Origin of the sequence: Paenibacillus lemnae (assembly GCF_012933385.1) — a bacterium.
In the GTDB taxonomy this organism is placed as follows: Bacteria; Bacillota; Bacilli; order Paenibacillales; family Paenibacillaceae; genus Paenibacillus_AQ; species Paenibacillus_AQ lemnae.
Map to the genome: position 1 here is coordinate 1 of NZ_JABBPN010000019.1, position 86,071 is coordinate 86,071.

General features: G+C 48.4%; 97 protein-coding genes, 2 rRNA genes and 2 other annotated features. Of the genes, 3 read left to right on the top strand and 96 right to left on the bottom strand.

Going from position 1 to position 86,071, the window contains the following annotated elements; all coding sequences use genetic code 11:
• Nucleotides 1–244: 244 nt before the first annotated feature.
• Both HII30_RS17050 and HII30_RS17055 read right to left on the bottom strand, forming a co-directional pair.
• Entirely contained in the window at nt 245–475 is a 231-nt protein-coding gene (locus HII30_RS17050; RefSeq protein WP_169506261.1) for a hypothetical protein, read from the bottom strand.
• Nucleotides 476–679: 204 nt separating this feature from the next.
• On the bottom strand, nt 680–1,291 hold the full coding sequence (locus HII30_RS17055) for a stage II sporulation protein M (RefSeq protein WP_169506262.1): 612 nt from the start codon (nt 1,289–1,291) through the stop codon (nt 680–682).
• Nucleotides 1,292–1,384: 93 nt separating this feature from the next.
• Between HII30_RS17055 and pdaB the strand changes: the two genes are divergently transcribed.
• The gene (gene pdaB / locus HII30_RS17060) at nt 1,385–2,188 is read left to right on the top strand and encodes a polysaccharide deacetylase family sporulation protein PdaB (protein ID WP_169506263.1); all 804 of its coding nucleotides are present in this window, start codon (nt 1,385–1,387) and stop codon (nt 2,186–2,188) included.
• A 49-nt stretch (nt 2,189–2,237) separates the two neighbouring features.
• Here pdaB and HII30_RS17065 read toward each other — a convergent pair whose 3' ends face one another.
• Nucleotides 2,238–2,831, bottom strand: coding sequence for a KinB-signaling pathway activation protein (locus HII30_RS17065; RefSeq protein ID WP_169506264.1), 594 nt, complete (start codon nt 2,829–2,831; stop codon nt 2,238–2,240).
• Between the two features lie 126 nt (nt 2,832–2,957).
• Between HII30_RS17065 and gerD the strand changes: the two genes are divergently transcribed.
• Entirely contained in the window at nt 2,958–3,680 is a 723-nt protein-coding gene (gene gerD, locus HII30_RS17070) for a spore germination lipoprotein GerD (protein ID WP_169506265.1), read from the top strand.
• 87 nt (nt 3,681–3,767) lie between these two features.
• On the opposite strand, the gene HII30_RS17075 is transcribed toward gerD, so the two are convergent.
• The 63 genes from HII30_RS17075 to HII30_RS17385 all read right to left on the bottom strand — a co-directional run bounded on the left by HII30_RS17075 (nt 3,768) and on the right by HII30_RS17385 (nt 51,751).
• The gene (locus HII30_RS17075) at nt 3,768–4,844 is read right to left on the bottom strand and encodes an Mrp/NBP35 family ATP-binding protein (RefSeq protein ID WP_246246575.1); all 1,077 of its coding nucleotides are present in this window, start codon (nt 4,842–4,844) and stop codon (nt 3,768–3,770) included.
• A gap of 58 nt (nt 4,845–4,902) precedes the next feature.
• Nucleotides 4,903–5,676, bottom strand: coding sequence for an N-acetylmuramoyl-L-alanine amidase CwlD (gene cwlD, locus HII30_RS17080; protein WP_169506267.1), 774 nt, complete (start codon nt 5,674–5,676; stop codon nt 4,903–4,905).
• A 71-nt stretch (nt 5,677–5,747) separates the two neighbouring features.
• Entirely contained in the window at nt 5,748–6,917 is a 1,170-nt protein-coding gene (gene sat / locus HII30_RS17085) for a sulfate adenylyltransferase (RefSeq protein WP_169506268.1), read from the bottom strand.
• A gap of 54 nt (nt 6,918–6,971) precedes the next feature.
• Nucleotides 6,972–7,664 carry a phosphoadenylyl-sulfate reductase gene (locus tag HII30_RS17090; protein WP_169506269.1) on the bottom strand — a complete coding sequence of 231 codons (693 nt, stop codon included), beginning with the start codon at nt 7,662–7,664 and terminating at the stop codon, nt 6,972–6,974.
• A 174-nt stretch (nt 7,665–7,838) separates the two neighbouring features.
• The gene (gene rpsI, locus HII30_RS17095) at nt 7,839–8,231 is read right to left on the bottom strand and encodes a 30S ribosomal protein S9 (protein ID WP_169506270.1); all 393 of its coding nucleotides are present in this window, start codon (nt 8,229–8,231) and stop codon (nt 7,839–7,841) included.
• 19 nt (nt 8,232–8,250) lie between these two features.
• Nucleotides 8,251–8,688 (bottom strand): 50S ribosomal protein L13, encoded by a 438-nt coding sequence (gene rplM / locus HII30_RS17100; RefSeq protein WP_169506271.1) that lies wholly within the window; start codon nt 8,686–8,688, stop codon nt 8,251–8,253.
• A gap of 218 nt (nt 8,689–8,906) precedes the next feature.
• Entirely contained in the window at nt 8,907–9,710 is an 804-nt protein-coding gene (gene truA / locus HII30_RS17105; protein WP_169506272.1) for a tRNA pseudouridine(38-40) synthase TruA, read from the bottom strand.
• 373 nt (nt 9,711–10,083) lie between these two features.
• Nucleotides 10,084–10,449 (bottom strand): 50S ribosomal protein L17, encoded by a 366-nt coding sequence (gene rplQ / locus HII30_RS17110; protein ID WP_169506273.1) that lies wholly within the window; start codon nt 10,447–10,449, stop codon nt 10,084–10,086.
• A gap of 33 nt (nt 10,450–10,482) precedes the next feature.
• Nucleotides 10,483–11,427: a DNA-directed RNA polymerase subunit alpha gene (locus tag HII30_RS17115; protein ID WP_169506274.1), complete on the bottom strand. Its 945-nt coding sequence runs from the start codon at nt 11,425–11,427 to the stop codon at nt 10,483–10,485.
• 131 nt (nt 11,428–11,558) lie between these two features.
• Entirely contained in the window at nt 11,559–11,954 is a 396-nt protein-coding gene (rpsK, locus tag HII30_RS17120; protein WP_169506275.1) for a 30S ribosomal protein S11, read from the bottom strand.
• A gap of 19 nt (nt 11,955–11,973) precedes the next feature.
• Nucleotides 11,974–12,342, bottom strand: a complete 369-nt coding sequence (gene rpsM, locus HII30_RS17125) for a 30S ribosomal protein S13 (protein ID WP_169506276.1) — start codon at nt 12,340–12,342, stop codon at nt 11,974–11,976.
• 18 nt (nt 12,343–12,360) lie between these two features.
• Nucleotides 12,361–12,474, bottom strand: a complete 114-nt coding sequence (rpmJ, locus tag HII30_RS17130; RefSeq protein ID WP_003333770.1) for a 50S ribosomal protein L36 — start codon at nt 12,472–12,474, stop codon at nt 12,361–12,363.
• Nucleotides 12,475–12,551: 77 nt separating this feature from the next.
• Nucleotides 12,552–12,767 carry a translation initiation factor IF-1 gene (gene infA / locus HII30_RS17135; protein ID WP_006212898.1) on the bottom strand — a complete coding sequence of 72 codons (216 nt, stop codon included), beginning with the start codon at nt 12,765–12,767 and terminating at the stop codon, nt 12,552–12,554.
• Nucleotides 12,768–12,769: 2 nt separating this feature from the next.
• On the bottom strand, nt 12,770–13,081 hold the full coding sequence (locus HII30_RS17140) for a KOW domain-containing RNA-binding protein (protein WP_211184657.1): 312 nt from the start codon (nt 13,079–13,081) through the stop codon (nt 12,770–12,772).
• Nucleotides 13,082–13,084: 3 nt separating this feature from the next.
• Nucleotides 13,085–13,837: a type I methionyl aminopeptidase gene (gene map, locus HII30_RS17145; protein WP_169506278.1), complete on the bottom strand. Its 753-nt coding sequence runs from the start codon at nt 13,835–13,837 to the stop codon at nt 13,085–13,087.
• The gene (locus HII30_RS17150; protein WP_169506279.1) at nt 13,834–14,487 is read right to left on the bottom strand and encodes an adenylate kinase; all 654 of its coding nucleotides are present in this window, start codon (nt 14,485–14,487) and stop codon (nt 13,834–13,836) included. Before HII30_RS17150 ends, map begins: the two co-directional genes overlap by 4 nt.
• An 80-nt stretch (nt 14,488–14,567) precedes the next feature.
• Nucleotides 14,568–15,866 carry a preprotein translocase subunit SecY gene (gene secY / locus HII30_RS17155; protein ID WP_169506280.1) on the bottom strand — a complete coding sequence of 433 codons (1,299 nt, stop codon included), beginning with the start codon at nt 15,864–15,866 and terminating at the stop codon, nt 14,568–14,570.
• Nucleotides 15,866–16,306 (bottom strand): 50S ribosomal protein L15, encoded by a 441-nt coding sequence (gene rplO, locus HII30_RS17160; protein ID WP_169506281.1) that lies wholly within the window; start codon nt 16,304–16,306, stop codon nt 15,866–15,868. Before rplO ends, secY begins: the two co-directional genes overlap by 1 nt.
• A 43-nt stretch (nt 16,307–16,349) precedes the next feature.
• Nucleotides 16,350–16,535 (bottom strand): 50S ribosomal protein L30, encoded by a 186-nt coding sequence (gene rpmD, locus HII30_RS17165; protein ID WP_138227135.1) that lies wholly within the window; start codon nt 16,533–16,535, stop codon nt 16,350–16,352.
• Between the two features lie 12 nt (nt 16,536–16,547).
• On the bottom strand, nt 16,548–17,045 hold the full coding sequence (rpsE, locus tag HII30_RS17170) for a 30S ribosomal protein S5 (protein ID WP_138227136.1): 498 nt from the start codon (nt 17,043–17,045) through the stop codon (nt 16,548–16,550).
• Between the two features lie 26 nt (nt 17,046–17,071).
• Nucleotides 17,072–17,440 carry a 50S ribosomal protein L18 gene (gene rplR / locus HII30_RS17175; RefSeq protein ID WP_169506282.1) on the bottom strand — a complete coding sequence of 123 codons (369 nt, stop codon included), beginning with the start codon at nt 17,438–17,440 and terminating at the stop codon, nt 17,072–17,074.
• A 112-nt stretch (nt 17,441–17,552) separates the two neighbouring features.
• Nucleotides 17,553–18,095: a 50S ribosomal protein L6 gene (gene rplF / locus HII30_RS17180; RefSeq protein WP_169506283.1), complete on the bottom strand. Its 543-nt coding sequence runs from the start codon at nt 18,093–18,095 to the stop codon at nt 17,553–17,555.
• Between the two features lie 29 nt (nt 18,096–18,124).
• Nucleotides 18,125–18,523, bottom strand: a complete 399-nt coding sequence (gene rpsH, locus HII30_RS17185; protein ID WP_169506284.1) for a 30S ribosomal protein S8 — start codon at nt 18,521–18,523, stop codon at nt 18,125–18,127.
• Between the two features lie 33 nt (nt 18,524–18,556).
• Nucleotides 18,557–18,742 (bottom strand): type Z 30S ribosomal protein S14, encoded by a 186-nt coding sequence (locus HII30_RS17190; protein WP_013312154.1) that lies wholly within the window; start codon nt 18,740–18,742, stop codon nt 18,557–18,559.
• A gap of 46 nt (nt 18,743–18,788) precedes the next feature.
• A complete protein-coding gene (gene rplE, locus HII30_RS17195) occupies nt 18,789–19,331 on the bottom strand; it encodes a 50S ribosomal protein L5 (protein ID WP_169506285.1) in 543 nt (180 codons plus the stop codon).
• Between the two features lie 27 nt (nt 19,332–19,358).
• Nucleotides 19,359–19,715 (bottom strand): 50S ribosomal protein L24, encoded by a 357-nt coding sequence (gene rplX, locus HII30_RS17200; RefSeq protein ID WP_211184658.1) that lies wholly within the window; start codon nt 19,713–19,715, stop codon nt 19,359–19,361.
• Nucleotides 19,716–19,771: 56 nt separating this feature from the next.
• Nucleotides 19,772–20,140 carry a 50S ribosomal protein L14 gene (rplN, locus tag HII30_RS17205; protein WP_169506286.1) on the bottom strand — a complete coding sequence of 123 codons (369 nt, stop codon included), beginning with the start codon at nt 20,138–20,140 and terminating at the stop codon, nt 19,772–19,774.
• A 37-nt stretch (nt 20,141–20,177) separates the two neighbouring features.
• A complete protein-coding gene (gene rpsQ, locus HII30_RS17210; protein ID WP_036589437.1) occupies nt 20,178–20,444 on the bottom strand; it encodes a 30S ribosomal protein S17 in 267 nt (88 codons plus the stop codon).
• 42 nt (nt 20,445–20,486) lie between these two features.
• Nucleotides 20,487–20,684 carry a 50S ribosomal protein L29 gene (gene rpmC / locus HII30_RS17215; RefSeq protein ID WP_169506287.1) on the bottom strand — a complete coding sequence of 66 codons (198 nt, stop codon included), beginning with the start codon at nt 20,682–20,684 and terminating at the stop codon, nt 20,487–20,489.
• The gene (rplP, locus tag HII30_RS17220; protein ID WP_169506288.1) at nt 20,674–21,108 is read right to left on the bottom strand and encodes a 50S ribosomal protein L16; all 435 of its coding nucleotides are present in this window, start codon (nt 21,106–21,108) and stop codon (nt 20,674–20,676) included. Before rplP ends, rpmC begins: the two co-directional genes overlap by 11 nt.
• A 2-nt stretch (nt 21,109–21,110) precedes the next feature.
• A complete protein-coding gene (rpsC, locus tag HII30_RS17225; RefSeq protein WP_046680965.1) occupies nt 21,111–21,776 on the bottom strand; it encodes a 30S ribosomal protein S3 in 666 nt (221 codons plus the stop codon).
• Between the two features lie 13 nt (nt 21,777–21,789).
• Nucleotides 21,790–22,122 carry a 50S ribosomal protein L22 gene (gene rplV / locus HII30_RS17230; protein ID WP_169506289.1) on the bottom strand — a complete coding sequence of 111 codons (333 nt, stop codon included), beginning with the start codon at nt 22,120–22,122 and terminating at the stop codon, nt 21,790–21,792.
• A gap of 37 nt (nt 22,123–22,159) precedes the next feature.
• Nucleotides 22,160–22,435, bottom strand: coding sequence for a 30S ribosomal protein S19 (gene rpsS / locus HII30_RS17235; RefSeq protein WP_169506290.1), 276 nt, complete (start codon nt 22,433–22,435; stop codon nt 22,160–22,162).
• Nucleotides 22,436–22,503: 68 nt separating this feature from the next.
• The gene (gene rplB, locus HII30_RS17240) at nt 22,504–23,334 is read right to left on the bottom strand and encodes a 50S ribosomal protein L2 (protein WP_169506291.1); all 831 of its coding nucleotides are present in this window, start codon (nt 23,332–23,334) and stop codon (nt 22,504–22,506) included.
• Nucleotides 23,335–23,362: 28 nt separating this feature from the next.
• On the bottom strand, nt 23,363–23,656 hold the full coding sequence (rplW, locus tag HII30_RS17245; protein WP_169506292.1) for a 50S ribosomal protein L23: 294 nt from the start codon (nt 23,654–23,656) through the stop codon (nt 23,363–23,365).
• The gene (gene rplD / locus HII30_RS17250; protein WP_169506293.1) at nt 23,656–24,279 is read right to left on the bottom strand and encodes a 50S ribosomal protein L4; all 624 of its coding nucleotides are present in this window, start codon (nt 24,277–24,279) and stop codon (nt 23,656–23,658) included. The genes rplW and rplD overlap by 1 nt, the downstream gene beginning before the upstream one ends.
• Before the next feature lie 26 nt (nt 24,280–24,305).
• Nucleotides 24,306–24,929 carry a 50S ribosomal protein L3 gene (gene rplC, locus HII30_RS17255; protein WP_169506294.1) on the bottom strand — a complete coding sequence of 208 codons (624 nt, stop codon included), beginning with the start codon at nt 24,927–24,929 and terminating at the stop codon, nt 24,306–24,308.
• 44 nt (nt 24,930–24,973) lie between these two features.
• Nucleotides 24,974–25,282, bottom strand: coding sequence for a 30S ribosomal protein S10 (rpsJ, locus tag HII30_RS17260; protein WP_005544556.1), 309 nt, complete (start codon nt 25,280–25,282; stop codon nt 24,974–24,976).
• Between the two features lie 326 nt (nt 25,283–25,608).
• Entirely contained in the window at nt 25,609–26,799 is a 1,191-nt protein-coding gene (gene tuf, locus HII30_RS17265) for an elongation factor Tu (RefSeq protein ID WP_169506295.1), read from the bottom strand.
• A gap of 96 nt (nt 26,800–26,895) precedes the next feature.
• The gene (gene fusA, locus HII30_RS17270; protein ID WP_169506296.1) at nt 26,896–28,974 is read right to left on the bottom strand and encodes an elongation factor G; all 2,079 of its coding nucleotides are present in this window, start codon (nt 28,972–28,974) and stop codon (nt 26,896–26,898) included.
• Nucleotides 28,975–29,022: 48 nt separating this feature from the next.
• Nucleotides 29,023–29,493 (bottom strand): 30S ribosomal protein S7, encoded by a 471-nt coding sequence (gene rpsG, locus HII30_RS17275; RefSeq protein ID WP_138227150.1) that lies wholly within the window; start codon nt 29,491–29,493, stop codon nt 29,023–29,025.
• A gap of 43 nt (nt 29,494–29,536) precedes the next feature.
• The gene (gene rpsL / locus HII30_RS17280) at nt 29,537–29,956 is read right to left on the bottom strand and encodes a 30S ribosomal protein S12 (RefSeq protein WP_169506297.1); all 420 of its coding nucleotides are present in this window, start codon (nt 29,954–29,956) and stop codon (nt 29,537–29,539) included.
• Nucleotides 29,957–30,091: 135 nt separating this feature from the next.
• On the bottom strand, nt 30,092–30,343 hold the full coding sequence (locus HII30_RS17285; protein ID WP_169506298.1) for a ribosomal L7Ae/L30e/S12e/Gadd45 family protein: 252 nt from the start codon (nt 30,341–30,343) through the stop codon (nt 30,092–30,094).
• Between the two features lie 165 nt (nt 30,344–30,508).
• Complete coding sequence (gene rpoC, locus HII30_RS17290; RefSeq protein WP_169506299.1) at nt 30,509–34,120, bottom strand: DNA-directed RNA polymerase subunit beta'; 3,612 nt, start codon at nt 34,118–34,120, stop codon at nt 30,509–30,511.
• Nucleotides 34,121–34,211: 91 nt separating this feature from the next.
• Complete coding sequence (rpoB, locus tag HII30_RS17295; RefSeq protein WP_169506300.1) at nt 34,212–37,757, bottom strand: DNA-directed RNA polymerase subunit beta; 3,546 nt, start codon at nt 37,755–37,757, stop codon at nt 34,212–34,214.
• Between the two features lie 337 nt (nt 37,758–38,094).
• Nucleotides 38,095–38,709, bottom strand: a complete 615-nt coding sequence (locus tag HII30_RS17300; protein ID WP_169506301.1) for a class I SAM-dependent methyltransferase — start codon at nt 38,707–38,709, stop codon at nt 38,095–38,097.
• A 241-nt stretch (nt 38,710–38,950) separates the two neighbouring features.
• Nucleotides 38,951–39,313 (bottom strand): 50S ribosomal protein L7/L12, encoded by a 363-nt coding sequence (gene rplL, locus HII30_RS17305; protein ID WP_169506302.1) that lies wholly within the window; start codon nt 39,311–39,313, stop codon nt 38,951–38,953.
• A gap of 61 nt (nt 39,314–39,374) precedes the next feature.
• Nucleotides 39,375–39,878 carry a 50S ribosomal protein L10 gene (gene rplJ / locus HII30_RS17310; protein ID WP_169506303.1) on the bottom strand — a complete coding sequence of 168 codons (504 nt, stop codon included), beginning with the start codon at nt 39,876–39,878 and terminating at the stop codon, nt 39,375–39,377.
• A gap of 51 nt (nt 39,879–39,929) precedes the next feature.
• Nucleotides 39,930–40,088, bottom strand: a sequence feature (ribosomal protein L10 leader region).
• Nucleotides 40,089–40,157: 69 nt separating this feature from the next.
• Nucleotides 40,158–40,850: a 50S ribosomal protein L1 gene (rplA, locus tag HII30_RS17315; protein WP_169506304.1), complete on the bottom strand. Its 693-nt coding sequence runs from the start codon at nt 40,848–40,850 to the stop codon at nt 40,158–40,160.
• An 82-nt stretch (nt 40,851–40,932) separates the two neighbouring features.
• A complete protein-coding gene (rplK, locus tag HII30_RS17320) occupies nt 40,933–41,358 on the bottom strand; it encodes a 50S ribosomal protein L11 (protein ID WP_169506305.1) in 426 nt (141 codons plus the stop codon).
• Nucleotides 41,359–41,429: 71 nt separating this feature from the next.
• Nucleotides 41,430–41,963, bottom strand: a complete 534-nt coding sequence (gene nusG / locus HII30_RS17325; protein ID WP_169506306.1) for a transcription termination/antitermination protein NusG — start codon at nt 41,961–41,963, stop codon at nt 41,430–41,432.
• A 21-nt stretch (nt 41,964–41,984) separates the two neighbouring features.
• A complete protein-coding gene (secE, locus tag HII30_RS17330) occupies nt 41,985–42,176 on the bottom strand; it encodes a preprotein translocase subunit SecE (RefSeq protein ID WP_169506307.1) in 192 nt (63 codons plus the stop codon).
• A gap of 21 nt (nt 42,177–42,197) precedes the next feature.
• Nucleotides 42,198–42,347, bottom strand: coding sequence for a 50S ribosomal protein L33 (gene rpmG / locus HII30_RS17335; RefSeq protein ID WP_006212941.1), 150 nt, complete (start codon nt 42,345–42,347; stop codon nt 42,198–42,200).
• Nucleotides 42,348–42,687: 340 nt separating this feature from the next.
• Nucleotides 42,688–43,332 carry an RNA polymerase sporulation sigma factor SigH gene (gene sigH / locus HII30_RS17340; RefSeq protein ID WP_169506308.1) on the bottom strand — a complete coding sequence of 215 codons (645 nt, stop codon included), beginning with the start codon at nt 43,330–43,332 and terminating at the stop codon, nt 42,688–42,690.
• A 158-nt stretch (nt 43,333–43,490) separates the two neighbouring features.
• Nucleotides 43,491–44,015: an NYN domain-containing protein gene (locus HII30_RS17345; RefSeq protein WP_169506309.1), complete on the bottom strand. Its 525-nt coding sequence runs from the start codon at nt 44,013–44,015 to the stop codon at nt 43,491–43,493.
• 6 nt (nt 44,016–44,021) lie between these two features.
• Nucleotides 44,022–44,771: a 23S rRNA (guanosine(2251)-2'-O)-methyltransferase RlmB gene (gene rlmB, locus HII30_RS17350; protein WP_169506310.1), complete on the bottom strand. Its 750-nt coding sequence runs from the start codon at nt 44,769–44,771 to the stop codon at nt 44,022–44,024.
• Between the two features lie 114 nt (nt 44,772–44,885).
• A complete protein-coding gene (locus HII30_RS17355; protein WP_169506311.1) occupies nt 44,886–45,329 on the bottom strand; it encodes a Mini-ribonuclease 3 in 444 nt (147 codons plus the stop codon).
• A complete protein-coding gene (gene cysS / locus HII30_RS17360; protein ID WP_169506312.1) occupies nt 45,326–46,732 on the bottom strand; it encodes a cysteine--tRNA ligase in 1,407 nt (468 codons plus the stop codon). The genes HII30_RS17355 and cysS overlap by 4 nt, the downstream gene beginning before the upstream one ends.
• A 24-nt stretch (nt 46,733–46,756) precedes the next feature.
• Nucleotides 46,757–47,458 (bottom strand): serine O-acetyltransferase, encoded by a 702-nt coding sequence (cysE, locus tag HII30_RS17365; protein WP_211184665.1) that lies wholly within the window; start codon nt 47,456–47,458, stop codon nt 46,757–46,759.
• 66 nt (nt 47,459–47,524) lie between these two features.
• Nucleotides 47,525–47,806: a binding site (T-box leader), on the bottom strand.
• A gap of 84 nt (nt 47,807–47,890) precedes the next feature.
• Nucleotides 47,891–49,354 carry a glutamate--tRNA ligase gene (gltX, locus tag HII30_RS17370; protein ID WP_169506313.1) on the bottom strand — a complete coding sequence of 488 codons (1,464 nt, stop codon included), beginning with the start codon at nt 49,352–49,354 and terminating at the stop codon, nt 47,891–47,893.
• A gap of 31 nt (nt 49,355–49,385) precedes the next feature.
• The gene (gene ispF, locus HII30_RS17375; RefSeq protein ID WP_169506314.1) at nt 49,386–49,874 is read right to left on the bottom strand and encodes a 2-C-methyl-D-erythritol 2,4-cyclodiphosphate synthase; all 489 of its coding nucleotides are present in this window, start codon (nt 49,872–49,874) and stop codon (nt 49,386–49,388) included.
• The gene (gene ispD, locus HII30_RS17380) at nt 49,871–50,569 is read right to left on the bottom strand and encodes a 2-C-methyl-D-erythritol 4-phosphate cytidylyltransferase (RefSeq protein ID WP_169506315.1); all 699 of its coding nucleotides are present in this window, start codon (nt 50,567–50,569) and stop codon (nt 49,871–49,873) included. Before ispD ends, ispF begins: the two co-directional genes overlap by 4 nt.
• 93 nt (nt 50,570–50,662) lie before the next feature.
• A complete protein-coding gene (locus HII30_RS17385) occupies nt 50,663–51,751 on the bottom strand; it encodes a PIN/TRAM domain-containing protein (RefSeq protein WP_169506316.1) in 1,089 nt (362 codons plus the stop codon).
• Between the two features lie 274 nt (nt 51,752–52,025).
• Between HII30_RS17385 and HII30_RS17390 the strand changes: the two genes are divergently transcribed.
• Nucleotides 52,026–52,421: a nucleoside triphosphate pyrophosphohydrolase family protein gene (locus HII30_RS17390; protein ID WP_169506317.1), complete on the top strand. Its 396-nt coding sequence runs from the start codon at nt 52,026–52,028 to the stop codon at nt 52,419–52,421.
• A 98-nt stretch (nt 52,422–52,519) separates the two neighbouring features.
• On the opposite strand, the gene pssA is transcribed toward HII30_RS17390, so the two are convergent.
• The 30 genes from pssA to HII30_RS17540 all read right to left on the bottom strand — a co-directional run.
• Complete coding sequence (pssA, locus tag HII30_RS17395; protein WP_169506318.1) at nt 52,520–53,245, bottom strand: CDP-diacylglycerol--serine O-phosphatidyltransferase; 726 nt, start codon at nt 53,243–53,245, stop codon at nt 52,520–52,522.
• A gap of 51 nt (nt 53,246–53,296) precedes the next feature.
• Nucleotides 53,297–54,373 carry a DNA integrity scanning diadenylate cyclase DisA gene (disA, locus tag HII30_RS17400; RefSeq protein ID WP_169506319.1) on the bottom strand — a complete coding sequence of 359 codons (1,077 nt, stop codon included), beginning with the start codon at nt 54,371–54,373 and terminating at the stop codon, nt 53,297–53,299.
• Between the two features lie 13 nt (nt 54,374–54,386).
• On the bottom strand, nt 54,387–55,754 hold the full coding sequence (gene radA, locus HII30_RS17405; RefSeq protein ID WP_169506320.1) for a DNA repair protein RadA: 1,368 nt from the start codon (nt 55,752–55,754) through the stop codon (nt 54,387–54,389).
• Between the two features lie 407 nt (nt 55,755–56,161).
• Complete coding sequence (gene clpC, locus HII30_RS17410; RefSeq protein ID WP_169506321.1) at nt 56,162–58,630, bottom strand: ATP-dependent protease ATP-binding subunit ClpC; 2,469 nt, start codon at nt 58,628–58,630, stop codon at nt 56,162–56,164.
• 80 nt (nt 58,631–58,710) lie between these two features.
• The gene (gene mcsB, locus HII30_RS17415; protein ID WP_169506322.1) at nt 58,711–59,784 is read right to left on the bottom strand and encodes a protein-arginine kinase McsB; all 1,074 of its coding nucleotides are present in this window, start codon (nt 59,782–59,784) and stop codon (nt 58,711–58,713) included.
• A 55-nt stretch (nt 59,785–59,839) separates the two neighbouring features.
• A complete protein-coding gene (gene mcsA / locus HII30_RS17420) occupies nt 59,840–60,358 on the bottom strand; it encodes a protein-arginine kinase activator protein McsA (protein WP_169506323.1) in 519 nt (172 codons plus the stop codon).
• Between the two features lie 36 nt (nt 60,359–60,394).
• Nucleotides 60,395–60,856 (bottom strand): CtsR family transcriptional regulator, encoded by a 462-nt coding sequence (locus tag HII30_RS17425; RefSeq protein WP_169506324.1) that lies wholly within the window; start codon nt 60,854–60,856, stop codon nt 60,395–60,397.
• Between the two features lie 285 nt (nt 60,857–61,141).
• Nucleotides 61,142–61,861, bottom strand: coding sequence for a PIG-L family deacetylase (locus HII30_RS17430; protein WP_169506325.1), 720 nt, complete (start codon nt 61,859–61,861; stop codon nt 61,142–61,144).
• A gap of 26 nt (nt 61,862–61,887) precedes the next feature.
• The gene (locus HII30_RS17435; RefSeq protein WP_169506326.1) at nt 61,888–62,895 is read right to left on the bottom strand and encodes an LCP family glycopolymer transferase; all 1,008 of its coding nucleotides are present in this window, start codon (nt 62,893–62,895) and stop codon (nt 61,888–61,890) included.
• The gene (locus tag HII30_RS17440; protein ID WP_169506327.1) at nt 62,892–64,268 is read right to left on the bottom strand and encodes a sugar phosphate nucleotidyltransferase; all 1,377 of its coding nucleotides are present in this window, start codon (nt 64,266–64,268) and stop codon (nt 62,892–62,894) included. The genes HII30_RS17435 and HII30_RS17440 overlap by 4 nt, the downstream gene beginning before the upstream one ends.
• A 31-nt stretch (nt 64,269–64,299) precedes the next feature.
• A complete protein-coding gene (galU, locus tag HII30_RS17445) occupies nt 64,300–65,205 on the bottom strand; it encodes a UTP--glucose-1-phosphate uridylyltransferase GalU (RefSeq protein ID WP_169506328.1) in 906 nt (301 codons plus the stop codon).
• A 73-nt stretch (nt 65,206–65,278) separates the two neighbouring features.
• Nucleotides 65,279–66,739 (bottom strand): MOP flippase family protein, encoded by a 1,461-nt coding sequence (locus tag HII30_RS17450; RefSeq protein WP_169506329.1) that lies wholly within the window; start codon nt 66,737–66,739, stop codon nt 65,279–65,281.
• Between the two features lie 24 nt (nt 66,740–66,763).
• A complete protein-coding gene (locus HII30_RS17455; protein WP_169506330.1) occupies nt 66,764–67,891 on the bottom strand; it encodes a glycosyltransferase in 1,128 nt (375 codons plus the stop codon).
• Nucleotides 67,888–68,982 (bottom strand): glycosyltransferase, encoded by a 1,095-nt coding sequence (locus HII30_RS21945; RefSeq protein ID WP_169506331.1) that lies wholly within the window; start codon nt 68,980–68,982, stop codon nt 67,888–67,890. Before HII30_RS21945 ends, HII30_RS17455 begins: the two co-directional genes overlap by 4 nt.
• Nucleotides 68,979–70,283, bottom strand: coding sequence for an oligosaccharide repeat unit polymerase (locus HII30_RS17465; protein WP_169506332.1), 1,305 nt, complete (start codon nt 70,281–70,283; stop codon nt 68,979–68,981). The genes HII30_RS21945 and HII30_RS17465 overlap by 4 nt, the downstream gene beginning before the upstream one ends.
• The gene (locus HII30_RS17470) at nt 70,280–71,626 is read right to left on the bottom strand and encodes a UDP-glucose dehydrogenase family protein (protein WP_169506333.1); all 1,347 of its coding nucleotides are present in this window, start codon (nt 71,624–71,626) and stop codon (nt 70,280–70,282) included. The genes HII30_RS17465 and HII30_RS17470 overlap by 4 nt, the downstream gene beginning before the upstream one ends.
• A 19-nt stretch (nt 71,627–71,645) precedes the next feature.
• Nucleotides 71,646–72,806, bottom strand: a complete 1,161-nt coding sequence (locus HII30_RS17475) for a glycosyltransferase family 4 protein (RefSeq protein WP_169506334.1) — start codon at nt 72,804–72,806, stop codon at nt 71,646–71,648.
• 37 nt (nt 72,807–72,843) lie between these two features.
• Nucleotides 72,844–73,476 (bottom strand): sugar transferase, encoded by a 633-nt coding sequence (locus HII30_RS17480; RefSeq protein WP_246246579.1) that lies wholly within the window; start codon nt 73,474–73,476, stop codon nt 72,844–72,846.
• A gap of 92 nt (nt 73,477–73,568) precedes the next feature.
• Nucleotides 73,569–74,207 carry a CpsD/CapB family tyrosine-protein kinase gene (locus HII30_RS17485; RefSeq protein ID WP_169506335.1) on the bottom strand — a complete coding sequence of 213 codons (639 nt, stop codon included), beginning with the start codon at nt 74,205–74,207 and terminating at the stop codon, nt 73,569–73,571.
• 46 nt (nt 74,208–74,253) lie between these two features.
• On the bottom strand, nt 74,254–75,333 hold the full coding sequence (locus HII30_RS17490) for a glycosyltransferase (protein ID WP_246246569.1): 1,080 nt from the start codon (nt 75,331–75,333) through the stop codon (nt 74,254–74,256).
• A gap of 205 nt (nt 75,334–75,538) precedes the next feature.
• Nucleotides 75,539–76,300: a YveK family protein gene (locus HII30_RS17495; RefSeq protein ID WP_246246571.1), complete on the bottom strand. Its 762-nt coding sequence runs from the start codon at nt 76,298–76,300 to the stop codon at nt 75,539–75,541.
• A gap of 457 nt (nt 76,301–76,757) precedes the next feature.
• A complete protein-coding gene (locus HII30_RS17500) occupies nt 76,758–77,861 on the bottom strand; it encodes a right-handed parallel beta-helix repeat-containing protein (RefSeq protein WP_169506337.1) in 1,104 nt (367 codons plus the stop codon).
• 261 nt (nt 77,862–78,122) lie between these two features.
• A complete protein-coding gene (locus tag HII30_RS17505) occupies nt 78,123–79,769 on the bottom strand; it encodes a right-handed parallel beta-helix repeat-containing protein (protein ID WP_246246573.1) in 1,647 nt (548 codons plus the stop codon).
• A 358-nt stretch (nt 79,770–80,127) separates the two neighbouring features.
• Nucleotides 80,128–80,871: a hypothetical protein gene (locus HII30_RS17510; protein WP_169506338.1), complete on the bottom strand. Its 744-nt coding sequence runs from the start codon at nt 80,869–80,871 to the stop codon at nt 80,128–80,130.
• Nucleotides 80,868–81,548 (bottom strand): ABC transporter ATP-binding protein, encoded by a 681-nt coding sequence (locus tag HII30_RS17515; protein ID WP_169506347.1) that lies wholly within the window; start codon nt 81,546–81,548, stop codon nt 80,868–80,870. Before HII30_RS17515 ends, HII30_RS17510 begins: the two co-directional genes overlap by 4 nt.
• A gap of 21 nt (nt 81,549–81,569) precedes the next feature.
• Nucleotides 81,570–81,959, bottom strand: a complete 390-nt coding sequence (locus HII30_RS17520) for a GntR family transcriptional regulator (protein ID WP_169506339.1) — start codon at nt 81,957–81,959, stop codon at nt 81,570–81,572.
• A gap of 1 nt (nt 81,960) precedes the next feature.
• Complete coding sequence (locus tag HII30_RS17525; RefSeq protein ID WP_169506340.1) at nt 81,961–82,719, bottom strand: ABC transporter permease; 759 nt, start codon at nt 82,717–82,719, stop codon at nt 81,961–81,963.
• Nucleotides 82,712–83,662, bottom strand: a complete 951-nt coding sequence (locus HII30_RS17530; RefSeq protein ID WP_169506341.1) for an ABC transporter ATP-binding protein — start codon at nt 83,660–83,662, stop codon at nt 82,712–82,714. The genes HII30_RS17525 and HII30_RS17530 overlap by 8 nt, the downstream gene beginning before the upstream one ends.
• A gap of 852 nt (nt 83,663–84,514) precedes the next feature.
• Nucleotides 84,515–84,631 (bottom strand): 5S ribosomal RNA (gene rrf, locus HII30_RS17535).
• Nucleotides 84,632–84,703: 72 nt separating this feature from the next.
• Nucleotides 84,704–86,071 (bottom strand): 23S ribosomal RNA (locus HII30_RS17540); the annotation flags it as partial.

Sequence of the window (86,071 nt, forward strand, 5' to 3'; positions counted from 1 at the left end):
TTAACTCACTCGTTGTTCAGTTTTCAAAGATCAAAATCTCATTTTTCGTCACAACCAATCTCTCAGCGGCGACTTTTATAATATATCATACTTCCTAGCAACTTTGCAAGCACTTTTTTTGAGAAAGTTTTCCGAGTTGTTATATCTCATTAGCTAAGCTGCTGAACTGGCGGTATGTCACCAAAAGGAAGCGAAAATTAATTTATCACATACTCACCAGTTCAGTCAACACTTTTTATTATATTTAATGTTTGATCTGCGGAAACTTCCCGTTACGCGCATATTTGGACAGCTCTTTTTGAGGAGCAAATCGTGCATACATTCTAAAGACCGTCTTATATCGGCTTGCTATAGCATGCCTGATGTTGGCATCCAGCCGCTGATCACTTAAATCTAACAGCATTTCGTCCAGCTCTTTGCGCAGTACATAGTCCAGTTCTTTGCACTCTTTCTCGTTAAACAGCATTCCAAGCATAAGCTGAACCTCCTCTTAGTTTCTGTATGTGCGCGGTCTGGTCGAATCCTCTTCCATGGTCACCCACCCGCACCCTATGTATCTGCTTCTTCCGTCATCGCTCATTATGTGCTGCTCTACGCTGTATTTTCTATCTATACCTCAATAAACGAAAACTGCACGGTCATAAACCGCTTTATTAGGTATGCTCATATTTCGGGAAAATTATGACATCAGCCATAAGGTAATTGTGCTCTCAATAATGGCGGCCAGAAATAAGAGAATGACGATCCACAAAGATGCGGTACCTGTTTTGCGCCATGTCACCTTCCACTTCTGTTTGATTGGATCTCCCCTGTCAGCCCCCGGAACTATACTCTTAATAACCAATGCCCCCAGGACCATGCCATAAGCGCTCGCAATCAAAAGAACAGGAATTTCAATAATGCCGTGAGGCAGCAATCCTTTAAATATAATCTCACTTAAATTTCCGCCATTATCGCTGATCATGTGAAGAAGAAATCCGATAACCATTCCGTTTATGGCCAGAAAGACAAAAGGAATGATACCCAGCACAATACCAGCAAACATCACAATCAGGCTTTTGATGGCATTGTTTAAAAAGATAAAGATAAAAAAGTTTAACTCGGGCTGATCGGAATTTCTCATTTGTTCGGCCGCCTGACCGAGTGTCTGTATTTCCTTTACCAGAATTTCCTGAATCGGCCCGGTCGTCCCCCACCCTGCTGCAATCCCTGCTGCAAAAAAAATGGCGGAAAGGATTAAAGCGGTCCGGATCGTTGCAAGGTCCCTTAGAAAAGTTGTAAATCGAAACATAAGCTGCCTCCTTCGCAGTAATAACTTACAAGTACGAGCATAGATTTTAAGTAAACAAGCATTCGTATGATGAAGGGAGAGGAGCACGTCGCTATGAATTTCTTTTATGTTCTGAACGGCAAGAAAATCAAACGTTTCTTCTTTGTTTTTGCAGCTGCCGTTTTTGCGGTCGGGGTCATTTATGTGGAAAGTGACAATATTTCCGTCTTCTCGGAAAGCACACCGTCGGCTGTGTACAGCGTCCCTACGGAGAAGAAGCAGATTGCCCTTACGTTTGACATCAGCTGGGGAGAGAAACGAGCGGAACCGATCCTGCAGGTTTTGAAAGAAAAAGGCGTATCCAAAGCCTCATTCTTCCTGTCTGCACCATGGAGCAAAAGTCATCCCGATATCGTAGCTAAAATCAAGGAACATGGATTCGAAATTGGAAGCCACGGATTCAAGCATGATAATTATAGTACGCTGAGCGATGAGGAAATACGCAAGCAAATCACATCCGCTCATACTATTTTAACCGCAATGACGGGACAAGAACCGAAATTGATCCGTATGCCGAATGGCGATTTTGATAAAAGAGTGCTGAACATCGCAGACAGCCTGAATTATACGGTGATTCAATGGGATACAGACTCCCAGGACTGGAAAAACATCGGTGTAGACAATATTGTAAAACGAGTTGTATCCAAAGCACACCCGGGGGATATCGTACTTCTTCACGCTAGCGATTCTGTCAAACAAACACATGAAGCACTCCCGCTCATCGTCGATGAGCTGCGTAAACAGGGCTATGAGTTCGTTACAGTTACCGATCTTCTCCAGCAAAGCAGTGCCAAAGGATCGGAAGTGCATGATCAGGCTTCAGTGCAAAAACATATCGATGATGCCGCAGGTATGTAATTTTGGAATTGGGTATGCTATAAGGGAAATGAAAAAAGAGCTAATACAATTAGCTCTTTTTTTCTTCTTGGGTTACTTTATGCAGCATCAGGATCTGATACGCATTACATGCAAGCAAAGGTATGATCAAAAATACCGTGGCGTTGTTTTCCCCGATCTTCAGTACACCAATGATCTCCAGGATCGTCACCGCAAGCATGAAGAACATGGTTGGTATCAGCGCATTGATATTGGTCATCTTCACTTTAAAATAGGAAACGAAAGCCGCGACTACAAAAATGCTGATGGCAATCGTCAAATCCCACACAAGATTCTGTTCATTGCCGACAAAAGTACGAAGAAACATAAGTTCCATCAAGGCCAGTACGGTCAGGACGATTTGTATATACCCCCATGTTTTTCTTCGAAATACCCCGATACCGATATAATTCAGTGTCAGATAAGCAAAAAAACCAAGCTGTGAGTAAACACTGACAAGTGCGCCGTATCCGAGCAAAATCAAGGGATAAATCAGCATATCTACGGCTCCCTTGAATGCGATGTTACCTGTTGCCAGCTGCAATGCAAGTCCGGCGACAACGGCCGCAACGGCTCCCACCAGCATGGTTTTCCAAAATAATCTTGCCCACTTCCGTAAGCTCAAGTCCCTCCACCCCCACAAGTCTTTATTTTACCAACGTTCTCAGTAAAAAACCATGCTGTCTTCGACATATTTCTTAAGTTCCATCACATACTACCCTTAGGATCCACACAAAGGAGGATAAGGGGAATGAAACGGGCTATATTTCGTTTACTCAGCATAATGGGACTTGGTTCTATAATGATCACTGGCTGTGGCTCAGATCAGGGCTATTCTGCCCAGCAAATGGGCTATAAAGAGATGAAATCGATGGTTGTAGATATTTTGAAAACCGACGAAGGCAAAAAGGCAGTCGAAGAAGCGTTAAGCGGCGGCTCAGGAGGTTCCGGAGGTGGAGCTTCGACAGGAATGCGGCTCATGTCAGCCCAATCCAGCGATCAGATCCGATTGGCTGTAAAGGATACACTGGTCTCCGAGGAATATAAAAAAGAACTCGAAAAAATTATGACCGATCCCCAGTTTGCAGGGGATTTTGCCAAAGCCATCAGCTCGGAGAGCAAACAGCTTCACATGCAGCTGATCAAGGACCCTACGTATCAAAAATCCGTCGAAGAAATAATGAAATCACCGGAAGTTATGAAGTCTTTTCTTGAATTGACCAAAACTTCCGATTACCGCAAACAGTCCATGACCATTATGCAGGAAGCGATGCAGAACCCCCTCTTTCGTATGGAGGTGCTTCAGCTGCTGAAAACCGTGGTGAAGGATGAACTTCAGCCCACTGTCGAGAAGGAGCAGCAAGGAGGACAAGGGCAAGGCGGCGGACAAGGAAGTCAAGGTGGCGGTGGCGGTCAGGGTCAAGGCGGGCAAGGCCAGGGCGGCCAGCAGGGCGGCGGTGGCAGCGGATCTTAGTTTGTGCTAAAAGAAATGCATATGATGAAAAAAATAAAGCTCCCGACAAGCGGGAGCTTTATTTCATGTGGTATATAGCTTACGGGTTTACCCGCCGCATTTTGTAATAATCTGTGCTGCCATTTCGTTATAGATGATCCCGCTCTCGGTCTCAGGCTTGTACACCGAAGGTGAAAATTCTGGATCTGTAGGGAGGTTATCCGGTGCGCTCAATGGAAGCTGACCCAGAAGCTCTGTGTGCAGATTCTCAGCCAGCATACCGCCGCCGCCCCGTCCAAAAATGTAATCCTTCTCCCCGCAGTGAGAGCAGTTGTGATACGCCATATTTTCTACAACACCCAGCACCTCATGGTTTGTCTGAAGCGCCATAGCACCAGCTCTTGCAGCAACAAATGCTGCTGTGGCATGAGGAGTAGTTACGATAATCTCTTTGCTCTGCGGAATCATCTGATGGACATCGAGTGCAACATCCCCCGTCCCCGGCGGCAGGTCAAGGAGCATATAATCCAGTTCGCCCCAGCCTACATCCTCGAAGAACTGGCGCAGCATTTTGCCCAGCATAGGCCCTCTCCACACGACAGGACTGTTCTCACGGATGAAGAATCCCATCGACATGACCTTGATGCCAAACCGCTCTACCGGAATAATCAAACCTTCATCCGTCACGGCAGGTCCCTCTTCAATACCCATCATATCGGGGACACTAAAGCCATAAATATCGGCATCAATCAATCCTACCTTCCTGCCTTGACGGACCAGGGCGGCTGCGAGGTTGACCGTTACGGTCGACTTCCCTACCCCGCCCTTGCCGCTTGCAATGGCGATAAACTGAACTCCGGATTCAGGTGACAGCAGGTCGTTCTTCAATCCCGCAGCATGACCTTTTGTCAGCTTCTCCTGGTCCAGCGCCTCTTCCTCTGAAGACTCTATCTCCATGGGCCGCATACGGATGTGAATGTCCTCTGCTCCAAGGGCCTGCAGCAGCTCCCGAATCTGCGCATTCAGCAGGGCCCGTGTTTCCTCAGTTGTATATGTTACCGATAGCCGAACCGTTTTCTCTTTGACAACAATATCGCGAATACGCTGCAGTTCCATCAAAGTCTTCCCGGTTTCGGGATCTTTGAGCGGCTGCAGTATCTCCTGTACCTGCTCTCTGCTAATCAGCATATCTTATAAGCACCTCAACTCTGTTAATGGCTGTAAACCTCACTCTAGTATACCATTACTTCGCGAGTGCTGCCGATTCAATCACACGCTCTCCAGCTGTATATCGAAGAATCCCTTTATATACAGAAGCAGCTACTTTCTGCTGATACTTTTCATCTCGCAGCATCTCAGATTCCACCGGATGTGACAAGAACCCGACTTCAACCAGCGCAGAAGGAATATTAAGCGCCCGAAGTAGAAAAATATTGTCATCCGTTTTAGCCAGTCTTTGTGTGTTCTCGAGATTATGTCTTATTTCACTCTGGATCAGCTCTGCCATGCGCTTGCTTTCGTCTTTGTTCGGAGGATAAAAGGTCTGTGCCCCGCTCCACCGGTTGGAAGGAATGCTGTTCAGGTGTATGCTGACGAACAGATCGGCCTGCTTGCTTTCGATCAAGCGAACCCTGTTCTTCAAATCCTCACTTTTGCGCTTGGAGTAGCCCTTGGTATCCGGTGATGCCAGATCTTGATCTCCTTCTCTTGTCAGCACCACGAGTGCGCCAGCCTGCTGCAAATAGTCCCTCAAGTAGAGCGTGACGGCCAGGTTGATATCTTTTTCAATAATCCCCTGCCTGCTTACGGCTCCCCCATCCGGCCCTCCATGGCCGGCATCCAGTGCAATGACCTTGCCTGCAAGAGGAAGGCTCCAGTACTGGACCGTTTTGCTGCTTGGAATTTCGTAGGTTACCACAGCGATCAGCAGTGCTAACAGCCCCAAACCGATGAAGGATTGCTTGATTACTTTCCATGATATCCACAAGTTCACTTTGTCGTCATCTGGCCTGGACATGAAAAATCCACCTCGTCCCGTAAGTGTTGTACTTATACTTATGGGACAAGATGGACTAATATGCTATTGCGTTATACAGTTACCTGCTCTTTCATGCCTTCAATCAAAACCTCTGCCACTTCTGGACGTGTAAATTCCGGAGGTGGACATTTCCCTTCCCGCAGCAGTCCACGCACTTTTGTACCTGAAAGAGTCATATGATGCTCTTTGCCATGCGGGCAGGTTTTGCTGGAAGCCATATTGCCGCACTTGGTACAGAAGAAGCTGTGTTCGAAGAACAGCGGTGTGATCCCCAGCTCCTCTGCCGTGAAATTACGAAAAATTTCCTGTGCTTCATAGGTACCATAGTAATCGCCAACACCCGCATGATCGCGCCCGACAATAAAATGGGTACAACCGTAATTTTTGCGGACCATGGCATGGAAAATCGCCTCTCTAGGTCCGGCATATCTCATCGCTGCGGGGAATACACCCAAAAAGGTGCGGTCCTCCGGATAGTAATTCTCTAACAGTGTCAGATAGCTTTTCATACGCACATTCGCAGGCACATCATCCGACTTGGTTTCACCGACTAGCGGATTCAGAAAGAGAGCATCTACGATTTCCATCGCACTCTTCTGAATATACTCATGGGCCCGGTGAACCGGGTTACGGGTTTGGAAGCCTACGATCGTATTCCAGCCGCGTGCCTCAAATTCAGCTCGAGTCTGGGCAGGATCATAATAAAACTCCTGGAATTTCTCCGGCTGCGGTCGGTTCAAAACTTCAATAGGACCTCCAACATATACATTCGAGCGTTCAAGAAGTTTTTTAACGCCAGGATGCTCCGGATCATCGGTTTTAAAGACGTTAACAGCTTCATACTGCTGATCTACACTATAAATACTTTCTACCGTGATCACACCGTAGACAACCCCGTCATCTTCGCCTACAAGGGCTGCCTGTTTTCCGATCTCGAGCTGTTCTGCGGTCTGAGCACTTACAGCCAGTGTGACTGGAATGCTCCATATGGTTCCATCAGACAATCTCATGGAATCAACGACAGAACGGTAATCTTCTTCCTTCAAAAATCCCTGCAGCGGTGAAAACGCACCGACTCCAATCAAATCCAGATCAGAAATCGTCCATGTATTAATTTTGATGTCAGATAAACCTTCAACGGATTGCAGTAAGGCCTGACGACGCTCTGGATCGGCAATACGGTTAACCAGTGTTCCTCCATGCGGCTTAATGCTTGACATGAGTGAGCCTCCCTTTAACATATGAGTGCAGTAAATATCCGATGATATATAGAATTATTTATGAAGACCGCATTCTGTCTTGTCATTACCGGACCAACGCCCTGCACGTGGATCTTCTCCAGGCATTACTTGGCGTGTGCAGTAGTGGCAGCCAATACTCGGGTAGTTCTGGTCATGCAGCGGGTTGTATATCACTTGGTTATCCCGAATATATTGCCACACATCCTCTTGTGTCCAGCCTGCAATCGGGTTAAATTTGACCAAGCCGAACTTTGCATCATACTCGATCTTCTTGGCATTCGCCCGAGTCGGTGCCTGATCCCGACGGATTCCTGTAATCCAGGCGTCATATTGGGAGAGAATTCTTGTAAGCGGCTCAACCTTCCGGATATTACAGCATTGATTCGGATCCTTCAGCCACAGCTCATCGCCGAACTGAGCTGCCTGCTCCTCCGGTGTAATTACGGGAGACACACGGACGAACTCAAGACCGTAATGCTGCTGCATCGTATCACGAGTGGCATAGGTTTCCTGAAAGTGAAAATCGGTATCCAGATAAAAAATATCCGTACGTGGACTGATCTTCTGAATCATATCCACCAACACTACATCTTCTGCACCGAAGCTGCAGGCAAATGTAATATTGGGAAACGTTTCGATTGCATAAGCAATGATTTCCTGTGCAGACGCACTCTCCAAAGTGACTGCCTTTTCCTTAATCAAATCTTCTTTCTCCAACAAGTTCATGACCCAGACCTCCTGTTAATCCCCAAATAATCCTACGCAAATAGTATGAATTAAGTATATTATAATCCTATTTAATGTCAACACCCGCTGCAGGTGGTTTCACACAATTTTTTATCGTCTTAGTAACGCAAAAAAAGACTCCCACCATAAGGTGAGAGTCTTGATCTGTAAATCTTAACGCTTGGAGAACTGAGGTGCGCGACGAGCCGCTTTAAGACCGTATTTCTTACGCTCTTTCATACGTGGGTCACGAGTCAGGAATCCAGCTTTCTTCAAAGAACCGCGGAATTCAGGGTCAGCTTTCAGCAGTGCACGGGAAATACCGTGACGGATTGCACCGGCTTGACCAGAGATGCCGCCGCCATGAGCGATTACGAGGATATCGTATTTGCCCAAAGTTTCTGTCAGCGTCAAAGGCTGTTTAACGATCAGTTTGAGTGTTTCCAAACCGAAATATTCATTGATATCGCGTTTATTGATGACAATTCGTCCTTCACCCGGTACAAGGCGAACACGTGCTACCGAATGCTTACGACGACCTGTCCCATAGTATTGTACTTGTGCCATGAAACTGTCCTCCTTTTAATTAACCGAGAAGTTCGTAAACTTCAGGTTTTTGAGCTTCGTGTGGATGTGCTGTGCCTGCATATGCTTTAAGTCTCAGCTTCATTTTCTCGCCCATACGGGTTTTAGGAAGCATACCGTGAACGGCGCTTTCGATCACGCGCTCAGGGAATTTCTTGATCAGGTCTTCAGCAACAGTCACTTTCAATCCACCTGGATGCATGGAGTGACGGTAGTATTTCTTGTTCGACATTTTCTTACCTGTCAGGTGAATCTTCTCCGAGTTAATAACGATTACGAAATCGCCAGTATCCACATGTGGAGTAAATTGTGGCTTGTGTTTGCCGCGGATCAAAGCCGCAACTTCACTTGCCAAACGGCCAAGCGTTTTGCCTTCGGCATCAACGATGTACCATTTACGCTCAACTTCATTTGGCTTCGCCATATAGGTGGTACGCATGTATAGTTCCTCCTTGTATTCATCCGAAAATCGTGTCAATTTTCATCATTTATCTACGTTCTTGTGTCTAGCATTTTGAGTTGTTGATTGATATTACCGGCATTTTCTTAACCGGGGCTGTGGGAGAGCCGTTAAGAAAACACAACTTATATAATACAGGATACACGTACAAACCGCAAGTGTTTTTTGTACTGCAGAATGGGATTTACATAACTGTCTTAAAAGTCCGTCTGAGGCCTTATTAGTGACAGCTCGTCATATTCCACATCCCACAGCATTAACCCTTTGCTGACCGCTGTAGGACCGGCTGCCGCGCGGTTTCGAGCTTCCAGTATCGTTCTCACACTGTCGGGTGTACGCTTGCCCTCTCCCACTTCCACCAGCGTCCCCATAATGATTCGAACCATGTGCTGCAGAAAGCCGCTGCCGGTCAAATAAGTATGAAGTACGCCTTGATCTCTCGTATTGCCTGTTCGGCACATGCTGGTGTCAACTTCCATCCAGGCGCTGTATATGGTTCGGATATGGGACGGTTTCGTAGAGCGTCTGGAAGCGAAGCTCGTGTAATCATGTGTTCCTAACAGATGCTTCAATCCTTCTTCCATCGCCTGCATATCCAACCGGCCATGATGATGAAACTGATACCGCCTGTTGAAAAGATCCGGAAATTGATTGCTGTTGATCGTGTAGCGATAGGTTTTACGCTTCGCCTCTCGGCGGGAATGAAAATCCAGCGGAACCTCCTGTGCATCTGTTACGACGATATCCTCAGGCAGTCTGGAATTGAGTGCCGAGCACCAGCGTTCCGGCGGGATGGGAGAATCGGAATAAAAATTGAATACCTGACTCCTGGCATGCACACCGGCATCGGTGCGCCCTGATGCTGTGATCTTCAATGTTTCTCCGGATAAGCCCGCAATCGCCTTCTCAATGATATCCTGTATCGTCCTGCCGTCAGGCTGAGTCTGAAAGCCGTTATAATGGGTTCCATCATAACTAACTTTCATCAGAAGATTACGCATAATTCCCTCCTGCTTGCTGCCTGTTCTTCAACAGGGCTTGTTGCCTATCTGCATAAAAACACCTAAAAAAAGAGCCCACCAAGGAGCTCCTTTTCATCATGCCAGCCGATCCCTCGCAGTCAGCCGCATGACTAGAAGGTCCTCCGCTTACGATGCCTCAGGTGTAGCCGAGAGGAGCCGGTAATACGGCTTTGTTCCATCTCGAACCACGGTCCTGTCAAGGCCCCTGCTGTCATCCGGATGGATAAACAGCGCTTGAGCCGGGCATACATAACTACAGTCACTTCAGATGCAAAGCTCACTGTCGTCATTGAAACCCTTCGGCTGCAGCCATAAGATTTCAACAAAGATCTAACAGGGTTAGATTGGTCAATTACGCACGGTCAACGAGTTCCAAGTAAACCATAGGAGCTGCGTCACCACGACGAGGTCCCAGTTTCAGGATACGAGTGTATCCGCCTGGACGCTCGGAGTAACGAGGTGCGATTTCTGCGAACAGTTTTTGGATTGCATCCTGCTCACCATCAACCGTTTCGCGACGTACGAATGCAGCCACTTGACGACGGGAATGCAAATCGTTACGTTTCGCTTTTGTGATCAGTTTTTCTGCGATCGAGCGAACTTCTTTAGCTTTCGCCTCAGTTGTTTGAATACGCTCATATAGGAACAGGTCGGTTACCAGGTCACGGAACAACGCTTTACGCGCACTGGAGTCGCGGCCCAACTTTTGGTATGCCATGTGTTTTCCCTCCTTTGCTAGAACAATCTCGAACTATTCTTCCGAACGGAGTCCCAAACCGAGCTCCTCAAGCTTCTCTTGAACTTCTTCCAAGGATTTGCGGCCCAGGTTGCGGACCTTCATCATATCCTCTTCCGTTTTCGTCGTCAGCTCTTGCACCGTGTTAATGCCGGCACGTTTGAGGCAGTTATAGGAACGTACGGAGAGATCCAGCTCTTCGATCGTCATTTCAAGCACTTTTTCTTTCTTGTCTTCTTCTTTTTCGACCATGATCTCGGCATCCTTCGCTTCATCGGTGAGACCGACAAAGAGGAACAGATGCTCTGTCAAGATTTTGGCGCCTAGGCTGACGGCTTCTTCTGGACGAATGCTTCCATCTGTCCAGATTTCAAGAGTCAGCTTGTCGTAGTTGGTCACTTGACCGACACGGGTATTCTCCACACCATAGTTAACGCGGCTGATCGGAGTATAGATCGAATCCACGGGAATGACGCCGATAGGCTGGTCATCGCGTTTGTTCCGATCCGCCTGGACATAGCCACGACCGCGATTTGCGAAAACTCGCATGTGAAGTCTTGCACCCGGGCCGAGTGTCGCGATATGAAGATCCGGGTTCAGAATCTCCACATCACTGTCTGCACGAATATCTCCGGCAGTGACGACACCTTCGCCTTCCGCATCAATCTCGAACACTTTTTCTTCGTCTGAATGAATCTTCAGGGACAAAGCTTTCAGGTTCAGAATGATTTCAGTCACGTCTTCCATGACACCAGGAATGGTAGAAAACTCGTGCAGAACGCCATCAATCTGTACAGATGTAACGGCGGCACCAGGCAGCGAGGACAGCAGAATGCGGCGAAGTGAATTCCCCAGCGTTGTGCCGTAACCGCGCTCCAGCGGTTCTACAACAAATTTCCCATAGGTTCCTTCCTCATTGACATCAACGGTCTCAATTTTCGGCTTTTCGATTTCAATCACGCAAGTACCCCTCCTTCAAACGTCGCTCCTATATGAAACTGTCATCTTATCCAGTAATCCATGTAGTATGCCTAAACAACCATTCTTAGCAGATTGCACCGGATTTATACCACATTAACAGGATGACTTCATTATACGCGACGACGTTTTGGCGGACGGCATCCGTTATGCGGAATTGGTGTTACGTCCTTGATCAGGTTAACTTCCAGTCCTGCAGCCTGCAGGGAACGGATCGCTGCTTCACGGCCTGCGCCTGGACCTTTAACCATAACTTCTACAGCTTTCATACCATGTTCCATTGCAGCCTTGGCAGCTGTTTCAGCAGCCATTTGTGCAGCAAACGGAGTGGACTTACGGGAACCTCTGAAGCCCATGCCGCCGGAGCTCGCCCAAGAAATAGCATTTCCGTGGGGATCCGTAATGGTAACAATCGTATTGTTGAACGTGGAACGGATATGAGCCACGCCCGATTCAATATTCTTGCGGTCACGACGTTTAGTACGTACGACTTTTTTTGGTTTAGCCATTGTCTATTATCCCCCTTTCTTATTTCTTTTTGTTCGCTACCGTACGACGAGGACCTTTACGTGTACGAGCATTGGTTTTAGTACGTTGACCACGAACAGGCAGACCACGACGGTGACGAATACCGCGGTAGCAGCCGATCTCCGTGAGACGTTTGATATTCAAAGAAATTTCACGACGAAGGTCACCTTCAACCTTAACATTACCGTCGATCGTTTCGCGCAATTTGTTCACTTCGTCTTCTGTCAGATCACGAACACGAGTGTCCGGATTGATACCTGCTTCACTAACAATTTTCTGGGAAGTCGTTTTACCGATTCCGAAAATATAAGTCAAGGCGATCTCAACGCGTTTGTCACGTGGTAAATCCACACCAGCTATACGAGCCATTACGCTACACCCCCTTCTTTAACCTTGTTTTTGTTTGTGTTTCGGATTTTCACAGATAACCATTACATTGCCTTTGCGGCGAATGACCTTGCATTTTTCGCAAATAGGCTTTACAGAAGGTCTTACCTTCATGTTAATTACCTCCTCCAAGTTTTACATCAGTAAAACCGCTACGCTGCTTTTGCTGTTCCCTGGGGAACGACATACATCTACTTACGGTATGTGATACGACCTTTGGTTAAATCGTATGGTGATAGTTGCACGACCACTTTGTCACCTGTAAGGATACGGATAAAGTGCATCCGCAGCTTCCCGGAGACATGAGCTAGAATCTGATGACCATTCTCCAGCTCGACTTTAAAAGTTGCATTCGGCAACGGCTCGATGACCGTGCCTTCGACTTCAATGACATCTTCCTTGGCCACAATCATTCTCCTTTCTGATCAGCATTTGGATTTTCGGAACAAAATCGGCTGACGGCGAACCGCAGCTTACCATTCGTTACCCGACCGCTTTCTTGCAAACTGTTTACAACCTCGCTGCTAATAAAGGAATGAGGCAACAGGTGGAGAACATTTTTCTTCTTCGCCTGATCAAATTTAATTTTGTGCCCATCCGCTATCTTAACATACTTGCTGTCTTCAATAGAAACGACCACGGCATATTGTTCGGCACCTTTGCCTCTTAAGATCGAGACGACCTGACCGATTTGAAGTGTGATTGCTTTATTCACATTCATCACCTACTCCGGCAGCTTCGTCAAGATTTCCATACCGTCAGCAGTAACTGCAACCGTATGTTCAAAGTGAGCGCACAATGAACCATCCACCGTAACGACCGTCCAATTATCTTCCAGCGTCTTTACATTCCGTTTGCCCGCGTTCACCATGGGCTCAATCGCGAGTACCATACCCGGCTTCAGCCTTGGCCCGCGGCCCGGAATGCCGTAGTTCGGAATCTGCGGATCTTCATGCAGCTCGGCCCCTACGCCATGACCAACGTATTCTCGAACGACGGACATTCCCGCCTCCTCGATGAAACGCTGAATGGCATGAGAGATTGTAAACAAACGGACGTCGGGTTTGATTAGCGCAAGTCCGGCATATAGAGAACCCTCCGTGACGTCCAGCAGACGCTGGGCTTCCTCTGTGATCTTACCCACCGGGTAAGTCCAAGCCGAGTCACCATGATATCCCTCATACTGCGCACCGATATCAAATGTGACGATATCGCCCTCGATCAATTTGCGTTTACCGGGAAATCCATGCACCAATTCTTCATTAACTGATGCGCAAATGCTGGAAGGAAATCCGTTGTAGCCTTTAAAAGACGGCAAAGCGCCTTGGCTGCGAATGAACTTGTCGGCTATGAGATCCAGTTCACCCGTCGTTATGCCCGGTTGAACGTGAGATTGGAGCAGTTTGTGGCATTCAGCTACAATCCGTCCGGCCTCTCTCATCAAGCCCAGTTCCGATTCGGATTTACAAATGATCATTCACGCGAGCCTCGCAGCAAAGACGTAATTTCTTCAGAAACCACGCCGATTTCCTGATCACCATCAATTTGACGCAGAAGACCTTTGTTTTCATAAAACGTGAGGAGTGGTGCTGTTTTGTTGATATATTCGTCCAAGCGAATGCCGACACTCTCCTCGTTATCATCGGAGCGCTGGTACAATTCGCCGCCGCATTTATCACAAATACCTTCCTGTTTAGGCGGGTTGAACATGACATGATAAGTTGATCCGCAGGACTTGCAGATTCGACGTCCGGTAAGACGTGCTAACAGCTTGTTGCGGTCAACCTTCAGGTTAATGACATGATCCAAACCGGTATTCAAACGGGCCAGAATTTCATCCAGCGCTTCCGCTTGCGAAAGGGTTCTTGGAAAACCGTCCAATAAAAAACCTTTTTCGCAATCGGACTGCTGCAGACGTTCTTCCACAATACCGATCGTCACATCATCAGGCACAAGCAGACCTTGATCAATGTATTCTTTGGCTTTAACACCAACGGGCGTTCCTTGTTTAATCGCCAGACGAAATGCATCGCCTGTTGAGATATGGGGAATTCCAAATGCATTAACGATAGCTTCTGCCTGTGTTCCTTTACCTGCCCCAGGAGGTCCCATGAATAAGATGTTCACCTTAGTCCCTCCTCTAGCCTGTAGTTAGAACAGCATAATAGGTGCCGGAAGCAGACATGCCACTACCCGGAACCTATCACTTATTTATTGATAAATCCTTTGTAATGACGTTTGATGAGCTGGCTTTCGATCTGTTTCATCGTATCCAGTGCAACACCGACGACGATCAGCAAGGACGTTCCGCCGATTTGAACTGTACGTGGCAGACCAGCCAAAGCACCGAAGAAGACTGGAAGAACTGAGATTACAGCCAGGAACAGGGCTCCTGTCATCGTCAAGCGTGTCATAACACGCGTCAGATACTTCTCGGTGGCTTTACCAGGACGAATGCCCGGAATGTAGCCGCCATTCTTCTTCATATTATCAGCCATTTGGTTCGGGTTCATCTGCACAAACGTGTAGAAGAACGTAAAGCCGATAATCATCAATACATAAAGGACCATGCCAAGCGCTTTGTCATAAGCCAGGTAAGTGGTAATCCACTGAGCCCAAGCCGTTGTTGACCAGAAACTGGCCAGAATGACCGGGAACTGAAGCAGCGACATTGCGAAGATGACCGGAATGACGCCAGCGCCATTGATCTTCAGCGGAATGTGCGTGTTCTGTCCACCGAACATTTTGTTTCCTACAACGCGTTTTGCGTATTGCACAGGAATTTTGCGAATCCCTTGCTGGATGAATACAACACCCATTACGATCAGAATCAAAATCAGAAGGATAACAATCGCCTTCAGACTATTCAGGAATACCTGATTGTCTTGAATGAAATTGGATTCGATCGTTGTGCGGATATGCATTGGAATACCGGCAGCAATACCTGCGAAGATGATAATCGAAATACCGTTGCCGATACCACGTTCCGTAATCTGCTCACCCAGCCACATCAAGAATGATGTACCAGCTGTCAGCACGATCGCGATGACGAGGTAATCCACAAAAGTTGCACCAGGAATCATTTCGGTACCGTAAAGACGGTTAAACCCGATTGACATCCCGAACGCTTGGATCAGACCCAATATTACCGTACCATAACGAGTAATTTGAGCCAACTGCTTTTTACCGTGTTCCCCTTGTTTGGCCCATTCCGCAAATTTCGGAATGACGTCCATCGACAAAAGCTGTACGATAATGGACGATGTAATATATGGGAAGATCGAAAGGGCGAAGATGGAGAATTGCTGCAACGCGCCCCCCGAAAACGTGTTAAGGAGACCAAACAACTCATTGCCCGCCTCATTGGTTTGAGTAAACACATCTTTGTTTACACCGGGAACCGGTACAAACGATCCGATACGAAATACAATCAAAACCATCAAGGTGAACATGATCCGTTTGCGCAGATCCTCGACACGCCATATATTTTTCAGGGTCTTAAACATTAGATCACCTCGGTTTTACCGCCGGCAGCCTCGATTTTCTCTACCGCAGATTGAGAGAACTTATTCGCTTTTACAGTCAACTTCACGGACACTTCACCGTTGCCAAGAATTTTGATACCGCTCTTCGTGTTTTTCACGATTCCGCTCTCAACCAAAACTTCTGGAGTCACTTCCGTACCCTCTGCAAAGCTGTTCAGTTCTTCGATGTTCACAACCGCGTATTCTTTCCGGGTCGGGTTCACGAAACCGCGTTTCGGAAGACGACGATACAGCGGGTTTTGACCGCCTTCGAAGCCTGGACGTACGCCACCGCCGGAGCGGGAGTTTTGTCCTTTGTGACCTCGACCTGATGTTTTACCCGTACCACTACTTGTTCCGCGACCTACGCGTTTGCGTTCTTTGCGGGAACCTGCAGCTGGGCTCAGCTCATGTAACTTCATCTGTCGTTGCACCTCCTTAATGTATCCGGGTCACAACCCGGGATTAACCTTCGATTTCTTTTACCGAAACCAGGTGATTAACCTTCTTAACCATGCCGCGAATGGCTGGATTGTCGTTATGAACCACCGAGTGGTTAATTTTACGCAAGCCCAGTGTCTTCACAGTCACACGCTGATCTTCCGGACGGCCGATCACGCTGCGCACGAGGGTGATTTCAAGTTTACTCATGAGATTCCCTCCTTAACCCATTAGCTCTTCGACGGATTTGCCGCGAAGCTTGGCAACTTCTTCAATACGCTTCAGGCGGGACAAGCCTTCCAAAGCAGCATTGACCATATTCATGGAGTTCGAAGAACCTAGAGATTTTGTCAAAATGTCGCCAACGCCAGCCAGTTCCAATACAGCACGAACCGGTCCGCCAGCAATTACTCCAGTACCTTCAGATGCTGGTTTCATGAATACACGGCCAGCACCAAAGTGACCTGTTACTTGGTGAGGAATGGTGGTTCCCACGAGTGGAATGTGGATCAGGTTTTTCTTGGCATCTTCGATCGCTTTACGGATCGCGTCTGGAACCTCGCCAGCTTTACCGATACCTGCTCCAACCCAACCCTTGCCATCACCGACAACTACGAGAGCGCTGAAGCTGAAACGGCGTCCGCCTTTTACAACCTTAGCAACGCGGTTAATATTTACAACTCTTTCAGTCAGTTCTAAAGTGTTAGGATCTACACGCAAGTCGTTTACCTCCTTTTGAAAATTTCTTAAAATTCAAGGCCTGCTTCGCGAGCTGCATCAGCCAGCGCTTGAATACGTCCGTGATAAAGATATCCGCCGCGGTCAAACACGACTGCTTTGAAGCCTTTGTCTGCTGCACGTTTTGCAACCAACTCGCCGACTTTGCGGGCAGACTCAACGCTGCCGCCGTTAGCGATGTCGCTGCTCAGTTCTTTATCCAATGTAGAAGCCGATGCCAAAGTTACGCCGGCTACATCATCAATCAGTTGAGCGTAGATATGTTTGGAAGAACGGAACACGTTCAAACGTGGACGTTCAGCTGTGCCCTGAATTTTCTTACGAACACGCAGATGTCTTTTCAAACGAGCCTTATTCTTATCTTGTTTCGTGATCATGCTTACCTTTCACTCCCTTCAGTTATGCCTTTAGAGCTTCACTTTAAGACGCAGGGGGTAAGTAAGAACAAATACTTCACCTAGCCACCGGGCAAACCCGTGGTCTTCAGTCTTATTTCTTCTTACCAGCCTTACCTTCCTTACGGATGATGCGCTCGCCTTCATACTTGATTCCTTTACCTTTGTACGGCTCAGGCTCACGAACGGAACGGATCTTCGCTGCGTATGCACCTACGCGCTCTTTATCGATTCCTCTAACGGTGATTTTGGTGTTCGAAGGAACATCAAATTCGATTCCTGCTTCCGGAGTAATTTCAACCGGATGAGAGTATCCAACGTTCAGAACGATTTTATCACCGGACTTAGTAGCACGGTATCCGACACCCACGAGCTCAAGGTTTTTAGAGAAACCTTCAGTTACACCGCTGACCATATTCGAGACAACGCTGCGGGTCGTGCCGTGAAGAGAACGATGCGTTTTGTTATCGGAAGGACGAACAACGTTGATCTCATTGTTTTCCACCGAAATCTGCATGTCTTTATGCAGGGAACGAGTCAGGGTACCTTTCGGTCCCTTAACTGTGATGACCGAGTTATCGAGTGTGACTTCCACACCGCTTGGGACTGCAATTGGTTTACGACCAATACGGGACATTCATTGCACCTCCTATCTTGTGACGTTAATTACCATACGTAGCAGAGAACTTCTCCGCCGGCTTTGCTTTGACGAGCTTCTTTGTCGGTCATAACTCCCTTGGAAGTGGAGATGATCGCAATACCGAGACCGCCGAGTACACGAGGAACTTCAGTGCTCTTCGTATAAACACGCAGACCTGGCTTACTGATTCTTTTCAGACCTGTAATTACACGTTCGTTATTGGAACCGTACTTCAGAAACACGCGGATGATCCCTTGTTTGTTATCTTCCACGAATTCCGCATCACGGATGAAACCTTCACGCTTCAGAATGTCAGCGATTTGTTTCTTGATGGTCGAAGCAGGCATTTCTACTGTCTCGTGACGCACAGTGTTGGCGTTACGGATACGAGTAAGCATATCTGCAATTGGATCGGACATAGTCATGTAAGGTAAACCTCCTTCCCGGTTATAAACTTCTTACCAGCTTGCTTTTTTCACGCCAGGAATCTGGCCTTTATAAGCTAATTCACGGAAACAAATTCTGCAAATCTTAAACTTCTGCAGTACCGAATGTGGACGACCGCAACGCTCACAGCGGGTATATGCCCGCACCTTGAACTTAGGTGTGCGTTGTTGTTTAACTTTCATCGAAGTTTTTGCCACTTAGCCTGACACCTCCTAAATAGTTTCGGAGAAAAGGACAACCGTCTTATTTCGCGAAAGGCATGCCCAGTTGAGCGAGCAGTTCACGGGACTCTTCGTCTGTCTTAGCCGTCGTAACGATGACGATATCCATACCACGGACCTTATCAACTTTATCATACTCAATCTCTGGGAAGATGAGCTGCTCTTTCAGGCCAAGCGTATAGTTACCGCGACCGTCAAAAGCTTTTGTAGATACGCCGCGGAAGTCACGTACGCGTGGAAGCGTAACGTTGAACAATTTGTCGAGGAAGAAATACATACGCTCACCGCGCAGTGTTACTTTCACGCCGATTGGCATATTTTCACGCAATTTGAATCCGGCGATGGATTTCTTAGCTTTTGTGATAACCGGCTTTTGGCCAGCGATCAGCTGCATGTCGTTCACCGCGGAATCCAGTACTTTCGAGTTAGCTACAGCGTCACCTACACCCATGTTGATGACAATCTTCTCGATTTTCGGAACCTGCATAACGGTTTTATAGCTGAACTTCTGCATCAGAGCAGGAGTCACTTCATTCAGAAAACGTTCTTTCATTCTTGCAGCCATGATTCAAGGACCTCCTTTCTAGACGTTTTATTTATCGATTGATTCTCCGGATTTTTTAGCAACGCGAACTTTCTTGCCGTTGTCCAGCACTTTGTAACCGATACGGGTTACGCCACCGCTCTTTGGATCAACATGCATGACGTTCGAAACGTGGATCGGAGCTTCCTTCTCGATGATACCCCCTTGCGGGTTTTGCTGGCTTGGCTTTTGGTGTTTCTTAATCATGTTCACACCTTCCACCAAAACACGGTTCTCACGAGGATAAGCTGCGATGACACGGCCTTTTTTGCCTTTGTCTTTACCGCTGATCACGATCACGTTATCGTCTTTTTTCACGTGCAGTTTGTTGCTGTGGGATTCCAGAACTTTTTTCACTCTAGGCATTCGTTACACCTCCTGGGGCCTGCGATTCACAAGCATTACTTATCTCATCCGTCCAATTAGATAACTTCCGGAGCCAAGGAAACGATCTTCATATAGTCTCTATCGCGAAGTTCACGAGCTACTGGTCCGAAGATACGAGTTCCGCGCGGGCTTCTGTCGTCTTTAACAACAACTGCTGCATTCTCATCAAATGCAATGTAAGATCCATCTTTACGGCGAACGGAACGCTTCGTGCGTACCACAACCGCTCTGACTACATCACCTTTTTTGACAACGCCGCCTGGTGTTGCTTGTTTGACGGAGCATACGATCAAATCACCGATCTGAGCTGTACGGCGACCTGTACCACCCAATACGCGGATACACATCAGTTCCTTCGCACCGGAGTTGTCGGCAACAGCCAAACGAGTAAATGGTTGAATCATTGAAATTTCCTCCTTCCGGAAAAGCTGGTTGCTTTATTTAGATGATGACCGCTTTTTCTACAACTTCAACCAGTCTCCAGCGCTTGTCTTTGGAGAGAGGACGAGTTTCCATGATTTTAACGGTATCTCCGATTTGAGCCGTGTTGTTCTCATCATGCGCTTTGAATTTCTTGGTGTACTTAATGCGCTTGTGATACAAGTTGTGCTTCTTATAAGTTTCAACAGCTACCACGATGGTTTTATCCATTTTGTCGCTGACTACTTTACCAATTTGCACTTTACGAGCATTACGTTCTTCGCTCATTGTTGGCCTCCTTTCTGAATTCAGACAACGGTGCCTGTTTCATTAACTAATCCCAAGTTCTCTTTCACGGATAACGGTTTTAGCACGAGCTATTTCTTTGCGTACATCACGGATCCGAGTCGGATTGTCAAGCTGACCTGTAGCCAATTGAAAACGGAGGTTAAAGAGTTCCTCTTTAAATCCGGCGATTTTTTGCTCGATTTCTGCAGTGGTCAAGTTACGCATTTCATTAGCTTTCATTTGCTTCACCACCCACTTCTTCACGTTTCACAAACTTTGTTTTCACAGGCAGCTTGTGAGCGGCAAGACGCATCGCTTCACGGGCGATTTCCTCAGAGACGCCTCCAAGTTCAAACATAATCTTGCCTGGTTTAACGACGGCAACCCATTTCTCAACGTTACCTTTACCGCTACCCATCCGCACTTCGAGAGGCTTTTGAGTGATCGGCTTATCCGGGAAAATCTTGATCCAAACTTTACCACCACGCTTGATGTAACGAGTCATCGCAATACGCGCAGCTTCGATCTGACGGTTCGTGATCCAGCCTGGCTCTGTAGCTTGCAGGCCGAATTCTCCGAAGTTCAGTTCAGTACCGCCTTTAGCCTGGCCTCTCATATGGCCGCGCTGCTGTTTGCGGTGTTTTACACGTTTTGGTACCAACATGATTAGTTGCCTCCTTCCTGAGCAGCTTGTTTCTTAGCCGTAGGAAGAACCTCTCCACGATAGATCCATACTTTCACGCCGATACGGCCGTAAGTCGTATGCGCTTCTGCTGTACCATAGTCAATGTCTGCACGAAGCGTATGAAGTGGAACAGTTCCTTCACTGTAGCCTTCTGTACGAGCGATCTCGGCGCCGCCAAGACGTCCGCTGACCGATGTTTTAATCCCTTTAGCTCCGGCACGCATAGTTCTTTGAATCGCTTGTTTCAGAGCACGACGGAAAGAAACGCGACGTTCCAGTTGTTGTGCAATGCTTTCTGCGACGAGAATTGCGTCGATTTCAGGGTTTTTGATTTCAGAAATGTTAATGTGAACTTTTTTCCCGCCGGCAATCTTAGTTACTTGACCGCGCAGTACTTCAACTTCCGAACCACCTTTACCGATAACCATACCTGGTTTCGCAGTGTGGATTGTTACGTTCACACGATTAGCCGCTCTCTCGATCTCAATACGGGATACAGCGGAGTCTTTCAGTTTATTCTTCAGGTATTCACGGATTTTCACGTCTTCCAGCAAAAGATCACCGAAGTCTTTGCCTGCATACCATTTGGATTCCCAATCACGGATAATACCGATACGGAGTCCTACTGGATTTACCTTTTGGCCCACACGTTTTCCCTCCTTATTTTTCAGCTACCACCAAAGTGATGTGGCTGGTGCGTTTGTTAATCCGGCTTGCACGTCCCATCGCACGAGGGCGGAAACGTTTCATTGTCGGACCTTGGTTGACGTAAGCTTGAGTTACGACCAACTTGCTAATGTCTAAAGAATAGTTATGCTCAGCATTGGCAACCGCTGAGTTCAGCAGCTTCTCAACTACCGGAGATGCAGCTTTCGGAGTGTGACGAAGGATGGCAATCGCTTCGCCGACTTGCTTACCGCGGATCAAGTCAACCACCAGTTGAGCTTTACGAGGAGCAATCCGAATCGATTTTGCATGTGCTTTAGCTTCCATAGGTTTAACCTCCTCTCGAACAAAGAGCTTTCAATAATTATCTTCTTGTTTTCTTGTCGTCTTCATGACCTTTGTAGGTACGTGTTGGCGCGAACTCGCCCAACTTGTGGCCTACCATGTCTTCCGTTACGTATACAGGCACGTGCTTACGGCCGTCATATACACCGAATGTGTGACCGATAAATTGCGGGAAAATCGTGGAGCGGCGGGACCAAGTTTTGATCACTACCTTCTTCTCGGAACTGTTCAGTTCCTCCACTTTTTTGAGCAGATATCCGTCAATGAAAGGTCCTTTTTTCAAACTACGGCTCATATGGTAATCCTCCCTTCACCAAATTGTCTCGTGACTCGCGCAGAGCACGAAGTTATGCACAATGTGTATTACTTCGTGCGGCGGCGAACGATATATTTGTCAGAAGCTTTTCCTTTTTTACGAGTCTTCGCACCCAGGGTTGGCTTACCCCATGGAGACATTGGAGACTTACGTCCGATTGGAGCACGGCCTTCACCACCACCGTGAGGGTGATCGTTAGGGTTCATTACCACACCACGGACTTCAGGACGTTGACCCAACCAGCGGCTGCGGCCTGCTTTACCGATTTTGATCAACTCGTGATCTCCGTTACCAACAGAACCGATGGTAGCGCGGCAAGTTTTCAGAATGTGACGAACTTCACCGGAAGACAAACGTACTGTTACGTACTTATCTTCTTTACCGAGAAGCTGAGCTTCAGTACCAGCTGCACGAACCAATTGTCCGCCTTTGCCTGGTTGAAGTTCGATGTTGTGGATAACGGTACCTACCGGAATGTTTTCCAGTGGAAGTGCGTTACCGATCTTGATGTCAGAACCAGCGCCGGAAACGACCTGATCTCCAACTTTCAGACCTTTAGGAGCAATGATGTAACGCTTCTCACCGTCCACATAGTGGATCAGAGCGATGTTGGAAGTACGGTTCGGGTCATATTCAATCGTAGCAACGCGACCTGGAATGCCGTCTTTCGTACGCTTGAAGTCGATGATACGGTATTTACGCTTGTGTCCGCCGCCGTGGTGACGAACCGTAATTTTACCTTGGTTGTTACGACCTGCTGTTTTGCTCAGTGGAGCAAGCAGTGATTTCTCCGGCTGGTTCGTTGTGATTTCTTCGAACGTCGACACGGACATGTTGCGTCGAGCCGGGGATGTCGGTTTATACTTTTTAATAGGCACTGTGTTTCCCTCCTTACTTACAAAATTCTTATTCTACCGATTCAAAAAACTCAAGCGGCTTGCTGTCCTTCGCCAGAGTTACGATAGCCTTTTTCCATTCCGATGTATAACCGAAGTGGCGGCCGTAACGTTTCGGCTTCGCAGGAACACGCATCGTATTCACGTTCGATACTTTAACGTTGAAAATAGATTCAACAGCTTTCTTGATTTCCGTCTTGTTGGCACGAATGTCAACTTCAAAAGCATATTTCAGCTCAGCCATGTAGTCAGCCGTACGTTCCGTGATCACAGGGCGCTTGATTATATCGCGAGGATCCTTCATTACGCGAGCACCTCCTCTACCTTCTGAACTGCTTCCTTCGTAATGATCAGTTGATCGTACGTCAGTACGTCAAGAACATTAATGCCATCAGCCGCTACGAACTTCACACCAGGGATGTTACGTGCGGAAAGGGCTACATTATCATCATAGCTAGGGGCTACAATCAGAGCTTTGCGTCCCACTTTCAGGTTGCTGAGAATGCTGGCAAACTCTTTGGTTCTAGGAGCGCTCATGGTCAGTTGATCCAGCACAATAATGCTGTTGTCCTGAACTTTGGTAGACAGCGCAGATTTAATCGCCAGACGGCGAACTTTCTTAGGAAGCTTGAAAGAATAGCTGCGTGGAGTTGGTCCAAATACCACACCGCCGCCTTTCCATTGCGGAGAACGGATCGAACCTTGACGGGCACGACCAGTACCTTTCTGTTTCCACGGCTTGCGTCCGCCGCCGCGTACTTCAGAACGTCCTTTTACTTTATGTGTACCGCGGCGCTGGGAAGCGCGCTGCAGCAATACTGCACTGTGCAGTACATGCGCATTAGGCTCGATACCGAATACGGCATCATTCAATTCTACTTCGCCGACTTGGCTGCCATCGATACTAAATAGTGCTACTTTAGGCATTGATTGTTCCTCCTTTCTTCAGTCGATTATTTCTTCACCGTTTCTTTGACTTGAACAAAACCTTTTTTAGGTCCTGGAATGGATCCTTTTACGAGCAGTACGTTACGCTCAGTATCCACACGGATGATTTCAAGCTTTTGAATCGTTACCGTCTCATGACCCATGTGTCCTGGCAGACGCTTACCTTTAGGTACGCGGTTAGCTTGGATCGAACCCATGGAACCTGGACGACGATGATAACGGGAACCGTGAGACATTGGTCCGCGGCTTTGGCCCCAACGTTTGATTACACCTTGGAATCCTTTACCTTTGGAAATACCCGTTACGTCAACAAATTCGCCTTCTGCGAAAACATCAGCTTTCAGCTCTTGGCCAACCTCGACAGCTGCGAGGTCAACACCGCGAATTTCACGAACGTAGCGCTTAGGTGCAGTGTTTGCTTTTTTCGCATGTCCTGCCTCTGGCTTGTTGGCATTCTTTTCTTTTTTGTCAGCAAATCCGATCTGAACAGCTTCGTAACCATCGTTCTCCAGATCTTTCTTTTGCAAGACAACACAAGGACCTGCTTCGATAACCGTTACAGGAATTACATTACCTTCAGCGGTAAATACTTGAGTCATTCCGAGCTTTCTCCCTAAGATACCTTTCATGTTGACACCTCTTTTCTCTTCTCAATAAAAATTCATATACTATATTACAATTTAATTTCGATATCTACACCGGACGGCAGGTCCAAGCGCATCAAGGCATCCACAGTTTGTGGAGTCGGGTTCACAATGTCGATCAGACGCTTATGTGTGCGCATTTCGAACTGTTCCCGAGAATCCTTATACTTGTGTACCGCACGGAGAATAGTAATAATTTGCTTCTCAGTAGGCAATGGGATCGGACCCGAGACACCGGCACCCGAACGCTTTGCTGTTTCAACAATTTTCTCAGCGGATTGATCAAGAATTCTGTGGTCGTAAGCTTTCAAACGAATACGGATTTTTTGCTTTGCCATTTTATTTCCCTCCTTCTATCGCCCAATTTATTATCGGACATACTCCGCGAAAATTTTCTAACCACCTGCTCCATGGCAAAGGGGCCGGGTGTGTCAGTAACCTCTCACATCATCGCAACGTCTCAGAACAACATTCATTATTATATAGAAAACCTAGGCTCATTGCAAGCATTTCATTATAAAACTTTCATATGGTAATTTTTATAAAAATATAGGTGCTGCCTTAACGTAAAAAGAGCCCGACCTGAGTCGGACTCTTTCATCTTTACAATACACTGTTGCTCGTTCCAGTACACTGTTGCTCTATGAAAGGCTCTAGGCCTTAATTACTTAATGATTGTAGCTACGGAACCCGCACCTACAGTACGTCCGCCTTCACGAATGGAGAACTTTGTTCCTTCTTCAATCGCGATTGGAGCGATCAGGTTAACGGTAACTGTGATGTTGTCACCAGGCATAACCATTTCAGCACCTTCTGGCAGGTTGATCACACCAGTTACATCCGTAGTACGGAAGTAGAACTGTGGACGGTAGCCAGTGAAGAAAGGCTTATGACGTCCGCCCTCTTCTTTGCTCAGTACGTATACTTGAGCAGTGAATTCTGTGTGTGGCTTAACGGAAGCTGGCTTAGCCAGTACTTGACCACGCTCGATTTGAGTACGGTCAACACCACGAAGCAGTGCACCGATGTTGTCACCAGCTTGAGCGGAATCCAGCAATTTACGGAACATTTCAACGCCCGTAACAACGGATTTCTTAGTCTCTTCTTGAATACCGATGATTTCGATCTCGTCGCCGATTTTGATCGTACCACGCTCAACACGGCCAGTAGCAACTGTACCACGACCAGTGATTGAGAACACGTCCTCAACAGGCATCAGGAAAGGCTTGTCAGTGTCGCGCTCTGGCAATGGGATGTACTCGTCGATTGTTTTGAACATTTCAACGATTTTTTGAGCCCACTCGCCATCTGGGTTTTGCAGCGCTTCACGAGCGGAACCACGAGTGATTGGAGTGTCATCGCCTGGGAAGTCATATTCACTCAGGAGATCACGAACTTCCATTTCAACCAGTTCCAGAAGCTCTTCATCTTCAACCATGTCGCATTTGTTCAGGAATACAACGATGTAAGGAACGCCTACTTGACGGGACAGCAGGATGTGCTCGCGAGTTTGCGGCATAGGGCCGTCAGCTGCGGATACAACCAGGATCGCTCCGTCCATTTGAGCAGCACCAGTGATCATGTTTTTAACATAGTCAGCGTGACCTGGGCAGTCAACGTGTGCATAGTGACGGCTCTCAGTTTCGTACTCAACGTGTGCAGTAGAGATTGTAATACCGCGCTCACGCTCTTCTGGAGCTTTGTCGATTTGGTCGAATGCAATAGCAGCACCGCCGTAAGTTTTGGACAGTACAGTTGTGATTGCAGCTGTCAGCGTAGTTTTACCATGGTCGACGTGACCGATAGTACCGATGTTAACATGGGGTTTATTACGTTCGTATTTAGCCTTTGCCATTTGAACAATTCCTCCTTAAGGGGATATATATGTTTGGGCCGGCCGGGGAGAATCGAATTTTCCAACCCGTCTCCCTATCCGACAAGTAAAACGTTATTATTCTCCGCCTTTGTTCTTGGACACAATTTCCTCGGAGATATTCTTAGGAACTTCTTCATAGTGAGAGAGTTCCATTGAGAAAACACCGCGGCCCTGTGTACCCGAACGCAGGGTTGTAGAGTAACCGAACATTTCGGAAAGAGGTACTTTAGCACGGATAATTTGAGCACCACCGCGAGCATCCATACCTTCGATGCGTCCACGACGGGAGTTCAGCATACCCATAACATCGCCCATGTATTCCTCAGGCACGGTAACTTCTACTTTCATGATTGGCTCAAGCAGGACAGGCTTACACTTGTCTTTAGCTGCTTTCAACGCCATGGAACCAGCGATTTTAAACGCCATTTCATTGGAATCGACATCATGGTATGAACCGTCAACGATTGTAGCTTTAACGTCAACGAGCGGGAAGCCGGCAATAACACCGTTCTTCATCTGCTCTTCAATACCTTGCTGCGCAGGACCAATGTATTCTCTTGGTACGGAACCGCCGACGACCTTGCTCTCGAACTGATTGCCTGTACCTGGTTCCAAAGGTTCGAACTCAACCCAGACGTGACCGTATTGACCACGACCACCGGACTGACGAACGAATTTACCTTCAACACGACCTGGTGCACGGAATGTTTCACGGTAAGCTACCTGTGGTTTACCCACATTGGTATCTACCTTGAATTCACGACGCATACGGTCAATGATGATATCCAAGTGAAGCTCGCCCATACCTGCAAGAATCGTTTGACCGGTTTCTTCATCTGTATGTGCGCGGAGAGTTGGATCCTCTTCCGTCAATTTACCGAGAGCTACACCCATTTTATCCTGGTCAGCTTTCGTCTTAGGCTCCACCGCAATCTCGATTACTGGATCCGGGAAGTTCATAGATTCCAGAATAACCGGATTCTTCTCATCACACAGTGTATCACCTGTACCTGTATCTTTCAAACCTACGGCAGCTGCAATATCACCGGAGTATACTTCAGTAATTTCTTGACGGCTGTTCGCATGCATCTGGAGGATACGGCCGATCCGTTCACGCTTGTTCTTCGTAGCATTCAGCACGTAAGAACCGGACTGCAGTACACCGGAGTATACGCGGAAGAACGTGAGCTTACCTACATAAGGGTCTGTCATGATTTTGAATGCCAGAGCCGAGAACGACTCTTCATCCGAAGATTTGCGGATCGCTTCAGTTCCATCTTCAAGAGTACCCTTGATATCCGGAACATCGATTGGAGCCGGCAAATAATCGATAACGGCATTCAGCATCAGCTGAACCCCTTTGTTACGGTAAGAAGATCCACAGATAACCGGGAAGATTTTAACTTCGACAACACCTTTACGAAGAGCGCCTTTAATCTCATCGACGGTGATTTCTTCACCTTCAAGGTATTTCATAGTCAATTCTTCATCCAGTTCAGCAACCTTCTCGATCAGTTCATTGCGAAGTTCTTCAACCTGATCTTTGTAGTCTGCTGGAATTTCTGCTTCTTCGATATTTTGGCCGAGGTCATCTTTGTACATGTAAGCTTTTTCCTCGACGATATCGATAATACCGATGAAATCGGACTCGGCACCAATTGGAAGCTGAATAGCTACCGCATTGGCCTGCAGACGGTCTCTCATGTCTTTAACAACATTGATGAAATCTGCACCGATAATGTCCATTTTGTTCACGTATGCGATCCGCGGAACGCCGTAGCGGTCAGCTTGTCTCCATACAGTCTCCGACTGAGGTTCTACGCCCTCTTTCGCACTAAATACACCTACTGCCCCATCCAATACACGAAGGGAACGTTCAACTTCTACTGTGAAGTCAACGTGTCCCGGGGTGTCGATAATATTAACGCGATGACCTTTCCATTGAGCGGTAGTTGCAGCGGAAGTAATCGTGATCCCGCGCTCCTGTTCCTGCTCCATCCAGTCCATAGTCGCAGCACCTTCGTGAACTTCCCCGATTTTGTGCGTACGGCCTGTGTAGAACAAGATCCGCTCAGTGGTGGTCGTCTTACCAGCGTCAATATGCGCCATGATCCCGATGTTGCGTGTATTTTTCAAGGAGAACTCTCTTGCCATAACAATAGTCTCCCTTCAAAATTGAAGTATAATGTGAACGACCGAATCCTACCAGCGGTAGTGAGCAAACGCTTTGTTCGCTTCAGCCATTTTGTGTGTGTCTTCACGTTTCTTAACGGAAGCACCTGTGTTGTTGGAAGCATCGATAATCTCTGCCGCCAAACGCTCTTCCATTGTCTTCTCACCGCGGTTGCGGGAGTAGTTTACGAGCCAACGTAATCCCAGGGATGTACGTCTCTCTGGTTTAACTTCGATAGGCACCTGGTAGTTAGCACCGCCGACACGGCGAGCTTTAACTTCCAGTACAGGCATGATGTTCTTGATGGCCGCTTCAAAAACTTCCATCGGATCATTGCCAGTACGCTGCTGGATCAGGTTGAATGCGTTATAAAGGATGCTTTGAGCAACACCTCTTTTACCATCCAGCATGATGCGGTTGATCAGACGTGTAACCAGCTTGCTGTTGTAAACCGGATCTGGAAGCACGTCTCTTTTAGTAACTGGACCTTTGCGTGGCATGGATATCCCCCTTTCTTCATGTGTATATACAATTAGTTTTTACTTAGCTTTTTGCTTTAGGACGTTTCGCACCGTATTTGGAACGAGCCTGCATCCGGTTGTTAACACCGGCAGTATCAAGCGCACCGCGGACGATGTGGTAACGTACACCCGGAAGGTCTTTTACTTTACCGCCGCGAACCAGTACGACACTGTGCTCCTGCAGGTTATGACCGATACCCGGAATATAAGCTGTCACCTCAATGCGGTTCGTCAAGCGAACACGAGCATATTTACGAAGTGCAGAGTTCGGTTTCTTCGGCGTCATAGTACCTACACGAGTACAAACACCGCGTTTTTGCGGAGCACTCAAATCGGTATCCTCACGTTTCAAAGCGTTGAATCCTTTTTGCAGTGCCGGTGATTTCGATTTGTAAACTTTAGCTTGACGGCCTTTACGGACCAGCTGATTAATTGTTGGCATGCTGCCACCCCCTTCCTATATTTCTCATTCTCTTACAACCTTTTTTAAGTCCACAGACCCAGGCGGTTCATAAAAGAACAAATGAAAAGTTTTTGCCGTGAGAATTGCTCCTCCAACAAAAACAGTTTCTTACAGTTAAGATTTCAAGACTGCTGACATTGCTGCACCGACTTCGATACCGCACGCCTCGCCGAGTTGTCTCGTTGTAGGCACATACGTAATATCCACACCGTGCTTCTCGCACAGGGATACAATCTTTGAGATTAAACGTTGGTCGCAATCTTCAGCCACATACACTTCTGCGGCCAGGCCGTTCTCCACAGCCTTCATCGTTTGTTTGGTGCCGATCTTGATATGAGCGTCCTGTAGTCCTTTATCATTAGACATGAAACATTCCTCCAAAAGAACAGGGATAGAGCTATTGCTCACGCACCTTTGCTATATTAGCACCTGGGCTAAATGATGTCAAGCATATTATCAAGTACAATCAAAGAATTTAAAAGAGGCGGGCATTGCAGGGAGTCTGCACTTCACCCGCCTCCTTCCATTCTCTTACTCTGCGCTTACACTTTCAGCTTCCTGGCTTTCGACAGTCTCTTCGTGACCTTCAAACTTCACACTGCGGTAACGATTCATACCCGTACCTGCAGGGATCAGTTTACCGATAATTACATTCTCTTTCAGACCGAGCAGCTGATCGACCTTGCCTTTGATGGCAGCATCAGTCAGTACGCGTGTAGTCTCCTGGAAGGAGGCCGCGGAAAGGAATGAATCGGTTTCCAGGGATGCTTTGGTAATACCCAGAAGTACCGGTTTAGCTACAGCAGGCTCTTTGCCGGACAGAATAGCTACTTTATTGGCTGATTCATATTCGTGGAGATCCACAAAAGAACCAGGCAGCAAATTCGTATCTCCTGCATCGACAATACGGAACTTGCGAAGCATTTGACGAATCATAACCTCAACGTGCTTATCGTTGATTTCTACGCCCTGGTTCCGGTATACGCGCTGAACTTCCTGAAGGATATAGTTCTGCACGCCGCGGATACCCTTAATGCGCAGCATTTCTTTCGGGTCGATCGAACCCTCGGTCAATTCGTCACCTGCTTCAATCTGCTTGCCTTCACTTACGCGCAGACGCGAGCCATAGGTAACGGAATAGACTTTGGTCTCCGCTTCACCCTGAACTTCAATTTCACGGCGGTCTTTCGTTTCACGAATCTCTTTGACGACACCGTCAATTTCACTGATCGTAGCCTGACCTTTAGGGTTACGGGCTTCGAAAAGCTCCTGGATACGCGGAAGACCTTGAGTGATGTCATCACCGGCAACGCCCCCGGTATGGAACGTACGCATCGTGAGCTGTGTTCCCGGTTCACCGATAGACTGAGCGGCAATGATACCAACCGCTTCACCGATCTCGACGAACTTGCCTGTAGCCAGGTTACGGCCGTAACATTTCTTGCAGACGCCATGACGCGCGCGGCAGCTCAAAATGGAACGGATTTGAATTTTCTCTACACCAGCTTTGACGATTTCGTCCGCTTTATCAGAGTCAATCAGTTCATTACGGTTCACGATGATCTCTTTCGTCTCAGGATGACGGACAGTCTCAAAGGAGTAACGTCCTTCAATCCGGTCATACAGATCCTCGATGACTTCTTTACCGTCTTGAATACGGCTGACGATAAATCCTTTGTCCGTGCTGCACTCGTCTTCACGAACGATAACATCCTGTGCAACGTCTACGAGACGGCGTGTCAGATAACCGGAGTCAGCTGTACGCAGTGCGGTATCGGCAAGACCTTTACGGGCACCGTGCGTGGACAGGAAGTACTCGAGAACGGTCAGACCTTCACGGAAGTTCGATTTGATTGGGAGCTCGATGATTCGTCCGGACGGGTTCGCCATCAGACCGCGCATACCGCCAAGCTGTGTAATCTGGGATTTGTTACCCCGCGCTTTGGAATCCACCATGAGCATGATGGAGTTAAAGCGGTCCATCGACTTCATGAGAACTTCGGTAATATCATCCTTCGCTTTGGACCAAATATCGATAACACGGTCATAGCGCTCTTCGTTCGTGATCAGACCACGGCGGTATTGATTCATAACGACGCTGACCTTCTCATCAGACTTTTTCAGAATCTCATTCTTCTCATCCGGCACGATAACATCGGATACGGCAACCGTTACACCTGCACGTGTCGAGTAGGTAAAGCCGAGCTGCTTGATTTTATCCAGAATAACAGAGGTTTCTGTTGTGTGATAAGTCTCGAAACAGCGTGCGATAATTTGACCCAGGTATTCTTTGCCGACCGCTCCGCTGATTGGCAGGCTCTGAATCACATCCTGAATATCCGCACCCTTCTCATACACAAAATACTTCTCCGGTGTACCCTGGAACAGGTTCTCACGGGTAGCTTCGTTAATATAAGGGAAGCTTGCCGGATAAATTTCGTTGAAAATGATACGGCCAATTGTCGTCACCAGCATCGCTTTCTGCTGCTTATCTGTAAAGCTGGTTTTACCCAGTGCTTTCACAGGAATCGCAACCCGTGCATGCAGACCTGCCGCACCACGCTGATAAGCCGATACAGCTTCGTTCACACTGCCCAGAATCATGCCGGTACCTTTTTCCTCTTTATTGTCCATTGTGAGGTAGAAGGAACCGAGAACCATATCCTGAGAAGGCGTGACAACCGGTTTACCATCTTTCGGGTTCAAAATATTACCAGATGCAAGCATCAATAGACGCGCTTCAGCTTGGGCTTCGGCAGACAACGGAACGTGAACCGCCATCTGGTCACCGTCAAAGTCGGCATTGTATGCCGTACATACGAGCGGGTGAAGACGAATGGCATGGCCTTCAACCAGAATCGGTTCGAATGCCTGGATACCCAGTCTGTGAAGTGTTGGGGCACGGTTCAACAGAACCGGATGCTCCTTGATCACTTCTTCCAGCACATCCCACACTTCAGGGCTTACGCGTTCAACCTTGCGTTTCGCACTCTTGATGTTGTGGGCAAGCCCTTTATTGACAAGCTCTTTCATAACGAAAGGCTTAAACAATTCCAGCGCCATTTTCTTAGGCAGACCGCATTGATACATCTTCAAGTACGGACCTACAACGATTACGGAACGACCGGAGTAGTCAACCCGTTTACCGAGCAGATTCTGACGGAAACGGCCCTGTTTACCTTTCAGCATATGGCTGAGGGATTTCAGAGGACGGTTACCCGGACCTGTGACCGGACGTCCACGGCGGCCGTTGTCGATCAGTGCATCAACAGCTTCCTGAAGCATCCGCTTCTCGTTCTGCACGATAATGTCTGGAGCACCCAGGTCGAGCAGTCTCTTCAAACGGTTATTCCGGTTAATAACACGGCGGTACAGGTCATTCAAGTCAGAGGTCGCAAAGCGTCCGCCGTCCAGCTGAACCATAGGACGCAGCTCCGGTGGAATGACCGGCAATACATCCATAACCATCCATTCCGGTTGATTACCGGAGTTGCGGAAGGCTTCAATGACTTCAAGACGCTTGATCGCACGGTTCCGGCGCTGGCCCTGAGCTGTACGCAGCTCTTCTTTCAGGAAATCAAGCTCTTTGTCAATGTCGAGATCCTGAAGAAGTTTTTTCACGGCTTCCGCACCCATACCAGCCTGGAATCCGTAGCCGTATTTTTCACGATAGCTGCGGTATTCTTTCTCGGAAAGAAGCTGTTTCTTCTCCAGCGGTGTATCACCTGGATCTGTCACGACGTAAGAAGCAAAGTAAATGATCTCTTCGAGCGATCTTGGCGACATATCCAGAGCCAGACCCATACGGCTCGGGATTCCTTTGAAATACCAGATATGGGATACAGGAGCAGCCAGCTCGATGTGGCCCATGCGCTCACGGCGAACCTTCGCACGTGTAACCTCGACGCCGCAGCGGTCGCAGACTACGCCTTTATAACGAACGCGCTTGTACTTGCCGCAATGACATTCCCAGTCCTTTTGAGGACCAAAGATACGCTCACAGAACAAGCCTTCCTTCTCCGGCTTCAATGTACGGTAGTTAATCGTTTCCGGCTTCTTCACTTCACCGCGGGACCAAGAACGAATCTTCTCCGGGGATGCGAGACCGATTTTCATGTACTCGAAATTGTTAACGTCCAACAAGGAGCAACCCTCCTCAACCTAGTCCTAATTATATTGCATTTGTTCACAACACCACCGCCGGCTGTTAACCGGCGGGGTTCGTTGCAAGCTTTTATTCTACTCCGACTTCTGCGCCTTCCAGGTTCAGGCTCAGCTTATCGCCTGCAGCCTCATCCTCATCGTCAAGTTCCTTCATCTCGATCTCCTGCTCGTCCTCGCTCAGGATTTTAACATCCATACCGAGGGACTGGAGTTCCTTGATCAAAACCTTGAACGACTCCGGAACACCCGGTTCCGGAACATTCTCTCCCTTGACGATCGATTCGTAGGTTTTCACCCGGCCGACCACGTCATCAGACTTGACCGTAAGAATTTCTTGAAGGGTGTATGCAGCACCATATGCTTCCAGTGCCCATACTTCCATCTCACCAAAACGCTGTCCGCCGAACTGAGCTTTACCACCCAGCGGCTGCTGCGTAACGAGAGAGTATGGACCTGTGGAACGGGCATGGATTTTGTCATCTACCATGTGCGCCAGCTTGATCATGTGCATGACGCCGACGGTAACTTCACGCTCAAAGCGCTCACCCGTACGTCCGTCATACAGCACGGTCTTACCGTTGCGCTGCATGCCTGCTTCTTCCATCGAATCGAACACATCGTACTCGCTCGCTCCGTCGAATACCGGAGTAGCCACATGGATACCCAGCTGCAAAGCAGCCATCCCCAAGTGAACTTCAAGCACCTGTCCGATGTTCATCCGTGATGGTACACCAAGCGGATTCAGTACAACCTGTACCGGCGTGCCATCGGGCAGGAACGGCATATCTTCTTCAGGCAAAATACGGGCAACGACACCTTTGTTACCGTGACGTCCAGCCATTTTGTCACCTTCAGAGATTTTACGTTTCTGTGCGATATAGACACGAACCAGTTGATTGACACCCGGAGGCAGCTCATCGCCATTCTCGCGGGTAAACACTTTAACATCTACAATGATCCCGTCACTACCGTGAGGTACACGCAGCGAGGTATCACGCACTTCGCGCGCTTTCTCTCCGAAGATGGCATGCAGGAGACGCTCCTCTGCGGTAAGTTCAGTTACACCCTTAGGCGTCACTTTACCAACCAGAATGTCACCAGCACTGATCTCGGCACCAATACGGATAATACCGCGCTCATCGAGATTCTTCAGCGCATCTTCACCGACATTCGGAATATCACGAGTGATTTCTTCCGGCCCCAGCTTGGTATCCCGAGCTTCGGATTCATACTCCTCGATGTGAATCGAAGTGTAGACATCCTCCTTCACAAGCTTCTCGGAGAGCAGGATCGCATCCTCATAGTTGTAACCTTCCCAAGTCATAAAGGCTACGACTACGTTACGACCCAATGCCAGTTCGCCCATCTCTGTTGAAGGACCGTCTGCAAGGATGTCGCCTTGTTTAATAACATCTCCGCGCTGAACGATTGGACGCTGATTAATACATGTACCTTGGTTCGAACGCATGAATTTGTGTAATTTATATTTAACGATATCGCCTTTGACCTCTTGTCCGTCTACCGACTCTACACGACGGAGCCAAATTTCATTCGCAGACGACCGCTCAATAATTCCATCGTATTTGGATACAATACATACACCGGAATCCTTCGCGGATTTATGCTCCATCCCTGTTCCGACCAGCGGAGCTTTAGGAATCAGAAGCGGTACAGCCTGACGCTGCATGTTCGATCCCATCAGTGCGCGGTTGGAGTCATCATTCTCCAGGAAAGGAATGAGCGCCGTTGCTACGGAAACAACCTGCTTCGGCGATACGTCCATGTAATCGACGCGCTCATTCGGCATAGGCAAAATGTTATCAGACTGCTTGTTATAACGAACGATAACCATATCGTCTTTAAACTTATTATCTTCGGTCAATTCTGCATTGGCCTGGGCCACTACATAATTATCCTCTTCATCAGCAGTCAGATAGTCGATCTGTTCTGTTACCTGACCGGTCTTCGGATCCACCCAACGGTACGGAGCTTCAATAAAACCGTACTCGTTGATGCGGGCGAACGTGGACAAGGAGTTGATCAGACCAATGTTCGGTCCCTCCGGTGTCTCGATTGGACACATACGGCCGTAGTGACTGTGGTGAACGTCACGAACTTCAAAGCCTGCACGTTCACGTGTCAAACCGCCCGGTCCCAATGCTGACAGACGACGTTTATGCGTCAGCTCAGCCAGTGGATTCGTTTGGTCCATGAACTGGGAGAGCTGAGAGCTTCCGAAGAACTCCTTGATCGAAGCGATTACCGGACGAATGTTGATCAGCGCCTGCGGCGTAATCACACTTGCATCCTGAATCGACATTCTCTCACGCACCACACGCTCCATACGGGACAAACCGATACGGAACTGGTTCTGCAGGAGTTCACCTACAGAACGGAGACGACGGTTACCCAGGTGATCGATATCATCTGTATCGCCGATGCCGTGCAGCAGGTCAAGGAAATAACTGATGGACGAGATGATGTCTGCCTGCGTAATGTGCTTCACAGACTTATCAATAATCCCGTTCGCAATAATCTTAACAACCTTGCCATCCTCAATTGGTGAGAATACATCGATTGTCTGCAGCGGAATATCATCACTGTCCATGACACCGCCTGTTACATGATAGGTTTTGAAACCTACATTCTTCTCCAGGTATGGCATGATCTCATCCAAAAGACGACGATCCACGGTTTGACCTGCCTCTGCAATAATCTCACCTGTATCTGTGTCAATCAGGCTTTCAGCCAAACGCTGGTTAAACAGACGATTTTTGATGTGAAGCTTTTTATTGATTTTGTAACGGCCTACGTTTGCCAGATCATAGCGCTTTGGATCAAAGAAACGCGCGACAAGCAGGCTCTTCGCATTCTCCAATGTCGGCGGCTCGCCTGGACGAAGACGTTCATAAATTTCAATAAGCGCCTTTTCCGTAGAATCCGTGTTGTCTTTATCCAGCGTGTTACGAATATACTCATCATTACCAAGGAGATCCAGGATCTCCGCATCACTGCCGAAGCCCAAGGCACGCAGGAGTACGGTCACCGGAATTTTACGGGTACGGTCGATCCGGACATATACGATATCCTTCGCATCGGTTTCCAATTCCAGCCATGCGCCGCGGTTTGGAATGACAGTTGCAGTGTATGTTTTCTTTCCGTTTTTATCCACTTTAGTGCTGAAATAGACGCTGGGAGAGCGAACCAACTGGCTGACAATAACCCGTTCGGCACCATTAATGATGAAGGTTCCGGTTTCCGTCATCAGTGGAAAATCTCCCATGAACACTTCCTGCTCCTTGACCTCTCCTGTCTCCTTATTGATGAGACGGACTTTTACACGGAGCGGTGCCGCATAAGTAACGTCGCGTTCTTTCGCGTCATCGACGGTGTATTTCGGTTCTCCAAGGCTGTAGTCGATAAACTCCAGCACCAAATTGCCTGTAAAATCCTGAATCGGCGAGATGTCCTGAAACATTTCGCGCAACCCTTCCTCCAAAAACCAATCGTAAGATCTTTGTTGGATTTCAATCAGGTTCGGAACCTCGAGTACCTCGTTAATCCGTGCATAACTTCGCCGAGTGCGTCGACCATATTGAACAAGATGTCCTGCCAACTTAAACTCACCCCTCATGTCTACTCACTATTAAAAATTCATTGCGAACCTCTGTTTGTAACACTATAATGGAACTTACAGAGGCAACTCCCATAAATAGAGAAAAGCCCTTATCGAAGATGTTCGAAAAAAGAGCAGCTTATCCATGGTTACGATAATCATCTCATATCCAGTAGATTTGCCTAAAATGTACATATTATACGTCAATATGACGGAATATATTCAACAACGCCACATCAAAGCTTGACATTTCAGCAAACTAAAGACAAAGAGACCATCCTAATACTGACATTTTATAATAATATCACAATGGGAAGGCCGGGTCAATGCCCAGTTCTTAGCTTTGAGATGAAATTTTTCGTGCTCTGATAATCCGGTAGCCTTTATCTTTCGTTACTTCCTCTACCTCTTGAAACAGGCTCTCCAGTTTCGCTCTTGCGGACGGGGCGCCTTGTTTTTTCTGAATCACAATCCATAACTCACCCTGATCCCGCAAATGTTCATAAGCTTCTTCAAATATGGTGTGCACCGTTTCTTTCCCTGCCCGAATTGGCGGGTTGGTTAACACAATATCAAAGCTCTTCCCTTTCACGGCTGCGAACAGATCACTCTCCAGAATGGTTACATTCGAGATTCCGTTCAAAGCTGCATTCTCTTTAGCCAACTCTACTGCCCGGCTGTTGACATCGACCATGGTCACATGGCCTGCAGAAGCTATGACTGCCGCAGCTAATCCAATCGGTCCATAACCGCAGCCAACATCCAGCACCTGGGCCTCAGCCGAAAATTCCAGGGCTTCAATCATTACTTTGCTTCCGTAATCAATTCCTGACTTGGAAAAGACTCCGGCATCGCTGATAAAGGTGAATGGATGTCCCCTCAGCTCGGTTTTCAGCTTTCGCCGGTCATGACCGGTTTCCGGTCTGTTCGAATAATAATGCTGATTCGGCATTTTCTTTCCTCCGTAACACCCCGAATTTACATGGTATACGCCATCCACTGACAAGGATTATATAGCTCTTACAATCTAGTATACCCTCACCTAACCTATCATAGTCCATTCCCACTCTATGATCTGGCCTGCTGAGGAATCTCTTGAATGCAGCCTGACACTCCTCATAATAACAAACCCCTTGAACCTAAATTCAAGGGGTTTGTATGTTCAAGATGCAAGGATGTTCATAAAAGCGAAATTACTTCACTTCTACGGATGCGCCTGCTTCTTCCAGCTTCGCTTTTACAGCTTCTGCTTCTTCTTTAGCTACTTTTTCTTTCAGTGCTTTTGGAGCGTTATCAACCAGTTCTTTCGCTTCTTTCAGGCCAAGACCTGTGATTTCGCGAACAACTTTGATTACGTTGATTTTGGATCCGCCTGCGGAGTTCAGGATTACGTCGAATTCAGTTTGCTCAGCTTCTGCTGCTGCTGCGCCGCCGCCAACTGCTGCTACTGGAGCTGCTGCTGTTACGCCGAATTCTTCTTCGATTGCTTTTACCAGATCGTTCAGTTCCAGAACGGACATACCTTTAATTGCTTCCAAGATTTGATCTTTGCTCATTTGGGTGAACCTCCATTTTATATTAGGTTTATTGTTTTAACACGCTGGGCGAACAAGGATCTTACGCGCCTTGTTCTTCTTTCTCAGCAACAGCTTTAACTGCAAGCGCGAAGTTGCGCACAGGCGCTTGAAGCACGCTGAGGAGCATGGAGAGGAGACCTTCGCGGGAAGGAAGCTCTGCCAGTGCTTTAATTTCTTCTGTGCTGATGACACGCCCTTCAACAACAGCGCCTTTCAATTTCAAAGCGTCGTTCTTCTTGGCGAAATCGTTCAGGATTTTAGCCGGAGCTACAACGTCGTCATTACTGAAAGCAATGGCCGTTGGTCCTGTCAGCGCTTCGTCGAGTTCAGTCAGCTCTGCAGCTGCTGTTGCACGGCGAAGCAGGGTGTTTTTCAATACTTGAAACTCGATGCCAGCTTCACGAAGCTGCTTACGCAGTTCAGTTACCTGGGCAACGTTCAGTCCGCGATAGTCTGCAACAACGGTTGATACGCTCTCGCGCAGCTTGGAAGTTACTACGTCCACCGCATCTTGTTTGGATTGAATCACTTTTGCGTTTGCCAATGTCTACACCTCCTGATTGTATGGTTAGCTGGAAGCCTAAACTCCCATCCTACGGGCATCAAAAAAGCCTCCGTAGAATCACGAAGGCCTGATGGATCATCATTATGCCGGACAAACCGGACAAACTGCTGACGTTCTATCATAACACCTCGGTAGGAAATTAAGCCTGCTAATGGCACCTACTGTCTACGGTAAGCATATTCGAATGTAATAACAAGTCAATGCATTCACAACTTTTACATCATATCAAATACCCTAGACCGAAGTCAATGGGAATTATTATTTGTAAGAAGCTGTGTTCACACGTGCGCTAGGACCCATAGTTGAAGATACAGCGATGTTCTTCAGGTATACGCCTTTTGCAGCCGCTGGCTTCGCGCGGTTCAGAGCGTCAACCAAAGCTTTCAGGTTGTCGTTCAGTTTAGCCGCATCAAATGAAACTTTGCCGATTGGCGCGTGAATTTGACCTGCTTTGTCCAGACGGTACTCGATTTTACCGGCTTTAATTTCTTGAACAGCCTTGGAAACATCGAAAGTAACCGTTCCAGCTTTAGGGTTAGGCATCAGGCCTTTACCGCCGAGCAGACGGCCCAATTTACCAACTTCGCTCATCATGTCAGGTGTTGCCACACAGACGTCGAATTCGAACCAGCCCTGTTGGATTTTGTTGATCATATCCTGATCACCTACAAAATCAGCGCCAGCCGCTTCGGCTTCTTTGGCTTTTTCACCTTTTGCAAATACCAGTACGCGTTGTGTTTTACCTGTGCCGTGAGGCAGGACAACAACACCACGAACAGCCTGGTCTTGTTTACGAGGGTCTACGCCCAGACGAACAGCCACTTCAACAGTTTCGTCGAATTTAGCTGTTGCAGCCTTTTTCACCAGTTCAACGGCTTCCAAAGACTCATAAGTTGCTTCGCTGTCAATCAGCTTAGCAGCTTCAACGTATTTCTTACCGTGTTTAGCCATGTTTATTCTTCCTCCTTTGTGGTGTTAGCGGAAATTCCTCCCACATGTTCCGGATATAATCCGGTAAAAGCATTCAAGATGATTAGTCTTGAACAGTGATACCCATACTGCGAGCAGTACCTTCGACCATCAGCATTGCAGCTTCAACAGATGCAGCATTCAGGTCAGCCATTTTTTGTTCTGCGATTTGACGAACTACGTCACGATTCACAGTAGCTACTTTCTTCTTGTTAGGTTCGCCGGATCCTTTTTCGATCTTGGCAGCAACCTTCAGCAGAACAGCAGCCGGTGGAGTTTTGGTGATGAATGTAAAGGAACGATCCTCAAATACCGAAATTTCAACCGGGATGATGAGGCCAGCCTGATCAGCGGTACGAGCGTTGAATTCTTTACAGAATGCCATGATGTTGACACCCGCTTGACCCAAAGCTGGACCTACTGGAGGAGCCGGATTCGCTTTACCTGCAGGAATTTGCAGTTTAACAACCTTGATTACCTTTTTAGCCATGTAAGACACCTCCTTGCATCAATAGTGGTAGCGGACGCTTGAACGCCCTCCCACAAGAAACCTGAAGAACCTTATATCTTCTCCACTTGAGTATAATCCAACTCCAGCGGGGTTTCCCGTCCAAACATGTTGACGTGAACCTTCAGCTTGCTTTTTTCAACCAAAATTTCTTCCACGGAGCCCACAAAGTTTGCAAAAGGACCCACCTTGATGCGAACGGATTCTTTAATGTCGAATTCGATCTTCGGTTTCGGCTCTTCCATGCCCATATGCTTCAGAATTTGTTCCACTTCTTCTGGAAGCAATGCTGTCGGCTTGGAACCCGAACCTGTCGAACCAACAAATCCTGTAACCCCAGGCGTGTTGCGGACAACATACCAGGAATCATCAGTTTGAATCATTTCGACCAAGACATATCCCGGGTAAACTTTACGCATGACGGTCTTTTTCTTACCGTCCTTGTTTACAATTTCTTCTTCCATCGGAACAAGAACGCGGAATATTTTGTCCTCCATGCCCATAGACTCAACGCGTTTTTCCAAATTGGCTTTGACCTTATTCTCATACCCTGAATAGGTATGAACTACGTACCATCTTTTTTCCATATCAAGCCACCTGGGACCCTTCTAAATTATCGCTTCGATCACAGCGGAGATGCCGATGTCTAGAACCCAAAAATAAATTGTGACAAACGCAATGGTGCCGATAACGATGAGTGTATAGTTCGTCAGTTCTTTACGATTGGGCCAGCGAACTTTTTTAAGTTCACCCCAGCTTTCAGAGAAAAAGGAAAACAGAGACTTGAAACCACGTTTCACGCCGACTACACCTCCAAAAAACTATCTGGTTTCGCGATGAGGAGTTTGCTCGTTACAAAACTTGCAAAATTTCTTCATCTCCATGCGGTCGGGGTGATTTCGCTTGTTTTTGGTGGTTGTGTAGTTTCTTTGTTTGCAGCTTGTACAAGCCAAAGTGATAATTACCCGCATGATGTACACCTCCCGAGACGTCCTTCTTCATCAGAAGAACCGATATTAATCCTAGTATAAATACCGGCTATCCGAAAAAAGACGGATCACCAATATTTTCGCGCACATTCTGAATAAACCGCTGATTCCGAAAAGGTTCAAACGGATTGTTCATAAAAACGCGAATTTAGGCCTACCTAAAACACTTTATCATATGGACCACGCCATTTCAAGCCTTTTTCTCTCTGAAACAAGGGATGCATTACTTACCATTATGGTCAACCTTACAGTCCTTAAAACACCAAACAGTCAACATGACAGCAAAAAAGGCTCTCTTCTTAGAGCCTTCCTTCTTCATTATTCACAGATCCCGAACCTCCAGATACCGCTCAAGCTTGCGCTTGACTCGCTGCAGGGCATTATCGATCGACTTTACATGACGGCTCAAATCGACAGCAATTTCTTGATAAGAACGTCCATCCAAATAAAGCATCAGTACTTTCCGCTCGAGATCACTTAAAATTTCCGACATCTTGTCTTCCAGCCCGACAAACTCTTCTTGATTAATGATCAGCTCTTCCGGATCACTTACAGCAGTGCCGCAAATGACATCCAGCAGCGTCCGGTCAGAATCTTCATCGTAAATCGGCTTGTCCAGAGATACATAGGAGTTCAAAGGGATATGCTTCTGTCTCGTAGCCGTCTTGATCGCCGTGATGATCTGGCGGGTGATGCACAATTCGGCAAAAGCCTTGAATGAGGACAGCTTGTCTCCCTTGAAATCCCGGATCGCCTTGTAAAGACCAATCATCCCTTCTTGGACGATATCTTCACGATCAGCTCCGATTAAAAAATAGGAACGCGCCTTGGCACGCACGAAGTTCCGGTACTTATTGATCAAATATTCCAACGCTCCGATATCACCTTCACGGACCGTCTCGACAATGTCTTCATCGCTTACAACATCATACCTCGATAACATGACTTCCTTGAGGTCGACACTCAATAGAATCCCTCCGGCCCGGAACGCACGGTAAACCGTCACTCGCTTGAAATATATGACAAGTATATATGATGGCTTTTAGACCGTCAACCACGGTATTCCTGTTTTAGAGTGTGAATAACATAAATGTAAAGAGTTTCATGATTTTGAAATGCCATTCATTATTTTTCACGGCGCCAGCGTTCGAACATCTGCAGCACATCAGAAGACAGCTTCCCTTCCAGTGTATTGCGCCTTGAATTGTCGCGGTCCTGCTCGATTTTACGCTTCACTTCTTTCTCGCTCTGCTTCACCTGGTGCAGCAGCTCCCGGGCCGATATTCGCAGTGCGCCCAATGCAAAAATAATATGCTGTTCAATCAAATCACTTGTTGCTACATAAATTTTCCGCCGGCGGTGGCTGAACTCCCCCACCAGACGTTCAATGCACTCGTCTGCGGTTTCTTTTTCCTTCGTGAAGTAAACCTGTACCTTCCCCTGGGTGAAGGACTTGCCAAGACCCGGCACGAGATAGGCGTCAAATATAGCGATGATCCGAAGACCTGAAAAAGCCTGGTAATCCGCCAGCTTCTCCAGCAGCGCATCGCGCGCCTCCTGCATGCTGATCTTGGACAGCTCGGCCAGGAAAGGCCAGCCGCCGATCATGTTGTAACCGTCGACCAGCAGCACATCCCGCCAATCGGCCATCTTATCCTACCCTTGCATGCGGCGACGGCGGAGCACTTCGTACATAATGACTCCTGCAGCCACGGAAGCATTCAGTGAATTGATCTGGCCTGCCATCGGCAGTTTCACCAGCACATCACACTTCTCACGGATCAACCGGCCCATGCCTTTCGCTTCATTGCCGATCACAATGGCTACCGGACCGTTGAACACGGAGGTTTCGTAGATTTCTTCAACCTCATCAACAACCGTGCCTACAACCCAGACGCCCATCTCCTTCAGCTGATCAATCGTCTGGGCCAGGTTTGTTACCCGTGCCACGGGCACATATTCCACCGCGCCCGCCGAAGTTTTCGAAACGGTCGCTGTAATCTGAGCGGAACGCCGCTTTGGAAGCACAACTCCATGGACTCCGGTACAGTCAGCCGTTCTCAGAATCGAGCCAAGATTATGCGGATCCTCGATCTCGTCCAAGATGAGGAGAAACGGAGCTTCTCCTTTTTCTTCAGCATGCTTAAGCAGATCATCCATATGTGCGTATGCATACGGAGCGGCCTGGGCAACCACGCCCTGGTGCTGAATGCCGGGAACCATCTGGTCCAGCTTTCGCTTGTCCACGTTCTGCACGATTACCCCTGCTTTTTTAGCTTCAGCAATAATGGGCTGCGTCAAATGCTTTTGGGCATTTTCGGCAATCCAGATTTTATTGATGGTACGGCCGGATCGCAGCGCCTCGGTGACGGAGTGCTTCCCGGCAATCATTTCTTCTTCCTGCATAATATTATCCTCCTGTTGCCTGCCCTCTCTTTATTCCACAGGGCCGGCGGCTGTATGGTATCCGGGTGATGTCGTCCGGTTTTTATGTTTGATTACTGTCAAGATTCCCCGGCACTATCCGCCATGCTCGTCTCTGTACTGTATCGCCTGGCCTACCAGCTCCTGAAGTCTGTCATGCTGGCCCGTATAGTAAAGAAAGCCGACCAAACATTCGAAGGCCGTTGCATGGCGGTACTCCAGCACATCTGCATTCTTTGGAATACTTCCTGACTTTGCATTTCTTCCCTGGCGCACGACGTCTTTCTCTTCTTCGGTCAGGAGCGGCTCCAAATAATTCAATATGACGCTTTGGGCCCTGGCGGATACCAGCGACGTTGCCGCCCGGTGCAGATGATTCGGCCGCAAGCTGGGCTTGGAGATCAGATACTGACGCACTGCTACCTCGTATATAGCATCCCCGATGTATGCCAGCACGATCGGCGGCACGAGCCGGACAGGCTTGGAGGGCGGATAAGGAAACCAACCGCTCTCCAGATTTCCGTTTCCGTTCCCGCTCATTTGCGCCGCCAGCGCATGCCCTGCGCCGTATCCTCCAATATAATTCCTTTCTCTGCCAAGAGGTCGCGGATTTCATCAGCACGTGCCCAATTCTTGTTGATACGTGCCTCGGAGCGCTCATGGATCAGCTGCTCAATCTCCTCGTCCAGCAGCTCCTCTGCCTGAATTTCAACGACACGCAGCACGGCATTCATCTCTTCAAATGCATCCAGAACGAATGCCAGATCCTCAGCCGGTATCGATGGCTGCTGCAGCAGCTGATTCGCCTCGGCTGCCCACTGGAACATCGCGGTTATCGCGTCAGGTGTGTTAAAATCATCCTGCATTTTTTGGTGGAATTCATTCAGTACAGCGGATATTTTCTCCTGAATATCATCCCCGGCCTTCCCCTCCGGTGACGCAACAGCCATCTGGAGACGATGACGGACATTGCTGGCTGCATTACTCAGACGCTCCACGCTGTTCTGGGCCTGGTCCATAACCTCATCACTGAAATTAAGCGGATTACGGTAATGCGTGGAGAGCATAAAGTAACGGATTGCTTCCTTGGTATACTGCTCTCTCAATTCTTTTACGAGCACTCCATTGCCGAGAGATTTCGACATTTTCTCATTATTGATACGAATATAGCCGTTATGCATCCAGTAGTTGGCCAGAGGTTTCCCCGTCAGCGCTTCGGATTGAGCGACCTCGCATTCATGATGCGGGAACTGCAGATCCTGTCCGCCGCCGTGTATATCCAGCGTATCCCCGAGGTAACGGCGCGCCATTGCGGAGCATTCAATATGCCACCCCGGCCGGCCGTCGCCCCATGGACTCTCCCAGTAAATTTCGCCGGGCTTGGCTGCTTTCCAGAGAACGAAATCTTCCGGGTTTTCCTTGCGCCGGTCCACCTCGATCCGGATCCCGAACTGAAGCTCATCCAGATTTTGCTGAGACAGCTTACCGTAATCATCGAACTTGCGGGTCCGGTAAAAGACGTCTCCGCCGTTCTCATAAGCAAAGTCTTTCTGAATCAGCTCCGTGATGAACTCGATAATATTGTCCATGTTCTCCGTCACGCGTGGATTCAGAGTTGCGCGAGGAATGTCGAGACCATCCAGGTCCTCAAAGTAAGCCGCGATGAATTTGTCCGCCACCTCTGGCACCGTCGTCCCGGTCTGCTCTGCTTTACGAATCATTTTGTCATCGACATCGGTAAAATTCACAACATAGGAAACGTCATTGCCCTGTTGATCCAAATAAGCACGAACCACATCAAAGAAGATCATCGGACGCGCATTCCCGATATGAATATAATCGTATACGGTCGGTCCGCATACATACATGCTGACCTTCCCGGCTTCTTTGGACTGAAAAGTCTCCTTCTTGCGGGTTAACGTATTATAAATCTGAAGCGCCATGGGTATGGTCACAATCCTTTCGTCTTATCGCTTTTGTAAATCTCTATGCAGCTGTATCTCCAATGGTTCAGGGTCCTGTACCCTGCGGTCAGCCTTTCGCTGATCATCCAGCTCTTTTCGCAGCTCATCAATCTCTCTCTGCATGCCGCGCAGCGTATCGACAATCGGGTCAGGCAGATTGGTATGATCCAGCCGGTCCCGAACTCTTTCGCCGTTCTGCTTCACGATCTTGCCCGGATTCCCGACCACCGTGCTGTTGGCTGGAACTTCGCGGAGCACCACGGCATTCGAGCCGATATTGCAATTATCCCCAATAGAGAAGGAGCCAAGTACTTTCGCCCCGGATCCGATAACCACATTGCTGCCGATCGTCGGGTGCCGTTTGCCCTTCTCCTTGCCCGTTCCGCCGAGCGTCACGCCCTGATAAATAACCACGTCATCCCCGATCTCGCAGGTCTCGCCAATGACAATACCCATGCCATGATCGATAAACAGCCGCTGACCGATGGTTGCCCCGGGGTGGATTTCGATCCCGGTCATAAACCGACTGAACTGTGATACGACCCGGGCCAGCGTATACCATCGCCGTAGAAACAGCGCATGCGCAATACGATGTGCCCACAAGGCATGAAGCCCTGAATAGGTAAACACCACTTCAAACCAACCCCGGGCGGCCGGGTCATTCTCAAATACAGTGCGTATATCCGACTTCATCTGCTTGAACATGTCCCTTCCTCCCCCTGAATGCATGATCCAGCCGAAAGATATAAAAAACGCCCCTGCAGCTTTCGCTGCAGAGACGTCGATTCCATTACGCGGTTCCACTCTGCTTGAACCCCAAGTCTCCTCCTTGGTACAGGACGGATACTCAGGTTCCACTCAAGTCCATAACGGAGACAACCGGCATGATCTAACGATAAAGACCGCTTCAACCATGCAGCTCACAGGCGCATTTCCGCTTCCGGCAGTGGATGGCTTTCAGCCTGGAAGAATCAAGTCACCTCGTCTTCTTCCGGTCATCCTCTCTGAAACTGCACTTAACTTACGCGTACTTCTCCTGATCGTGGCTTTTATTATCATCAATTGGATACTGCTCTATATTCTACTCAAAAGACAGGACCCTGACAAGAGGCGGTATACGGCAGCGGAGAAACTTATTTAAACACTCTTGATCTGAGCACGCAGGCGCTCCAGCACCCGGTCTTTGCCAAGAAGCCAGATGGTCTGGTTCAAATCCCGGCCATGCGTCTGTCCCGTAAGCGCTACACGGATCGGCATAAAGAGCTGTTTGCCTTTAAAGCCGGTCTCTTTCTGTACTTCCTTGATTAAAGACGCAATCTTCTGGGCTGTAAATTCTTCGTTCTGCTCCAGCTTGTGAAGGAATGCGGATAGCACAGCCGGAACCTGTTCTTCGGCCAGTACCACAACACCCTCCTGATCCATCTCCAGATGCGTTCTGAAGAAGACGGAGGACAATTCAACAATCTCGGAAGCAGAGGTCATCTGCTCCTGATAGATGGACACCAGCGTGCGTGCCCATTCTTCCTGCTCCGGTGTCAGCTCTTCCGGAAGATGTCCGACTTTAATCAGATGAGAAATCGCCATATCGGCTACAACAGCGGGATCCGCCTGTTTCAGATAATGGTTGTTCAAATGGTCCAGCTTCTTCGTATCAAACACGGCCGGGCTCTTGGATAACCTGTTCGCATCAAACATCTCAATCAACTGCTCCTTCGAGAGAATTTCCTCTTCTCCTTCCGGTGACCAGCCCAGCAGTGCGATAAAATTAAACAGTGCCTCCGGCAGATAACCCAGATGATCATACTGCTCAATGAACTGAATGATGGATTCATCCCGCTTGCTCAGCTTCTTATGATTCTCATTCGTGATCAGAGTCATATGGGCAAAACGCGGTGCTGTCAGACCGAGTGCCTCATAAATCATCAGCTGACGCGGTGTGTTGGAGATATGGTCCTCGCCACGCAGAACATGGGTAATTTTCATCAGGGAGTCATCAAGCGCCACCGCAAAGTTATACGTGGGAATTCCGTCTTTTTTCACAATGACAAAGTCTCCGGTCTCCTTGCTGTTAAACGAGATAGACCCTTTCACCATATCATCCCAGGCATATTCTTTCTCTTCCGGCACACGGAAGCGCACGCTTGGCACCCGGCCCTCGGCCTCAAACGCCGCACGCTGCTCCTCGGTCAAATCACGGTGTTTCCCGGAATAACGCGGTGTTTCTCCGCGGGCCATCTGCTCTTCCCGCTCTTTATCCAGCTCTTCCTCCGTACAGTAGCAGTAATAGGCCAGTCCTCGGTCCAGCAGATCCTGCCAGTATTTACGGTACAGGTCCAGACGCTCGGTTTGACGGTAGGGGCCGTATTCGCCGCCCACATCCACACTCTCGTCCCACTCGACGCCCAGCCACTTCAAATATTTCAGCTGGCTCTCTTCGCCCCCGGCGACGTTGCGCTTCACATCCGTATCCTCGATACGGATAATAAATTTGCCGTTATGCTTGCGCGCGAACAAATAATTGAATAATGCCGTTCTGGCATTGCCGATATGTAAATGGCCCGTTGGACTCGGTGCATAGCGCACGCGGATTTCTTCGGTCATCATTAACGCCTCCGTTCATATCATTTCATTTTCAAGATGATAGCATACCTTGGATGAGGCAGACAACAGACTGTGCTGCAACGCCTTCTCCACGGCCAGTAAAACCGAGCTGCTCTGTTGTTGTGGCCTTGACATTGACCTGCTCCGGTTCTGCATGGAGCGCTTTCGCTATAATGGCAGTCATCTCCGGAATATAAGGAGCCATTTTGGGCTTCTGCGCGATAATAGTACAGTCGGCATTCCCCAGGCGGTAACCTTTCTCCTTAGCCATCTCCCATACCTGTTCCAGCAGTTTCAAGCTGTCTGCGTCTTTAAAAGCGGGATCATTGTCCGGAAAATGCCGTCCGATGTCTCCCAGTCCGAGCGCCCCCAAAATAGCGTCAGTTAATGCATGCAGCAGTACATCCGCATCCGAATGCCCAAGCAGCCCTTTCTCATAAGGGATTGTTACACCGCCAATAATACACGGCCTGCCCTCTACCAGTTGATGTACATCAAAACCCTGACCCACTCGAATCATGATCCGGTCTCCTCCTTGTTTCTTCCCATAAACGCCGCATATTCCAGGTCTTCCGGCGTCGTAATCTTAATATTGCTGTATTTGCCCTCCGCTACGGCGACAGGGAGGCCGATATGCTCCAGCAGCATGGCATCATCCGTTGCCGCAAAGCCGTCCTGCTGCGCCGTCTCATGAGCCCGCATCAGCTCGGAAAGACGAAAAGCCTGCGGCGTGTGAACAGCCCACAGACTTTGACGGTCAGGTGTCCCTGTGATGAGCCCCTGGCCGTTGACCTGCTTGATCGTATCCTTCACGGGAACGGCCAGCACGGCCGCTCCTTCGGAAACCGCCGTATCGCGGCAGGTCGTAATCTCTTCAGTGGTGACAAACGGTCTGACGCCGTCATGTATCATTACCCACTCTGTATGCATTTGCTTGATACCTAAGTACACCGATTCCTGCCGTTCACGGCCGCCGGGAATAACAGCAGACACCTTGTCCAGCCCATAGGCCGAGATCCATGCCTCACAGCGTTCAACATCATCTCTGCCAGTAACCAGCACGATCTGCTGGATCCACGGAAGCCGGTTAAATATATCCATCGTCTGAACCACGATCGGCTTCCCGCCGATATGCAGGAACTGCTTGCTCTCCCGGGTTCCCATTCTCGAACCTTTACCCGCTGCCACGATGACAGCTCCGAAGCCCGTTGTCATATCAAAACTCCTGTTCCAAGTCATCCCCCGGTACGAATGTCAAACCCGTACTGCCGGATACGTAAAATAGGTACATTTATCATCATACCCGCTTTACTGCGCTTTTTCCAACAGTTTTGGTTTTGCAAAAATCATTCGGCCGGCAGAGGTTTGCAGCACGCTCGTCACCAGCACTTCCATCATGGTTCCGATATAATCACGGCCGCCTTCCACAACAATCATCGTTCCGTCATCCAAATAGGCAACACCCTGACCATGCTCCTTGCCATCCTTGATGATCTGAACCAAGATCTCTTCGCCCGGAAGAACGACCGGTTTCACCGCGTTCGCGAGATCGTTGATGTTCAGCACAGACACACCCTGCAGTTCGCAAACCTTGTTCAGATTGAAGTCATTGGTGACGACTTTACCCTGCAGGACCTTCGCCAATTTGACCAGCTTGCTGTCCACTTCTGAAATATCCTCAAAATCGCCCTCATAGATCAAGACCTTAACGTCCAGCTCTTTCTGGATTTTATTCAAAATATCCAGTCCGCGCCGTCCGCGGTTGCGTTTGAGAAGATCGGATGAATCCGCAATATGCTGCAGCTCTTCCAGGACAAACTCGGGAATTACAATCGTCCCTTCAATAAATCCGGTTTTGCAAATGTCGGCGATTCTACCGTCAATGATGACACTTGTATCCAAAATTTTATGCTCTTCAAACCAGCGCGCTTCCGGCTCTGCCCCCTGGCTCCATCTGCCGGTCATCCAAAAAGATGCCAGCTCGTCCTTCTTCTCAAGGCCGATCCGGTAACCGGCATAACCTCCAAGCAGGGTAAGCCCCACCTGCAGCAAACGCCCTCCCTGACCCAGCCATGAAAGGCTTGGCGAAAGCAGGAGTGAAAGCAGCAGCCCTCCCAGCAGCCCCGCCGTTCCGGCAGCCAGCTCATTCATCGGAATTTTTGAAAACGACAAGATTGCGGTATGAAGCCTGCCGGCGAAACGGTCACCAATCAGCGTGCCAATCATACCGAAGAGCAGCGCTCCCAGCAGGGCAAAAACACCGCTTCCTCCTGCAAACAATCCTTGGCCAAACACAAGCGAAAGCTCTGGGAACGACCGTTCCAGCATCTGGTATAACGTATACCCGCACCATGCCCCGCACAGTAAAGTGAATGCTAAGATAGCTTTTTTAAACATGGGTCCGGCGCACCTCCTCTATACATAGAATGACTTGCTTATAATTTCCAGTATGGTCGGATTTTGAAATCGGTAACCGTGGTAACGGTAACTTTTTTGAAACCCTGCAAGGATGTCTGATCATCTTAGTGAAATCCCGGCGAGTTACGGGGGATATTGGAGGGATTTCCATGTTTATGGCCATTCCTGAAGGTTCCTTCAGTTGAATTCCCTGCAAGGGGTGGAATATAATGAATGCAACTCTAAAACAAAGATCGAGGTGGATGATTAAACGATGAGCGCTCCTACATTACAGGCCTTTCAGGATCAGGTTTCCGAATTGTTGCTCCGTCACCGCAGTCTGCTGGATGTCCTGTCCAAGAACGGACAAAGCAATGCCTCTGTCAACCGAGCTGTTACCAAAGCCATTACGGAGTGCGGCTGCATCGAGCTGCATGCCACGAAGCAAAGCTTTGATGCAGGTACAGATCTTCAGTCCGCCAGAGAATCTGCCGGCACGCATGTAGACGGCCATCTCTGCGAGAACTGCCGCGAAGCTGTCAGTTCCGAACTGGGACGGAACTTGTTCTATATGTCTGCCATGGCTAATCTGCTGGACATTGAGCTTGATGAAGTGCTGAACAAGGAATCCAAGAAGTGCTCCACGCTGGGCCTGTTCAATTTATCTTAAATATCAGCATCGGTATTATAATAAAAAAGCATTTATTTCATGATCCTGATGAAGGACACGAAATAAATGCTTTTTATTTATACCTATTGAGCTACAACTTAACGATCAGAGGAATGAAAGGCTTCATCGTCTTTCTTGCGCTTCTTATTCTTGCGGGTCAGCCGCTGAATATTCTGCTTGATTCCATAGCCTGCGTACAGCACCAGAGGAACAAAAATCAGCATGGATGTTTGTTCTGGGAAAAATACGGCAACAGCTACCGCAGCGATGATCACCAGCGGGGTGAACTTGATGGCCTTCTTTGGAAGACCGATTTTCTTGAAGTTTGGATACATGACACTGCTGATCATGAGATAAGAAAGCAAGAGCATCGCAATCATCATATAAGGAGCGGTAATCTCCTCATGAAACAGTGCCAGTGTAGCTAGAACACCACCAGCGGCCGGAATCGGCAGACCGATGAAATAGCCAGGAATCCCGGGACGAACATTAAAACGTGCCAGGCGGAGCGCACCGCACATTGGGAAAATCGCAGTAACGGTCCAAGCCAGTGCATGGCTGATATCGGAAAACGAAACGCTGAACATGATCAGCGCAGGAGCTACACCAAAAGATACGATATCGGATAATGAATCCAGTTCCTTACCAAACTCACTCTGCGCATTCAGCGCACGAGCCACCCGACCATCCAAGCCGTCCAGCAGCATTGCAACAATAATCATAATCGCTGCCATACTGGTCTTGCCGTTCATTGCAAGAATAATACCAATCATTCCGAGAAACAGGTTACCTAAAGTAAACATGTTCGGAATTGATTTTGTCATTGATTATTCACCTCATTAAATTTTACGTCACGTTTATATATTGTATTATATTTACATTTGTCTGTCAATGAATACTTGATCCTGCAGGCGTCTGAGACCTTCTTTGATAGTACGTGCCCGGACCTCACCAATCCCGTCCACTTCATCCAGTTCATCGATCGTGGCAGTGATCATGCTGGGCAGATCTTCAAAGCGGTCCACCAGATTGCGGATAATGACATTCGGCAGACGGGGAATCTTGTTCAGAATCCGGTAGCCTCTCGGCAGCACCATTTCTTCGGCAGTAGCTGAAGAAGACGGATATCCCAGCAGACGGATAATATGGTGGATATCCAGCAGTTCGTCATCATTCAATCGTTTGAGTGACAAGATGATCTCCCTGACGTTCTCCTCGCTGTATTCCCGTGCGTAATCTGCATAAAGGAACCATGCCTCTTCCTCGATATTGCTGACCAGCTCCTCCATCTGCATGCTGATAAGACGGCCTTCATTGCCCAGTTCGTTAATATAACGTTTGATCTCTTTCTTGATGCGGAGCACCATTTCCACGCGCTGAATGACGTTTACGACTTCCTGAAGCGTTACGAGTTCCTCGAACTCGGATGCAGACAGATTGGTGAGCGACTGGTTCAGCACGACCCGGTAACGCTCCAATGTTTGAATCGCCTGATTCGCCTTTGTCAGAATAACGCCGATTTCTTTCAGCGAATAGCGGATGGATCCCTGATACAGTGTAATAATATTTCGCCGCTGTGATATGGAAACGACCAGCTTCCCGGTCTGTTTGGCGACACGCTCTGCTGTACGATGCCGGATTCCGGTCTCAATGGATGAGATGGATGAATCGGGAATCAGCTGTGTATTTGCATAGAGAATTCGCTTCAGATCTTCGCTGAGAATGATCGCACCATCCATCTTGGCCAGCTCGTATAAATAGTTCGGAGAAAAATCACAGTTGATGGAAAAGCCGCCATCGACGACCTCCATCACCTCCGGACTGTAGCCGACAACAAGCAGGGCCCCGGTCTTGGCCCGCAGTACATTTTCCAGTCCGTCACGGAAAGCCGTCCCCGGTGCTACCAGCTTCAGCAAATCATTCATTTTATCCAGTTGAACCGATTCTTTCACCTTAGTATGCCCCCTAATCTAACGCAACCGCTAATGCATCTGCTACGGTATTGACTCCAATAATTTGTATACCTTTAGGATGTTTCCATCCTTTCAGGCTTTTCTCGGGCATAATGACCCGTTTGAATCCCAGCTTCTCTGCCTCTTTCACCCGCTGCTCGGCACGGGATACGGCCCGGACTTCACCGGTCAGGCCCACTTCACCGAAGATGACATCATACGGTTTGGTCGGCATATCGCGGAAGCTGGATGATATACTGACTGCAATGGCGAGATCGACTGCCGGTTCATCCAGCTTGACCCCGCCGGCCACGTTGATATACGCATCCTGATTCTGAAGAAACATGCCCATCCGCTTCTCCAGCACCGCAATGATCAGATTCATGCGGTGGTGATCCACACCCGTCCCCATCCTGCGCGGGGAAGGAAAATGTGTGGATGAAATCAGTGCCTGAAGCTCTACCAGCACAGGTCTGGTTCCTTCCATGCTGGCCACCACCGTGGAGCCTGCTACACCAAGCGGACGTTCCGAGAGAAACAGTTCCGACGGATTGCCAACCTCGCGCAGCCCTTCTTCCACCATCTCGAAAATCCCGATTTCATTCGTGGATCCGAAGCGGTTCTTGACTGCCCGGAGCAGCCGGTAGGTGTGATGGCGTTCGCCTTCAAAATACAGCACACAATCCACCATATGCTCCAGCATACGCGGGCCTGCAATAGCTCCTTCTTTCGTAACATGGCCTACAAGCACTGTGGCGATCCCCTTGACCTTGGCTATACGCATAAACCTTGCCGTACATTCCCGTACCTGGGATACGCTCCCCGGCGCACTGGTCACATCCGGCTGATACACCGTTTGAATGGAATCGATGACGACGAACTGCGGCTGCACATTCTCGATAGCTTCCTCAATACTTTCCAGATTGGTTTCACACAGAACGAACAGTTCCGGCGACAACACACCCAGACGATCCGCACGCAGCTTGGTCTGACGCACCGATTCTTCACCCGAAATATACAGCACGCGGAGTCCGCTTTGAGCCAGCTGATTCGAGGTCTGAAGAAGAAGCGTAGATTTTCCGATACCGGGATCACCGCCTACAAGCACAAGCGAACCCGGGACGAGACCGCCTCCGAGTACCCGGTTAAGTTCTTTGATCCCGGTTTCGATCCGGGGTTCTTTGCCGCTCTCTATATTTATGATTGAAACGGGTTTTTCTTTACTGTGAAATACAGGCGAATTCATGCCCTGTGTCTTGATGACCGTCTCAGTCTCTTCCACCATAGAATTCCAGGCCTGACAGCCCGGACATTTGCCGTACCATTTCGGCGATTCATAACCGCATTCGGTACAGTAGAACTTGCTTTTGGATTTTGCCATGATCTCTCCTTTATGATGACCATCCTTCGAGGAAAACTGTCACTGTATTGCAATTTCAGGCACTACTCAAAGTTTACCATTTATTATAATTCAACGTAAAGGCTATATAAAATGAAGTTGTAAATTACACACAGGTCCACTTCGATTGAGAACCATCTTCCGATCGCTGTTATACCCGGATTTTATTTGAATTATTACTAACCATAAGGGTAAATCCGGATATAGCTTATGCTTCCGGTGCTAGCTTTCCTTCGGAAAGCTTTGAGCCGACCGCTCCGCTTCTCCAGATCGGTTCTCACTCTACGTTAAACATTTATCGGCATTTCATCCCACAATGTTGAACATGTATAAAAAAAAAGCAGGCCCTTTCAGAAAAATTCTGGAATGGCCTGCTTGGTTTGATTCATTTACTCTTGAGAAGATTCTTCAGAAGACGGTACTGCCGGTGCTGCTTCTGACTTGGTGACTGTCAGTGCGCCATCTTTTTCATCAATGAGAAGGTGATCCCCCATCGATACATTGCCTTTCAACAGCTCTTCAGACAACCGATCCTCAATATGCTTCTGGATTGCTCTGCGCAGCGGCCGTGCACCGAAGGCCGGATCATACCCTTCCTTAGCCAGGAAGGTTTTGGCGCTGTCGGAAAGCTCAAAATCCACCCCAAAGTCACGAAGACGTTTCTTGAGCTCATCGGACATCAGGGTTACAATCTCACCAATATGCTTCTCTTCCAGAGAGTGGAAGACGATGATCTCATCAATCCGGTTCAGGAATTCAGGACGGAAGCTCTTCTTCAGCTCATCCATAACCTTACCCTTCATGTTGTTGTAGTCTTGGCCCGCGTCGCTCACCGCAGTGAAGCCAAGTGTGGAGTTCCGTCTGATCGCTTCTGCTCCGACGTTAGAAGTCAGAATAATCAATGTGTTCCGGAAATCGACTACGCGTCCCTTGGAATCCGTCAACCGGCCATCTTCAAGCACTTGAAGGAGGATATTGAACACTTCGGGATGTGCCTTCTCGATCTCATCCAGCAGCACGACAGAGTAGGGCTTGCGGCGTACTTTCTCTGTCAGCTGGCCGCCTTCTTCATAGCCGACATATCCCGGAGGCGCTCCGACCAAGCGGGATGTGGAATGCTTCTCCATGTACTCCGACATATCGATCCGCACAACGGCATTCTCGTCACCGAACATACCTTCAGCCAGCGCACGAGCCAGTTCGGTTTTACCGACACCGGTTGGTCCTAGGAAGATGAACGAGCCCATTGGACGTTTTGGATCCTTAAGTCCGGCACGGGAACGGCGAACCGCACGGCTGACTGCCTTAACTGCTTCTTCCTGACCGATTACACGGCCATGAAGCAGCTGCTCCATGTTGAGCAGACGTTCGGTCTCTTCTTCTTTCAGTTTATTCACAGGGATGCCGGTCCAGATGGCCACTACGTCAGCGATGTCTTCCGGGGTAACCTCGGAATCGGTACGTCCCTGCTTCTCTTTCCATTGATTCTTCGTAATTTCAAGCTCTTCCCGCAGCTTCTGTTCGGTATCACGCAGAGCAGCCGCCTTTTCAAATTCCTGGCTCTGTACGGCAGCATCTTTCTCTTTGCGGATATCTTCCAGGCGGGATTCCTGATCTTTCAGGTTTGGCGGAATCGTATACGTATGCAGGCGGACCTTGGAGCCTGCTTCATCGATCAGATCGATCGCTTTATCCGGCAGGAAGCGGTCCGTAATATAACGGTCCGACAAACGCACGGCTTGTTCAATCGCCTCATCGGTAATCTTCACCCGGTGATGCGCTTCATAGCGGTCACGCAGACCATACAGAATTTGGATTGCTTCTTCCGGAGAAGGCTGATCTACCGTAATCGGCTGGAAACGGCGCTCCAGCGCAGCATCCTTCTCGATATACTTGCGGTACTCATCCAGCGTTGTAGCCCCGATGCACTGCAGCTCTCCACGTGCCAGCGAAGGCTTCAGGATGTTGGAGGCATCGATCGCACCTTCTGCACCGCCAGCGCCGATCAAGGTATGGAGCTCATCAATAAAGAGCACGATATTACCAGCCTGCCGGATCTCATCCATAATTTTCTTCAAGCGGTCTTCAAACTCACCGCGGTATTTCGTTCCCGCCACGACAGAACCCATATCCAGGGTCATTACCCGTTTGTCGCGAAGCGTCTCTGGAATTTCATTGTTAATGATCTTCTGGGCAAGACCTTCAGCAATAGCCGTCTTACCAACACCCGGTTCACCGATCAGCACCGGGTTGTTCTTCGTCCGGCGGCTCAGCACCTGAATGACACGCTCAATTTCTTTGCTCCGGCCGATAACGGGATCCAGATTGCCTTCTTTGGCAATCGCGGTCAAATCCCGTGCCAGGCTGTCAAGGGTCGGTGTATTCACATTTTGCGGCTGGCCATGATGGCTGGACACGGCTTCGCTGCTGCCCAGCAGCTGAAGTACCTGCTGGCGTGCTTTGTTCAGGCTGATGCCCAGGTTGTTGAGTACACGGGCTGCAACGCCTTCACCTTCGCGAATCAGACCGAGCAGGATATGTTCGGTTCCTACATAGGTGTGACCAAGCTTGCGTGCTTCATCCATGGAAAGCTCAATCACTTTCTTCGCTCTTGGCGTATAGGCAATATTGGTTGGCTGCTCCTGCCCGCGGCCGATCAAGGTCTCTACTTCGTCCTGTATTTTTTCAAGTCCTAAACCGAGTCCGATGAGCGCTTTAGCAGCAATACCGTCGCCCTCACGGATCAATCCCAGCAGAATATGTTCTGTACCGATGTTATTATGACCGAGTCGTACCGCCTCTTCTTGAGCCAGTGCCAGCACTTTCTGTGCACGTTCTGTAAATCTGCCAAACATCATTAGTATTGCACCTCCGTGATTGATGATTTATCGTTGATTTTATACGCCCCGCCAGCATTTTGCAAAATTTCCGCAGGAGCTCATGATTTTGCCTTCTGCGCCAGCGTTTCCCGGATCAGCTTTGCCCGGCACACATCCCGGTCACCCGGGTTCATGCCGTCCCCGAACCTCTTCTGAAGAAATCCCGGCTGGGTCATTACATTGAGCTCGTTCATGACAGCACTTGCGGGACCTTCCAGCAGACCGAGATCGACACCCAGGCGAACATCGGACAGGCGCTGGGCCGCCTCCTTCGCTTCAATAACCTCTGCATAAGATAAAATCCCGTAAGATCTCATCACACGGTCCGTAATTCGAAGTCTGGAGTCATTCAACAGCTTGGTCCGGGCATTCTTCTCATGCTCGATAATTTGAAGAACCACACTGTGCAGGTTATCTATAATTTCATGCTCGGTTTGACCGAGTGTAATCTGATTGGATATTTGAAAAAGATTGCCTACCGCTTCGCTGCCTTCGCCGTAAATGCCCCGCACTGTAAGGCCGACCTGCGATACCGCTGACAAAATGCGGTTAATCTGCTGGGTCATCACCAATGCAGGCAGATGCATCATGACCGAGGCGCGAAGACCGGTGCCTACGTTTGTCGGGCAGCTGGTCAGATATCCTCTCTTGTCATCAAAGGCGTAATCCACCTTCTCCTCAAACACATCATCCAGCGCCGTTGCTTTCTCCCAAGCTTCTCTTACCTGAAAGCCGGGATATAAGCACTGAATCCGTAAGTGGTCTTCTTCGTTAATCATAATACTGACAGATTCATCATCGTTCAGAATTACGGCACCGTTTCTGGATTCATTCGCGAGACTCGGACTGATGAGATGCTTCTCGACCAGCACTTTTTTATCCAGATCTCCGATTTCCTCCAGAATGATGGTATGGAAAGACCCGGTTTCCTCTGTCACTGCACCTTCTCCAATGACATCCTTCAGTTTCTCCAATACCTCTTCCGACTGCTGGTTCGTGGCCAGCAGCGGAAACGGAAGGTGCTGCAGATTGCGTGCCACCCGGACCCGGGTGCTGATGACGATATCAGAATCCTGACCGCTGCCCCGCATCCACTCGCTGAGTGCCTGTTCCGTGAAACGGAGATTCGACATTTCGCATTCCTCCTACTTCCTTAGTGCATCCTTCATTGGTGTGAGTTTTTCGCAATCAGGCCAGGTCTTTCTCCAGTTCACGAATCCGGTCGCGGATTTGTGCAGCCGTCTCGAACTCTTCCTGAACGATGCGGTATTGGAGTTCTTTCTTGAGTTCATCGATCTGGCGTCTGGTCTGTATTTTGCCGCCGCTGCGCTTCGGAATTTTACCGACATGCGCGGTGCTGCCGTGCACTCTTTTGAACAAAGGATCCAGCCGGTCGGAAAAATATTTATAACATGAACTGCAGCCAAATCGCCCAAGCTTGCTGAACTGCGTGTAGGTCATTCCGCATTCTTCGCATCGCGGTACCTGGGGAGCTTTCGCTCCGGCCAGCTGGCCTTTGCCCGCAGGATCCAGATCAAGCAGGCCGGACAATAGGCTGTGGATCGAAAATCCGTTCGGCGTCCCCGGAATCATCTCACCCTTCTCACGGGCACATGTTTCACAAAAATGAAACTCTGTCTTCTCCCCGTTCACAATCTTGGTGAAATGAAGCGTGGCCGGACGACTGCCGCATTCTTGACACATCATAACGGTTCATCCTCCTTCAGGAACATGCACATGTGTTCATTTGCCCAGCAGTGACAGCAGCATGGCCTTCATAATTCGCGCACGAAGTTCATCCCGGTACGGGAGCTTCAGCTTCAGGCATTCCCTGGAGATCGCCCCGCGCATCATACAAGCTTCCCGCTTGCTCAAAAAGCCCGATTCCTCGAGCTGATAAATCAAGCCTTCCGCTGCCGTCTGATCCATATCACTGCCAATACTGTGGTGCAGATGATGGTGAAGCGCATTATGCTGGGGCAGTTCGATCCGCTGAATGCGGATATAGCCGCCGCCGCCCCGCTTGCTCTCCACGAGATAACCCTTCTCCAAAGTAAACCGCGTGCTGATCACATAATTGATCTGGGAAGGGACACATGAGAACTGCTCAGCCAGGTCATTGCGCTGAATTTCGATGGTGCCTTCTTTGCTGCCCTGAAGCGTAAGCTTCAAATATTGTTCGATAATATCCGAGATATTACGCATGTTGTTCATCCTCCACTGATTGAAACGCTAAGCCGTTATCATCTTACACGTGTCGCACAGAGCCTTGCCATACGTTAAGTTTAACCACATGATATGCTTTAGAATCCGTTGTTGCTGACTTTGACTTTCTTTGACTTTGATATTATTATAGCACATTTTCCGGTTTTGCCAAGTGGTCTCTTTATCATTTTAACCCCGTTTATCCGGAATATTCACCGTTCAAAAAAACAAACCCTCATGTACATCATACACAGGGTTTGCTGCGGTTGAGTTTTTTTAGATCCTTCAAGGTTTGTGGTAATAAGACACCGGCTTAGCAATAACGGTATTAATACATTTCTTTACTGAATGATAGCCGATCGCAAACTGGCCTTGAGCAGGGTCCCATTTCTTGTACTCTTTTAAGGAATCACGGACCTTGTTCGGGTTCTGAACTGATTTTTCTTTTAAAATAGCACCTCTTCCCTTTTCCTTTGTCGCATTTCGCAAGTTGTAAGGCTCCACATAGAATCTCAGGTCGGTAATATTCCCCTGCTCGTACATGCTCTGACCCGCTTTTCCCATGTTGGCATGATCCCTGTGGTTTCCTCCTATATAAGTGAAGGTCTTGACGCGAGCTCCGGGATAGCGCTCTAGATATTCCTTAATCACCTGTTTGCAGCCCTCCACGGTTGTGGTTCCATCATGCATTAGATAAGAGGATATATGAATCCATTCATCCGGAAGTCCAAGCGCCCGGCAGGATCGCATAAACTCATCATTCCTGCAGGCGGAAAAGGCGTCTTCGCTCAATTCGGAATAGCCTTCGGCGGCTGGCGACAGCCATTGTTTGAAAAGTGCGCTTTTCTCTTCGCCGTTCAGCTGCCTTCTGACTCCGGAAGCCGCTCCATTTGTATATAAAATCACATGACACTCGTCTCCCGCATCGAGATGATTGCGAATACCTGCGCCAAAGGTCAGGGCTTCATCATCCTGATGGGGAATGAAAAATAAATTAACAGCCATCCGCACCCTCTTCTCTGTGCCGCCAGTTATTGAAGCTGCTTCATAATCTCGGCGTGTATTCGCTGCTTCTCTGTCTCGCTCACAATATAATAGTAGATCTTATTAATCATATCGCCAGTTCCCTGAATCTCATCCTGATCGATGGAGTCGATCTCATTTCTATAATTCATAAATAAATGATTGATGTCCGAGAAGCTCAGATTGGTTCTGGTGCTGCCTTCAATCTCTTCCAGAATATCTGTCACCTTGGTCACATTCGACAGTGTCTTGGCGCGATCCATGAGTCCGGTCAGGATACGCCGCTGCCGTTCATTTCTGCCGAGGTCGCCTCGGGGATCATCGTAACGCATTCTCGAGAATAACAAAGCATCTTCACCATTAAGCGTTAACACACCTGCCGGGTAATGTCTGCCGTCTACAGTAAAAGCAAACGAATTATCTACGGTCACTCCTCCAAGCAGGTCAATGATCTGCTCAAAGCCTTCCATATTGACCTTGACGTAATAGTCGATGGGAACATCCAGAAAGTTCTGAATCGTGTTAACCGCCATATCTACACCGCCAAAGGCATAGGCATGATTAATTTTATCCACAGTTCCGTGCCCGACAATTTCTGTTCGTGTATCCCGCGGGATGTTGACCATAAGGACCGATCGTTTAGCTGGATTCATCGTAAGAACCACAATGGAGTCCGACCTTCCGACATCATGTTCCCTCTGATCAACACCCATGACCAGCAGGGTGAACGGGTCTTGTTGACTCAGATCCGCTCCTCTGCCAGATGTCTGCTTCTCATCCGTCTGCTTTCCATCTGTCTGTATTCCACCAGTCTGTTTTCCATCACTGGCAGCCGCCGTTTCCATATCTGGTTCCAAACTCGAAGCTGTCACTGGCGGTGCCTGATCCTGATTCAGTGGTTCATAGATGGCATTCATCGTGGTTTTTACCGACTGATATAAGAACAAGCCGTATGCGCATGCTCCTGCCAGCACCAAGGCGGATCCGATCAGAACAGCTTTCTTCCACCGTTTCATGAAGGGATTCTCCTTGTTGAGCAGTGCGCCTCGATCTCCTCCCATGTACTGAACATTTCGATGATATCATCCTCCTGCAGAACCGAGCCCTTTTGAATCTCGATAAATTCCACATCCCGGACGGCCTTGATGCCATAAAAAATATGAGAAGGGATGGTAAACACATCGCCGCTCTTGATTTCAAAAACCTTATCATTAAACACCAGCACACCTTCACCGCTCACAATATTCAGCGTCGTGCTTCTCTGGCAGTGCTTCTGATAACTGAGGTGCTTCCCCTCATTGAGACCGATGCGCTTGGTAAGCACTTCTTCTTCATTTTCATATTTTGTGTAGTCCAGAACGCGGTACCATCCCCAACTTCTCTCCTCATACATAGGGGTTTGATCAGAGGCAACCATATCCTTAACCCTGGGACTTGCGCTTTTGTCGGAAACCAGGATGCCGTCAGGGCTGACCGCTACCACGATATTGGAGAGGCCGATGACTGTTACAGGAATGTCCAGCTCATTAATCAGATGTGTATTCTCACAATCGTCACTCACCGCACCATCGCCGATTTGGTGAACCGCCATATTCTCGGTTAGCGTGTTCCAGGTGCCAAGATCCTTCCAGCAGCCCTCGTACGGCAGGACGGCAATATTCTTCTCCTTCTCGACAACCTCATAGTCAAAGCTGATTTTGGGCAGCTGACTGTAGTTCTTGATCAATTCCTTATATTGAAGGGGGACCTCAGATTGAAAGAGCTTGTCAATCATATAGCCCAGCTTGAAAGCAAACACACCGCAGTTCCACAGCGCCTGCTGTGCAATCAGTTCTTCAGCTTTTTCCTCCGTTGGCTTCTCTGTAAAATGCGAGGCCTTCATAAATCCATCCTGTTCGCTGTCCGCCTGTGGAATAATATAACCATATTTAGAGGACGGGTAAGTAGGCTTTACGCCCATCAGGGCAATTTTAGCGTCACCGTTGTTGAGGGTACGGTCCAGCTCTTTTATTCTCTCAAAAAAATGATCTTCCACATAAGGATCCACCGGCAGAATGCATACCGTTTCGTCGAGGGATACTCCCTTTAGGGAATGCAGATACACCGAAGCCAGCGCGATAGCGGGAAAGGTGTCTCTTCTTTCCGGCTCCGCGATGATCGGAACATCTCCGAGCTGATTCTGAAGAATATCCACCTGTTTGCTGCTCGTAGCGATAATGGTAGATTTGTCGAGACCTGCAGCCTTGATCTGTCCCCAAACTCTCTGAACCATGGACTCCATAAGCTGGTCTTCATTCTCAAGAACCTTGAGGAATTGCTTCGATCTTGCATCATTGGAAAGCGGCCAGAGCCGCTTGCCGGAACCGCCGGACAGCAATACTAATTTCATACTAATCCCTCCTTCTTTTATGAGAATTCAGTTATACGATTTTAAGTCCCTTGTGTGTCTCAGCCTCATTCTCTGGAATGACAGTTTCAAGCAGGTATTCCTTTAATGATCCCCCAATACCATCCCGCTTCAGCGCAAAATCAATATTGGCTTTGAGATACCCCAGTTTGCTGCCGACATCGTATAATTGCCCTTCGTAACGGAGACTGTACATGTCCTGCAGCTGTGCCAGCTTTTTCAATGCATCTGTAAGCTGAATTTCACCGCCGACTCCCGCTTCCTGACTTTCCAGAATATCCATGATTTCCGGGTGCAAAATATATCTGCCGATCATGGCGAGATTGGATGGCGGATCGACCTTTGGCTTTTCCACCAGATCCGTAATCCGCTGCATTTTCGGGTTGAACACTTCTCCCTTGATGACCCCATAGCTGCTTACTTCGTTCCAAGGTACAGCTTCCACAGCGATCATGCTGGACTGCTGTTTCTCGTACACATCCATCATCTGCTTGAGACACGGAACATCATTATCGATGATCATATCGCCAAGCAGAACGGCAAACGGTTCATGATTAATGAATTTCCGCGCGCACCAGATGGCATGCCCCAGTCCGAGAGGCTCTTTCTGGCGTACACAGTGAATCTCTACCAGATTGGTGACATCACGGACAATTTCCAGCAGCTCGTCTTTGTTCTTTTCCTCCAGGTCGGCCTCAAGTTCGACGTTCTTATCAAAGTGATCTTCAATCGCCCGCTTGCTCCGTCCTGTGACGATGATGATATCCTCAATGCCTGAGGAGACCGCCTCCTCCACAATATATTGAATCGTCGGCTTATCCACGATCGGAAGCATTTCCTTCGGCATTGCTTTAGTAGCTGGCAGAAAACGTGTTCCAAGTCCTGCGGCCGGGATGATTGCTTTTTTTACCTTGGTCATAGTAAGCCCTCCTAATGGTTTCTACAAATGATGAATATATGAATCGAAAGAGCCCTATGGCCTTATCTGGCAGTTAGTCAAGTTTCCCTTTTCGTTGTATAACTTCCCGAAGATTCATCATGGCGCTCGGGTTAAACACCAGAATCGCTGTCAGGTAGAAGACTGCTCCGCAAACTACCTGAAATATAAAGTTCACTTCACTTGAGAACAGCCAATCGACAAGCTGATTAATGAGCAGCACACCAGCAACCATAATGCCGCCAAATCCCAGGCCGGGCAGCACGCTTTTTAAACAGTCAGATCCGCACGGTCCCAGTGTCCGTTTGATGGCAAACAGATACTGCACGAGCATTAGTACGATTTGAATCAGCAGATACGCGATGGAGATGCCGATAACGCCTCCGAAATACGCCCCGATAAACAGGCCTGGAGCCTGAATGAGCATACTGATCAGCGTAAACTGGAAGTAGACATCCGTACGTCCTTTGGACTGAAGCAGCGGCTGAACCGGCAGGGTTAGCATCCGGACCATCATCGTTGCTGACAGGATCTGAATGATCACCACACTAGGGAGCCATTGATCCCCAAACACAAAGGGAACCAGAGAAGGAGCCGTCACCAGAATGCCCAGATAAATCGGAGCATTCAAATAGCTTACATAGCCCATCATTTTTACATATCCGGACCGAAGCAATTCTTGCTGCATCTGCATCTTCGCAAAGATCGGCAGGCTGACTGTATTGATCAGCGGAGATAATTTCTGAATCGGCATATTGCACAGCTGGAATGCAAAACTGTAATAACCCAGCGTACTCGCTCCGTACATACGGCCGATAATCATATAATCAATATTGGAGATCAGCGACTGCAGCAGATTGGAAGACATTTGATACACTCCGAATCGGAGATAACCCCGCAGGTCTTCCCGGGCAAAATGCAGTCTCGGCGTCCATGTCTTCCAGCCCAGAAACATCAGGCATACCGATTTAATCAGGGCGTTTCCGAGATAAGAGCCCACAAGTGCATAGACTCCAAAGCCTAATAACGCACCAGTCAGCGCAATCACAAAGCCGCCGATATAGGCTGCGATCTGAATTTTGGATATATTGTCAAACTTCAGCTCTTTGCGGCTCAAAACTTCAAACTGCTGGCCGAAAGCAGGTATGAGACAGAGCAGCGACATCCATCTCACCGGGCTGACGAGCGCAGGTTCATTATAGAAGGCGGCTACGAAAGGCGCCGAAAGCCAAATCAGCAATGATATAAGAGCACTCATAACCAGGTTCAGAATATAGAGACTGGACAGATGATCCCTTGTGACATCCTGACGGTGAATGATGGCATTGGAAATCCCCATATCCGTCAAGTTCACCGCAGCGGCCACAATGACCATAATCATGCCCATAAGACCATAATCTTTGGGTGAGAGCAGGTGGGATACCATGATCAGCTGGAGCAGCTGCACGACAATGGATACAACCGTACCTAGGCTGGACCACTTCATCGCATGTATCCCTTTACTTCTTAAAGACATACCAGTCACTACTCCTCATTAAGATTATAGGTTCTCTACAAAAGTGAGCAGCTGAGCTGCCTTTGAATCCCAGGCATGCCGTGCAGCCAGCTGCTTGACCTCTTCTTTCCTGCTGGATTTCTGGAGAGCTTCTTCAACCTTGGCTGCTATCTCTTCCGCACCTTTGAAAAAATAAATGAATGGTTCACTTCGACGCGCCAGCTCCGGCGTTTCTGTCACCACAGCCGGCAATCCTGCAGCCATATATTCGTAGAGCTTCATCGGGCTTCTTCCGGCATTGGCGGGATGATCACTTAAAGGGAGCAGTGCCACATCACAATGCTGAAGAAATGCCGGTACAGCGGAATAAGGCTTGGCTCCTAGCAGATAGACGTTAGAGAGATCCTTAAAGAAACGAGTGACGCTTTCCTGTACAGGTCCGATAATAACCACGCTCAGTTCAGGCTTGGCCTCAGCAAGCCTTCGCAGTGCGTCCAAGTCCAGACGGTCGTCGATCGCCCCGATGTAAATGGCACGCGGCCCCGGGATCGCACTCAGCTCCTCCGGTTCCTCGGCCGGTGCGGCAAAATGCTCGTATTCCACACCATTCTCCAGAATCAGAGAGGGCAGATCCGGATTGTGGCGGATTAACTCCGAGTGAACCGGTTCGGATGTGGAGACCAGCGCCGAGACACGGGACATGATTTCAGCTTCCGCAGCAGCGACTACGGAATCGCCTGTCATTTTGCTGTATATATCGGTTGGCCGGTAAATGCTCAGCTTAGGCTTCAGCATTCGATCCAGTCCGACAAACCGGGGCTGATCCATCAGCAGGATATCCACATGATCCATACCATGCTGCTTCATCAAACGACGAAGAGATGGCAGCATCCAGTTCCGCTTCGTTTTCTTGTAAAAGGGCCCCGCAATCTCCCAAGGCAGCATCGTGAAGGGTACGGAATTCACCGGTCCGGACTCTGAATACTCTCCCTTCCAGATTCGAAAGCGGTTCTGGATGTCTCGATCCTTCCATTTCAACAGATGAAATGGACTGAGGGGGGTGCTGACATGAATCACATGATGACCCAGCTTATCCATCTCTCTAGCCAAATGGTGGGAACCGACCACGAAGGGCCCTCCGATATACGTGTGACTGGCAAAAATAATATTCAAACAGCATGCCCCCTTTCCATGTTGATCGCCATCAATGTGTCCCGCGCACATTTCTCCCAAGAGAACCGGCTGGCCTGCTCAAGGCCTTCGGTTCTCATCCTGATCTGAAGGGCAGGGTCATCGATCACCTGTTCCATGCACCGGGCAATATCCATCCAGTCATGGGGATCGCAGTACATGGCTGCATCTCCGCATACTTCAGGAATCGATGCCGTCCGGGAAGCTACGACAGGACACCCGCAGGTCATCGCTTCAAGCGGCGGGAAGCCAAATCCCTCGTAGAAGGAAGGAAATACAAAACAAGCAGCATGCTCGTAAAGTGACCGAAGCTCTCCGTCCTCTACATATCCCAGGTATTTGACGCTCTCCGGAAGCTCGCCCTGTTCCTTAAACAGCTTCGGATTCGTTCCGCCTGCAATGACAAAGTCAACATCCGTTCGATTCAAATGCTGTATCGCTTTGACGATCGAACCGAAATTTTTGTTCGGGCTCATGCTGCTTACCGCAAGCACAAAGGGCTTGTCCAATCCGTATTTGTCCAGTACTGTGGGATCCGCGGCCGCTGCGAGAACATGCTCCCTGCCGTGGGGGATCACATGCATCTTGGATGCTTTAATATCGCAGTAATGGATGAGCTGGTCTTTCGAGAAGGCAGAGCAGGTTAGTACCTGCCTCGACATCGCCCCTATGGCAGGAAACAATGTTTTGTACCAGAGCCTGAATGGAAGAGAGTAGGTTTCCGGAACCGCATATACAGCGGCATCATGCATGGTGACTGCCTGCTTCCTTTTCATAATAGGAGCCGTGTTGCACGGATTAAGCAGGAAACCGTCTGCGGAATGAAAAGGCAGCTCCAGCTGCTCCCACAAATGGCCGCTTAACCGGCCTACCTGCCTGATCTTGACCGTACTCAGTCCCAGCTCCGGCAGCTCGGCTTTGGGTGACAATACAATAAACTCATAATCCTCAAAGCCCTCAGCCTTGCTTCCGGCGAGCCGGTCAAAGGACCGGATCAGCTCCAGCGCATAACGCTGAACCCCGGTAACGCCATGAGTCAGAAACCGGCCGTTAATATAGATGGTCTGTGTCACGTGGTTCCGCTCCTTCCGGCTGGCTGCCAGCTGATTATTTTTTTACGATTGTAGTGAAGCATAAGGGTAAACGTGATAAGCATAATCCAGCAGGGAAAGAAACGTCCGCTGCTGAAATAGAGATAGCGTGGAATCTCCAGAATGCCGACCATCCAGATCGGGTACATGATTAACCCCAGGGTCCGTCCTTTTTTGAACCCGTCATACAGCAGCCCGCTGGCATATCCCAGAAGTATCCAGAACATCAGTGCCTCAATCAAGCTGTAATCCTGGTAAGGCAGCAGCAGACCGGATGGATTATTGAACTCGGGATTCCCCATGCTCTCCAGCGTGTTGTTAATGCCTGCTTCCGGGTTCACGCCAAAGGCAGAAAAGTAAGCATGATCGCTTAAACCCGGGAACTTCCATATCCACTCAAAGGTAAAGTAGGGAAATGGGATAGATTGAAGACCAAGCTGTTCCACATACAAGGTCCCGGTATTCAGTGCGGTTACATAGTAGCCGAAGAAACGAGTGACAATAAATTCCCAAAATGAAGGATAAATGTTTACATAAAAGCTCAGCCAGGATCTGAAATACTCGCTGAGACCGAAGAATCCGATCAATGCGATGACTCCGATGAACGGATAATAATTGACGAGAGGCAGCTTTTTCCCTTGTTTCCGTTTCACGGCCAGGATAATGATCAACGTAGGCAGCAGGATTTCCATAAGCGCCAGCCGCTCCGAGAAGAATACTGCCCGGATGAGCGTCAGCACCAGTACAACCGCAATCATGAGATTGAACGTTCTTTTGCCATTTGAAACCTGGTAATAGACCGCAAAGATCACAAAAGGAATTCCAAAATTAGTGAACGACGTAATCCCCGTTATCGTTTTGAAGTTTTCTGTAATGGCATAAATCGCCCCTGGCTCTCCACGAACGACATTGAGAAATAGCTGCAGAGAAAATCCGTTCTGAATCATGATGAGGAACCAAATGGCATAGCCGAAGAGTGTTAAACCAAACAGCAGCTTGATCCAGCCCTTTATGTATCCTTCTTGATGCTGCAGCATGTCGTGGAATCCATGGGATGTCCCGCTTCCTCTTGTCATGAGGGAGGCTGCTGCGCTTCCCACGATAAAACATACGGCAGGCAGAATGCTGTACCAGATGTTGCTGTCGTTAATAAACTTGTTCACCCGGTAAAAGGCGAGATAGCTTTCTCCCGGAATCAGATACCCCCCTGCAATAACAACGCTCATCAAAATCAGGAACAGATACGCGGGATTCATCCACCAGATGGAGTGACTTTTCTTCATAAAGGAATCACGATACCCTCTTCCTTGTAAGGGAACAGGCCACCAATTTCAGGTCTGCCGATCGAATAATACTGGAAGTCCGTCTGACTGACCTGTTCCTTGGAAAACACATTCCGCCCGTCAATCAGAATCGGCTGCTTCATGATTTTTTGCAGAGCCAGAAGATCCTGCTCTTTAAATTCCTCCCAGTCTGTGAGAAGACAAAGTGCGTCGCAGTCTTTGGCAGCAGCCAGCGCATCTGTACTCCATTCGACGCTGTCACATTTCCCGAATCCCTTGCGGAAATTTTCTGCTGCAACCGGATCGTAGGCGTTCACGACGGCCTGCTCTTCCAGCAGACTTTCCATAATTTCCAGAGCGGGGGTATCACGAACATCATCCGTGTTAGGTTTAAAGGCAAGTCCCCAAATGCCAATGCGCTTTCCTTTCAGATCACCAAGAGAGTGTTTCAGCTTGTCAATCACGTTAAAGCGCTGGTCCTTGTTGACTTCCACGACCGATTTCAGCAGCTTGAATTCATAATCCACATTGCCTGCAATCTGGATCAGCGCATCCGTATCTTTAGGAAAACACGAGCCTCCATATCCGATGCCTGCCTGCAGGAATGAAGAACCGATCCGCCGGTCCTGCCCCATGCCTGCTGCTACCTCTGTCACATCGGCTCCTACTTTCTCGCAGATGTTGGCAATCTCGTTAATAAATGAAATTTTGGTAGCCAGAAAGGCATTGGACGCATATTTGATCATTTCAGCACTGCGAATATCTGTTGTAATAATGTTGCTGGTTAAAGGCTTGTGCAGTTCTGTCATCATCTTCGCTGCACGCTCATTTTCAGTACCAATGATGACCCGGTCGGGATGAAGGGTATCCTTGACCGCTGTGCCTTCCCGAAGGAATTCAGGTGTGGAGACGATATCAAAAGCATGCGAGGTCAATTGCCCGATCATATCTTTAAGGTTATCGTTGGTTCCGACAGGCACGGTGCTCTTGGTTACGATCACTTTGTATCCGTCCATTTCCAGTGCGATATCGTGAGCAACCTGTTTGATGTAAGTCAAATCTGCCTCTCCGCTTGGCAGCGGCGGGGTGCCGACACAGATGAAGATGACATCCGCTTCCTGTACAGCCTGTGACAGGCTGCTTGTAAATTCCAGCCTGCCCTGTGCCTTGTTCTTCTCCATAAGTTCTTTCAATCCGGGTTCGTAGATCGGCACAATGCCGCTGTTTAATTGATCGACCTTGTCCTGATTATTATCCACACAAGTGACCCGGTTTCCGATCTCCGAGAAGCATACGCCGGATACCAGGCCTACATAGCCTGTTCCAATAAAGGTTAAGTTCATCGCCCTTGTCTCCTTTTCTCTACAGTACTCGGAACATTTCCTGAGCCCGATGATCCGAAGATGTGCTGGCATCCAGCTTTTCATCAATGAACGCTTTCAGGCTCCTTTTGAAAAATTCCGGCGTAAAGGTCATTGCATTCTTACGGCAGTTGGCCGGAGATATTCTTCGGCTTTCCGATTCATACCGCTGTACACCTGCCATCACCGAATCGACCGTCTGCTCCTCGAAGAACACGCCGGTCGGTTCGGAGGATCGTAAGCCTTTAATGGTTTCAAGTGAACCGCCTCGGCCATAGGCAATGACAGGCGTTCCGCAGGCCTGCGCTTCCACGACCGTAATCCCGAAATCTTCTTCAGCAGCAAACACAAACGCTTTGGCCCGCTGCATATGATCAATCAGCACTTCATCGGATTGGTAACCCATAATCTGTATGTTATCTCCGGCATGCTCACGGATCTTGACCATATCCGGCCCGTCTCCGATCACCACCAGCTTTTTATCCGGCATTTTGGAGAATGCCTCTACAATGAGATCCATCTTCTTGTAAGGAACCATGCGTGAGGCCGTAAGATAAAAGTCGTCTTTCGCTTCATGATAGGCAAAGGCCGATACGTTTACCGGAGGATAAATGACCTGTGATTCTCTCCGGTACACCTTCCAGATCCGGCTCGCAATGAAGTCGGAGTTGGCCAGAAAATGATCCACTCCATTGGAGGTTCGATAATCCCACATTCTCATTCGGCTCAGCATCCATTTGGCTGCCATCCCTTTCAAGCCTTTATGAAGACCTGATTCCTTCAGATATTGATGCTGCAGGTCCCACGCATAACGAATGGGTGAATGCACGTACGAGATATGCAGCTGTCCGGGTCCCGTAATGACGCCCTTGGAGACCGCATGAGAGCTTGATAAAATGAGGTCGTATGAAGACAGGTCAAACTGCTCCACCGCCATCGGCATTAAGGGAAGGTATTGCCGATATTTCTTCTTGGCAAGCGGAAGCTTCTGTATGAAGGAAGTATGAACCTCCTTACCGCGCAGGAACTCTCGTTCTTTCCCGGACAGAAAGTCTACCGTACTGAATAAATCGGCTTCCGGAAAAAGTTCCAGCATTTGTTCCAATACCTTTTCCGATCCTGCATACGTGGTGAGCCAATCATGTACAATGGCAATTTTCATACTGTATCCCCTTTCCGGTTTTTTATATTTTTGATGATTAATAGGCTCCTTTTTTCAGCAGCACATGCCAAACTGTTGCAAACAAAATTCTGATGTCCAGCAGAATCGACTTGTTATACACATAATAGAGTTCCAGGTCCACACGTTCGGGATAGCCTACACTGCTGCGGCCGCTTACCTGCCAGTAGCCCGTGATCCCCGGCTTCACTGACAAGAGATCTTCCTTTTTCTCTTTGTATTCTTTCAGTTCTTGGGTTACGACAGGACGCGGACCAACGAGACTCATATCGCCCTTGATCACGTTCATAAGCTGTGGCAGCTCGTCCAAGCTGCTCTTTCGAAGAAAACGGCCTAATTTGGTAATCCGCGGATCTTCCTCCGGCTCAAGCTTGTAGTTGTTGTCGACATACTTTTGATAGAGGCGTTTATCCTTTTTTAATCGTGTTTCCGCATCCGTGACCATGGAACGGAACTTGTAAATGTTAAATATTTTGTGGTTTTTACTGACCCGAGGCTGTTTAAAGAAAATCTTTCCTTTCGGTTCTCGAATTTTCATCATCACAGCCAGCAGAATAAAAACAGGCAAAAGTAAAATCATACCGACGAAGGAAAATATGAGATCCATGCTCCTTTTCGTGAAATGAAACAGAACCCCTTTATCCCATTTCATCTTTGAGGAACCTGCACCGTGGTCCATGGATTTCGCTTCATTGTTGATCATATTCATCTATGCTTTTCCTCCGTTCAATATCTGTAATTGCTCTAGGTCTGGTTCAAAACAGCTCCAACGACATGTGCATGTACATGCTCCATATTGCTTTTTACTCGTTTCACATCCGCTTTGGATGACTTGCCTGCTCCGACGACCAGCACGACTCCATCAGACAGCGTGCCCAAAATTTGCGCATCTGCCAGCGGCAGCGCCGGCGGCGAATCGATAATGATCACGTCATATATTTGAGACAGCTCATTCAGCATTATTTTCATGCGCTCCGAACCAATCAGTTCCGACGGGTTGGGGGTGTGTGTGCCTGCCAGCAAAACATTCAGATTGGGCACATCGGTTGCTGAAATGCAATCCGACAGATGACGCTGGCCTGTCAGCACATCCGTAAGGCCGACACTTTTAACGTTCGGGAACATCGTCTTCAGGGAGGGGTCTCTTAAGTTCCCTTCCAGCAGCAGCACTTTATGTCCCTCCTGAGAATACGTCACCGCCAAGTTCGCAGCCGTCGTGGATTTCCCTTCCCCTTTTGAAGCAGAAGTGATAAGAAGCACCTTATAAATCTTCTCGGTGGACGAATATCGAATATTGGTTCTTAAAGTCTTATAAGCTTCAGACAGAGAAGATGCGGGATTGATTGTTGTATACAGTCCGCCTCTCTGAGGTGCAGTTGCCATATGGGTTATCCTCCAAATCACCTTTTTGTTTGAATATCCGTGTGCATTAGAATAAATTCCCGAGCGTGTCAGATAACAATGTTCTTCTGGGGCTGGACCGTTCGATCAAGACAGACTGATATAAGTCTTCCATCTGCCTTGTCTGTTTCTCCAGATCGAAATGTTCGATGACCCGCTGACGTCCCTGCTCGCTGAAACGGCTCCACAGAAGGGGATTTGTCAGCAGCGCGATGATGTGCTGGCTTAAAGCAGCGGTATTCTTCTCAGGAGCAAGCAGTCCGGTCTGGCCATGTTTCACCGCTTCAGGAATCCCGCCTGTAGCAAAGCTGACGACAGGAAGACCCATAGCGCTTGCCTCTAGAAAAACCGTGCCCAGACCTTCTTCCGCCCCATTATCGACGGAGACGCTCGGCGCGCAGAACACTTGAGCCTGATTCATCCACGCTTTGATTTCTGCAGGGCTCTGCAGTCCCAAAAAACGATAATCAGCTAACGTTCGCTGGGCCATATGTTCAAGCTCTCCCCGCTGAGGCCCGTCTCCAATAACTACGAGCTGCACACCCGGTATTGCTTCCTGTACAGCTTGCATGGCCTGCAGCAGATAAGTGCAGCCCTTCACTTCCACCAGCCTGCCTACGAATAAAACAATCGGCTTTCTCTGAACTGAGGAATCCGCTTGGAAAATCTGTGGGTTTATTCCTGTATAATGCCGAACCACTTTATGTGGAGGATATCCCTGCTCAAGCAGCTTCTTCTCAACAAAATCGGAAACCGCTATAAATAAAGCGCCATTACGCTGTAATTGCTTTCGTTTTTTCACATAATTTCGATGTGTATAGTAAGATTTTTTGGCATATTCATCCTTGGTTGTCGCGTCATATCCGTGGAAGGTGGTGATCAGCGGAATATTCAGCTTTGCCGCAAGAGGCAGGACAATGGCGGCATCTGTTCCAAAGTGTGCATGGATGAGCTTTGGCTGCAGTCTCTGCAGTTCGCCCGCCATTCCCCAATTCAACCCTACTAATTTAAAACCAATCTCTTTGAATCTCCCCAGTGTGCCGCCCTGATTTACTACGAACCTGGCGTCCTTCTCAATATCTATTCCCTCCACCAACCTCGAGCCCATATAGTACGGACGGAAGGATAACAAGCCTTCAGCTTGAGCTCGAATAAAGGTTTCTGATGGGGGTAAAAGATGATCCCGGAAGATCAGTATATTTCTTTTAGCATCCAAAATTTGTTCACCTCTGCGCTTGATTTGTTCACCTCTGCGCTTGACTCATATCGTTTCTCTAGTTGATAATCCCGTTCCCATGATGTTTAGCCGCATCTCAGATTTCTTTTGGATTACTGACATTCCTCATGTTCACGGTCTGTGACTCTTGGATTACATCCGCGTCTACATGTTTTAAGTCCTGTCTTTTTGCTTTATGGATATTACCTAATAATGTTAATCCGAGGACCTGTTCAATTTCCTGTTCCGATGTAACGGAATCATCCAGGTAACTCATGAGGAATATAATCCCGCAGCCAAGGAGCAGCCCCAATGCTACGCTAAACAGATAAAGGAATGCGGCATGATTGTTGACAGGATCCGGTGAGGAGCTCGTATCGGCTTCGTTCAGAACACTCACGTTGTTCACGTTCATTATCGTTGTTACTCTGTCAATGAAGACATGAGACATCGAATTTACGATAACCGCAGCTCTTTCATAGGATGAGTCCTGTGCAGTCAGGTTTATGACCTGCGTATCTTTCATGGTATTAATTGTCACTTTACTGCTCAGCTCCTGCGGCGTTAGGTTCAGTTCAGGATGATTTCGAACCACATATCCCGTAATCGCTTCAGAAGTGATGATCTGTCTGTAGGTATTGATCAGCATCAGATTGGTATTGATCGAGTTCTGGTTTACCATCTGCTCACCTTCATCCGTAATGCCCGGCTGATTCACAATCAAATCAGCGGATGCCTCATACACAGGTTGTGTATAAAGAGCATTGTAGGCATAAACGATGGCAAGACAGCAGACTACCGTCAGCAGAGGAATCCACCATCGTTGTTTGATCACTCTGAGATACTCCCTTAATTCCATGTATTCTCCTCCATCGACATTATGGTATTACGGCCTGTACAGAGGGTATCTTATGTACGACCACATTCCCGGAACTTGTCCACATGTCCCATCAATGAGGCTGCCGATATCCTGAAACCGAGGTCTGCCTTTGAGCCAAATACACTCCTCTTTTCCTAGACAGTTAAAATATTCAGGACTTTCGTACCCCCGACATGCGTAATAGTTGTTCTTTTAAACCCCTCCTCTGGTGCTGAAACATTGCCTTGGCTGCAAAATGATCCATATCCAGGATTTCATGTCTGCATTTAAGCCTGAATTGACAGCGCTTTATTCCTACTAAATACTCATTTCTATTGTTCAAAAAAACCAGGCTCTATATAGTAGGGGGGCTTTTTAGCGAGCAAGCTAGGAACACATTAAAAAAACTGTGTTTCCGCAATGGAAAACACAGTTTTCAAGAGTTCAAAATTTATTTTTAAAAACCGACATTATTGGAGCTGTGAACCGTTCCTTTCTTGAATTGCGTGGGTGAAAGATTAGAGTTCTCCACATGATTTCCGGTTAAATAGACATCCCCAATCTCACCTTCCCCCCACATCCCTAACCCGGCATGTTCTGCATTCATCACCTTGTTGTCCTCGAACGTAATTTGGTCCACTTTACCAAAGGAAGCATACACCAGGATATTGGGATGATCGCTTCCTGGCTTGGTCCCGCTGTTATTGATTGTATTTTGGCTTATGGTCACTCCGATCGTATCCGTAGTATTCCAGTTTTTTTCAGTGGCAATGTAGATTCCGGCCATGCTGGTCTCCTGAATGGTGTTACCTTCAATGGTTACGGTCTCGCCTCCCACAACCGCAATACCACGAGCTCGGGAGCCGTATCCCACGCGGTTACCCTTGATTGCAATGTCCTGCACCGCTGTCCCATCATCCCGATAACTGACTACAGCAATGGCATCGTCCCCTGTTGCTTTCACCTGATTACCTTCCACCACAATCTGGCTGCTCTGTCCTGTAATATGAATGCCGTCTGCACCTGTTCCTTCGATGATATTGTTGGTAATCCTGCCTTCCTTCGAGCCTTTCGTTACCAAGATACCTGCTGTACTCGCCTGCTGAACCTTTACGGAGTCAATGAGAAATTGGCGGGCCTTGCTGACCGTGATGCTGTTTTTTTCATTGGCTCCATCTCCTCGTTCCACCGTCGTTTGATATTGATGCTGCAGATGACTTAGCCGGGCCCCCTCACCTGTCATGTTTATGGATCCCTGCTCTGGATTGGTTGATATTAATATGGATTTGTCGCCTTCGCCCCTCATGCTTACGCCATCCAGTGTAATCATGTCACTCAAGTGATATTCCCCTTCGGGCACCTCAAGCGTCAGCTGCTTGGATTGAGCTTGTTCAATACATGCCTGAATGGCATGGACATCATCCTTCCCATCGTCCGCTACAGCACCGCAGCTTTCGATCGACAACGACTGCTTGTCCGTCAACTGGAACAACACGAGGACGATAATCAAAACTCCCAATCCTATAAGCAGATACAGGCGTTTTGGCTTCGCTTTTAGCATATACTGCCTCCATTCTATTTCTCTCTTGCAAATGAGTTACAGACCTTATACCTTTACCTAGCTCTGCCGCTTCGTAAACGACTCCAAATATTTTATTTTCATTTTTATGATTTTCTGATTCAAAAAACCCCAGGGCGTTTAATGTAGTTAGGATGTCTTAATTTAGACAAAAAAAAGCTGGCATCAGCGCTACCTGACACCAGCTCATAAGCTCTTCAATTCAATTCGTTTCACAGATTTACAATGGCCTTGGCAAATGTATTAAAAACCGATATTTTGTGCCAAATGAATAATTCCTTTACTAAAGGTTGTATTCGCGCCGATGCTGTTAATCAGCGTGTTTTTGGTGTAAAAAATATTTCGGATATCTCCGTCGCCCCATACGCCAAGGCCGCGATGGGCGGCATTTTGAAACGTATTGTTGCTGAATGTAACGTTATCGATCACTCCTTGTGAAGCATACACCAAGGCGTTCGGATGGTTCTGCGGCTTGGCAGTTCCGGTATGATCGATCAGGTTGCTGTCAATATGAACATGATTCACATTCGCTGTGTTGTAGCTTCCCTCTACAGCAATATAAATGCCAGCCATGTACGTATCTTTCACCGAGTTGCCTTGGATCTCGATGTGGTTTCCTCCCACGACAGCAATTCCGCGGGCTTTGGAATTATAACCAGTGTCATTATCCTTGATGGTCACATGGTGAACGGGCGGGCCGTCCTGAAGGTAGCTGACGACTGCAATCGTATCGTCTCCTGCGGCTTTTACGATATTATTCGATACGGTAATATAGCTGCTTCCATCTGTTATGTGAATACCATCAGCATTTGTTGCTTCTACTCTGCTGTTGGAAATGGTTCCATTGGAAGCTTGTCCCTGTACCAGGATGCCGGCTGTGCTGGCTTTATCCACATAAATATCATCAATGAGAAAATCATTCGCACCCCTTACGGTGATACTGTTTTTCTCATTAGCACCGCTGCCTCTTGGAACAACGCTTTGATACTCATGCTTCAGATTGGTAAGATGAACACCAGAACCTTTAATGTCAATAGAGCCCTTCTCGGGGTCTGTGGAAACCAGTGTAGTTAAGGCTGATCCCGCACCTTTGAGGCTTACGCCATCCAGCGTGAGAATTCGGCCAAGATGGAAGGTGCCTTGGGGTACATATAAGCTCTTGCCTAATTGTTTGGCTTGATCCAGGCAGGCTGCAAAGGCAGGATAATCGTCTTTGTTATCGTCTGCTGCTGCTCCGCAGCTCAACACATTCACCGTCGTCGAAGCCGATGTATCGGCAATTGCCTTCTTTGGTTCATGTGCAATGATATCATCCGCTGAGCCTTCTGCAGGCGTAAACGAAATGTCAGGATCCCATACAGTGTGGTCATTGTTTATAGAACTCACTCTGTTTATGATGAAATATACAGCCGTGCCCTGCTGGACCTCAATATTAGATACTCCCGTCGGCGTGACCTCAGACTTATTCTTGATCGTAGAACTCCACAGCGTCTCTTCATCCTTTTGAATGATAGCTGTTACCCCGTCCCCCAGATCATCCCCTTTACGAACGGTACCACGGATCGATATCTTACCGTTTGCAGGAGCAACCCACTTTCTTACCGCGTCAAAATCCTTCCCGGGATGTCCGGCATTAGATGACACCCAAGGATATGAGCCATTGTAATCCCAACGTTTGTTTACGGCGTTATAGGTTAAGTCTGAAAAAACTTGGCCTGACCGCTTTTGATAAGACCACTGACCTTGACTGGCTTCTGGACTGTATGAAGTAGATGCTTTATACGTCTGGACTTGGGCTTGCGCATGAGCTTTATCTACGGCTCCTGTCACTGCTGCTGTCAGCATCAACGTTGCAGCAAGGGCACAGGATATATATTGTTTGATTTTCAAAATGTCGCCTCCGATGTGTAGTTTATGAACAGTACGACAGGACGGAATTTAGTTACAAATCATCACTCAATTATGACTAAATTGATACCTTTAAAGTATTAAGACACCTCCAGTACAATCTTCATAAGAAACACAAGATCGTATTGTACAGTATTTACCACACCAGGTCTATACCTTTTTCTACATTTAAGCATCTCTGTAATTTATATCAGGACTGCAGAAGATGGATATCGACAAAAGTATGGTATAGTTTTTATATCGGTCTATTCTCATGAATCATTAATAATCATCCATATAAAAAAAGGATTTCCCACGAGAACTTCAGTTCTCCTCAGGGAAATCCTTTTTTTATATCTATCTACACCTCTACCTTACGGTCGATCAACTTTACAGCAACATACACCAGCGCAATGGTGAGGATCAGCTCCAGCAGCATGGGCCTCCAAAAACCATTGACAACTTCCTCTACAGCAGCTGTTTCATAGTTTCGGCCTTCGAGTCGAACGGTTAAAATCTGGTACGTTAATGGGGCCTCTCCAAACAGCTTATTGCTCACCCATGAAACTGCACTTTGGATGATAAAAAACAGCAAAATGCCAATCCATATACTTCCTTTTGAACGAAAACTTCGGGATACTGTGATACAAAAAAGAACAATGGCAACAAAAAATATGAATTTCAGAAAACCCGATACCAGCATCACCAGTACATGGCTCCACTGCACATGAACGAACTGTAAAACTTCACTCCACTCCGATATGCTCCAGAACACCCATATATGACATGCTGCAAGCAGCAAAATGAGAATCATAGCCGCCGAGGCTTGAATCATTGTGGCTGTCACACTCGACAATGGAGGAACCGGCAGCAGCCTGCGATGATATGCCCGGATGTTGTAGTCATACGTTTTGAACACCATGATCAGTAAAATCGTACTCACAATCCCGTAGACCATCATACTGAGCCCAATGCTCACCTCGGAATCCCAACGACCTGTGTAATACATGGATCCGATCAGCACCTGCACGATCATCAATACCGCAAGCAGCCCTGAGATGGAGCCGGCATTGCGCTTCCAGTCATACTTCAGCAGTTTTATCATTCCGCAAACACCTCTTTAAACATGTCATCAATACTTTTTCCATGCTTCAGGCGAATGTTCTCCACTTCATCATGAAGGACCAACTCACCGTTGCGAATGAAGATCACTTCATCAAAGATCCGTTCAATATCGCGGACCAAATGCGTGGAGATAATAATGCTGCTGTCTTCATTATAAAACTCAACGATGGCATCCAATATCTTGCCTCTTGCTACAGGGTCAACGCCCCCGATCGGTTCATCCAGCAGGTACAGGGACGCATTGCGCGACAAGGCCAGGGTCAGCTGCAGACGTTCATTCATCCCCTTCGACAGGGTGCTGATTTTATCACCCAGGTTCAGGTTCATGAACTGCAGCATCCGCTCCGCTTTAAGTGGGTCGAAATCGGTGTAAAAGTCTTCATAGAACTGCAGTGCATCCTTCACCTTCATCCATGATTCCGTCAGCGGACGATCCGGCATGAAGGACACGAGCGCCTTAGTCTCGAGCCCTACCGGACGACCCAGAATCTCGGCTGTACCCGAAGCTGGCTGGATCAACCCTGCTGCTATTTTCATCATGGTGCTCTTTCCGCTGCCATTCGTGCCCAGCAGACCGATGATTCTGCCGCTGCCGACCGTTAAGGACACGTTCTGAAGCGCGATTTTGCCGCCATAGTTTTTATTGACTTGATCCATATGAAGCAGCTGTTCCACGGGCTACCCCTCCTCCTTAAGATTGGATTTGTCGGTTTCGAACGCATCGGATACGATCGTTAAAATATCTTTCTCTTTGAAACCAAGCTCCTGCATCCCCTGAATAAAATGCTGGATCAAATCGCCGGCCATTTCTTTCTTGATACTCATAATTTTAGATTCCTCACTTGTCACATACCGGCCCAGTCCGCGCCTGGTCTCCACGATTTCTTCCCGTTCCAGCTCTTGAAACGTTCGCTGAATCGTATTCGGGTTGATCTGAAGTTCGACAGCCAGTTCACGGACAGAAGGAATCTTGTCGCCGGGCTGAAGTTTTCCGGTAATGATTTGTTTTTTGATATAATTCATAATTTGCAGATAAATCGGCAGGTTGTTGTCGAATTCAATACTCACCTCATGACACATCCCGTCTCTTGAATGTCCAAAAGCCGATGATCAGGAACAGCAGTAAATATACAGCAAGCACGGAAGCCGAGAACGACATATTCATGCCAGGCATAGGACTCGCACCGCCGCCGCTATAGATGGAGAGGTCGACGTTTACAAACGGCAGGTATTTGTACCAACTGTAATTAATGAGGAGCTGATTCGCCAGATTCTGCACGACGACCATAAACATTCCGATACCGATCGCAGGCCCTGTGGAGCGGGTTACAATGCCAACAGTAAACGTAAACGTCACATAGATCATCGTATAGATCAGACTGTAAACCCCCGTCATGGCCGCGTCTCCCCAGCTGACAGATCCGGCTTCTGATCCCATGAACAAAGCCCCGGCTGCAGATCCAGCTGCAAAAGTGAAGGCTGTCAATAATGCGACATACAGCAAAATGACTGCATATTTGGAAGCCAGGATGACCACCCGGCTTTGGGAACGGATCAGCAGCAGCTTAATGGTGCCATAGCTGTGCTCCTTCGCAACCGAACCTGCCGTAACGACGATGGCAAGCAGGGTCAGGATTTGCCCCATCCCTTGGGATGCGACTGACAGCTGGGCATACTCGATCACATTCATCGACATTGGTGAGAAAGTTTTTATCATATATGCAACCAGGAAGACCATGACGGCCAACAGGCCAAACGGGAGGAGAAAGCTTTTCTTCTTCGTCATCTTGAGCCATTCATTGATCATCAGTTTACCAAAGCTACGCAATGCGTCCGCCTCCTGTCCATTTCAAAAAGTCTTCTTCCAAGGTCTGTTTCATTTCCTCGATACGGTAGATCAGCACACCTGCATTACCTAGAATCCGAATAACACTTGGCACAAATTCATCCTTCAGGTGCAGTGTTACTTCATGGCGTTCCTGCTGCACACTTACCACCGTCACATCGTCCATATGCTGAAGCGCTTCGAGAGCTGTCTGGGGTTCATCCACTCTGAAGGTCAGCGTCACCTGATCCTCTTCTTTACGTCCTTCACCAATTGTGCGCTCTGTGATCAGCTTGCCTTCCTGAATGACGATAACCCGGCTGCACATGAGCTCCATCTCAGATAACAGATGACTAGATACGAGCACGGCAATACCTTCTTCTCTGGCGATCTTCTTGAGATAATCCCGCATTTCACGTATACCTGCAGGATCCAGTCCGTTCGTCGGTTCATCCAAAATGAGTATGGACGGTTCATGCAGCAGTGCTTGAGCGATGCCCAGCCGCTGTCTCATGCCTAAAGAGTAGGCGCGGACTTTTTTATGCATCGCATCCTGCAGACCGACCAGCTGGACGACCTCCTCAATTCTCGCCTTCGTAATTCCCTCCGACATCCGCTGATACTGCTTCAAATTATCGAGGCCGCTCATATACGGATAAAACTCAGGGTTTTCGATGATGCCTCCAATGTGTCCGATGGCCTTGGTGAACTCGTTCCGGATACTATGGCCGCGTACAATCACATCGCCCTTGGACATTCCGATTAATCCTACAATCATTCGAATGGTCGTCGTCTTGCCTGCACCGTTCGGGCCAAGAAGACCAACCACCTCTCCGCGGTGTATATCAAAACTCAACGTATCCACAATGCTGCGGCTGCCGATGGTTTTGGTAATGCCATTCACGCTCAGCACAACACTTTCATTAGGTGTTAACGCTCCGCTCATATCTCCACTTCCTTCTTTTGTACTAGTGTTATAGTTGAATAGTACACTATGAGTCTGGTAGTGTCAATAAGGTATTGTGTTTTTGGGCTCAGGCGATGAAGGAAGGTTGATAATGGTGAATAGTATGAAGGATATGTGCTGGGGCTGAACCCTATGGGGGAATAATGGCGATATAAGGCGGGATACATCAGACACGTAAAATGTGGACCTGATGTAACATAGATCGAGTAAGATGGGGTCAGGAACCACATGGATGTTAGCACGGATAAAGTGAGATGGGAACGGGAAACGCATGGATGTTAGCACGGATGGAGTGAGATGGGAACGGGAAACACATTAATATTTGTGCCGAGTATGATTGAGCAGCATCGACGCTTTGATAAATTTAGAATGCTGTAGGGAGGGCTGTGGAGAGGCCGTTGTGCGATATCTGTTTTGTCCACTAACTGTAATGTTACCAACTTTATTAGCGATAGAGGGCGAGTACTTTTGTTGTAACTGCTGTTTTAGCCTGGGCAGTTCTCCGTGAGTAAAGTAACATCCGTATAAGATTGTTTTTCACGCTTATTTTTACAAAAACAGAAGAAATTTACGCAATAAGATTGTTTTCCACGCTTATTTGGGTACTTCTCTCCGATTTCGCCGCTGCAGCTAGTGATTCAGCTAATTTAAGACTGATTTTCAGTCTTAAACGGAATCAAGCCGGAAAATTGAGCCAAATAAGCTTGAATTTCAAGCTTATTTCCCTCCCCTCTTCACGGAGGTGCCGCTATTTTGGTCAAGCGTCCCCTAGGCAGCAAAAGAGGCTGCCTCACAAGATCTAAGATCTTATGAGACAGCCTCTACTATTTTGCTTGGCGGCGTCCTACTCTCCCGGGACCCTTCGGTCCAAGTACCATCGGCGCTGGAAGGCTTAACGGTCGTGTTCGGGATGGGTACGCGTGGAACCCTTCCGCTATCGCCACCAAACATGATTCAGGATTCGGCATAGCCATATGCCGTAATCAATCTTTCCTGTAAGTATCGCTTGTACACTTACAATACAATTGATCACCTGAAAACTAGATACGAAACGAATGTGTGTGTTTAGAAATCTTCTCCGTAGCATCCCTTCCGATCCTTAGATCTTCCGGGATGGGAAATCTCATCTTGAGGGGGGCTTCACGCTTAGATGCTTTCAGCGCTTATCCCTTCCGTACGTAGCTACCCAGCCATGCTCCTGGCGGAACAACTGGTGCACCAGCGGTACGTCCATCCCGGTCCTCTCGTACTAAGGACAGCTCCTCTCAAATTTCCTACGCCCACGACAGATAGGGACCGAACTGTCTCACGACGTTCTGAACCCAGCTCGCGTACCGCTTTAATGGGCGAACAGCCCAACCCTTGGGACCTACTTCAGCCCCAGGATGCGATGAGCCGACATCGAGGTGCCAAACCTCCCCGTCGATGTGGACTCTTGGGGGAGATAAGCCTGTTATCCCCAGGGTAGCTTTTATCCGTTGAGCGATGGCCCTTCCATGCGGTACCACCGGATCACTAAGCCCGACTTTCGTCCCTGCTCGACTTGTAGGTCTCGCAGTCAAGCTCCCTTATGCCTTTGCACTCTTCGAATGATTTCCAACCATTCTGAGGGAACCTTGGGGCGCCTCCGTTACTCTTTAGGAGGCGACCGCCCCAGTCAAACTGCCCGCCTGACACTGTCCTCGCACCGGATCACGGTACTAAGTTAGAACCTAGATACGATCAGGGTGGTATCCCAACGGCGCCTCCACCGAAGCTTGCGCTCCGATTTCTACGGCTCCCACCTATCCTGTACAGATCGTACCCAAATCCAATATCAAGCTGCAGTAAAGCTCCATGGGGTCTTTCCGTCTTGTCGCGGGTAACCTGCATCTTCACAGGTATTAAAATTTCACCGGATCTCTCGTTGAGACAGCGCCCAAGTCGTTACGCCATTCGTGCGGGTCAGAATTTACCTGACAAGGAATTTCGCTACCTTAGGACCGTTATAGTTACGGCCGCCGTTTACTGGGGCTTCGGTTCACAGCTTCGGGATAAATCCCTAACCGCTCCCCTTAACCTTCCAGCACCGGGCAGGCGTCAGCCCGTATACTTCGCCTTACGGCTTCGCACAGACCTGTGTTTTTGCTAAACAGTCGCTTGGGCCTTTTCACTGCGGCCCCCTCGTGCTATTCACACTACCGGGGCACCCCTTCTCCCGAAGTTACGGGGTCATTTTGCCGAGTTCCTTAACGAGAGTTCTTCCGCGCGCCTTAGAATTCTCTTCTCGCCTACCTGTGTCGGTTTGCGGTACGGGCACCTTCACCTGGCTAGAGGCTTTTCTTGGCAGTGTGAGATCATGACCTTCGCTACTGTAATTTTCACTCCCCATCACAGCCCAGCCTTACG

What these genes read in the sequence shown, in the direction of transcription:
- HII30_RS17050 (WP_169506261.1), bottom strand. Translation starts at nt 475, where the DNA reads ATGCTTGGAATGCTGTTTAACGAGAAAGAGTGCAAAGAACTGGACTAT.
- HII30_RS17055 (WP_169506262.1), bottom strand. Translation starts at nt 1,291, where the DNA reads ATGTTTCGATTTACAACTTTTCTAAGGGACCTTGCAACGATCCGGACC.
- pdaB (WP_169506263.1), top strand. Translation starts at nt 1,385, where the DNA reads ATGAATTTCTTTTATGTTCTGAACGGCAAGAAAATCAAACGTTTCTTC.
- gerD (WP_169506265.1), top strand. Translation starts at nt 2,958, where the DNA reads ATGAAACGGGCTATATTTCGTTTACTCAGCATAATGGGACTTGGTTCT.
- cwlD (WP_169506267.1), bottom strand. Translation starts at nt 5,676, where the DNA reads ATGTCCAGGCCAGATGACGACAAAGTGAACTTGTGGATATCATGGAAA.
- sat (WP_169506268.1), bottom strand. Translation starts at nt 6,917, where the DNA reads ATGTCAAGCATTAAGCCGCATGGAGGAACACTGGTTAACCGTATTGCC.
- HII30_RS17090 (WP_169506269.1), bottom strand. Translation starts at nt 7,664, where the DNA reads ATGAACTTGTTGGAGAAAGAAGATTTGATTAAGGAAAAGGCAGTCACT.
- rpsI (WP_169506270.1), bottom strand. Translation starts at nt 8,231, where the DNA reads ATGGCACAAGTACAATACTATGGGACAGGTCGTCGTAAGCATTCGGTA.
- rplM (WP_169506271.1), bottom strand. Translation starts at nt 8,688, where the DNA reads ATGCGTACCACCTATATGGCGAAGCCAAATGAAGTTGAGCGTAAATGG.
- truA (WP_169506272.1), bottom strand. Translation starts at nt 9,710, where the DNA reads ATGCGTAATCTTCTGATGAAAGTTAGTTATGATGGAACCCATTATAAC.
- rplQ (WP_169506273.1), bottom strand. Translation starts at nt 10,449, where the DNA reads ATGGCATACCAAAAGTTGGGCCGCGACTCCAGTGCGCGTAAAGCGTTG.
- rpsK (WP_169506275.1), bottom strand. Translation starts at nt 11,954, where the DNA reads ATGGCTAAACCAAAAAAAGTCGTACGTACTAAACGTCGTGACCGCAAG.
- rpsM (WP_169506276.1), bottom strand. Translation starts at nt 12,342, where the DNA reads ATGGCTCGTATAGCTGGTGTGGATTTACCACGTGACAAACGCGTTGAG.
- rpmJ (WP_003333770.1), bottom strand. Translation starts at nt 12,474, where the DNA reads ATGAAGGTAAGACCTTCTGTAAAGCCTATTTGCGAAAAATGCAAGGTC.
- HII30_RS17140 (WP_211184657.1), bottom strand. Translation starts at nt 13,081, where the DNA reads ATGAATGTGAATAAAGCAATCACACTTCAAATCGGTCAGGTCGTCTCG.
- map (WP_169506278.1), bottom strand. Translation starts at nt 13,837, where the DNA reads ATGATCATTTGTAAATCCGAATCGGAACTGGGCTTGATGAGAGAGGCC.
- secY (WP_169506280.1), bottom strand. Translation starts at nt 15,866, where the DNA reads ATGTTTAAGACCCTGAAAAATATATGGCGTGTCGAGGATCTGCGCAAA.
- rplO (WP_169506281.1), bottom strand. Translation starts at nt 16,306, where the DNA reads ATGAAGTTACATGAGCTGAGCCCAGCTGCAGGTTCCCGCAAAGAACGC.
- rpmD (WP_138227135.1), bottom strand. Translation starts at nt 16,535, where the DNA reads ATGAGTAAACTTGAAATCACCCTCGTGCGCAGCGTGATCGGCCGTCCG.
- rplR (WP_169506282.1), bottom strand. Translation starts at nt 17,440, where the DNA reads ATGATCACGAAACAAGATAAGAATAAGGCTCGTTTGAAAAGACATCTG.
- rplF (WP_169506283.1), bottom strand. Translation starts at nt 18,095, where the DNA reads ATGTCCCGTATTGGTCGTAAACCAATTGCAGTCCCAAGCGGTGTGGAA.
- rpsH (WP_169506284.1), bottom strand. Translation starts at nt 18,523, where the DNA reads ATGACTATGTCCGATCCAATTGCAGATATGCTTACTCGTATCCGTAAC.
- rplE (WP_169506285.1), bottom strand. Translation starts at nt 19,331, where the DNA reads ATGGCTGCAAGAATGAAAGAACGTTTTCTGAATGAAGTGACTCCTGCT.
- rplX (WP_211184658.1), bottom strand. Translation starts at nt 19,715, where the DNA reads ATGCCTAGAGTGAAAAAAGTTCTGGAATCCCACAGCAACAAACTGCAC.
- rplN (WP_169506286.1), bottom strand. Translation starts at nt 20,140, where the DNA reads ATGATTCAACCATTTACTCGTTTGGCTGTTGCCGACAACTCCGGTGCG.
- rpsQ (WP_036589437.1), bottom strand. Translation starts at nt 20,444, where the DNA reads ATGAGCGAAGAACGTAATGCTCGTAAAGTGCAAATTGGTAAAGTAGTC.
- rpmC (WP_169506287.1), bottom strand. Translation starts at nt 20,684, where the DNA reads ATGAAAGCTAATGAAATGCGTAACTTGACCACTGCAGAAATCGAGCAA.
- rplP (WP_169506288.1), bottom strand. Translation starts at nt 21,108, where the DNA reads ATGTTGGTACCAAAACGTGTAAAACACCGCAAACAGCAGCGCGGCCAT.
- rplV (WP_169506289.1), bottom strand. Translation starts at nt 22,122, where the DNA reads ATGGAAGCTAAAGCACATGCAAAATCGATTCGGATTGCTCCTCGTAAA.
- rpsS (WP_169506290.1), bottom strand. Translation starts at nt 22,435, where the DNA reads ATGAGCCGTAGTTTGAAAAAAGGACCTTTCATTGACGGATATCTGCTC.
- rplW (WP_169506292.1), bottom strand. Translation starts at nt 23,656, where the DNA reads ATGAAGGATCCTCGCGATATAATCAAGCGCCCTGTGATCACGGAACGT.
- rplD (WP_169506293.1), bottom strand. Translation starts at nt 24,279, where the DNA reads ATGCCTAAAGTAGCACTATTTAGTATCGATGGCAGCCAAGTCGGCGAA.
- rplC (WP_169506294.1), bottom strand. Translation starts at nt 24,929, where the DNA reads ATGAAAGGTATCTTAGGGAGAAAGCTCGGAATGACTCAAGTATTTACC.
- rpsJ (WP_005544556.1), bottom strand. Translation starts at nt 25,282, where the DNA reads ATGGCAAAGCAAAAAATCCGTATTCGTTTGAAAGCTTACGACCACAGA.
- tuf (WP_169506295.1), bottom strand. Translation starts at nt 26,799, where the DNA reads ATGGCAAAGGCTAAATACGAACGTAATAAACCCCATGTTAACATCGGT.
- fusA (WP_169506296.1), bottom strand. Translation starts at nt 28,974, where the DNA reads ATGGCAAGAGAGTTCTCCTTGAAAAATACACGCAACATCGGGATCATG.
- rpsG (WP_138227150.1), bottom strand. Translation starts at nt 29,493, where the DNA reads ATGCCACGCAAAGGTCCAGTTACTAAAAGAGACGTGCTTCCAGATCCG.
- rpsL (WP_169506297.1), bottom strand. Translation starts at nt 29,956, where the DNA reads ATGCCAACAATTAATCAGCTGGTCCGTAAAGGCCGTCAAGCTAAAGTT.
- HII30_RS17285 (WP_169506298.1), bottom strand. Translation starts at nt 30,343, where the DNA reads ATGTCTAATGATAAAGGACTACAGGACGCTCATATCAAGATCGGCACC.
- HII30_RS17300 (WP_169506301.1), bottom strand. Translation starts at nt 38,709, where the DNA reads ATGCCGAATCAGCATTATTATTCGAACAGACCGGAAACCGGTCATGAC.
- rplL (WP_169506302.1), bottom strand. Translation starts at nt 39,313, where the DNA reads ATGAGCAAAGATCAAATCTTGGAAGCAATTAAAGGTATGTCCGTTCTG.
- rplA (WP_169506304.1), bottom strand. Translation starts at nt 40,850, where the DNA reads ATGGCTAAACACGGTAAGAAATACGTTGAAGCTGCTAAGCTGATTGAC.
- rplK (WP_169506305.1), bottom strand. Translation starts at nt 41,358, where the DNA reads ATGGCTAAAAAGGTAATCAAGGTTGTTAAACTGCAAATTCCTGCAGGT.
- nusG (WP_169506306.1), bottom strand. Translation starts at nt 41,963, where the DNA reads ATGGAAAAAAGATGGTACGTAGTTCATACCTATTCAGGGTATGAGAAT.
- rpmG (WP_006212941.1), bottom strand. Translation starts at nt 42,347, where the DNA reads ATGCGGGTAATTATCACTTTGGCTTGTACAAGCTGCAAACAAAGAAAC.
- HII30_RS17345 (WP_169506309.1), bottom strand. Translation starts at nt 44,015, where the DNA reads ATGGCCGATTGGCGGGATGTGCTGCTGGTCGACGGTTACAACATGATC.
- rlmB (WP_169506310.1), bottom strand. Translation starts at nt 44,771, where the DNA reads ATGCAGGAAGAAGAAATGATTGCCGGGAAGCACTCCGTCACCGAGGCG.
- HII30_RS17355 (WP_169506311.1), bottom strand. Translation starts at nt 45,329, where the DNA reads ATGAGCGGGAACGGAAACGGAAATCTGGAGAGCGGTTGGTTTCCTTAT.
- cysS (WP_169506312.1), bottom strand. Translation starts at nt 46,732, where the DNA reads ATGGCGCTTCAGATTTATAATACGTTAACCCGCAAGAAGGAGACTTTT.
- cysE (WP_211184665.1), bottom strand. Translation starts at nt 47,458, where the DNA reads ATGTTCAAGCAGATGAAGTCGGATATACGCACTGTATTTGAGAATGAC.
- gltX (WP_169506313.1), bottom strand. Translation starts at nt 49,354, where the DNA reads ATGACCGAAGAAATCCGCGTGCGCTATGCACCGAGTCCAACGGGCCAT.
- ispF (WP_169506314.1), bottom strand. Translation starts at nt 49,874, where the DNA reads ATGATTCGAGTGGGTCAGGGTTTTGATGTACATCAACTGGTAGAGGGC.
- ispD (WP_169506315.1), bottom strand. Translation starts at nt 50,569, where the DNA reads ATGACAACGGGCTTCGGAGCTGTCATCGTGGCAGCGGGTAAAGGTTCG.
- HII30_RS17385 (WP_169506316.1), bottom strand. Translation starts at nt 51,751, where the DNA reads ATGTTTAAAAAAGCTATCTTAGCATTCACTTTACTGTGCGGGGCATGG.
- HII30_RS17390 (WP_169506317.1), top strand. Translation starts at nt 52,026, where the DNA reads ATGAGCGCTCCTACATTACAGGCCTTTCAGGATCAGGTTTCCGAATTG.
- pssA (WP_169506318.1), bottom strand. Translation starts at nt 53,245, where the DNA reads ATGACAAAATCAATTCCGAACATGTTTACTTTAGGTAACCTGTTTCTC.
- radA (WP_169506320.1), bottom strand. Translation starts at nt 55,754, where the DNA reads ATGGCAAAATCCAAAAGCAAGTTCTACTGTACCGAATGCGGTTATGAA.
- clpC (WP_169506321.1), bottom strand. Translation starts at nt 58,630, where the DNA reads ATGATGTTTGGCAGATTTACAGAACGTGCACAGAAAGTGCTGGCACTG.
- mcsB (WP_169506322.1), bottom strand. Translation starts at nt 59,784, where the DNA reads ATGTCGAATCTCCGTTTCACGGAACAGGCACTCAGCGAGTGGATGCGG.
- mcsA (WP_169506323.1), bottom strand. Translation starts at nt 60,358, where the DNA reads ATGATGTGTCAAGAATGCGGCAGTCGTCCGGCCACGCTTCATTTCACC.
- HII30_RS17425 (WP_169506324.1), bottom strand. Translation starts at nt 60,856, where the DNA reads ATGCGTAATATCTCGGATATTATCGAACAATATTTGAAGCTTACGCTT.
- HII30_RS17430 (WP_169506325.1), bottom strand. Translation starts at nt 61,861, where the DNA reads ATGGCTGTTAATTTATTTTTCATTCCCCATCAGGATGATGAAGCCCTG.
- HII30_RS17435 (WP_169506326.1), bottom strand. Translation starts at nt 62,895, where the DNA reads ATGAAACGGTGGAAGAAAGCTGTTCTGATCGGATCCGCCTTGGTGCTG.
- HII30_RS17440 (WP_169506327.1), bottom strand. Translation starts at nt 64,268, where the DNA reads ATGAAATTAGTATTGCTGTCCGGCGGTTCCGGCAAGCGGCTCTGGCCG.
- galU (WP_169506328.1), bottom strand. Translation starts at nt 65,205, where the DNA reads ATGACCAAGGTAAAAAAAGCAATCATCCCGGCCGCAGGACTTGGAACA.
- HII30_RS17450 (WP_169506329.1), bottom strand. Translation starts at nt 66,739, where the DNA reads ATGTCTTTAAGAAGTAAAGGGATACATGCGATGAAGTGGTCCAGCCTA.
- HII30_RS17465 (WP_169506332.1), bottom strand. Translation starts at nt 70,283, where the DNA reads ATGAAGAAAAGTCACTCCATCTGGTGGATGAATCCCGCGTATCTGTTC.
- HII30_RS17470 (WP_169506333.1), bottom strand. Translation starts at nt 71,626, where the DNA reads ATGAACTTAACCTTTATTGGAACAGGCTATGTAGGCCTGGTATCCGGC.
- HII30_RS17475 (WP_169506334.1), bottom strand. Translation starts at nt 72,806, where the DNA reads ATGAAAATTGCCATTGTACATGATTGGCTCACCACGTATGCAGGATCG.
- HII30_RS17480 (WP_246246579.1), bottom strand. Translation starts at nt 73,476, where the DNA reads ATGAAATGGGATAAAGGGGTTCTGTTTCATTTCACGAAAAGGAGCATG.
- HII30_RS17485 (WP_169506335.1), bottom strand. Translation starts at nt 74,207, where the DNA reads ATGGCAACTGCACCTCAGAGAGGCGGACTGTATACAACAATCAATCCC.
- HII30_RS17490 (WP_246246569.1), bottom strand. Translation starts at nt 75,333, where the DNA reads ATGGGCTCGAGGTTGGTGGAGGGAATAGATATTGAGAAGGACGCCAGG.
- HII30_RS17495 (WP_246246571.1), bottom strand. Translation starts at nt 76,300, where the DNA reads ATGGAATTAAGGGAGTATCTCAGAGTGATCAAACAACGATGGTGGATT.
- HII30_RS17500 (WP_169506337.1), bottom strand. Translation starts at nt 77,861, where the DNA reads ATGCTAAAAGCGAAGCCAAAACGCCTGTATCTGCTTATAGGATTGGGA.
- HII30_RS17510 (WP_169506338.1), bottom strand. Translation starts at nt 80,871, where the DNA reads ATGATAAAACTGCTGAAGTATGACTGGAAGCGCAATGCCGGCTCCATC.
- HII30_RS17515 (WP_169506347.1), bottom strand. Translation starts at nt 81,548, where the DNA reads ATGGATCAAGTCAATAAAAACTATGGCGGCAAAATCGCGCTTCAGAAC.
- HII30_RS17530 (WP_169506341.1), bottom strand. Translation starts at nt 83,662, where the DNA reads ATGAGCGGAGCGTTAACACCTAATGAAAGTGTTGTGCTGAGCGTGAAT.